General features: G+C 74.5%; 105 protein-coding genes, 2 tRNA genes and 1 riboswitch (2 of these 108 only partly in view). Of the genes, 39 read left to right on the forward strand and 68 right to left on the reverse strand.

Annotation, left to right across the window (positions count from 1 at the left end):
- On the forward strand, positions 1 to 438 hold the 3' portion of the coding sequence (locus AAEM63_RS17080) for a DUF4032 domain-containing protein (RefSeq protein ID WP_341359418.1). 804 nt of this gene lie to the left of the window's left edge; the window shows 438 of its 1,242 coding nt (coding positions 805-1,242); the start codon falls outside the window, past its left edge; the stop codon is at positions 436 to 438.
- A gap of 145 nt (positions 439 to 583) precedes the next feature.
- Here AAEM63_RS17080 and AAEM63_RS17085 read toward each other — a convergent pair whose 3' ends face one another.
- Genes AAEM63_RS17085 through cysS form a run of 3 tightly spaced genes read right to left on the reverse strand, consistent with a single transcriptional unit; the run spans position 584 to position 4,477 of the window.
- Positions 584 to 1,969: a hypothetical protein gene (locus tag AAEM63_RS17085; protein WP_341359419.1), complete on the reverse strand. Its 1,386-nt coding sequence runs from the start codon at positions 1,967 to 1,969 to the stop codon at positions 584 to 586.
- 37 nt (positions 1,970 to 2,006) lie between these two features.
- On the reverse strand, positions 2,007 to 3,038 hold the full coding sequence (gene rlmB, locus AAEM63_RS17090; protein ID WP_123915137.1) for a 23S rRNA (guanosine(2251)-2'-O)-methyltransferase RlmB: 1,032 nt from the start codon (positions 3,036 to 3,038) through the stop codon (positions 2,007 to 2,009).
- Entirely contained in the window at positions 3,038 to 4,477 is a 1,440-nt protein-coding gene (gene cysS, locus AAEM63_RS17095) for a cysteine--tRNA ligase (protein WP_341359420.1), read from the reverse strand. The genes rlmB and cysS overlap by 1 nt, the downstream gene beginning before the upstream one ends.
- A gap of 84 nt (positions 4,478 to 4,561) precedes the next feature.
- Between cysS and AAEM63_RS17100 the strand changes: the two genes are divergently transcribed.
- A complete protein-coding gene (locus tag AAEM63_RS17100; protein ID WP_341359421.1) occupies positions 4,562 to 5,914 on the forward strand; it encodes an MFS transporter in 1,353 nt (450 codons plus the stop codon).
- An 11-nt stretch (positions 5,915 to 5,925) separates the two neighbouring features.
- On the opposite strand, the gene ispF is transcribed toward AAEM63_RS17100, so the two are convergent.
- The 3 genes from ispF to AAEM63_RS17115 form a co-directional block, all read right to left on the reverse strand.
- On the reverse strand, positions 5,926 to 6,420 hold the full coding sequence (gene ispF, locus AAEM63_RS17105; protein ID WP_341359422.1) for a 2-C-methyl-D-erythritol 2,4-cyclodiphosphate synthase: 495 nt from the start codon (positions 6,418 to 6,420) through the stop codon (positions 5,926 to 5,928).
- A 260-nt stretch (positions 6,421 to 6,680) separates the two neighbouring features.
- A complete protein-coding gene (gene ispD, locus AAEM63_RS17110) occupies positions 6,681 to 7,415 on the reverse strand; it encodes a 2-C-methyl-D-erythritol 4-phosphate cytidylyltransferase (protein WP_123915146.1) in 735 nt (244 codons plus the stop codon).
- A 66-nt stretch (positions 7,416 to 7,481) separates the two neighbouring features.
- The gene (locus tag AAEM63_RS17115; RefSeq protein WP_123915148.1) at positions 7,482 to 7,964 is read right to left on the reverse strand and encodes a CarD family transcriptional regulator; all 483 of its coding nucleotides are present in this window, start codon (positions 7,962 to 7,964) and stop codon (positions 7,482 to 7,484) included.
- Positions 7,965 to 8,174: 210 nt separating this feature from the next.
- Here AAEM63_RS17115 and AAEM63_RS17120 point away from each other — a divergent pair, with 210 nt between their 5' ends.
- Positions 8,175 to 8,648, forward strand: a complete 474-nt coding sequence (locus AAEM63_RS17120; protein WP_123915151.1) for a hypothetical protein — start codon at positions 8,175 to 8,177, stop codon at positions 8,646 to 8,648.
- A gap of 30 nt (positions 8,649 to 8,678) precedes the next feature.
- On the opposite strand, the gene AAEM63_RS17125 is transcribed toward AAEM63_RS17120, so the two are convergent.
- Both AAEM63_RS17125 and AAEM63_RS17130 read right to left on the reverse strand, forming a co-directional pair.
- Positions 8,679 to 9,371: a response regulator transcription factor gene (locus tag AAEM63_RS17125; RefSeq protein WP_341359423.1), complete on the reverse strand. Its 693-nt coding sequence runs from the start codon at positions 9,369 to 9,371 to the stop codon at positions 8,679 to 8,681.
- Positions 9,368 to 10,675 carry an ATP-binding protein gene (locus AAEM63_RS17130; protein ID WP_341359424.1) on the reverse strand — a complete coding sequence of 436 codons (1,308 nt, stop codon included), beginning with the start codon at positions 10,673 to 10,675 and terminating at the stop codon, positions 9,368 to 9,370. The genes AAEM63_RS17125 and AAEM63_RS17130 overlap by 4 nt, the downstream gene beginning before the upstream one ends.
- 175 nt (positions 10,676 to 10,850) lie before the next feature.
- On the opposite strand from AAEM63_RS17130, the gene phoU reads away from it, so the two are divergent.
- On the forward strand, positions 10,851 to 11,537 hold the full coding sequence (gene phoU / locus AAEM63_RS17135) for a phosphate signaling complex protein PhoU (protein ID WP_123915160.1): 687 nt from the start codon (positions 10,851 to 10,853) through the stop codon (positions 11,535 to 11,537).
- A 131-nt stretch (positions 11,538 to 11,668) separates the two neighbouring features.
- Here phoU and AAEM63_RS17140 read toward each other — a convergent pair whose 3' ends face one another.
- The 16 genes from AAEM63_RS17140 to AAEM63_RS17215 all read right to left on the reverse strand — a co-directional run bounded on the left by AAEM63_RS17140 (position 11,669) and on the right by AAEM63_RS17215 (position 29,920).
- Entirely contained in the window at positions 11,669 to 12,406 is a 738-nt protein-coding gene (locus AAEM63_RS17140) for a phosphoglyceromutase (protein ID WP_341359425.1), read from the reverse strand.
- Between the two features lie 156 nt (positions 12,407 to 12,562).
- Positions 12,563 to 12,907: an Lsr2 family protein gene (locus tag AAEM63_RS17145; RefSeq protein WP_123915166.1), complete on the reverse strand. Its 345-nt coding sequence runs from the start codon at positions 12,905 to 12,907 to the stop codon at positions 12,563 to 12,565.
- A 142-nt stretch (positions 12,908 to 13,049) separates the two neighbouring features.
- On the reverse strand, positions 13,050 to 13,205 hold the full coding sequence (locus AAEM63_RS17150; protein WP_341359426.1) for a hypothetical protein: 156 nt from the start codon (positions 13,203 to 13,205) through the stop codon (positions 13,050 to 13,052).
- Positions 13,206 to 13,713: 508 nt separating this feature from the next.
- A tRNA-Thr gene (locus AAEM63_RS17155) sits at positions 13,714 to 13,786 on the reverse strand.
- 96 nt (positions 13,787 to 13,882) lie between these two features.
- Positions 13,883 to 15,457: an alpha/beta hydrolase gene (locus tag AAEM63_RS17160; protein ID WP_341359427.1), complete on the reverse strand. Its 1,575-nt coding sequence runs from the start codon at positions 15,455 to 15,457 to the stop codon at positions 13,883 to 13,885.
- A gap of 80 nt (positions 15,458 to 15,537) precedes the next feature.
- Positions 15,538 to 16,695 carry a DNA polymerase III subunit delta' gene (locus tag AAEM63_RS17165; protein WP_341359428.1) on the reverse strand — a complete coding sequence of 386 codons (1,158 nt, stop codon included), beginning with the start codon at positions 16,693 to 16,695 and terminating at the stop codon, positions 15,538 to 15,540.
- Positions 16,692 to 17,420, reverse strand: a complete 729-nt coding sequence (tmk, locus tag AAEM63_RS17170) for a dTMP kinase (RefSeq protein WP_341359429.1) — start codon at positions 17,418 to 17,420, stop codon at positions 16,692 to 16,694. The genes AAEM63_RS17165 and tmk overlap by 4 nt, the downstream gene beginning before the upstream one ends.
- A 73-nt stretch (positions 17,421 to 17,493) precedes the next feature.
- Positions 17,494 to 18,543, reverse strand: a complete 1,050-nt coding sequence (locus AAEM63_RS17175; protein WP_341359430.1) for a Gfo/Idh/MocA family oxidoreductase — start codon at positions 18,541 to 18,543, stop codon at positions 17,494 to 17,496.
- 10 nt (positions 18,544 to 18,553) lie between these two features.
- Positions 18,554 to 18,850, reverse strand: coding sequence for a hypothetical protein (locus AAEM63_RS17180; RefSeq protein WP_341359431.1), 297 nt, complete (start codon positions 18,848 to 18,850; stop codon positions 18,554 to 18,556).
- 64 nt (positions 18,851 to 18,914) lie between these two features.
- Positions 18,915 to 21,641, reverse strand: a complete 2,727-nt coding sequence (topA, locus tag AAEM63_RS17185; protein WP_341359432.1) for a type I DNA topoisomerase — start codon at positions 21,639 to 21,641, stop codon at positions 18,915 to 18,917.
- A gap of 130 nt (positions 21,642 to 21,771) precedes the next feature.
- Entirely contained in the window at positions 21,772 to 24,306 is a 2,535-nt protein-coding gene (locus tag AAEM63_RS17190) for a glycosyl hydrolase family 65 protein (RefSeq protein ID WP_341359433.1), read from the reverse strand.
- Positions 24,303 to 25,034, reverse strand: coding sequence for a beta-phosphoglucomutase family hydrolase (locus tag AAEM63_RS17195; protein WP_341359434.1), 732 nt, complete (start codon positions 25,032 to 25,034; stop codon positions 24,303 to 24,305). The genes AAEM63_RS17190 and AAEM63_RS17195 overlap by 4 nt, the downstream gene beginning before the upstream one ends.
- 60 nt (positions 25,035 to 25,094) lie before the next feature.
- The gene (locus tag AAEM63_RS17200; protein ID WP_341359435.1) at positions 25,095 to 26,060 is read right to left on the reverse strand and encodes a phosphatase PAP2 family protein; all 966 of its coding nucleotides are present in this window, start codon (positions 26,058 to 26,060) and stop codon (positions 25,095 to 25,097) included.
- A gap of 28 nt (positions 26,061 to 26,088) precedes the next feature.
- A complete protein-coding gene (locus tag AAEM63_RS17205) occupies positions 26,089 to 27,165 on the reverse strand; it encodes an FUSC family protein (RefSeq protein ID WP_341359436.1) in 1,077 nt (358 codons plus the stop codon).
- A 233-nt stretch (positions 27,166 to 27,398) separates the two neighbouring features.
- Positions 27,399 to 28,256 carry an SDR family oxidoreductase gene (locus AAEM63_RS17210; RefSeq protein ID WP_341359437.1) on the reverse strand — a complete coding sequence of 286 codons (858 nt, stop codon included), beginning with the start codon at positions 28,254 to 28,256 and terminating at the stop codon, positions 27,399 to 27,401.
- Between the two features lie 47 nt (positions 28,257 to 28,303).
- Complete coding sequence (locus AAEM63_RS17215) at positions 28,304 to 29,920, reverse strand: methyltransferase (RefSeq protein ID WP_341359438.1); 1,617 nt, start codon at positions 29,918 to 29,920, stop codon at positions 28,304 to 28,306.
- A 103-nt stretch (positions 29,921 to 30,023) separates the two neighbouring features.
- Here AAEM63_RS17215 and AAEM63_RS17220 point away from each other — a divergent pair, with 103 nt between their 5' ends.
- Positions 30,024 to 31,799: a BCCT family transporter gene (locus AAEM63_RS17220; RefSeq protein ID WP_341359439.1), complete on the forward strand. Its 1,776-nt coding sequence runs from the start codon at positions 30,024 to 30,026 to the stop codon at positions 31,797 to 31,799.
- Here AAEM63_RS17220 and AAEM63_RS17225 read toward each other — a convergent pair.
- Together AAEM63_RS17225 and AAEM63_RS17230 are read right to left on the reverse strand one after the other, a co-directional pair.
- Positions 31,780 to 32,688 (reverse strand): NAD(P)H-hydrate dehydratase, encoded by a 909-nt coding sequence (locus AAEM63_RS17225; protein ID WP_341359440.1) that lies wholly within the window; start codon positions 32,686 to 32,688, stop codon positions 31,780 to 31,782. The genes AAEM63_RS17220 and AAEM63_RS17225 overlap by 20 nt on opposite strands.
- Positions 32,685 to 33,434 carry a histidine phosphatase family protein gene (locus tag AAEM63_RS17230; protein WP_341359441.1) on the reverse strand — a complete coding sequence of 250 codons (750 nt, stop codon included), beginning with the start codon at positions 33,432 to 33,434 and terminating at the stop codon, positions 32,685 to 32,687. The genes AAEM63_RS17225 and AAEM63_RS17230 overlap by 4 nt, the downstream gene beginning before the upstream one ends.
- A gap of 506 nt (positions 33,435 to 33,940) precedes the next feature.
- Between AAEM63_RS17230 and AAEM63_RS17235 the strand changes: the two genes are divergently transcribed.
- The 3 genes from AAEM63_RS17235 (at position 33,941) to AAEM63_RS17245 (ending at position 36,637) form a co-directional block, all read left to right on the forward strand.
- Positions 33,941 to 34,618, forward strand: a complete 678-nt coding sequence (locus tag AAEM63_RS17235; RefSeq protein WP_341359442.1) for a DUF222 domain-containing protein — start codon at positions 33,941 to 33,943, stop codon at positions 34,616 to 34,618.
- A gap of 61 nt (positions 34,619 to 34,679) precedes the next feature.
- Positions 34,680 to 35,845 (forward strand): IS3 family transposase gene (locus AAEM63_RS17240; protein ID WP_341358930.1). Its coding sequence is split into 2 segments (ribosomal slippage): positions 34,680 to 34,926 and positions 34,926 to 35,845, totalling 1,167 coding nucleotides; the frame shifts between segments, so codons are not numbered across the junction.
- A 30-nt stretch (positions 35,846 to 35,875) separates the two neighbouring features.
- Positions 35,876 to 36,637, forward strand: a complete 762-nt coding sequence (locus tag AAEM63_RS17245; protein ID WP_341361403.1) for a DUF222 domain-containing protein — start codon at positions 35,876 to 35,878, stop codon at positions 36,635 to 36,637.
- A 245-nt stretch (positions 36,638 to 36,882) separates the two neighbouring features.
- On the opposite strand, the gene AAEM63_RS17250 is transcribed toward AAEM63_RS17245, so the two are convergent.
- From AAEM63_RS17250 to dnaK, 4 genes are all read right to left on the reverse strand, one after another.
- A complete protein-coding gene (locus tag AAEM63_RS17250) occupies positions 36,883 to 37,305 on the reverse strand; it encodes a MerR family transcriptional regulator (RefSeq protein WP_341359443.1) in 423 nt (140 codons plus the stop codon).
- Between the two features lie 62 nt (positions 37,306 to 37,367).
- Complete coding sequence (locus AAEM63_RS17255; protein WP_341359444.1) at positions 37,368 to 38,378, reverse strand: DnaJ C-terminal domain-containing protein; 1,011 nt, start codon at positions 38,376 to 38,378, stop codon at positions 37,368 to 37,370.
- A gap of 67 nt (positions 38,379 to 38,445) precedes the next feature.
- On the reverse strand, positions 38,446 to 39,108 hold the full coding sequence (gene grpE / locus AAEM63_RS17260; RefSeq protein WP_341359445.1) for a nucleotide exchange factor GrpE: 663 nt from the start codon (positions 39,106 to 39,108) through the stop codon (positions 38,446 to 38,448).
- Positions 39,105 to 40,976, reverse strand: a complete 1,872-nt coding sequence (dnaK, locus tag AAEM63_RS17265; protein ID WP_341359446.1) for a molecular chaperone DnaK — start codon at positions 40,974 to 40,976, stop codon at positions 39,105 to 39,107. The genes grpE and dnaK overlap by 4 nt, the downstream gene beginning before the upstream one ends.
- 234 nt (positions 40,977 to 41,210) lie before the next feature.
- Between dnaK and AAEM63_RS17270 the strand changes: the two genes are divergently transcribed.
- Complete coding sequence (locus AAEM63_RS17270) at positions 41,211 to 41,813, forward strand: AAA family ATPase (protein ID WP_341359447.1); 603 nt, start codon at positions 41,211 to 41,213, stop codon at positions 41,811 to 41,813.
- Between the two features lie 224 nt (positions 41,814 to 42,037).
- Positions 42,038 to 42,760 carry a hypothetical protein gene (locus AAEM63_RS17275; RefSeq protein WP_341359448.1) on the forward strand — a complete coding sequence of 241 codons (723 nt, stop codon included), beginning with the start codon at positions 42,038 to 42,040 and terminating at the stop codon, positions 42,758 to 42,760.
- On the opposite strand, the gene AAEM63_RS17280 is transcribed toward AAEM63_RS17275, so the two are convergent.
- Positions 42,735 to 43,748 carry a crosslink repair DNA glycosylase YcaQ family protein gene (locus AAEM63_RS17280; protein WP_341359449.1) on the reverse strand — a complete coding sequence of 338 codons (1,014 nt, stop codon included), beginning with the start codon at positions 43,746 to 43,748 and terminating at the stop codon, positions 42,735 to 42,737. The two genes, AAEM63_RS17275 and AAEM63_RS17280, sit on opposite strands and share 26 nt — an antisense overlap.
- Before the next feature lie 125 nt (positions 43,749 to 43,873).
- Between AAEM63_RS17280 and AAEM63_RS17285 the strand changes: the two genes are divergently transcribed.
- From AAEM63_RS17285 to AAEM63_RS17295, 3 genes are all read left to right on the forward strand, one after another.
- On the forward strand, positions 43,874 to 44,560 hold the full coding sequence (locus AAEM63_RS17285; protein ID WP_341359450.1) for a response regulator transcription factor: 687 nt from the start codon (positions 43,874 to 43,876) through the stop codon (positions 44,558 to 44,560).
- Positions 44,557 to 47,136: a DUF4153 domain-containing protein gene (locus AAEM63_RS17290; RefSeq protein WP_341359451.1), complete on the forward strand. Its 2,580-nt coding sequence runs from the start codon at positions 44,557 to 44,559 to the stop codon at positions 47,134 to 47,136. The genes AAEM63_RS17285 and AAEM63_RS17290 overlap by 4 nt, the downstream gene beginning before the upstream one ends.
- Before the next feature lie 143 nt (positions 47,137 to 47,279).
- Positions 47,280 to 47,840, forward strand: coding sequence for a dihydrofolate reductase family protein (locus AAEM63_RS17295; RefSeq protein ID WP_341359452.1), 561 nt, complete (start codon positions 47,280 to 47,282; stop codon positions 47,838 to 47,840).
- 78 nt (positions 47,841 to 47,918) lie between these two features.
- Here AAEM63_RS17295 and AAEM63_RS17300 read toward each other — a convergent pair whose 3' ends face one another.
- The 4 genes from AAEM63_RS17300 to AAEM63_RS17315 all read right to left on the reverse strand — a co-directional run bounded on the left by AAEM63_RS17300 (position 47,919) and on the right by AAEM63_RS17315 (position 52,295).
- A complete protein-coding gene (locus AAEM63_RS17300; RefSeq protein ID WP_341359453.1) occupies positions 47,919 to 48,275 on the reverse strand; it encodes a GntR family transcriptional regulator in 357 nt (118 codons plus the stop codon).
- 8 nt (positions 48,276 to 48,283) lie between these two features.
- On the reverse strand, positions 48,284 to 49,588 hold the full coding sequence (locus tag AAEM63_RS17305; protein ID WP_341359454.1) for an APC family permease: 1,305 nt from the start codon (positions 49,586 to 49,588) through the stop codon (positions 48,284 to 48,286).
- A 96-nt stretch (positions 49,589 to 49,684) separates the two neighbouring features.
- On the reverse strand, positions 49,685 to 51,400 hold the full coding sequence (locus AAEM63_RS17310) for a bifunctional metallophosphatase/5'-nucleotidase (RefSeq protein WP_341359455.1): 1,716 nt from the start codon (positions 51,398 to 51,400) through the stop codon (positions 49,685 to 49,687).
- An 88-nt stretch (positions 51,401 to 51,488) separates the two neighbouring features.
- Entirely contained in the window at positions 51,489 to 52,295 is an 807-nt protein-coding gene (locus AAEM63_RS17315) for a LysR substrate-binding domain-containing protein (protein ID WP_341359456.1), read from the reverse strand.
- A 92-nt stretch (positions 52,296 to 52,387) separates the two neighbouring features.
- On the opposite strand from AAEM63_RS17315, the gene AAEM63_RS17320 reads away from it, so the two are divergent.
- Positions 52,388 to 52,789, forward strand: coding sequence for a DUF5997 family protein (locus tag AAEM63_RS17320; RefSeq protein ID WP_341359457.1), 402 nt, complete (start codon positions 52,388 to 52,390; stop codon positions 52,787 to 52,789).
- Between the two features lie 69 nt (positions 52,790 to 52,858).
- On the opposite strand, the gene AAEM63_RS17325 is transcribed toward AAEM63_RS17320, so the two are convergent.
- The 4 genes from AAEM63_RS17325 to AAEM63_RS17340 all read right to left on the reverse strand — a co-directional run bounded on the left by AAEM63_RS17325 (position 52,859) and on the right by AAEM63_RS17340 (position 54,529).
- Positions 52,859 to 53,194 carry a hypothetical protein gene (locus AAEM63_RS17325; RefSeq protein WP_341359458.1) on the reverse strand — a complete coding sequence of 112 codons (336 nt, stop codon included), beginning with the start codon at positions 53,192 to 53,194 and terminating at the stop codon, positions 52,859 to 52,861.
- The gene (locus AAEM63_RS17330; RefSeq protein WP_341359459.1) at positions 53,194 to 53,700 is read right to left on the reverse strand and encodes a hypothetical protein; all 507 of its coding nucleotides are present in this window, start codon (positions 53,698 to 53,700) and stop codon (positions 53,194 to 53,196) included. Before AAEM63_RS17330 ends, AAEM63_RS17325 begins: the two co-directional genes overlap by 1 nt.
- A 65-nt stretch (positions 53,701 to 53,765) precedes the next feature.
- Positions 53,766 to 54,215 (reverse strand): carboxymuconolactone decarboxylase family protein, encoded by a 450-nt coding sequence (locus AAEM63_RS17335; RefSeq protein ID WP_341359460.1) that lies wholly within the window; start codon positions 54,213 to 54,215, stop codon positions 53,766 to 53,768.
- Positions 54,212 to 54,529: a GNAT family N-acetyltransferase gene (locus AAEM63_RS17340; protein WP_341359461.1), complete on the reverse strand. Its 318-nt coding sequence runs from the start codon at positions 54,527 to 54,529 to the stop codon at positions 54,212 to 54,214. Before AAEM63_RS17340 ends, AAEM63_RS17335 begins: the two co-directional genes overlap by 4 nt.
- Before the next feature lie 78 nt (positions 54,530 to 54,607).
- Between AAEM63_RS17340 and AAEM63_RS17345 the strand changes: the two genes are divergently transcribed.
- Both AAEM63_RS17345 and AAEM63_RS17350 read left to right on the forward strand, forming a co-directional pair.
- Positions 54,608 to 56,053 (forward strand): lipase maturation factor family protein, encoded by a 1,446-nt coding sequence (locus tag AAEM63_RS17345; protein ID WP_341359462.1) that lies wholly within the window; start codon positions 54,608 to 54,610, stop codon positions 56,051 to 56,053.
- An 83-nt stretch (positions 56,054 to 56,136) separates the two neighbouring features.
- The gene (locus AAEM63_RS17350) at positions 56,137 to 57,471 is read left to right on the forward strand and encodes a DUF4921 family protein (protein WP_341359463.1); all 1,335 of its coding nucleotides are present in this window, start codon (positions 56,137 to 56,139) and stop codon (positions 57,469 to 57,471) included.
- A 12-nt stretch (positions 57,472 to 57,483) separates the two neighbouring features.
- On the opposite strand, the gene AAEM63_RS17355 is transcribed toward AAEM63_RS17350, so the two are convergent.
- Positions 57,484 to 57,801 (reverse strand): cupin, encoded by a 318-nt coding sequence (locus AAEM63_RS17355; protein WP_341359464.1) that lies wholly within the window; start codon positions 57,799 to 57,801, stop codon positions 57,484 to 57,486.
- 31 nt (positions 57,802 to 57,832) lie between these two features.
- Positions 57,833 to 59,194 carry an MFS transporter gene (locus AAEM63_RS17360; protein ID WP_341359465.1) on the reverse strand — a complete coding sequence of 454 codons (1,362 nt, stop codon included), beginning with the start codon at positions 59,192 to 59,194 and terminating at the stop codon, positions 57,833 to 57,835.
- A 120-nt stretch (positions 59,195 to 59,314) separates the two neighbouring features.
- On the opposite strand from AAEM63_RS17360, the gene AAEM63_RS17365 reads away from it, so the two are divergent.
- Both AAEM63_RS17365 and AAEM63_RS17370 read left to right on the forward strand, forming a co-directional pair.
- Positions 59,315 to 59,704, forward strand: coding sequence for a VOC family protein (locus tag AAEM63_RS17365; protein ID WP_341359466.1), 390 nt, complete (start codon positions 59,315 to 59,317; stop codon positions 59,702 to 59,704).
- Between the two features lie 71 nt (positions 59,705 to 59,775).
- Entirely contained in the window at positions 59,776 to 61,437 is a 1,662-nt protein-coding gene (locus AAEM63_RS17370) for a bifunctional 3'-5' exonuclease/DNA polymerase (RefSeq protein WP_341359467.1), read from the forward strand.
- Here AAEM63_RS17370 and AAEM63_RS17375 read toward each other — a convergent pair.
- From AAEM63_RS17375 to AAEM63_RS17420, 10 genes are all read right to left on the reverse strand, one after another.
- On the reverse strand, positions 61,419 to 62,468 hold the full coding sequence (locus AAEM63_RS17375) for an ABC transporter ATP-binding protein (protein ID WP_341361404.1): 1,050 nt from the start codon (positions 62,466 to 62,468) through the stop codon (positions 61,419 to 61,421). The two genes, AAEM63_RS17370 and AAEM63_RS17375, sit on opposite strands and share 19 nt — an antisense overlap.
- Before the next feature lie 107 nt (positions 62,469 to 62,575).
- On the reverse strand, positions 62,576 to 64,276 hold the full coding sequence (locus AAEM63_RS17380; protein WP_341359468.1) for an iron ABC transporter permease: 1,701 nt from the start codon (positions 64,274 to 64,276) through the stop codon (positions 62,576 to 62,578).
- Between the two features lies 1 nt (position 64,277).
- Positions 64,278 to 65,363: a thiamine ABC transporter substrate-binding protein gene (locus tag AAEM63_RS17385; protein ID WP_341359469.1), complete on the reverse strand. Its 1,086-nt coding sequence runs from the start codon at positions 65,361 to 65,363 to the stop codon at positions 64,278 to 64,280.
- A gap of 50 nt (positions 65,364 to 65,413) precedes the next feature.
- Positions 65,414 to 65,519: riboswitch (TPP riboswitch) on the reverse strand.
- 24 nt (positions 65,520 to 65,543) lie between these two features.
- A complete protein-coding gene (locus tag AAEM63_RS17390) occupies positions 65,544 to 65,807 on the reverse strand; it encodes a DUF4235 domain-containing protein (protein WP_341359470.1) in 264 nt (87 codons plus the stop codon).
- 75 nt (positions 65,808 to 65,882) lie between these two features.
- A complete protein-coding gene (mnhG, locus tag AAEM63_RS17395) occupies positions 65,883 to 66,329 on the reverse strand; it encodes a monovalent cation/H(+) antiporter subunit G (protein WP_341359471.1) in 447 nt (148 codons plus the stop codon).
- Entirely contained in the window at positions 66,326 to 66,832 is a 507-nt protein-coding gene (locus tag AAEM63_RS17400; protein ID WP_341359472.1) for a monovalent cation/H+ antiporter complex subunit F, read from the reverse strand. Before AAEM63_RS17400 ends, mnhG begins: the two co-directional genes overlap by 4 nt.
- Positions 66,829 to 67,497 carry a Na+/H+ antiporter subunit E gene (locus tag AAEM63_RS17405; protein ID WP_341359473.1) on the reverse strand — a complete coding sequence of 223 codons (669 nt, stop codon included), beginning with the start codon at positions 67,495 to 67,497 and terminating at the stop codon, positions 66,829 to 66,831. Before AAEM63_RS17405 ends, AAEM63_RS17400 begins: the two co-directional genes overlap by 4 nt.
- Positions 67,494 to 69,110 carry a Na+/H+ antiporter subunit D gene (locus tag AAEM63_RS17410; RefSeq protein ID WP_341359474.1) on the reverse strand — a complete coding sequence of 539 codons (1,617 nt, stop codon included), beginning with the start codon at positions 69,108 to 69,110 and terminating at the stop codon, positions 67,494 to 67,496. The genes AAEM63_RS17405 and AAEM63_RS17410 overlap by 4 nt, the downstream gene beginning before the upstream one ends.
- A complete protein-coding gene (locus tag AAEM63_RS17415) occupies positions 69,107 to 69,631 on the reverse strand; it encodes a Na(+)/H(+) antiporter subunit C (RefSeq protein WP_341359475.1) in 525 nt (174 codons plus the stop codon). Before AAEM63_RS17415 ends, AAEM63_RS17410 begins: the two co-directional genes overlap by 4 nt.
- Positions 69,628 to 72,660 carry a Na+/H+ antiporter subunit A gene (locus AAEM63_RS17420; RefSeq protein WP_341359476.1) on the reverse strand — a complete coding sequence of 1,011 codons (3,033 nt, stop codon included), beginning with the start codon at positions 72,658 to 72,660 and terminating at the stop codon, positions 69,628 to 69,630. Before AAEM63_RS17420 ends, AAEM63_RS17415 begins: the two co-directional genes overlap by 4 nt.
- Positions 72,661 to 72,907: 247 nt before the next feature.
- On the opposite strand from AAEM63_RS17420, the gene AAEM63_RS17425 reads away from it, so the two are divergent.
- From AAEM63_RS17425 to AAEM63_RS17440, 4 genes are all read left to right on the forward strand, one after another.
- Complete coding sequence (locus tag AAEM63_RS17425; RefSeq protein WP_341359477.1) at positions 72,908 to 75,199, forward strand: (Fe-S)-binding protein; 2,292 nt, start codon at positions 72,908 to 72,910, stop codon at positions 75,197 to 75,199.
- Positions 75,200 to 75,612: 413 nt separating this feature from the next.
- On the forward strand, positions 75,613 to 76,518 hold the full coding sequence (locus tag AAEM63_RS17430) for a hypothetical protein (RefSeq protein WP_341359478.1): 906 nt from the start codon (positions 75,613 to 75,615) through the stop codon (positions 76,516 to 76,518).
- Positions 76,515 to 76,958 (forward strand): phage holin family protein, encoded by a 444-nt coding sequence (locus AAEM63_RS17435; protein WP_341359479.1) that lies wholly within the window; start codon positions 76,515 to 76,517, stop codon positions 76,956 to 76,958. The genes AAEM63_RS17430 and AAEM63_RS17435 overlap by 4 nt, the downstream gene beginning before the upstream one ends.
- On the forward strand, positions 76,958 to 77,629 hold the full coding sequence (locus AAEM63_RS17440; protein WP_341359480.1) for a DUF3618 domain-containing protein: 672 nt from the start codon (positions 76,958 to 76,960) through the stop codon (positions 77,627 to 77,629). The genes AAEM63_RS17435 and AAEM63_RS17440 overlap by 1 nt, the downstream gene beginning before the upstream one ends.
- Positions 77,630 to 77,802: 173 nt before the next feature.
- On the opposite strand, the gene AAEM63_RS17445 is transcribed toward AAEM63_RS17440, so the two are convergent.
- The gene (locus tag AAEM63_RS17445; protein WP_341359481.1) at positions 77,803 to 78,708 is read right to left on the reverse strand and encodes a hypothetical protein; all 906 of its coding nucleotides are present in this window, start codon (positions 78,706 to 78,708) and stop codon (positions 77,803 to 77,805) included.
- A 4-nt stretch (positions 78,709 to 78,712) separates the two neighbouring features.
- The gene (gene dcd / locus AAEM63_RS17450) at positions 78,713 to 79,291 is read right to left on the reverse strand and encodes a dCTP deaminase (RefSeq protein WP_123915310.1); all 579 of its coding nucleotides are present in this window, start codon (positions 79,289 to 79,291) and stop codon (positions 78,713 to 78,715) included.
- A gap of 124 nt (positions 79,292 to 79,415) precedes the next feature.
- Here dcd and AAEM63_RS17455 point away from each other — a divergent pair.
- From AAEM63_RS17455 to AAEM63_RS17470, 4 genes are all read left to right on the forward strand, one after another.
- Positions 79,416 to 79,486 (forward strand) — tRNA-Gly (locus AAEM63_RS17455).
- Between the two features lie 80 nt (positions 79,487 to 79,566).
- On the forward strand, positions 79,567 to 80,052 hold the full coding sequence (locus AAEM63_RS17460) for a DUF664 domain-containing protein (RefSeq protein WP_341359482.1): 486 nt from the start codon (positions 79,567 to 79,569) through the stop codon (positions 80,050 to 80,052).
- A 150-nt stretch (positions 80,053 to 80,202) separates the two neighbouring features.
- Positions 80,203 to 82,638: a glycoside hydrolase N-terminal domain-containing protein gene (locus AAEM63_RS17465; RefSeq protein WP_341359483.1), complete on the forward strand. Its 2,436-nt coding sequence runs from the start codon at positions 80,203 to 80,205 to the stop codon at positions 82,636 to 82,638.
- A 126-nt stretch (positions 82,639 to 82,764) separates the two neighbouring features.
- Positions 82,765 to 84,726 carry a polysaccharide deacetylase family protein gene (locus AAEM63_RS17470; protein WP_341359484.1) on the forward strand — a complete coding sequence of 654 codons (1,962 nt, stop codon included), beginning with the start codon at positions 82,765 to 82,767 and terminating at the stop codon, positions 84,724 to 84,726.
- A gap of 3 nt (positions 84,727 to 84,729) precedes the next feature.
- On the opposite strand, the gene AAEM63_RS17475 is transcribed toward AAEM63_RS17470, so the two are convergent.
- Positions 84,730 to 84,951 (reverse strand): hypothetical protein, encoded by a 222-nt coding sequence (locus tag AAEM63_RS17475; RefSeq protein ID WP_341359485.1) that lies wholly within the window; start codon positions 84,949 to 84,951, stop codon positions 84,730 to 84,732.
- Positions 84,951 to 85,766 (reverse strand): arsenite methyltransferase, encoded by an 816-nt coding sequence (gene arsM / locus AAEM63_RS17480; RefSeq protein WP_341359486.1) that lies wholly within the window; start codon positions 85,764 to 85,766, stop codon positions 84,951 to 84,953. Before arsM ends, AAEM63_RS17475 begins: the two co-directional genes overlap by 1 nt.
- Before the next feature lie 102 nt (positions 85,767 to 85,868).
- On the opposite strand from arsM, the gene AAEM63_RS17485 reads away from it, so the two are divergent.
- Entirely contained in the window at positions 85,869 to 86,219 is a 351-nt protein-coding gene (locus AAEM63_RS17485) for a metalloregulator ArsR/SmtB family transcription factor (RefSeq protein WP_341359487.1), read from the forward strand.
- 15 nt (positions 86,220 to 86,234) lie between these two features.
- On the opposite strand, the gene AAEM63_RS17490 is transcribed toward AAEM63_RS17485, so the two are convergent.
- The 4 genes from AAEM63_RS17490 to AAEM63_RS17505 form a co-directional block, all read right to left on the reverse strand.
- The gene (locus AAEM63_RS17490) at positions 86,235 to 88,061 is read right to left on the reverse strand and encodes an NAD-binding protein (RefSeq protein WP_341359488.1); all 1,827 of its coding nucleotides are present in this window, start codon (positions 88,059 to 88,061) and stop codon (positions 86,235 to 86,237) included.
- An 8-nt stretch (positions 88,062 to 88,069) separates the two neighbouring features.
- Positions 88,070 to 88,456 (reverse strand): DUF6394 family protein, encoded by a 387-nt coding sequence (locus AAEM63_RS17495; RefSeq protein ID WP_123915328.1) that lies wholly within the window; start codon positions 88,454 to 88,456, stop codon positions 88,070 to 88,072.
- Positions 88,457 to 88,542: 86 nt separating this feature from the next.
- Positions 88,543 to 89,010 (reverse strand): STAS domain-containing protein, encoded by a 468-nt coding sequence (locus AAEM63_RS17500; protein WP_341359489.1) that lies wholly within the window; start codon positions 89,008 to 89,010, stop codon positions 88,543 to 88,545.
- Positions 89,011 to 89,103: 93 nt separating this feature from the next.
- Positions 89,104 to 89,814, reverse strand: a complete 711-nt coding sequence (locus AAEM63_RS17505; protein ID WP_341359490.1) for a M50 family metallopeptidase — start codon at positions 89,812 to 89,814, stop codon at positions 89,104 to 89,106.
- 110 nt (positions 89,815 to 89,924) lie between these two features.
- Here AAEM63_RS17505 and AAEM63_RS17510 point away from each other — a divergent pair, with 110 nt between their 5' ends.
- The 6 genes from AAEM63_RS17510 to AAEM63_RS17535 all read left to right on the forward strand — a co-directional run bounded on the left by AAEM63_RS17510 (position 89,925) and on the right by AAEM63_RS17535 (position 97,612).
- On the forward strand, positions 89,925 to 90,887 hold the full coding sequence (locus AAEM63_RS17510) for a TIGR03885 family FMN-dependent LLM class oxidoreductase (protein WP_341359491.1): 963 nt from the start codon (positions 89,925 to 89,927) through the stop codon (positions 90,885 to 90,887).
- Between the two features lie 3 nt (positions 90,888 to 90,890).
- Positions 90,891 to 92,573, forward strand: a complete 1,683-nt coding sequence (locus AAEM63_RS17515; RefSeq protein WP_341359492.1) for an alpha-amylase family protein — start codon at positions 90,891 to 90,893, stop codon at positions 92,571 to 92,573.
- Positions 92,574 to 92,781: 208 nt separating this feature from the next.
- Positions 92,782 to 93,501, forward strand: coding sequence for a hypothetical protein (locus AAEM63_RS17520; protein ID WP_341359493.1), 720 nt, complete (start codon positions 92,782 to 92,784; stop codon positions 93,499 to 93,501).
- A 190-nt stretch (positions 93,502 to 93,691) separates the two neighbouring features.
- Positions 93,692 to 96,142 (forward strand): circularly permuted type 2 ATP-grasp protein, encoded by a 2,451-nt coding sequence (locus tag AAEM63_RS17525; protein WP_341359494.1) that lies wholly within the window; start codon positions 93,692 to 93,694, stop codon positions 96,140 to 96,142.
- Entirely contained in the window at positions 96,139 to 97,131 is a 993-nt protein-coding gene (locus AAEM63_RS17530) for a transglutaminase family protein (RefSeq protein WP_341359495.1), read from the forward strand. Before AAEM63_RS17525 ends, AAEM63_RS17530 begins: the two co-directional genes overlap by 4 nt.
- Positions 97,132 to 97,177: 46 nt before the next feature.
- Positions 97,178 to 97,612 carry an NUDIX domain-containing protein gene (locus tag AAEM63_RS17535; RefSeq protein ID WP_341359496.1) on the forward strand — a complete coding sequence of 145 codons (435 nt, stop codon included), beginning with the start codon at positions 97,178 to 97,180 and terminating at the stop codon, positions 97,610 to 97,612.
- Here the strand turns inward: AAEM63_RS17535 and AAEM63_RS17540 are convergent.
- A complete protein-coding gene (locus tag AAEM63_RS17540; protein WP_341359497.1) occupies positions 97,602 to 98,552 on the reverse strand; it encodes a hypothetical protein in 951 nt (316 codons plus the stop codon). The two genes, AAEM63_RS17535 and AAEM63_RS17540, sit on opposite strands and share 11 nt — an antisense overlap.
- A 165-nt stretch (positions 98,553 to 98,717) precedes the next feature.
- On the opposite strand from AAEM63_RS17540, the gene AAEM63_RS17545 reads away from it, so the two are divergent.
- Positions 98,718 to 99,332, forward strand: a complete 615-nt coding sequence (locus AAEM63_RS17545) for a TetR/AcrR family transcriptional regulator (protein WP_341359498.1) — start codon at positions 98,718 to 98,720, stop codon at positions 99,330 to 99,332.
- 1 nt (position 99,333) lies between these two features.
- Here AAEM63_RS17545 and AAEM63_RS17550 read toward each other — a convergent pair whose 3' ends face one another.
- From AAEM63_RS17550 to AAEM63_RS17575, 6 genes are all read right to left on the reverse strand, one after another.
- Positions 99,334 to 100,254: a PT domain-containing protein gene (locus AAEM63_RS17550; protein ID WP_341359499.1), complete on the reverse strand. Its 921-nt coding sequence runs from the start codon at positions 100,252 to 100,254 to the stop codon at positions 99,334 to 99,336.
- An 86-nt stretch (positions 100,255 to 100,340) separates the two neighbouring features.
- Positions 100,341 to 101,357 carry a vWA domain-containing protein gene (locus AAEM63_RS17555; RefSeq protein ID WP_341359500.1) on the reverse strand — a complete coding sequence of 339 codons (1,017 nt, stop codon included), beginning with the start codon at positions 101,355 to 101,357 and terminating at the stop codon, positions 100,341 to 100,343.
- Positions 101,354 to 102,370, reverse strand: a complete 1,017-nt coding sequence (locus AAEM63_RS17560; RefSeq protein ID WP_341359501.1) for a hypothetical protein — start codon at positions 102,368 to 102,370, stop codon at positions 101,354 to 101,356. Before AAEM63_RS17560 ends, AAEM63_RS17555 begins: the two co-directional genes overlap by 4 nt.
- Positions 102,367 to 102,813: a hypothetical protein gene (locus AAEM63_RS17565; RefSeq protein ID WP_341359502.1), complete on the reverse strand. Its 447-nt coding sequence runs from the start codon at positions 102,811 to 102,813 to the stop codon at positions 102,367 to 102,369. Before AAEM63_RS17565 ends, AAEM63_RS17560 begins: the two co-directional genes overlap by 4 nt.
- Positions 102,800 to 103,687 (reverse strand): DUF58 domain-containing protein, encoded by an 888-nt coding sequence (locus AAEM63_RS17570; protein ID WP_341359503.1) that lies wholly within the window; start codon positions 103,685 to 103,687, stop codon positions 102,800 to 102,802. Before AAEM63_RS17570 ends, AAEM63_RS17565 begins: the two co-directional genes overlap by 14 nt.
- 5 nt (positions 103,688 to 103,692) lie before the next feature.
- Positions 103,693 to 104,748, reverse strand: coding sequence for a MoxR family ATPase (locus tag AAEM63_RS17575; RefSeq protein ID WP_341359504.1), 1,056 nt, complete (start codon positions 104,746 to 104,748; stop codon positions 103,693 to 103,695).
- Between the two features lie 84 nt (positions 104,749 to 104,832).
- Here AAEM63_RS17575 and AAEM63_RS17580 point away from each other — a divergent pair, with 84 nt between their 5' ends.
- Positions 104,833 to 106,830 carry a cytochrome c oxidase assembly protein gene (locus AAEM63_RS17580; RefSeq protein ID WP_341359505.1) on the forward strand — a complete coding sequence of 666 codons (1,998 nt, stop codon included), beginning with the start codon at positions 104,833 to 104,835 and terminating at the stop codon, positions 106,828 to 106,830.
- 22 nt (positions 106,831 to 106,852) lie between these two features.
- On the opposite strand, the gene AAEM63_RS17585 is transcribed toward AAEM63_RS17580, so the two are convergent.
- Positions 106,853 to 107,791 (reverse strand): hypothetical protein, encoded by a 939-nt coding sequence (locus AAEM63_RS17585; RefSeq protein ID WP_341359506.1) that lies wholly within the window; start codon positions 107,789 to 107,791, stop codon positions 106,853 to 106,855.
- Positions 107,792 to 107,915: 124 nt separating this feature from the next.
- Between AAEM63_RS17585 and AAEM63_RS17590 the strand changes: the two genes are divergently transcribed.
- The 3 genes from AAEM63_RS17590 to AAEM63_RS17600 are packed head-to-tail and all read left to right on the forward strand — an operon-like array spanning position 107,916 to position 110,883.
- Entirely contained in the window at positions 107,916 to 108,611 is a 696-nt protein-coding gene (locus AAEM63_RS17590; RefSeq protein ID WP_341359507.1) for a LuxR C-terminal-related transcriptional regulator, read from the forward strand.
- A complete protein-coding gene (locus tag AAEM63_RS17595) occupies positions 108,608 to 109,780 on the forward strand; it encodes an ATP-binding protein (RefSeq protein WP_341359508.1) in 1,173 nt (390 codons plus the stop codon). The genes AAEM63_RS17590 and AAEM63_RS17595 overlap by 4 nt, the downstream gene beginning before the upstream one ends.
- On the forward strand, positions 109,777 to 110,883 hold the full coding sequence (locus AAEM63_RS17600; RefSeq protein WP_341359509.1) for a hypothetical protein: 1,107 nt from the start codon (positions 109,777 to 109,779) through the stop codon (positions 110,881 to 110,883). Before AAEM63_RS17595 ends, AAEM63_RS17600 begins: the two co-directional genes overlap by 4 nt.
- On the opposite strand, the gene AAEM63_RS17605 is transcribed toward AAEM63_RS17600, so the two are convergent.
- Entirely contained in the window at positions 110,849 to 111,532 is a 684-nt protein-coding gene (locus tag AAEM63_RS17605) for a DUF2993 domain-containing protein (RefSeq protein WP_341359510.1), read from the reverse strand. The two genes, AAEM63_RS17600 and AAEM63_RS17605, sit on opposite strands and share 35 nt — an antisense overlap.
- A 176-nt stretch (positions 111,533 to 111,708) precedes the next feature.
- Between AAEM63_RS17605 and AAEM63_RS17610 the strand changes: the two genes are divergently transcribed.
- Positions 111,709 to 111,741, forward strand: the start of a protein-coding gene (locus AAEM63_RS17610) for a response regulator transcription factor (RefSeq protein ID WP_341359511.1). 606 nt of this gene lie beyond the right edge of the window; the window shows 33 of its 639 coding nt (coding positions 1-33); its start codon is at positions 111,709 to 111,711; its stop codon lies off the right edge, out of view.

The following is a 111,741-nucleotide window of genomic DNA, read 5'->3' on the forward strand; positions in this document are numbered from 1 at the left end:
ACCACCGACATCGACGGCACCACGGTCTCGATCCAGCCCAAGGTCGTCGACGCCGGTCACTACCACCGTCAGATCATGCGGCTCACGGGCCTGGACGTTCAGGAGAACCAGGCCCGGCGCATGCTCAACGACCTCGAGTCCTACCGGGCGCTGACCGACCGGCAGAACGACGACGCCGTCGTCGTCGCCCACGACTGGCTCGCCGAGGTGTTCGAGCCCACCGTGCGCGCCGTGCCCCGCGAGCTGCGACGCAAGCTCGAGCCCGCCGAGATCTTCCACGAGCTGCTCGAGCACCGCTGGTTCATGTCCCAGCGCGAGCGGCGTGACGTGCCGACCGCCGAGGCCGTGCAGGACTACGTCGAGACGGTGCTGCGCCACCGCCCCGACGAGCGCTCGTTCCTCCACCACGGCGGCATCGCCGACGAGGCCACGGAGTAGGACGGTGCGGCGGGCGGGGCCCGGCCGTCCCGGCGAGCACCGTCGCACCCGGGGGCCAGGTCCGGCCGGGGGCCCGCGTGCTCGACGGTCCGGCACCAGCCGGCGCGGGCGTCGGGGCCGGCACCAGCCGGCGCAGGCGTCGGGCTCAGCCGTCCTGACGGCCGGGACCGCCGGGCGGCAGGAACCGGCCCTCGGGCGTGGTGTGGCGCGAGACCCAGCGGGCGGCGGCGAGCTCGGCCGCGGCGTCGACGAGCATCCACGCACCGACGGCCGCACCGACACGGCGGGTCCGCCCGGCGCTGCGCAGCGCCGTCGTCAGCGCCGCCGCCCCGATGAGCGCCTCGGTGGCCGTGGCACCCCGCATCACCCACGGCCGGTCCACGGCGATGCCGCGGTAGGTGCGCCAGAACGCCGGGACGGCGCCGTAGCCACGGGTCTCCAGGGCGACGGTCTCGCCGATGGCGTGCGCGATGCCGCGGGGCTCGTAGACCCGCGCGCCCGGCACCGCGAGCGGCGTGAGCCGGCCGTGGAGCACGTCGTCGGCCTCCTGCGGGAGGCCCAGCGCCCGCGCCAGCCGGCTGAGGCCGTCGGTGCGGTCCAGGAGTGCGTCGCGCACCGCGGTGCGGTCGAGGTCGGGCAGCGCGTCGGCGAGCGCGGTCGCCATGCCGCCGGCACCGAGGACGTCCTCGGCGAAGGTCGCGGCGGCCTTGCCGTCGGCGTCCCCGACGAGCCCGAGCGGGCGCCAGCCGGGCACCCACCGCCACGTCCGTGGCTGGGCCGGGGCGGGGCGGGTGACAACGACGGAGGGCTCGCCGTCCTGCACGTCGAGCTCGACCACCGGCAGCGCGTGGCGCCCCCAGCCGCCCACGCCGAGCGGCCGCTCGGCGAGCACCAGGCGGCGGTCGCCGCGGTCGAGCACGGCCACGGGGACGCCGAGGTCCTCGGTCCAGAACGGCACCTCACGAAGGGGCATCGCAGTGACGGCGGCGACGCGCACGTGCTCGGCGTCGTCGTCGGCCGCGCGCCGCCGGCCCCGGCGGCCGCGCCGGGTCACGGGCTCGGCGCCCGGCTGCGCCTCGTCCGGGCCGGCGTCAGGCGTCTCGTCGGTGTCCGTCCTATCGGTGTCCGTCTCGTCGGCGAGGTCGGTCCCCGCGACGTCCCCGGCGGGGCCGATGCCGGTCCCTTCCGCACCGAGGTCCTCGCCGTCGGCCTCGAGCTCGTCCAGGTCGTCGACGTAGACCTCGCCGCCCGCCCACACGTCGCCGACGGCGACCTCGGTACCGCTCGCGGCGGCCAGGTCGTCGACGAACCGGAACAGCGGTGGGCCGGGGACGACCTCGCCGCCCTCGACCACGGCCACGCGGCGGGTGCGGCCGGTGACGGCCAGGACCACCCCGAGCGCGTCCGGGGACTCCTCCCGGACCAGCGCGACGGCCTTCGTCTCGCGCAGCGCCTCCTCGAGGGCGGCATGGTCGACGGCGTCGCCGTAGAGCCCGCCGCTGTGGACGGTCCAGGTGACGGTCTCGCTCACGTGCTCACTCCTTCTCGGCCGTGGGGTGCGCCGGTGGTCAGGCCACCGGCGGGGTCGCGGCACGGCGCCGCGACACCTCGTACAGGGCGATCCCGGTGGCCACGGCGGCGTTGAGGGACTCCACCTGCGCGGCGATCGGGATCGAGGCGACGACGTCGCAGGTCTGGCGCACGAGGCGGGACAGGCCCTTGCCCTCCGAACCCGTGACGAGCACGAGCGGGCCGTCGGCCAGCTCGAGGTCACCCACGGCGGTGGGCCCGTCGCCGTCGAGCCCGACGACGAAGCACCCGGCGTCCTTGAGGTCGGTCAGGGCCCGGACGAGGTTCGTCGCCCGGGCGACCGGCACCCGGGCGGCCGCGCCCGCCGAGACCTTCCACGCCGTGGCGTTGACCCCGGCGGAGCGCCGCTCGGGCAGCAGGACGCCGTCGGCGCCGAAGGCACCGGCGCTGCGCAGGACGGCACCGAGGTTGTGCGGGTCGGTGACCGAGTCCAGGGCGACGATGAGCGGCGGGTGGCCGGCGCGCTCGGCCCGCGCGAGCAGGTCCTCCACGTCCCGGTAGGCGTAGGCGGGCACCTCGATGACGACGCCCTGGTGCACGGCGCCCTCGGTGAGGTTGTCCAGGTCGGAGCGCGAGACCTCGACGAGCGGGGCGCCGAGGGCCGTGGCCGTGCGGACCACCTCCGCCACACGCTCGTCGCTGGCCATGTTGCCCGCGAGGAAGACCTTCGCCAGGGGGATGCCCGACCGCACGGCCTCGGTGACGGGGTTGCGCCCGGCGATGAGCTCGTGGTCCGAGCCCACCCGCAGCGCCTCGCGGACCTTCGCGGCGACCGTCGCGCTGCGTGCGGCGTCGCGCCCGGCCTGGCCCGCCCGCGCGGGTGCCTTGGCCTCCGCACGCTCGACGGCCGCCTTGCGCTTGGCGGCGGGGTGGTGCGGGCGCTCGGTGGCCTTGGGCGTGGGGCCCTTGCCCTCCAGGGCCCGGCGGCGCTGGCCGCCGGAGCCGACGACCTGCCCCTTCTTCGAGCCCGGCTTGCGGACGGCGCCGCGGCGCTGGGAGTTCCCGGCCATCAGTTCTTTCCCTTCAGCTGCCAGCGTGCGCCGGCGTTGGAGTCCTCGACGACGATGCCCGCGGCGGCCAGCTGGTCGCGCAGGGCGTCCGCCCGGGCCCAGTCCTTCGCCTGGCGGGCCTCGACCCGCTCGGCCAGGACGGTGGAGACGAGGGCGTCGAGGGCCTCGTGCTCGGCGGAGCCGGCGGCCCCGGCGCCGGTGCGCCACGGCTCGGCCAGCGGGTCCAGGCCGAGGACGTCGAGCATCCCCCGGACGCTGAGCTGGGCACCGCGCGCGGCGGCGTGGTCGTCCTCGGCGAGGGCGGTGTTGCCGGCCCGCAGGTGCTCGTGCACCACCGCCATGGCGGCGGCGAGGTTGAGGTCGTCGTCCATCGCCTCGACGAACGATGCGGGGAGCTCGGCGCGGCCCAGGGCCGCGACCTCCTCGGCGGGGACCTCCCCCACGGTCTCCACGGACCGGGTGACGAACCCGGAGAACCGCTCCCACGCCGTCGCCGCCTCGGCGAGGGTGACCTCGGAGAACTCGACCGTGGAGCGGTGGTGGACCGTCCCGATGGCGTAGCGCAGGACGACGGCGGGGGTGTGCTCGAGGAGGGCGGACACGACGAGGGAGTTGCCGAGCGACTTGCTCATCTTCTCCCCGCCGATGGTCACCCAGGCGTGGTGGACCCAGTACCGGGCGAAGCCGTACCCCGCGCCGTGGGACTGGGCCTGCTCGTTCTCGTGGTGGGGGAAGCGCAGGTCGATCCCGCCGCCGTGGATGTCGAAGGTCTGCCCGAGGTAGCGCTGGGACATGGCCGAGCACTCCAGGTGCCAGCCCGGCCGGCCGCGGCCGTAGGGCGTGGGCCAGGCCGCGGTGGCCGGCTCGCCGGGGCGGGGTGCCTTCCACAGGGCGAAGTCGCGCGGGTCACGCTTGTCGGGCTCGGCGTCGCCGTCCTCGGTGGGCGTGAGGTTCTCCAGCGTCTGCCGGGTGAGCGAGCCGTACTCCGGCAGGGAGCGCACGTCGAAGTACACGTTCCCCGTCTCACCGGTGTACGCGTGACCGCGCTCGACGAGCCGGTCGATGAGCTCGACCATCTCGGTGACGTGGCCCGTGGCCCGGGGCTCGTAGGTGGGCCGGGCGACGCCGAGGGCGTCGTAGGCAGCGGTGAACTCCTGCTCGAACCGGTACGCCCAGGCCCACCAGGGCACGCCGGCCTCGGCGGACTTCGCGAGGATCTTGTCGTCGATGTCGGTGACGTTGCGGACCAGGGTCACGTCGAGCCCGCCGCGGCGCAGCCAGCGGGCGAGGACGTCGAACGCGATCGAGGAGCGCATGTGGCCGATGTGGGGCGAGCCCTGGACCGTCGCGCCGCACAGGTAGATGCCCACCGACCCCGGCTCGACGGGTTCGAAGGGGCGCACCGACCGGGTGGCGGAGTCGTACAGGCGCAGGCTCACCCGCCCAGGCTACCGGCGCGCCCTGCCACGTGCCGTTTCCCCGGTCGGCGCCCGGGAGCGCGGCCGGGCCGCTACGGTGCGCTCGTGACGAACGCATCCGAACCCCCGCCCGAGGCCGCGGCGGCGGCGGTCTCCCCCGGTCTCGTGGTTCCCGAGCTCGCGAGCGAGCCCGCACCACGGCGCACGATCGCCGCGTGGAGCCTGTGGGACCTCGGCTCAAACGCCTTCAACACCGTCATCCTGTCGTTCGTCTTCTCGGTCTACGTCACCCAGGCGGTCGCCGCGGACCCCGAGAACGGCCAGCAGGTCTACTCCAACGCCCAGACGGTGGCGGGTCTGGGGGTGGCGCTGCTCGCTCCGCTCATGGGTGCCTGGGCGGACCGGGTGCGCAACCGCCGGCTCATGCTCACCGTGGCGACCCTCGCCGTCGTCACGACCATGGCGCTGATGTGGTTCGTCCGGCCGGAGAACTCCTACCTCCTGCTCGGGGTGAGTCTCATCGCGCTGGCCTCGGTCATCGCGGAGATCGCCGGGGTGTTCTACAACGGCATGCTCCTGCAGATCTCGACGGCCGGGACGATCGGTCGCATCTCGGGAACCGCGTGGGCGCTGGGCTACGTGGGCGGCGTCATCGCGCTGGTCGTCGCGCTGTTCGGGTTCATCCTCGACGGCGGGATGCTCGGCATCCCCACCGAGGACGCCGCCAACGCCCGCGCCGTCGCCCTGCTGTGCGCGGCCTGGTTCCTGGTCTTCTCGATCCCCGTGATGATCTGGGGCCCGAAGGAGGTCCCGGACGCCGCGCGGGTGCGTGAGCCGTTCCGTCCCGCGCAGGCCTACCGCGACATCGCGACCAGGGTGGTGCGGATGTGGCGGCAGGAGCGCCCGCTCCTGCACTTCCTCGTGGCCTCCGCGGTCTACCGCGACGGGCTCTCCGCCGTGTTCTCCTTCGCCGGCGTCATCGCCGCCACCTCCTACGGGATGGACACCGTGCAGGTGGCGATCTTCGGCATCGCGGCCAACGTCGTCGCCGCGGCCGGGACGTGGGTCTTCGGCAAGGTGGACGACCGGGTCGGGCCGCGCCCGGTGATCGTGTGGTCGCTCGCGGCGATGATCGGCTTCGGCCTCGTGATCGTGGCGGTCGACTCGACCGCGGTGTTCTGGGTGTTCGGGATGGCCATCGCCGCGCTGGTCGGGCCGGTGCAGTCGGCCTCGCGCACCCTCCTCGCCCGCGTCGTGCCCCCGCACGAGGCGAACGAGACCTTCGGTCTCTACGCCACCGCCGGCCGGGCCGTCAGCTTCATCTCCCCCGCGCTCATCGCCATCTTCACCGCCGTGGCGGGAGCGCGGATGGGCCTGCTCGGCATCATCCTCACCCTCGCCATCGGGCTGGCCGCGATCTGGCCGCTGCGCATCCCGGGCGTCACCTCGAAGAGCTGACGAGCCTCGACTCAGGCGCCTGGCTCCCGCGCGGAGAGCACGAGCGCCGTGGCGACGGCGGCGACGCCCTCGCCCCGGCCGGTGAACCCGAGGCCGTCGGTGGTGGTGGCACTCAGGCTCACCGGGGCGCCGACCGCGCGAGCCATGGCCGCCTCGGCCTCGGCGCGGCGCGGGCCCACCTTGGGGCGCAGCCCGACCACCTGGACCGCCACGTTGCCGATGTCGAAGCCGGCCTCCCGGACCCGGCGGGCGGCCTCGGCGAGGAGGCGCTCGCCCGCGGCGCCGGCCCACTCGGGGTCCGCGGTGCCGAACTGGCTGCCGAGGTCACCCAGGCCGGCTGCGGAGAACAGGGCGTCGCACGCGGCGTGGGCGGCGACGTCGGCGTCCGAGTGCCCCTCGAGACCCACCTCGTCGGGCCACCGCAGGCAGGCCAGGTGCATCTCCCGCCCCGAGCCGGGCTCGGCGAAGGCGTGGACGTCGGTCCCGATCCCGGTGCGCGGCAGCATGGTCGAAACCGTAGCGCCAGCCGCCGGCTCCCTCACCGCGCGGACCGCAGCGGCGCCACCGCGGGCTCGGCGCGACGTCATGCTGGTGCCGGCTCGATGTCACGCTGTTGCTGCTCTGCGCCGAGGAATTTCCGCCACACCGTCACATCGCTGCCGCAACAACGTCACATCGCCCTGGGCACCACACTCCAGCGCTGCCGACACGACACCGCTCCCGGCCCAACGCGTGACGTCGACCCGTCCGCGCCAGGCCCGAGCGCTCAGCCGCGGTCGGACAGCAGCAGCTCCGCGATGGCCAGGTCGTGCGGTGTCGTGATCTTGAGGGCTCGCTCGTCGCCAGGGACCACCCACACCTGTTCGCCGAGCGCCTCGACGAGGCCGGCGTCGTCCGAGGCAGCCGCGGCCTCGTCGCCGGCCCTCGACGCCCCCGCGACGTGCGCGGCCTCGAGCAGCGAGCGGTCGAACCCCTGCGGGGTCTGGACGGCCCGCAGGCTCGCACGGTCCACCGTGGCGGTGACCGGCTCGGCGCCCGTGGCGTCGGCCGGCCCCACCCGCTTGACCGTGTCCGTGACGGGCAGCGCCGGCACGACCGCGCGGTGGCCGCCGCGGACCGCGGCCTCGACCGCCCGGACCGTCCCCGGCGGGGTGAGGCACCGCGCGGCGTCGTGGACCAGGACGACGTCGACCTCGGCGGGCAGCGCCGCCAGTCCGGCGGCGACCGAGGCCTGGCGGGTGGCGCCCCCGGGGACGACCGCGACCGCCAGGGTGGTGCCCGGGACGTGACCACCGGGGAAGAGCGCAGCGAAGGCACCGAGCTCGGCCGCGGGGACGGTCACGACGAGCGCGTCGAGGCAGCCCGCCTCGGCGAGGCCCCGTGCTGCCCGCAGGACGAGCGGGACGCCCCCGAGCTCGACCAGCGCCTTCGGCACACGCGCGCCGAGCCGGGTCCCGGAGCCGGCGGCCGTGAGGACGGCGGCGCTGCCCCGCCGGCTCACGGCGACATCACCCTGCACGGGAGGCACCGACGGGTCAGCGACGACGACCGGCGCGGGCGGAGCGGCTCAGGACGCGAGGACGTCGTCGAGGATGGCCTCGGCCTTGTCCTCGCCGGTCTTCTCGGCGAGCGCGAGCTCGGAGACGAGGATCTGGCGGGCCTTGGCCAGCATGCGCTTCTCGCCGGCGGAGAGGCCACGGTCGGTGTCGCGGCGGGACAGGTCGCGCACGACCTCGGCGACCTTGATGACGTCGCCGGAGGCGATCTTCTCCACGTTCGCCTTGTACCGGCGCGACCAGTTGGTGGGCTCCTCGGTGTACGGCGCGCGCAGCACGTCGAAGACCTTCTCGAGCCCCTCCTTGCCGACGACGTCCCGCACACCGACGAGGTCGACGTTCTCCGCCGGCACCTGGATCGTCAGGTCGCCCTGGGCGACCCGGAGGTGGAGGTAGAGCTTCTCCTCCCCGCGGATGATGCGGGTCGAGATCTCCTCGATGAGAGCGGCGCCATGGTGCGGGTAGACAACGGTCTCGCCGACAGCGAAGGTCATTTCGTGGTGCTCCCTAAGTCGTGAGTAAGGCTATTCTAACACGCCGAAATGGCGAGATTCCGCGGCTCTCGAGGGGACCTGACGGGCGGCTCCCGGCCCGGGCCGCCCCCGGAGGTGACGGATCGTCACGAAGGACTGGCGCTCTCCGGTAATCTCGCGGTGGGCGAGCGCCGCGCTCCACCTCGCCCCGCACCCGAAGAAGGAGATCTCGTGGCCCGCACCGCCCCTCGCGCCCGCACGGTCGCCGTCGCCTCCGCCGCCGCGACGCTCACGCTCGCGGGGTGCTCGGTCGCCAACCCCATCACCACCGCCGTCCCCTACGCCCCCAGCGACGGGGTGCGGGTGGAGGTCACCGACGGCGTCGTGGTGGAGAACCTCATGATCCTCGCCGAGGGCGAGGGCGAGGAGGGCCTCGTCATCGGCTCGGTGGTCAACCGCTCCCGCGAGGACGTCGAGGTCACCCTCAGCCTGGGCGAGGGCGGCGGCGAGGTGCCGGTCGAGGTCGCCGCCGGCGAGAGCGTGAGCCTGGGTGAGGCCGGGCTGTCCGTCGCCTCCCTCGAGGTGCCGCCGGGTGCGGTGCTCCCGTCCTCGGTCTCCACCGACGTCGGCGGCGCGGTCGAGGTTCCGGTGCCGGTCCTGGACGGCACGGTCCCGCCCTACGACGACGTCCTCGACCAGGGCTGACCTGGCCGCCGCCCGCTGTCGCGGGTGCCGCTAGGCCGGGGCGCTGACGAGCTTGTACCCGAGCCCGCGGACGGTCTGCAGCATGGCCGGGCGGGAGGGGTCCTCCTCGATCTTGGCCCGTACCCGCTTGACGTGGACGTCGAGCGTCTTGGTGTCGCCGACGTAGTCCGCGCCCCAGATCCGGTCGATGAGCTGACCGCGGGTGAGGACCCGGTCGGGGTTGCGCAGGAACAGCTCGAGCAGCTCGAACTCCCGCAGCGGCATGGCGACCGGGTCGCCGTCGACCTGGAGCTCGTGGCGGTCCACGTCCATCCGCACACGGCCGACGGTGAGGACCGGGGGCTCGCCGAGGTCGTCGTCCCCGGCGGTGCGGCGCAGCACCGCGTGGACCCGCGCGAGGAGCTCGCGGTAGGAGTAGGGCTTCGTCACGTAGTCGTCGGCGCCGAGCTCGAGCCCGACCACCTTGTCGATCTCGCTGTCCTTGGCCGTGAGCATGATGACCGGGACCTTGCCGTGCTGGCGCAGCTGCCGGCACACCTCCGTCCCCGACATCCCGGGGAGCATGAGGTCGAGCAGCACGAGGTCGATCCCGCCGCGCTCGTAGGCCGCCACCGCCTCGAGCCCGTCGGCCACCGGGACGACCTCGAACCCGTCCCGCTCCAGCTTGTAGGTCAGCGGCTCGCGGTAGGACTGCTCGTCCTCCACCAGCAGGATCGTCGTCATCGGCGTGCTTCCTTCCTGCCGCGCCGGCGCGCGGCGCGTGTCTCGTCGTCGCCGCCGTCGACCTCGTCGCGCGGGGTGGTGCCCTGCCCGGCCGGGCCGGTGCCGCGGGCCGGGACGGCGGCATCGTCACGGTCGTCGGCGTCCTCGGTCCCGCCGGCCTCATCCGGGCTCTCGCCGGGCTCGATCGCCTCGGGCAGGACGAGGGTGAAGGTCGAGCCGCGGCCCTCGGCGGACCACAGCTCGACCCGGCCGCCGTGGTCGCTGGCGATGTGCTTGACGATGCTCAGTCCCAGCCCGGAGCCGCCCGTCTCGCGCGAGCGCGCCTCGTCGAGGCGGTAGAACCGCTCGAACACCCGCTCGCGCTGGTCCACGGGAATGCCCGTGCCCTGGTCGACGACGGCGATGCGCACCAGGGCGTCGTGCCGGGACACCCCCACCGACACCCGGGACTGCGCCGGGGAGTACCGGATGGCGTTGTCGAGGAGGTTGCGCACCGCGGTGGTGAGCAGGGACGCGTCGCCGTAGACCTTCAGCCCGGTTGTCCCGCCGACGACGACGGACACGCGGCGGTCCCGTGCGGCGACGCGGACCCGGTCCACCGCCTCCGTGACGACGTCGTCGACGTGGACGAGCTCCGGCTCGACGAGCGCGTCCGGCTCCTGGAGCCGGGAGAGCTCGATGATCTCCTGGACGAGGGCCGCCAGACGACGGGACTCCTTGCCCATCTGGCCGGCGAAGTGGCGTACGGTGCCGGGGTCGTCCGCGCTGTCCGCGACGGTCTCGGCGAGCAGCGAGATGGCACCGACGGGGGTCTTGAGCTCGTGGGAGACGTTGGCGACGAAGTCACGACGCATCTCCTCGACGCGGCGGGCGGCGGTGCGGTCCTCGACCAGCACGAGCACCCGGCCGGCCTTGAGGGGGGCGACGCGCACCTGCATCCGCAACGTGCCGGCACCCTCGACGGTGCTGCGCGGCAGGGTCAGCTCGGTGTCGCGGATCTGCCCGTCCCGGCGCAGGCCCTCGACGAGCGCCCTCAGCTCGGCGGGGACGAGGGCGTCGTTGCGCACGAGGCCGAAGCTGTAGGCGGCCGGCGAGGCCCGCAGCACCTCGTCGTCGGGCTCGAGGACGATGACGCTCTGGGGCAGCACGCTCAGCACCGAGACGACGTCGTCGTCGACGGTCCCGTCGTCGGAACGCCCGGGACCGCGCTGCTCGCGCTCGCTCAGGCGGAACGCGAGAACCCCGACGGCGCCGACGAGCACCCCCAGGAGGGCCACCCCCACGAGCTGCCAGATCTGGTCCACGCCGTGAGCGTACGGCCCGCCGGACGTCTTCACCGAGACCGCCCCGGCAGGCCGCCGGCCGTTCACCCGCGCGCCACCGGGTGTACACCCAGGATGGCTTGACTACGGTAGGAAGCAGAGCAACGGCACGAACCGGTCACGAGCCGACGGCTGGACCGCACACCTGGAGGAAGCCATGCGCGAGATGTTCACCCACGAGCTGGAGGCCTTGCGCGACGACCTGGTCAAGATGGCGAACCACGTCGCCGTCGCGATCGAGAAGGCGACGTCCGCCCTCGACAACGCCGACCTCCTCGTCGCCGAGGAGGTCATCGACGCCGACCGCCGGATCGACGGCATGGAGCGCGCCCTGGACGACCAGGGCATCTCGGTCCTCGCCCGCCAGCAGCCGGTCGCCACCGACCTGCGCGTGGTCGTCTCGGGGCTGCGCCTGTCCGCCACGATCGAGCGGATGGGCGACCTCGCCCGCCACGTCGCCTACGTCGCCCGGGGCCGCTACCCGCAGACGGCGCTCGACGGCCCCATGCGCGACCTGGTCTCGGAGATGGGCTCCCAGGCGGTCAAGGTGGCCCAGCGGGTGACCCAGCTGCTGGAGAACCGGGACCTCGACCTCGCCGCCGAGATCGAGCGGGAGGACGACGTCCTCGACGAGCTGCACCGCCGCTCGTTCGAGATCGTCCTGGACGAGTCGGTGCCCATGACCCGCCAGCAGGTGGTCGACGCCGTCCTGCTCGGTCGTTACCTCGAGCGGTTCGGCGACCACGCCGTCTCGGTCGCGCGGCGCGTGTCCTATCTCGTCACCGGTGACACCGTGTTCGAGACCGACCACAAGGACGGCGAGACGGACGCCCACCGCGACTGACCGGAGCCGGCACCGTCAGGAAGGCGCCCTGGCACGCCGGTCAGGATCGCCGCCCACCAGGTCGGAGCACGCGAGAGCCCCCGCACCACCAGGTGCGGGGGCTCTGCCGTGTCAGGGGCGCGCCGGTCGGCTCACTTGCCCTGGTTGGCGACGGCCTTGATGGCCTCGGCGGCGGCGTCGGGGTCCAGGTAGGTCCCGCCCTTGGTGACGGGGGTGAGGTGCTCGTCCAGCTCGTAGACCAGCGGGATGCCGGTCGGGACGTTGAGCCCGGCGATCGTCTCGTCGTCGATGCCGTCGAGGTGCTTGATGATCGCGCGCAGCGAGTTGCCGTGCGCCGCGACGAGAACGGTCTTCCCGGCCTTGAGGTCGGGCACGATCTCGGCGTCCCAGTACGGCAGCGCCCGCTCGAGGACGTCCTTGAGGCACTCGCTGCGCGGGATGGGCTCGCCGGCGTAGCGGGGCTCGGCGTCCTGGGAGTACTGCGACCCGAGCTCGATCTCCGGCGGCGGGACGTCGTAGGAGCGGCGCCAGAGCATGAACTGCTCCTCGCCGTACTCCTCGCGGATCTCCTTCTTGTTCTTGCCCTGCAGGGCGCCGTAGTGACGCTCGTTGAGGCGCCAGTCGCGCTTGACGGGGATCCAGTGCAGGTCGGCGACGTCGAGGGCGTAGTAGGCCGTCGAGATCGCGCGGCGCAGCAGCGACGTGTGGAGGATGTCCGGGGACACCCCCGCCTCCTTGAGCAGCTCGCCGCCACGCTTGGCCTCGGCGACGCCCTTCTCGGACAGCGGCACGTCCACCCAGCCGGTGAACAGGTTCTTGGCGTTCCACTCGCTCTCGCCGTGGCGGAGCAGTACCAGGGTGTAGGTCATGGCGGCCATTCTTCCATCCCCGACCACGGGCGGCCCGGGGACCCAGGTCACGAGGTGAGGGACCTCACTCACCGGCCTCTCACGCAGACCGGCCGGCCCCCGTGAGGGAGCCGGCCGGGTACAGGCGTCCGGAGGACGTCCTGCGTCGGGGAGACCTCAGTTGGTCGCCTTCTCGTAGGCCTCGCGGATCTCGGCCGAGATCCGGCCACGCTCGGAGACCTCGTACCCGTTGTCACGGGCCCAGTCGCGGATCTTCCCCGCGTCGGAGCCGGACGAGGCGCGGCCCGCGCCGGCCTGTGCCCCGCGCTTGGCGGGCGCCTTGCGGCCGCCGGCGCGGCGGGCGTGCCCGATCCACTCGGCGAAGGACTCACGAAGCGCGTTCGCGTGCTCGTCGGTGAGGTCGATCTCGTACGAGACGCCGTCGAGCGCGAACGTCACCGTCTCGCTCGCCGACGAACCGTCGATGTCGTCGACCAGAGTCACCTGAACCTTTTGCGCCATGTTTCTCGATTCTTTCTCTCGTCATTCCGGTGCGAGCCGGAGTGAGTACCCCCTGCGGTGGAACGGGACCGGTCCACCCACCGAGAACACTAATTGGCGGCAACGTCATTGTCACGCCAACCACGGAGAAGTTGTGGAGAAGCTATCCGTCCCTTCCGTCGGGACGCTTCGCCGCCTCGCGGTCCATCCGTTCCAGCGCCGCGCGCTCATTCCGGTCGGCGTTGACCATGGCGCGAATGACGACGAAGAAGAGAATTCCGGTGCCCACGGACGGGATGAGCGCGAGGAGGTGGTCCACACCTGGAGTCTACGTGCCGGGGCCGGGCCACGCCGCGGGGGTGCGGAGGGGGCGGCCCACGGAGGGGGCGTGGCGGTGAGGGGCCCCGGCCAGGCACGACGTGCGCACGTCTGGTCCGCGGCGGTCGCAGCGGCGCACGCAGCGTGCGATCGGTAGGCGGCCGCCTCGGCGCGAGAGGCATCGACGGTGGGTCATCCGGTTGTGCGCTCGTCGATTTCCACGCATGGTCAGATCTCGTGGGTCGTTCGTCCGGTCGGATATCAGAACTGCTCCGTCCACAAAACGATGTGATGCAGTCCTCAGAAATGGGGTCGGGAACTGCCCCGACCCGAGGGGGCGACACCCCGTGGGCGTCGCGGCGAAATTTCCGAAACCGCCAGCGGGAAATACCTGGGGTGGCATTGGGCTGCACCGGCCGGCCCCGCCCGTCGTGCGGCGACGAACCGCCCGGGCCGGACCAGGAAAACGTTCAGGCCCACCCCGCGCCGGGGTGGGCCTGAACAACCGGAGCCGCCTGTGGGAATCGAACCCACGACCTATTCATTACGAGTGAATCGCTCTGCCGACTGAGCTAAGGCGGCGCGCCCGCCCGGGAGCTGCCGGGCGCGGCCCGACCACTCTACCGGCAGGTCCGGGGCGGCGACAAAACGGCCCCCGGTCCACCGCCGCGGCCGTCCTCAGCAGGTCGCGCCCTCCTCGGGCACCACGCCGTCGAGGAGGAACCTGTCGACCGCGGCGTTGACGCAGTCGTTGGAGCGGCCGTACGCGGTGTGCCCGCCGCCGTCGTAGGTGAGGAGGAAGCCGCTCTCGAGCTGGTCGGCCAGCGCGACGCTCCACTCGTAGGGCGTGGCCGGGTCGCCGGTGGTGCCGACCACCATGATCGGCGGCGCACCCGCCGCGGTGACCGGCTCACGCTCCGCCTCGCCCTGCGCGGGCCAGGCGTCGCACAGCACGGCGCCGTAGCCCATGATCGGCCCGAACGTCGGGGCCGCCGCCTCGAGCTCGTCCGCCTCGGCCTTCCACCGGGCAAGGTCGCCCTCGACCGGGTAGTCGAGGCAGTTGACCGCCCAGTTCGCCTCGGTGGTGTTCACCGGGTAGGAGCCGTCGGCCTCGCGGCCGGCCAGGAGGTCGGCGAGGAAGAGCAGCTGGGAGCCGTCCCCCTCGTTGATGGCCTGGTCGAGGGCGGCGGTGAGGGCGAACCACGTGGAGTCGTCGTACAGCGGGGTGATGATGCCGGAGAAGGCGAGGGAGGCGGTGAGCTCGCGCCCGTCCGCCGTCGGCAGGGGCGTGTCGCCCGTCAGCTCGAGGAGCGTGCGGACCTGGCCGACGGCGTCGTCGACGCTGCCGGTAAGGGGGCAGTCCGGCCCCGCCAGGCAGTCCTCGGCGTAGGCGCGCAGGGAGCTCTCGAAGCCGACCGCCTGCGCGAGGGTGGTCTCGTGCGCGGAGAGGCTGGGATCCATGGCCCCGTCGAGCACGAGCCGGCCGACCCGCTCGGGGAACAGCTCGGCGTAGGTCGCCCCGAGGTAGGTCCCGTAGGAGAAGCCGAGGTAGTCCAGCTCCTCCTCGCCGAGCAGGTGGCGCAGGACGTCGAGGTCCCGGGCCGCCGAGACGGTGTCGACGTTGGCCACGAGGTCGCCGGACGTCGAGGCGCACCCGTCGGCGATGAGCTGCGCGTCGGCCTGGTAGGCCCGCAGGCCCTCGTCCGTCTCGAGGTCGTACTCCGCCGCCCGGAGGCGGTCGAGCTCGGCGTCAGATACGCAGTCCACCGGGGTCGAGTCGCCCACGCCGCGCGGGTCGAGGCCGACGACGTCGTAGGCCTCGCGCAGCTCGGCGGTGAAGTAGCTCGGGGCGGCCTCCGCGAGCTCGATCCCGGAAGAGCCCGGACCGCCGGGGTTGATGACGAGCGACCCCTGCTTCTCCCCCGCCGCGAGCAGCCGCTTGGCGGCGAGGGTGATGCTCTCCGCGCCGGGGTCGTCGTAGCTCAGCGGCACCGTGATCTCGGCGCACTCGAAGGTCTCCCCGCACGCGGTCCACGCGACCTCCTGGCCGTAGTACTCCGCCAGCCCCTCGGGGACGTCGTCCGTCGCCTCGCCGGCGGTCGGCGACGCCGACGGCGACGCCGAGGACGTGGCCGAGGACGGCGCGGGGGACGTCGACGGGGCGGCCGTCGGCTCGTCGCCGGAGACCGAGGTGCACGAGGTCAGGACGAGGGCGGCGGCCACGAGAGCCAGGGCGGGGCGGGGGCGGCGCACCCCGTCACGCTACCTTCCCGCCGGTGCCGCCCGCACCCGGCCGCCGGGGTCTGTGGGCGAGACCACCGCTGGTCGCGACGTCATCCCTGGGGGCGCAGCGCCACCATCATGGCCTCCACCGCGAGCAGCGGGGCGACGTTGGCGGCGAGCCGCTCGCGCGCGACCCCCACGGCGTCCATCCGCCGCACGCTCTGCTCCGGCGTCGAGCCGGCGGCGAGGCGCCGGACCTCCTCGGCGGCGTCGGTGTTGACGAGGTCGACGTCGGCGCCGAGCTGGACCACCAGGACGTCGCGGTACAGGGAGAGCAGGTCCACCATCGCCCGGTCGAGCACGTCGCGCTGGGCGCGGGTGGCCCGGCGCTTCTGGTCGTCCTCGAGGGTCTTGACCTGGCCGCGCAGGGCGGGCGGGAGCCGCGAGCCGGCGTCGGCGCCCAGGGTGCGCAGGAGCTCCGCGCGCTCGGCCGCGTCGCGCTCCTCCGTGGCCCTGCGGGCGTCGACCGTGGAGATCTCGATGAGATCGGCCGCGGCGAGCACGGCGTCCCCGACGCCGCGGATCGACGTCGGCACGGCCAGGAGACGACGGCGCCGCTCCCGGGCCTCGGGGTCTCGCGCGAGGCGGCGCGCCAGACCGATGTGGGACTGCGCGGCGCGGGCCGCCGCGAGGGCGACGTCGGCCGGCAGGCCGTCGCGGCGCACGAGGAGATCGGCCACCGCCCGCGGGTCGGGCACCCGCAGGTGCACCGCCCGGCACCTCGACCGGATGGTGGTGAGCACGTCCTCCGGGCTCGGCGCGCACAGGAGCCACACCGTGCGCGGCGGGGGCTCCTCGATGGCCTTGAGCAGGACGTTGGAGGTGCGCTCGACCATGCGGTCGGCGTCCTCCATGAGCATCACGCGCCAGCGGCCCTGCGACGGCGCACGCTGCGCCTGCGAGACGAGGGGGCGGATCTCGTCGATGCTGAAGATGACCTTCTCGGTGCCCACGAGGGTGACGTCGCCGTGGGTGCCCGCCAGCGCCGTCGTGCAGCCCTGGCAGTGGCCGCAGCCGGGCTCGTCCGGGTCGGTGCACTGCAGGGCGGCGGCGAAGGCGCGGGCCGCGACCGAGCGGCCCGAGCCGGGCGGCCCCGTGACGAGCCACGCGTGGGACATCCCCGGCCCACCGCTGCGCGCGGCGGCCACGGCGTCGCGCAGGGTGGCCACGACCTGCTCCTGGCCGACCACCTCGTCCCAGACGCTCACGGCCGCGCAGCCGGGGCCGGGGCCGGGAGGAGGCGGGCCAGCCTGCCGCGCACCCGCTCCTGGATCTCCTCGGGCGCCAGCGTGGCGTCGACGACGAGGTAGCGGCCTGGCTCCGCCGCGGCGAGCTCGAGGAAGTGCTCGCGCACCCGTGCGTGGAACGCGGCGGGCTCGCGCTCGATCCGGTCCGGCTCGCCCGTGCGCCGGCCGGCCGCGACGGCGGGCTCGAGGTCGAGCAGGACGGTCAGGTCCGGCAGGAGACCGTCGGTCGCCCACAGCGACAGGGCGCGGACCTCGTCGGCGCCGAGGGCGCGGGCGGCGCCCTGGTAGGCGACCGAGGAGTCGAGGTACCGGTCGGTCACCACGACGGCGCCGCGGTCCAGGGCCGGTCGCACGAGGTGGTGGACGTGGTGGGCCCGGTCGGTGGCGTAGAGCAGCGCCTCGGTGCGCGGGTCGACGTCGTCGCCGTGCAGCAGCGCGTCGCGCAGCACCTGTCCCAGCTCGGTCCCGCCGGGCTCACGGGTGAGGACGACCTCGTGGCCGAGCCCGCGCAGCCACTGCCCGAGCAGGTCCCGCTGGGTGGTCTTGCCGGCGCCGTCACCGCCCTCGAAGGAGACGAAGCACCCGCGGGACCCGGCCGGCGAGCCCTCGAGGCCGGGGGCTGCGGGGTGGGGGCCTGAGGGGTCGGCGGCGGCCGGGTCGGGGGCGGGGGGCGGGCCGTCGGTCACCGGGTCAGCGTAACCACCGGCGGGCCCGACCCGGCGCCGGCGGTGTGGACGCCGGCCGCTCGCGCCCCGCCTCTCACTCGCCCGGGTAGACCACGCCGAGCTGGCGTCGGACCTCGTCCATGGTCCCCATGACCTCGAGCGTCGCGCTCCAGGGCATGACGTCGGACTGCTGCCGGCCCGCGCTCACGCACCGGGCCACCTCGGCGGCCTCGTACTCGAAGCCGTACCGGTGGCCCGCGAGCTCGGCCGGAGGCCACTGCCAGGCCTCCCCGCCCCGCGGCGTGACGACGAACGAGGTCGAGCCGTAGAAGGGCCCGGCGACGTCGATGCGGCCCTCCGTGCCCACCACGGACGCGCCCGTGGCGCTGGCCGTCCACATCGAGGCGGTGCAGACGGCGAGCGCGCGCTCGTGCTCGCCGTCGTAGGTGAGCACGACCGCCTCCTGCAGGTCGACCCCACGGTCGGTGAGCACCCCGGTGGCGCGCACGCCGGCCGGTGCGCCGAGGAGCAGGTGGGCGAACGAGACGTCGTAGACGCCCAGGTCGAGCAGGGCCCCGCCGGCCAGCTCCGGCGCGAAGAGGCGCTCGACGTGGTCCAGCCGCTGCCCGTGGTCGGCGGTGACGGTGCAGATCTCACCGAGGGCGCCCGAGTCGACGACGGCGCGCAGCGCGACCGTGTGGGGCAGGAAGCGGGTCCACATCGCCTCCATGGCGAACAGGCCCTGCCGCTCGGCGACGGCCAGGACCTCACGGGCCTCGGCGGCGCTGCGCGTGAAGGCCTTCTCCACGAGCACGTGCTTGCCCGCCTCGAGCGCGAGGACGGCGTGGTCGCGGTGGTGGCTGTGCGGCGTGGCGACGTAGACGGCGTCGACGTCGGGGTCCGCGACGAGCTCCTCGTAGCTGCCGTGGACGCGCTCGATGCCGTGGCTCGCGGCGAACGCGGCGCCCTTGTCCGCGCTGCGGGAGCCGACGGCGACGACGCGCTGGGCGGAGCGGGCGGGGACGTCCCGGGCGAACGTTCCGGCGATGCCGCCCGCACCGAGGATGCCCCAGCGCAGCGCGGGGGCCTCGCGGGGGTCGGGCGGCAGCGGGAGGGAAGGCGGCGTCGTCGCCAGGAGGCTCATGGGGGCCAGGCTAGGGCCTGACGGCGAGCTGGAAGGTCCCGTCCACGAGCACGGCGTCCAGCGCCGCCTCCCCGCCGGGAGCGACGGTCAGGCTGGTGGTGGCCCGGCCGTGCGTGGAGCGGCGGTTGCGGTAGTGCACCCCGACCTCGTGCACGCCGGGGGTCAGGACGAGGCGCCGCTCACCCAGCCAGGACAGGTCCGTCTCGACCCCGTCGACGCTGAGCACCGGGGTGGCGAACGCGCGGCGGAGCCGGGCGAGGAACCCCTCGATCCGGGCCCGCACGGTGAGGGTGGCTGCGACGGTCACGGGGCCGATCCTGCCAGCGCCTCGCGGCTCCGGCACGCCGAGCGCCCGCGGGACTCCGGCGCGCTCAGCCCTTCTTCGCCGGGGCCTTGCGGGCCGTGGTCCTCTTCGCCGGGGCCTTGCGCGTCGTGGTCTTCTTGACCGGCCCCTTGGCGCGCTTCTCGGCGAGGAGCTCGAAGCCGCGCTCGGGGGTGATGGTCTCGACGTCGTCGTCCTTGCGCAGGGTCGCGTTGGTCTCGCCGTCGGTGACGTAGGGGCCGAACCGGCCGTCCTTGACGACGACGGGCCGGCTGCTGACCGGGTCCTCGCCGAGCTCACGCAGCGGCGGCTTGGCCGTGGCGCCCCGGCGGGTCTTGGGCTGGGCGTAGATGGCCAGGGCCTCGTCGAGGGTGATGTCGAAGATCTGCTCCTCCGACTCCAGGGTCCGCGAGTCGGTGCCGCGCTTGAGGTAGGGCCCGTACCGGCCGTTCTGGGCGGTGATCTCCTGGCCCTCGGGGTCGGTGCCGACCACGCGCGGCAGGGACATCAGCCGCAGCGCGTCATCGAGGGAGACGGTCTCGAGCTGCATCGACTTCAGCAGCGAGGCGGTGCGCGGCTTGGCCGCGGCCTTCTTCCGGGCCGGCTTCTTGGCGCCGCCGCCGGGGGCCGGCTCGTCCGCCTCGGGGAGGACCTCGGTGACGTAGGGGCCGAAGCGGCCGTTCCTCGCGATGATCGTGTGGCCGGTGGCCGGGTCGGTGCCCAGCTCACGGCCGTCGTCGGCCTGGCGCTCGAGGAGCTCACGGGCCTTGGCCACGGTGAGCTCGTCCGGGGCGACGTCGTCGGGGACGGACGCACGGCGGCCCTCCTCGCCCTCGGCGCCGGCGACCTCGAGGTAGGGGCCGTAGCGCCCGACCCGCACCGTGATGCCCTCGCCGATGTCGATGCTGTTGACGGCGCGGGCGTCGATGTCGCCCAGGCCCTCGACGAGGTTCTTCAGGCCGGGCCGCTCGGTGGCGGTGTCGCCGCGGTAGAACCGCGCCAGCCAGTCCACCCGCTCCTCCGAGCCGGTGGCGATGCGGTCGAGGTCGGACTCCATCTCGGCGGTGAAGTCGTAGTCCACCAGGCGCGGCAGGTTCTCCTCGAGGAGGCGCACCACGGAGAACGCCAGCCAGGTGGGCACGAGCGCCTGCCCGCGCCGGTCGACGTACCCGCGGTCGGTGATGACCGAGATCGTCGCGGCGTAGGTCGACGGCCGGCCGATGCCCCGCTCCTCCAGCGCCTTGACGAGCGAGGCCTCGGTGTAGCGCGGCGGCGGTGTGGTCTCGTGGCCCTCGGCGGTGACCCGGTCGGTCCCGACGAGGTCGCCCTCGGCCAGGACGGGCAGCCGGGTCTCCTTCTCGTCGCGGCCCTCGCCGGCCTCGTACCGCTCGGCGTCGCGGCCCTCCTCGTACGCGGCCATGAAGCCGCGGAACGTGATGACCGTGCCCGACGCCGTCAGCTCGGCGCGTCGGTCGCCCTCGGCCGTCGCGGCGGTCGCGGCGAGCCGGACGGTCGCGGTCGAGCCACGGGCGTCGGCCATCTGCGAGGCGACGGTGCGCTTCCAGATGAGCTCGTAGAGCCTGAACTGCGACCCGGTGAGCTGGTTCGCCACCTGGGCGGGGGTGCGGAAGGAGTCACCCGCCGGCCGGATCGCCTCGTGGGCCTCCTGGGCGCCCTTGGCCGCCTTGCCGTAGGTGCGGGGCTTGTCCGGGACGTACTCGGCGCCGTAGAGCTCCCCCGCCTGACGCCGGGCGGCGGCGATCGCCTGCCCCGACAGCGCCGAGGAGTCGGTACGCATGTAGGTGATGTAGCCGTTCTCGTACAGCCCCTGCGCGGTGCGCATGGTCTCCCGGGCGCTCATCCGCAGCTTGCGGGAGGCCTCCTGCTGCAGCGTGGAGGTGGTGAACGGGGCCGCCGGGCGGCGCGTGTAGGGCTTGGTCTCCATCGAGACCACCCGCGCCTGCGCCTCCTCCAGCGCGGCGGCGACGGCGGTCGCGGTGGCCTGCTCCAGGTGCAGGACCCCGGCCCGGACCGCGGAGGCGGTCAGCGCGCCGTCGTCGCCGAAGTCCCGGCCGGTGGCGACCTTCTTCCCGTCCAGGGTGACCAGGCGGGCCTCGAACGGCCGCGGCTCCGCGCCGCCGGTGAACACCCCCCGCACGTCCCAGTACGACGCCGCCCGGAACGCCATCCGCTCGCGCTCGCGCTCGACGACCATGCGGGTGGCGACCGACTGCACCCGGCCGGCGGAGATGCCCGGCTTGATCTTGCGCCACAGCAGCGGGGAGACCTCGTAGCCCACGAGCCGGTCGAGGATGCGGCGGGTCTCCTGGGCGTCGACCAGGCGGGTGTCCAGCTCGCGGGTGTGCTCCAGCGCCCGGGTGATCGCCTCCTTGGTGATCTCGTGGAAGACCATCCGCTTGACCGGCACCTTGGGCTTGAGGACGTCCAGGAGGTGCCAGGCGATGGCCTCGCCCTCACGGTCCTCGTCCGTGGCCAGGTACAGCTCGTCGGAGTCCTTGAGGAGGCGCTTGAGCTCGGCCACCTTCTTCTTCTTGTCCGGGTCGACGACGTAGTAGGGGTCGAAGTCGCCCTCGACGTCGACGGCGAACTTGCCGTACGGGCCCTTCTTCATGTCCGCCGGCAGCTCCGAGGGCTGGGGCAGGTCGCGGATGTGGCCCACCGACGCCTCGACGTCGAAGTCCGGGCCGAGGTAGCCGCCGATGGTGCGGGCCTTGGCGGGGGACTCGACGATCACGAGCTTGCGGGAGGTGGGCATGACGTCCTTCGAGGCGTGGGCGGCCGGCCGGGGGCCGGATCTCTCGCGGCTGACGGTACATCGTGGATCCGGTGGCGTCGCCACCGCCGTCCACCGGGCGGCGGTGGCGGCCCGCGGACCGCGGGCGGTCTCAGGCGGGGTGGTCGATGGCGATCGCGGCCGGCCGCGGCGCGCGTCCCAGCGGCTGCGGGGGGCGCGGGAGGAGAGGCTCGGGCACCCGGACGGGGTGCTCGACCGGCTCGTCGGTGACCTTCACCTCCTCGCCGTACAGCAGCACCGGGACGCTCGCCCCGGGCTGGTCGGGCAGCCACAGGCGCACCTGCTCGTGGGTGACCTCGACGCGCAGGAGCGCGCCGCGCCAGCGCAGCCCGAACGCCATGCGGCGCACCGGGGCGGGCAGGGCGGGGGCCAGCCGAACGGCCTCGCCGTCCTCGCGGAGCCCGCCGAGCCCGCTGACGGCGGCGGTCCAGGCCCCGGCGAGGGAGGCGATGTGCAGCCCGTGCGCGGTGTTCTGCTGGAGGTCGTGAAGGTCGACCAGGGCGGCCTCGTGGAGGTAGTCGTGGGCGAGGTCGAGGTGCCCGACCTCCGCGGCCACGATCGCCTGGGGCGAGGCGGAGAGGGAGGAGTCGCGCACGGTGCGCCGCTCGTAGTAGTCGAGGTTGCGGGCCTTCTGCTCGGCCGTGAAGGCGTCGGTGCGCCACACCATCGCCAGGACGAGGTCGGCCTGCTTGACCACCTGCTTGCGGTAGAGCTGGACGTAGGGCGCGTGGAGCATGAGCGGGTACCGGCCCACGGTCGCCTCGAAGTCCCACTCGGCGTACCGGGTGAAGTTCGCGCATGCCGGGTGGACCTGCAGCTTGGCGTCGAAGGGCACGTGGACCGACCGCGCGGCCCGGCGCCACCGCGCGATCTCGGCCTCACCCACGCCGAGCAGCCGGGCGGCCCGGCGCTGGCGGGTGCAGGCGCCGACGGCGGCGTTGAGGTTGGCGGCGGCCATGAGGTTGGTGAAGACGTTGTCGTCGACGACGGCGGTGTACTCGTCCGGCCCGGTGACGCCGTCGACGTGCCAGCGCCCGGCGGCGTCGTGGTGGCCGAGCGAGATCCACAGCCGCGCCGTCTCGACGAGGACGTCCAGCCCCACCGACCGCTCGAGGCCGTCGTCGCCGGTGGCCCACCGGTAGAGCTCGAACGCGCGGGTGATGTCGGCGTTGATGTGGAAGGCGGCGGTGCCGGCGGGCCAGTACGCGGAGGTCTCGTCGCCGTCGATGGTCCGCCAGGGGAAGGTGGCGCCGGCCAGGCCGAGCGTCCGGGCGCGCTCCCGCGCCCGGTCCAGGGTCGAGGCCCGCCACCGCAGCGCGTGCGCGGCGGCGTCGGGCGCCGTGAGGGTGAGGACGGGCACGACGAAGCCCTCCACGTCCCAGAACGTGTGCCCGTTGTACCCGGTGCCCGTCAGCCCCTTGGCGCCGATGGCCCGGCCCTCGGTCCGGGCGCCCGCCTGGAGGACCTGGAAGGCGGAGAACCGCAGCGCCTGCTGGAGGACGGGGTCGCCGTCGATCTCGATGTCGGCGGCGCGCCAGAACTCGTCGAGGTAGTCGCGCTGGGCGCGGCGGAGCATGTCCCAGCCGGAGTACTTGGCCCCGGTCAGGGCCGCGGCGACCTGGTCCCGCAGCGCAGGGTCCGAGCGGGTCCGGGACCACCCGTAGCCGAGGTACTTCACCACGCGGAGCTTGTCCCCGGGCCGCAGGATCGTCACCACCGTCGTGCGGGCCCAGTCCTCACGCACCTCGTTCTCGACGTCGTACTGCCGGGAGCACTCGATGTCGTGGTCCATCCCGGCCGCCAGGTGCAGACCGCTGTGCGCGGTGCGGTGGAGCAGGACCGACCCGTGCTGCTCGAGGTCCTGGCCGACCGCGACGAGGGGGTTGTCCAGCGCCTCGGCCACGCGCGGGTCGTCGCTGTCGACCTCGGGCGGCGCCTCGTTCGCGACGAGCTCGGACTGCAGGATGATCCGCACCTCCTGCTCCGCCTCGACCGTGTAGGCGATCGCGGCGACGGCGCGGTGCGCGAAGGAGACCAGCCGCGTGGACTTCACCCGCACGGCCCGGCCGGCCGGGGAGACCCAGTCGACCCAGCGCTGCAGGGTGCCCGCGCGCATGTCGAGGACCCGCTCGTGGCGCAGGACGGTGCCGTACCGCACGTCGAACGGCTCGTCGTCCACGAGCAGCCGGATGAGCTTGCCGTTGGTGACGTTGACCATCGTCTGGCCGGACTCGGGGTAGCCGTAGCCGCCCTCGGGGTAGGGCAGGGGGTGGTGCTCGAAGAACCCGCTGAGGTAGGTGCCCTGGGTGTGGTGCGGCTCGCCCTCGTCGAGGTTCCCGCGCAGGCCGATGTGGCCGTTGGACAGGGCGAAGAGCGACTCGGTGCGGCCCAGCCCGGCGAGGTCGAGGGTGGGCTCGCGCACCGTCCACGGGTCCACCGGCAGGGAGCCCCGGCCGTGCGCGACGTGCAGCGGCCGTTCGGACGGCGCGGCCTGCGACGCGGCCGCCCTCTCGGCCGCGCCGACCTCCGCCGGACCGACCGCGGCCGCCCCGGCCCGGGGACCGTCGCCCGCGACCGCGGCCACCTCCGCCGGGACCGGCTCCGCCGGCGCGTCCTGCGCGTTCACAGCAGCTCCTCGAGGTCGGCGACGACGACGTCCGCCCCGTGCCGGCGCAGCGCGTCGGCCTGGCCGAGCCGGTCCACGCCGACGACGTGGCCGAACCCCCCGGCCCGGCCCGCCTCGACCCCGGCGAGGGCGTCCTCGAAGACCGCGGCCGCGGCGGGGGCCACCCCCAGGCGGCGGGCCGCCTCGAGGAAGGTGTCGGGAGCGGGCTTGCCGGGCAGGTCCAGACGCCGGGCCTCGACGCCGTCGACGACGACGTCGAAGAGGGGGGCCAGGCCGGTGACGTCGAGCACGAGCCGGGTGTTCGCGCTGGAGGAGACGACGGCCCGGGCCAGGCCCGCGGCGGCAGCGGCCTCGACGTAGCGGCGGCTGCCCTCGAAGACCTCCACGCCCTCGTCGTGGAGGAGGCTCAGCAGGAGGCGGTTCTTTCGGTTGCCCAGGCCGGCCACGCTCCCCGTGCCCTCGTCCTCGGCCGCGCCCTCAGGCAGGACGACGCCCCGGCTGGCGAGGAAGTCGCGCACGCCGTCGGCGCGCTTCTTGCCGTCGACGTGGGCGGCGTAGTCCGCCGCGGGGTCGAAGGGCACGAACGGCTCGCCGGTGCGGTCCGAGCGTGCGCGCAGGTACTCGTCGAACGTCGCGGTCCACGCGGCACGGTGGACCTGCGCCGTCTGCGTGAGCACCCCGTCGAGGTCGAAGAGGCAGGCCCGGACACCTGCCGGCAGTCCCAGCACGTCAGCCCCCGTCCCGCGCCGCGTCGCGCCTGCCCAGTCTGGCACCGGCACCGGCCCGTCTCAGTGCCACACGCGCGGCGTGGACAGGCGCAGCACGGCCAGGAAGGTCAGCGCGGTCACCGCGCCGACCCCGACGGCCGCACCTGCGTAGGCCACGACGAGCTCGGTGCGCGAGTCCCCACCGAGCCAGTTGGTGACGAGCACCGAGAGCAGGGCGAGCATGAGGGCGAAGAGCGCGACCCCGCCGAAGAGGTGCTCGGTGGTCCGGGTCGCGCGCAGCGCCGCCGGCGCGCTCTCCTCGTCCGCCTCGACGAAGCCGTCGCGCGAGAGGTGCGGCTCTGCGGCGCCGTCGGCCGTCCGGGTGGTGTCGCTCGCGGGTCCGGCGGACCGGACGGCCGCGAGGCGCACCCGGCGGGCCGGACCGAGCTCCAGCGGTGTCGCGGCGGGGCCGAGGACCGCCAGCGTGAGGAACGTCCACGCCCCGACGACGAGGATGGCGGCCACCACGTCGGAGGCGCGGTGCCAGCCACCGACCATCGTCGAGACGCCGGTCGCGCCGGCGTAGGTGGCACCCAGGAGCGCCGTCACCCACCGCCAGCGCGGCGCCGTGACGAGGATCGCGGCAGCCGCCACCGAGCCGGCCACCGTCGCGTGCCCGCTGGGAAAGGAGTTCACGGTCGCCTCGGAGATGTCCATGTCCGGGCGGACGAGGACGTTCTTGAGCACCTGGGTGGTGACGTTCGAGGCCGCGACGACCACGACGACGGCGACCGCGAGCCACCACTGGCGCCGCAGACCCGCGACGACCATCCCGACGAGGACCACGACCATGAGGAACGGGACGGACACGACGTCGAGGAGGTCGCGGGCGCTGTCCATGAGACGCCAGCGCCCGATGCGCGATCCCTCGAACGCGATCTCGTCGACCTCCTGGCCCGCCGCCGTGGTGACGAAGAACCACCACACCAGCCACACCCCGGCGCCGGAGATCACGGCTGCGGCGAGGGCGGTGGCGCGCCGGCTCATCGAAGCACCTCGCGCGGTCGCTGGCGTCTCATCGCAGTCTCCTCGGTGGGTCGGTGACGGCCTGGAGGCATCGTCGCAGGGTGACGACCAGGGTGGCGGCCGTATCGGTGTTCTCGCCGCGGGCCTGCGCCTCGTGGACGGCGTGGGCGAGGTCCGCGATCGCCTCGGTGGCGAGCGGGACCTCCGCGGTGTGCTCGCTCGAGCCCCGGACGCCTTCGTAGACGGCGGCCAGGCGGCGCAGCGCCTCGGCGGCGCGCGGACGGAGTCCCGGACCGAGGGCCACCCGCTCCAGGCCGGCGTGCTCCTCCTCGCTCACCAGGATCGTCAGGTCCTCCACCAGCAGGGCGGCCCGCTCGAGGGCGCGGGACTGCCGGTCCTGGCGCTCGATGCTCTCCCGGTAGCGCGCGGTCCGCCGGTTCCAGAGCTGGGCGTCGGTGGCATCCTGGACGCTGTCGCGCATGCGCCGCAGCAGCGGGTCGAGGTTGCGGCGGCGCGCCGCCCACTCGTCCGGGTCGGGCGGCTGGTCCTGCTCCAGGCCCTCGGCGAGGTCCTCGAGCTGCCGGGTGAGGGTGCGCCGGGTCGCGTCGAGGGCCATCTGGGCGGGCGTGAGCGGGAGCGGGGGCCATGCCCAGTTCACCGCGACGCCGATGGCGGCCCCGACCAGCGTGAGGCCGGTGTACGCGCCGATGAACCCGACCGGGTCGCCCCGGCCGAGGATGAGGACGAACAGCGAGGCCGTCGCCACCCAGCTGCCCATCGAGCCCAGGCGCGGCCAGCCCGCCAGGAACACGCCGACGAGCACGACGACGGCCACCGTGAGCGGGGCGAAGTCGGACGGGCTGACGGCGGCCACGCCCAGCGCGACGGCGGCGCCGAGGGTGATCGCGGCCACCGCCTGGAGCGACTCGCGGACCGACCCGGCCAGGCTGGACGTCGTCGCGATGACGGCGCCGAGCGGGGCGTAGTACGGGTAGTCCGCGACCGGCCCGGGCACCAGGTGGGCGACGAACCACGCCAGGGCCGCGGCGATCGCCGCCCGCAGGGCGAGGGAGAGCCGCGGGTGGCTCGACCAGGTCCTGCGCACGGCGGCGGGGTCGGGAGTCATCGCGCCCATCTTGCGCGAGGAGGAGCGGGGCCGCGATCGGGACGGGGTGCGACACCGTTCACACCCCGATGACCCGTCGAGTGCGGATCCGGCTGACCCGGGACCCGCCGTGCGGATCCGGCCGGCCCTGGCGCCGCCCCACGGGCCCGGCGGCTCGTCCAGGCCGGCCGGACCGGCGCGGGCCGGCCGGGCCGGCCGGGTCGGCGCGGGCCGGCGCGGGCCGAACCCTGCCGTCAGAAGACCGCTCGACCGCCGGTGACCCCGAGGACCGTCCCGGAGACGTAGCTCGCCTCGTCGCTCGCGAGGTAGACGAAGGCCGACGCCACCTCGACCGGGTGCCCGGCGCGACCGAGCGGGGTGTCGGCGCCGAAGCCCTCGACCTTCGACTCGGGCATCGTGGACGGGATGAGCGGCGTCCAGATCGGTCCGGGGGCGACCGCGTTGACGCGGATGCCCTTCTCGCCGAGCTCGGCCGCGAGGTTCACGGTGAGGTTGTTCAGGGCCGCCTTGGTCGCCGCGTAGTCGAGGAGCGGCTCGGAGGGCTCGAACGCCTGGATCGACGTCGTCACGAGGATGCTGCTGCCCGGGCGCAGGTGCGGCGCCGCGGCCTTGGCCAGCCAGAAGGTGGCGAAGACGTTCGTCTCGAAGGTCCGCACGATCTGCTCGCCGGGAAACTCCGCGAGGCCCTGGTGGCTCATCTGGTAGGCGGCGTTGGAGACGAGGACGTCCAGCCCGCCGAGCCCGTCGACGGCGCCGGTGACGACCTCGACCGCGGCCGCCTCGGTGCGCAGGTCGGCGGGCAGGAGCACGCAGGTGCGCCCCGTCGCCTCGACCTGCTTGCGGGTCTCCTCGGCGTCGGCCTGCTCCTCCGGGAGGTAGCTGATGGCGACGTCGGCGCCCTCCTTGGCGAAGGTGATGGCCACGGCGCGGCCGATGCCGGAGTCGCCGCCGGTGATGAGCGCCCTCTTCCCGGTGAGCCGGTCGCGACCGGTCCAGCTGGCCTCGCCGTGGTCGGGCGTGGGGTCGAGGGAGGACGTCGTCCCGGGCCACTGCTGCTGCTGGGCGGGGATCTTCGAGGTGTCGGAAGCCATGAGCCCATGGTGGGACGGCGCGGCGGTGCCCGCACGCGGGACGTCCGTCATACGCGGCGGAGGAACCCGTCGAGGAGGAGGTCGCGGGCCGCGGGCAGGACCTCGGCGGCGACGTCGTCGGCGGGGACGTCCAGGAGCGCGGCGAGACCGGCGACGATCTGACCGAGCGTGAGCTCGCCGTCGCACGCCCCGACCGCGCCGGCGACGAGGGTGCCGGGCCGGACCACGCGCCCCAGCCCGCCGCCCTGCCGGAGCTGGAGGACCCGGGGGTCCTCGGCGCCGGGCTCGAGGTACCGCTCCTCGGTGACGTCGGCGGCCACCACCAGCCGTTCGCCGGCGAGACCGGGCGTCGTCGTGGTGCCGGACGCGGCCACCGCCGGTCCCGTGGCCACCGCCGGTCCCGTGGCCACCTCGACGCCGGCGAGCCACTCGCGGGTCGCGAGGACCTCGGCGACGTGCGCGCCGAGCGGCTGGCGCACCGGGCCGGTGACCGCCTCCACCCGCCGCCACGGTGTCCGCGTGCCGGCGGGCCGGTGGAGGAGGACGTACCCGAAGCCGACGCCCTCGACGCCGCGGGCCGCGAAGTCCGCGAGCCAGGCCTCGTAGGCGGCCTCGTAGCGCGGCCGGTCCACCTCGGGCCGCAGGCCTCCGTCGCGCAGCCACAGCTCGGCGTACTCAGCCGGGTCCTGCACCTCCCGTTCCACCACCCAGGCGTCCAGGCCGGCGACGTCGAGCCACCGGCCCACGCGCTCGCGCCAGTCCTCGCCCGCGTGGTGCTCCCAGTTCCCCAGGAGCTGGGCGACGCCGTCCGGGGCCAGGTGATCCCCCACCCCCGCGACGAGGTCGGCGACGAGGTCGTCGCCGGCGCGCACGCCGTCGCGGTACTCCATGACCGGCAGGCCCGCGGCGTGCACCGATGCCGGTGTGATGACGAAGGGCGGGTTGGACACGACGAGGTCGAACCGCTCGCGTGCGACCGGCTCGAGCATGGAGCCGGCGCGCAGGTCGAGCCGGACCCCGGCGAGGTCGGCGTTGAACCGGGCGAAGCCCAGCGCCCGCCGGGAGATGTCGGTCGCGACGACGGAGCCGCTGTGGCGGGCCGCGTGCAGGGCCTGGACGCCGCACCCCGTGCCGAGGTCGAGGGTGCGCTCGCGCCGGTCGCGCACCGTGATCTGCGCCAGGGTGGTCGATGCGCCGCCGATGCCCAGGACGTGGTCGCGCCCGAGCGGCCGCCCGGTGGCGGCCTCACCGAGGTCCGAGGCGATCCACCAGTGCGCCGGCCCCGCCGCGTCGTGGGCGGCGTAGGGACGCAGGTCGACGGCGCCCCGGACGTCGTCGCCCGCGCCGTCGCCCGCGGCCAGCACCAGACCGAGCCGCTGCGCGCCGGCGGTGCCGGTGCGCGGCAGGGCCCGGTCGAGCAGGGCGCGCGGGACGTCGTCGCCGAGCATGAACACCCGCAGGAGGGCGGCGGCCGGCTCCTCGGCGGACCGGGCGGCGACGAGGGCGGGCAGCCGCTGCTCCCGGTGGAGCGCGGCGGCGGCGACGTCGTCGAGGAGTGCGCCCACGCCGTCGACGGTGAAGGCCGCGCCGGCGAGGTCCGCGCGCAGCGCGTCGACGTCCGCCGGCGAGGCGGCACGGGGGGTTTTCTGCGCCGGCTCGGTCATGCGCGTGAGCGTATGCGCCGCACCGGCCGCTCTGCCCGATGGTGCCCGGCGGCGGGCGGGGTTAGGTTCTTAGCGACCCTCTCCCCGGCCCCTGGAGGACGTCATGTCGCAAGCCACGCGCGCCCGGGTCCGGGCCCCCCACGACCGGCGGGTCCAGGCCCCGGCGGTCTTCTTCCCGGCCCTGGCCATCATCGTCGTCGCCGTCGCCCTCGCCATCGCCCTGCCGGAGCGGACCGCGGCGGTCCTCGGCACCCTGCAGGGCTCGGTGGTGGCCGGGTTCGGTCCGTACTTCGTCGTCGTCGTCGCCGGCTTCGTCGTGTTCTCCCTGTGGATGGGCATGAGCCGGTTCGGTGACATCAAGCTGGGGAAGGACGAGGACGAGCCGGAGTTCGGCCTCATGTCCTGGTTCGCGATGCTGTTCGCCGCCGGCATGGGGATCGGCCTGGTGTTCTGGGGCGCGGCGGAGCCGTTGACGTTCTTCGTCAACCCCAAGCCGGGAGCCGGCGCCGAGACGCGCGTCGAGCGGGCCGAGGCGGCGATGACCCAGACCTTCCTCCACTGGGGCTTCCACGCCTGGGCGGTGTACGCCGTCGTCGGCCTCTCGCTGGCCTACGCCATCCACCGGCGCGGGCGTCCGGTCTCGATCCGGTGGGCCCTCGAGCCGCTCCTCGGTGACCGGCTCCGCGGACGGACCGGCGACGCCATCGACGTCATCGCCATCGTGGGCACGCTCTTCGGGGTGGCGACGTCGCTGGGGCTGGGCGTGCAGCAGATCTCCGCCGGGCTGGTGCGGCTCGGCGCCGTCGGGCAGCCGTCGGACGGCCTGCTCATCGTGCTCATCACCGTCATCACGCTCATCGCGTTGACGTCGGTGCTCAGCGGGGTCGGGCGCGGCATCAAGTGGCTCTCGAACATCAACCTCGGCCTCGCCGGGGTGTTCCTCGTCGCCGTCCTCCTGCTCGGGCCGACGCTGTTCCTCCTGCGCGACCTCGTGCAGTCCTTCGGCAGCTACCTGCAGAACATCGTCCAGCTCACCTTCAACGCCTCCGCGTACACCGGCGCCGACGGGCTCGCCTGGCAGGGCTCGTGGACGATCTTCTACTGGGGCTGGTGGATCTCCTGGGCGCCGTTCGTGGGCGTGTTCATCGCCCGGATCTCGCGCGGGCGCACCGTCCGGGAGTTCATCCTCGGCGTCATGCTCGTCCCCACGGCGGTGACGTTCGTGTGGTTCACCGTCATGGGTGGGGGCGCCATCCGCCAGGCGTGGGACGACTTCAACGGCGGGCTGTTCGACCCGGAGGAGGGCATCGTCTCCGAGGCCGTGCTCTTCAACTTCCTCGGCACCCTGCCCGCGTCTGGCGTGCTGTCGGTCATCGCGATCATCCTCGTTGCGGTCTTCTTCGTCACCTCCTCCGACTCCGGCTCGCTCGTCGTGGACATGCTCGCCTCCGGCGGGGACATCGACCCGCCGAGGTGGAGCCGGGTCGTGTGGGTGACCCTCGAAGGTCTCGTGGCCATCGCCCTGCTGCTGGCCGGCGGCCTCGCGGCCCTCCAGACGGCGGCGATCCTCACGGCGCTGCCGGTGAGCCTGGTGATGATCGGCATGTGCGTGGCCACCTACCGCGCGCTGCGGGACGAGCACGCGGTGCTCGTACGCGCCGAGCGGCGTCAGCGCCGCGAGGAGCTCGCCCACCACGTGGGCACCCGGGTGCGCACCGAGCTCACCGAGGGGTTCGGCGACCACTTCGGCGTGCACGTGGACGACCGGGTGGCCGTCGCCCTGTCCGAGCACATGGACGACCGGGCCGGCGCCGTCCCCGAGCACCTCGACGACGTGCCGCGCCCGTGGTGGCAGCGGTTCAGACCGTCAGCTCGTTGAGGATGCGGGGGAGCTCGTCGAGCACCTCCCGCGCGAGGAAGCCGACCTTGCCGACGCGTGCGGTGAGCGAGTCCCCGGCGCTGGTGTGCAGGTGGGTCGACCAGACCGCGGCCTGGGCCGGCTCGGCGCCGCGAGCCAGCAGGCCCGCCAGCGCGCCCGCCTGCACGTCACCGCTGCCCGAGGTGCCGAGCCCGGTGTGACCTGTGGTGGCCCGCCAGAGTCGCTCGCCCTCGGAGATGCTGCCCCGGCAGGAGACGACGGCCCGGTACTCCCGCGCGACGGCCACCGCGGCGTCGTCGGGATCCTCGATCTCCTCGCGCCCGAGCAGACGTGCGGCCTCCTCGAGGTTGGGGGTGAGGATGAGCCGACCCGCCAGGGACCGTGCGACGTCGGGGAGGTCGGGCAGGACCCCGAGCGCGAAGGCGTCGAGCACCACGGGGGTGTCCTCCGGCAGCGCGGCGACGACGGCGGTGAGCAACCGCGCGGTCCCCTCCGGCCGGCCGAGACCGGGACCGAGCAGGACGACGTCGCTGCGCTCGAGGTCCTTGCCGAGATCCTCGACGCCCGTGCCGCTGACCTCGCCGTCGTCGTCCTCCGCCAGGCCGCGGACCCCCGCCTCGGGGACGGCGACCGCGAGAGCGGGCGCGACCGACTCCGCCACGGCCAGGGTGAGGCGGCCGGCGCCCACCCGCAGCGCTGCCAGGCCGGCGAGCAGCACGGCTCCGGGGGTGGCGCGCGAGCCGCCGATGACGAGCACCTGGCCGCGTCCGTACTTCGTCCCGGACGGCTCCGGCAGGCGCCACTCGCGGAGCATCGTCGGCATGATCGGCAGGGCGTCGGGGGCGGCCGGCCCGGCCCCGCCGGCGTCACGCGGCCTCTGGCGCGTCATGGTGCGGCGTCCTCGTCCGCCGACTCCTGCTCCCCCACCGCCGGCTCGTCGGTGGGCGACACGCCACGGTCCGTGAGGTGGGTGTCGATGTTGTAGTCCACGAGCCGCCAGCTCGCCGGGCCGTTCTGCGCGATCCGGGTCACCGACGCGTTGCGCACGCCGTCCGTCCGCGCGACGTCCAGCACGGTCTCCTCGTCCAGCCCCTCGCACACGTACCGGAAGATCATGATGACGACGTCGTGGGCGCTGACGAGCACCCGCCCCTCCCCGAGCCGCTCGAGGTCCGCGAGGACGGACCGGACCCGGAGGGCGACGTCGGCCCAGGACTCCCCGCCCGGGGGACGGTGGTAGAACTTGCCGAGCCACTCGCGCCGTTCGGCCTCCTCGGGGTACCGCGCGCGGATCCCGGCCTGGGTGTGCATGTCCGTGATGCCGAGGTCGCGGTCTCGCAGGCGTTCGTCCGTGCGGACCGGGACGTCGATGCCGGCCTCGGCCAGCGCGGTGCGTGCCGTGTCGAGCGCGCGGCGGTACGGCGAGGACCAGACCAGGTCCGGGCGAGCGTCGTCCGGGAGCGAGCGCAGCCAGCTGCCGAGGGCCCTGGCCTGATCGAGCCCGGTCTCGGAGAGGGTGATGTCGGCGTCGCGCGCGTCGACCTCGATCAGCTCGGCGCCGGACGACTCGGCCCTGGCGGCGGCGACGTTGGCGGTGCTCTGACCGTGGCGGACGAGGAGGATCTCCAGAGACATGGGGTGAACGTAGGACGGTCACGGCCGGTGCGCACGGCGGGGCGGGCCGGCAACGACCATCGGGCACTCCGTACGAGGTGACCATCCACTCATCGAGCTTCTCCGCGGCCCGAACGGCGGATCTGCGCCGGTCGGGGGTCGATGTCGGTGGTCGAATGTAGGTTCGATGCATGGTTCAGGACGGTGGTTCGCAGGCTCTTCCGGGTGGTCCCGGGAAGACCGGTCGCGTGCCCGTGTCTGGCGAGCGCGACGCGGGCCGCGTCGACGAAACCGCTCCCGTTCCTGCGCCTGCGCCTGCGCCCGCTCCTGCTCCTGTTCCGGCTCCTGCGCCCGCTCCTGCTGCTGGCGGGGAGGCTTCGTGGTTCGAGGCCGAGGTCGAGGGGTACCTGGCGGGGGCGTGCGCGCGGGCGCGGCGCGCCGGTCGCTCGCGCCATGGTCGGGGGGCCAAGGCGGTGCGGCGGGCGGGTGCCCGGACCGCGGCGACGGCCCGGGCGCGGGGCCGGGTCATGGCCGACCACGCCCCCTCCGCGGTCCCGTCCCGGGCCGGGACCGGCCCGATCGAGGTCGCCGCGGCCGATCTGGTCGAGCTTGTCGGGGAGCGGCTGCCGGGCCGGTTCGTCCTGGTCGACCCGGTCGCGGCCCGGCTCGAGCGGATGCTCCCGGGCCCGGCCCTGACCGCGGCCCTGGCCGGCCTGGCCGTCGCCGATGCCACGGACGCTGCCCTGGTCGAGGCCGTCGCCGCGCACGAACGGCTCATCTCGGCCGCGACCGCCGCCCAGGCCCGGGCCATCGAAGAGCTCCTCGCCCGGCGCGGGTCCGGGACCTCGGCCCTGGCCCGGGTCGCCGACGAGGTCGCCGCCCGCCTGGGCATCACCCACCACGCCGCCGAGCGGCGCACCCACACCGCGGGCATCCTGGCCCAGTTCCCCGAGGTCGCCGACGCCCTGACCACCGGGCGGATCGACCCCCGCAAGGCCCAGATCCTCACCCAGGACGAGACCGGCCTGACCCTGGAGGACCAGCGCGCCCTGGCCACCACCCTCCTCGACCAGGCCCCCGAGCTCACCCCACCCCAGCTGCGCCAGGCCCTGCGCACCGCCGCGACGGCCGCCGACCCCGCCGCCGCGGCCCGCCGCCACGACCGCGCCCACACCCACCGGGCCGTGACCATCACCGTGAGGTGAGGGATTGAATCTGGACCAGGACCCCCAAGGTAGAATCCTTGGGAGAATTGGAAGGGATTCGATGGCTCCACGAAAGTTCACTCCGGAGTTCAAGACCGAGGCGGTGCGCGCGGTCATTAGTTCCTCGCGGACGGTCGCCGACGTGGCGCGCGAGTTCGGCGTTGGCGCGGAGACGTTACGGAACTGGGTCAATGCGTATCGGCGCGAGCACGCCGGGGAGGAGCCGGAGGTGACCGAGTCGGAACGGAATGAACTGGCTCGGTTGCGTAAAGAGGTCCGTGACCTGAAAGCCGAGCGTGAGTTCCTGGGAAAAGCGGCGGCCTTCTTCGCGAAGGAGTACCGGTGAGCGCGAAGTTCGCGTTCATCTCCAGCGAGGAAGGCAACTACTCCGTGCGGAACATGTGCTCCTGGGCGCAGGTGTCCCGGGCCGGCTACTACGAGTGGAGGGACCGGGCACCGTCGGCCACCGCGCGGTGGCGGGCCGAGCTCGGCGAGGTCATCGAGCACCTCTTCGCCGATTCCGACGGCACCTACGGCTACCGCCGCATCGCCGCCGCGCTGGCCCGCACGGGCCGGTACTGCGACGAGCAGACTGTCCGGGCGATCATGGCCGAACGCGGCCTGGTGGCTTGTCAGCCGCGCGCTAAGGGACCGGTGACCACGATCGCCTCGGACGCCGGTGACCTGCCCGACTTGCTCGAGCGGGACTTCACCGCCACCGAGCCCGGGGCAAAGCTCGTCGGCGATATCACGTACATCCCCTCCTGGCAGGGCTGGGTGTACCTGGCCACCGTGCTCGACTGCTTCTCCAAGAAGGTCGTCGGCTACGCGCTGGCCGAGCACATGCGCACCGAGCTCGTCACCGACGCCTTGGGTATGGCGAACAGGAATGGTCATATCCGCCCCGGCGTGACCATCTTTCATTCCGACCGGGGCACGCAATACACGTCGGCGGCGTTCGCTGAGTTCACCGCCGCGGTCGGCGTGACCCGTTCGGTCGGGCGCACCGGCATTTGCTACGATAACGCCTGGGCCGAATCTTTCAACGCGACCCTGAAGGTCGAGCGAGTTCACCGTACCGCCTATCCCACCCGGGGTCACGCCGTCCGAGATATCACCCGGTACATTGAGCTGCGGTACAATCAAAAGCGGCTCCACTCGACCCTCGGGTATCGCACACCGAACGAGGTCGAGCACGCCTGGTACGAAACGCACAGAGCCGCCTGAAAAGAAGCAGCAATCAGCGGTCCGGATTCAATCCCTCAGTCCACCGACGCCCCCGACGCCATGGCCTACCTGGTCGCCTACATCCGCGCCGACCACGCCCACACCATCCGCACCTACCTCGACGCCCTCGCCGACTCCGCGACCGCACCCGGGGAGACCCGTACCCGCGACCAGCTCCGCGCCGACGTCCTGACCGACACCTTCACCCACCTGCTCACCCACGGCCTGGACCTGACCGGGAAGCCCCTGCCCCGCCGCCACGGCCAGCACCCCCACATCCAGGTCACCATCCCCGCCGGGACCCTCCTGGGCCTGGGCGAACACCCCGCCCACCTGGCCGGGTACGGGCCCATCCCCGCCGACCTCGCCCGCACCATCGCCGCCGACGGGACCTGGCGGGCCCTGTTCACCGACCCCGACACCGGCGAGTACCACCACCTGGCCACCCGCGCCTACCGCCCCGGCGCGGACCTGACCCGCCACATCATCGCCCGCGACACCACCTGCACCTTCCCCGGCTGCCGCCAACCCGCCACCCGCACCGACCTCGACCACATCGACCCCCACGACCCCACCACCGCGAACAACCCCGACACCGACCCCCAGACCTGCCAGGACAACCTCCACTCCCTGTGCCGACGCCACCACAACCTCAAGACCACCGGCACCTGGACCGTCACCCGCGACCCGGGCACCGGCACCATCACCTGGACCTCCCCCACCGGCCACACCTACACCCGCCACCCCACCCGACCACCCGGCCCCCCACCCACCGGCGACCCGCCCTACTAGCGCGTACTCAGAACGCACGCCACGACAGCACCCCACAGGCGCACGTTCCGGCAGACCGCGCGTCCTCGCGCACCACCCGGGCCGGACCAGGCGAGGCACGCCCGTCACGGCGAGGCACGCCCGTCACGCCGTCGAGCCCACCACGCACGAAGGCCCTCCGACGCTCGTGCGTCGGAGGGCCTTCGTGCGACCTGGTGCCTCTCAGCGGTTACTTCTCAACGAGGTACGTCTCGCCGCTCTACCTCTCAGCGCTGCGGCCGCCACAGGACGAGGGCGCCGCCGCTGGTGGTGCTCACGCGGCGCACACGGGTGCCCCGCGGGACCGCCACGACGTCCCCGGACGGCCCGGCCGCGAAGATGCGGTTGCCTGGCTCGGCGAACGCGCGCAGGTGCTCCACCTGGGCCCGGGTCCGCTCGAGCTCGCGCTCGAGGTCGAGGATCCGCTTGATGCCGGCGAGGTTGATCCCCTCCTCCTGGCTGAGCCGCTGGATCTCCCGGAGCACGGCGACGTCACGGAAGGTGTAGCGCCGGCCCCGCCCACGGGTCCGACGGGGCTCCACGAGCCCGAGCCGGTCGTACTGACGCAAGGTCTGCGGATGCATGCCGGCCAGGCCCGCGGCGACAGAGATGGTGAGCACCGGGGCGTCCTCACGGGCACCTTCGAACACCGAACCACCTCCTTCCATCCGCGAGTCCCGTCCGGCAACGCCGGACCGTCCCCGCGTAGTCGCTACTGCGCGGCCATCTCCGCGAGACCCACCCGCGGGTTGGCCCCGCCGTTCGCGTCGGCGAAGGCCTTGACGGCGTCCCGGGCAGCCGAGGACAGCTTGTTCGGGACGACGACGTTGACGGTGACGAGCAGGTCGCCGTCGAAGCCCTTGGGCACGTCGACACCCTTGCGCCGCACCCGCAGGGTGCGCCCGGACGGTGTGCCGGCCGGGATCTTCACCTTCACGGGGCTGCCGTCGAGGGTGGGCACCTCGATCGTCGCGCCGAGGGCGGCCTCGTCGAACGTGATCGGGACGTTCATGCGCACGTTCTTGCCGTCGATCGCGAAGACGGGGTGCGGCTCGACGTGCACGGTGACGATGAGGTCGCCGGCCTCCCCGCCGTTGGCGCCGGGGCGGCCCTTGCCGCGGATGCGGATCCGCTGCCCGTCGTGGACGCCGGGCGGGATCCGCGTGTTGACCTGCCGGCCGTCGACCGTCAGCTGGACGGTCGAGCCCGTGAGTGCCTGCCGGAACGGGAGCGTCGCGTTCGCGACGACGTCGGCCCCCCGCTGGGGGCGACGCCGGGACCCGAACCCGGAGGAGCCGGCCCCGAACATCCCCGAGAGGATGTCCTCGAAGCCCTGGGTGCCCTGAGCACCACCGGCAGGCCCCTGGGTGCTGTAGCGCACCCGGGCCCCGCCGGGCGCGCCCTGCCCGAACATCGAGCCGAAGAGGTCCTCGAACCCGGCGGTGCCGCCGCCACCGGCGGAGCCGGCCGAGAACCTCGCGCCGCCTCCCGCCATCGCGCGCAGCGCGTCGTACTGCTTGCGCTGCTCGGGATCGGACAGCACGGCGTAGGCCTCACCCACGGACTTGAACCGCTCCTCGGCCTGGGCGTTGTCGGGGTTGTGGTCCGGGTGGTGCTGGCGAGCCAGCTTGCGGTAGGCCTTCTTGATCGCGTCGGCGTCGGCGTCCTTCGCGACGCCGAGGATGGCGTAGAAGTCCTTCTCCAGCCAGTCCTGTCCGGTCATCCCGCCTCACCTCCTCGATCGTGCGGTGCCGCGGCGGTCGCCCGCCGCGGCACCTGGGCCGTCCTGCTCACGCGGGGCTGCTGACCGCCACGCGAGCGGCCCGCAGCACCCTGTCACCGGCACGGTAGCCCGGCTGGAGAACCTGCGTGACCGTGGTGGCGCTCGCCTCGGCGTCCGTGCTGTGCATGAGCGCCTCGTGGACCTCGGGGTCGAACTCCTCGCCCACCTGCCCGTAGCGCTCGACCGCGAAGCGCTGGGCGAGCGCGGTCTCGAGCTTCTCGGCGATGGCGGCGAACGGGCCCGTCAGGTCCCCGTGCTGACGGGCGAGCTCGATCTCGTCGAGCACCCCCAGCAACGACTCCACGACCTCGTTGACGCCGGCCTGCCGCTGCGCGGCCGCGTCGGCCTTGGACCGGCGGACGTAGCTGTTGTACTCCTGCTGGACGTTGTAGACCTCGGCGCTGCGCCGGGCGAGCTGGTCGGCCAGGTCGAGGGCCTCCGCCCTGGCCCTGCCCAGCTCGTCCTCGCCGGTCACCTCGTCACCCGGAGCCGCGGCGTCGGTCGCGGCGGCGTCGGCAGCGTCGGCTCCCGGCCCGGCAGGGGCGGCGGCGTCCGCCGCGTCCCGCCTCCTGCCGGTCTCCGGGTCGATCCGCCGCTTGTCGGTGACGTGCGGCTTGTCGGCCGCCTCGTCCGGCGTGGCGTCGTGAGGGGTGGCGTCGTGGGGCGTCACTTGGTCTCCTCGTCGTCGACGATCTCGGCGTCGACGACGTCCTCGTCGGCCGCCTTGGCGGTGTCGTCGAAGCCGGGCGCACCCTGCGGGCCACCGGCGGGCGCACCCTCGGAGGCCTGCTGGGCGTAGAGCGCCTCACCGATCTTCTGGCTCTTGGTCGTCAGGTCCGCCTGCGCGGTCTTGACGGCCTCGACGTCGTCGCCCTCGAGCGCCTTCTTCAGGGCGTCGACGGCGCCGCGCACCTCGGTGGAGACCTCCTCGGGGAGCTTGTCGGCGTTGTCCGTCAGGAGCTTCTCCGTGGAGTAGACCTGCTGCTCGGCGGTGTTGCGCAGCTCGGCCTCCTCGCGGCGCTTGTGGTCCTCGGCGGCGTGCGCCTCGGCCTCCTTGACCATGCGGTCGATCTCGTCCTTGGGCAGCGCCGAGCCGCCGGTGATGGTCATCGACTGCTCCTTGCCCGTGCCACGGTCCTTGGCGGAGACGTGGACGATGCCGTTGGCGTCGATGTCGAAGGTGACCTCGATCTGGGGCATGCCGCGCGGGGCCGGGGCGATCCCGGTCAGCTCGAACGTCCCCAGCGGCTTGTTGTCCCGCGCGAAGTCGCGCTCGCCCTGGAAGACCTGGATGAGCACGCTCGGCTGGTTGTCCTCAGCGGTGGAGAAGACCTCCGAGCGCTTGGTCGGGATGGCCGTGTTGCGCTCGATGAGCTTGGTCATCACCCCGCCCTTGGTCTCGATGCCCAGGGACAGCGGCGTGACGTCGATGAGGAGGACGTCCTTGCGGTCACCCTTGATGACACCGGCCTGCAGGGCGGCACCGACGGCCACGACCTCGTCCGGGTTCACACCCTTGTTGGGCTCCTTGCCGCCGGTCAGCTCCTTCACGACCTCCGTCACGGCCGGCATGCGGGTCGAGCCACCCACGAGGACGACGTGGTCGATGTCGGACAGCGAGATCCCGGCGTCCTTGATGACGTTGTGGAACGGCTGCTTGGTGCGCTCGAGCAGGTCCTTGGTCATCTCCTCGAACGCGGCCCGCGTGAGCTTCTCGTCGAGGTGGATGGGCCCGGCCTCGCTCATGGAGAGGTACTGCAGGGAGATGTTGGTGCTCGTCGCCGAGGAGAGCTCCTTCTTCGCCTGCTCGGCGGCCTCACGCAGTCGCTGCAGGGCGATCTTGTCCTTGGACAGGTCGACGCCGTCCTTGTTCTTGACCTGCTTGACCAGCCAGTCGACGATCCGCTGGTCCCAGTCGTCGCCACCGAGACGGTTGTCGCCGTTGGTCGCGCGGACCTGGATCGTGGAGAAGTCGTCCTCGTCCTTGCCGACCTCCAGGAGGGAGACGTCGAACGTCCCGCCACCGAGGTCGAAGACGAGGATGAGCTCGTCCTCCTTGCCCTTCTCCAAGCCGTAGGCCAGCGCGGCAGCAGTGGGCTCGTTGACGATGCGCAGCACGTTGAGGCCGGCGATCTGACCGGCGTCCTTCGTGGCCTGACGCTCGGCGTCGTTGAAGTAGGCCGGGACGGTGATGACGGCGTCGGTCACCGGCTCACCCAGGTAGGACTCGGCGTCCTTCTTGAGCTTGCCGAGGATCCGCGCGGAGATCTCCTGCGGCGTGTACTTCTTGTCGTCGATCTCCTTGGACCAGTCGGTGCCCATGTGACGCTTCACCGAGGCGGTGGTCCGGTCGACGTTGGTCACGGCCTGGCGCTTGGCGACCTCACCGACCAGCACCTCGCCGGACTTGCTGAAGGCGACCACCGACGGGGTGGTGCGGGCACCCTCGGCGTTCGCGATGACGGTGGGCTCGCCACCCTCGAGGACGGCGACCACCGAGTTGGTGGTGCCCAGGTCGATTCCGACCGCTCGTGCCATGTGCGTTCGCTCCTTCGTCGCGGGCCGGCACGGGTCGCCGGCTCCATGTTGAGTCGTATGCACTCAAGTTTCCCCCGCCATCCGGTCATGTCAACTCGGCGGTGCCGAACTTGAGTCTGCCAGGCTCAACTATCGACGGGGCGTCGTTGTTCCCCGTCCCGGGAACCGGTCTCGGCACAGCGCATCGGGGGCGGGCGGCCGGCCCACCTCGAACGGCTCGCTAGCGTGGGAAGCATGCCGCTGCTGGGACCTGCCGACCCGCTCCTCGACCGACCGGCTCGCATCCTCGTCGCCGGCACCTCGGGGGCGGGCAAGACCAGCACCGCCCGTCGCATCGCTGAGCGGCTGGGAGTCCAGCACGTGGAGATCGACGCGCTGTACCACGGACCCGGTTGGACGCCGCGGCCGACCTTCGAGGCCGACGTGCAGCGCTTCGTGGCGGAGCCGTCCTGGGTGACGGAGTGGCAGTACGGCTCCGTCCGTGCGGTCCTGGCGCAGCGAGCGGACCTCCTCGTCTGGCTCGATCTGCCGCGCGCACGGGTCATGCGTCAGGTGGTCGTGCGCACCGTCGTCCGGAGGCGACGTCGGCAGGAGCTGTGGAACGGCAACGTCGAGCCACCGCTCTGGACGATCCTCACCGACCGCGAACACATCGTGCGGTGGGCCTGGACGACCCACCGCAAGACCGCCGCGCGCGTCGCCGACCTCCGGCGGCGGCGGCCGGACCTCACGGTCGTGCGCCTTCGCAGCTGGCCGGAGATCGAGCACTGGATTGCCGGGCCGGTCACCACGCTGGCCGCCGGAGACCCGAGCGGGCGAGGGACGACCGATCCCTGAGCCCGACCCGCAACCTCCGCCCGACCCCCAACCCGAACCCGACCTGGCACCGCGATCCTGACCCGCCGCCGGCGAGCGCGCCTGACCCACGCCGGGACCTCCGTACCTGCCGGCCGGCGCACGAGAGCGGGACGCTGACCGGAGGCGCGCAGGGCGGACGGTCGCAGGATGGACTGACGCCGACAGTCGGGATCGTGACGTCGGCCGCCGGGATCGGAGGACCGATGGTTGCCGTGGACGAACGACGGGTGCGGGACGACCTCTCGCCGTGGTCGGGACTTCTCGTCACCGGCGCCTGGGTGGCGCTGGCGAGCGTCGCGCTCATCATCGTGCAGGTCGGCATCTACCTGGTCTGGCCACCACCGGAGACCACCGTGGAGCTGTTCGAGGTGCTCCTCGACAACCCGGTCCGTGGTGTCCTCGCACTCGACGCGCTCTACGTCGTGAGCAACCTCCTCGCGTTCCTGCTCTACCTCGCCCTCGCCGTCGTGCTGTGGCGCGTCAGCCGGTCCGCCGTCGTGGTGGCACTGGCCTTCGGCGTGCTCGGGATGGCCGCCTACATGGCCTCGCCGCGGCCCGTCGAGATGCTCACCCTCGCCCGCGCGTACGGTGAGGCCGGCCCGGCGGAGCAGGTCGCGCTGGTCGCCACGGGTGACGGGATGCTGGCCACCTGGATGGGCACCGCGTTCGACGTCTACTACTTCTTCAACCTTGTGACGCTGCTCGTCCTGGCGGTCCTGATGTACCGGAGCAGCGCCTTCAGCCGGGCGACGGCGATGTGGGGGCTCGTGGCCGCGGCGCTGATGGCCGTGCCGTCGAACTTCGGCACGGTCGGCCTGGTGCTCGCCATGGCGTCGCTCGCGCCCTGGGCGGTGTTCGCGGTGCTCGTGGCACGTCGTCTGCTCGAGCTCGCTCGACCGCTCAGCTCTCGGCCCAGCGAACGGTGACCGTCAGGGCGTCGGGGAGCGGCAACGACGTCGCCTCCGCCTCGACCGCGTCGCGGTCCTCCCGGGACAGGGTCGTCCACGCGGCGATCGTGACGACGCCCCCGGCACGTCGCCACGTGCCGACCACCTCACCCCCGACGAGCACCGCCCCCGGCCACACGCGTGGGGTCCAGAGCTGCGCCCGCCGGCCGGCGTCGGGCACGAGGAGCTCCCGGTCCACTCCCTGGAGGAGCGTGAAGGCGTCCCCGCTGGGGAGCAGCCGGACGTGCGCGGGAGATCCGTCCGGGGCACGCAACGCCGGCTCGTCCGCCGCGAGGATCCACCCATCGCCCACGGCGGTCCTCACCGGCGTCAGCTCGTCGCGCAGGGCCTCGACGGTCGCGACGGCGGCGCGCGGCCTCACCCCGGCCCAGCTCGCGAAGCCCTCGGGCGTCCCCGGCGCGAACACGTGCAGGTAGCGCCGGGCGAGCTCCAGCCGGGCCTCCGCCGGGTCGACGTCGGGCGGCGGAACCATCCGCACCACCGGCTGCCGGGCACCGTCCCAGCGGATGAGCACCCGGCCGGTGGGGGCGGCGTAACGCAGGCTGTTGGGGGCGACGCCCAGTCCTCGTCCGGCGGCCCCGTAGGTCGCCGCCTCGCCACCGAGCCAGTCCTCGAGGCGGTCGGCGAGCGCCTGCGTCTCGGCCCGACGGCGAGCGTCGACCGGGAGCCGGCCGACGGTGAAGACCGCCCGGTCCGCCGCGTGCACCACGTAGGCGCTGAACCGCGGGCCCCACACCTGCACGAGCGCGGGGTCCTCCCACGCGTCGGACGTCACGCCGGTCAGGCGTGCGTGGAGCGAGAGGAGAGCCGAACGGGGCGTGCTGTCCTGGAGTCCCGCCCAGGCGGCCCGGCGGAGCGCATCGCTCCCGGGTGCGCGCCGCTCGTCGAGCGCACCGACGGAGCGGCGGAAGGCCAGGACGTCGGACCGCGTCAGCTGGAGCGGCATGGGGCCAGGCTAGCGAGGGCGCGCCCGGTGGCGGCGAGGAACACCTGCGACGGTCCCGCATTCCTTGCAGGACCCTCACATGTGCCCCACCGACTCAGCACGCCGCCGCTCCTAGGCTCAGGACCATGGAGCACGCCGCACGACTTCTCGTCGTCGAGGACGACCCCACGATCAACCAGGCCCTCACCGACCGCCTGGTGGCCGAGGGCTTCGACGTCGTCCAGGCCCACGACGGCCCGGGCGCGGTGGCGGCCTTCGAGCGGGAGGCCCCGGACCTCGTCGTCCTCGACGTCATGCTGCCGGGCTTCGACGGCATCGAGGTCTGCCGCCGCATCCAGGCCGTCCGCCCCGTCCCGGTGCTCATGCTCACGGCCCGCGTGGAGGAGACCGACGTCCTCGTCGGCCTCGCGGTCGGCGCCGACGACTACGTGACGAAGCCCTTCCGGCAGCGGGAGGTCGTTGCACGCATCCGCGCCCTGCTCCGGCGCGTCGAGCGGGCGCGGGAGCTCGCCGCCGCCGGCGCACCGCGCGTGGAGCTCGGCGAGGTCACGCTCGACCGGGCCGCCCGCCGCGTGTGGGTGCGCGGCACGGAGGTGCACCTCGCCCCCCTCGAGTTCGACCTGCTCGCCACCCTCGCCGCCGAGCCCGGCGTCGTCCGCACCCGGGAGGACCTCATGCGCGAGGTCTGGGGCTGGGCCGACGCGCGCGGCACGCGGACCCTCGACACCCACGTCCGGGCCCTGCGCACGAAGATCGGCCCGGAACGTGTGCGCACGGTCCACGGCGTCGGCTACGCGGTGGAGCTGCGATGACGCCCGACCCGGCCGGGCGCCCCCTGGACGCCGTCGGCTCCATCAAGCTCAAGATCGGCCTGCTGGTCGGCCTCAGCGTGGTCGCCGCCGCTCTCGTCGCCGAGATCGGCAGCCGCGCCGGCGCCCCGCTGTGGATGACCCTGCCGGTGACCGTCGCCGCCGCCCTCGCCGTCACCCAGGCCCTCGCCCGCGGCATGACCGCGCCCCTGCGCGAGATGACCGCGGCGGCGGCCCGCATGGCCACCGGCGACTACTCGCTGCGGGTCACGGACACCTCGGCCGACGAGGTCGGCCGGCTGGCACGCGCCTTCAACACCATGGCGGTCGACCTGGCGACGGCGGACCAGCAGCGCCGCCGCCTCGTCGCCACGGTCTCGCACGAGCTGCGCACCCCCCTGACGGCTCAGCGCGCCCTCCTGGAGAACCTCGTCGACGGCGTCGTCCGCCCCGACGACGTCGCCCTGGCCAGCGCCCTCGCGCAGGCCGAGCGCCTCAGCGACCTCGTGGGCGACCTCCTCGACATCACCCGCGTCGACGGCACGGCCGACCTCGACCTCGCCCCGGTGCGCGTGGCGGACCTGGTCGCGGACGCCGTCGCCGAGGCACGGCTCGCCCGCGACGTCCGCTACGTCACGCAGGTCCGGCCGGAGGACCTCACGGTCACCGGCGACGCCGGCCGCCTCGCCCAGGTCGTCGCGAACCTCCTCGACAACGCCGCACGCCACTCCCCCGCCGGCGCCACCGTCACCGTCCTCGCGTCCGCCGACGACCCGGAGCGGTGGTCCCTCGAGGTGCGCGACGAGGGCCCCGGCATCGCCGACGGCGACGAGGAGCGGATCTTCCGCTTCGGCGCCGCGGCCGGCGACGGCGGGGGCGGCACCGGCCTGGGTCTGGCGATCGCCAGCTGGGTGTGCGAGCTGCACGGCGGGTCCATCGCCGTGGTGCCGTCCGGGTCGACCGGCGCCCGCGTCCGGGCGGTCCTGCCCCGCCGGCCGGGCCCGGTCGCCGGCCCCACGTCCCCGCCCGTCACCCACGCACCTGGTGCCACGCACCGCCCCACCGCCGAGGAGAGACCCATGAGCACCGAGCACGCCGTGCCCGCCCTGCCCCCACCCGCCGCCACGGCGACGAGCCGGCCGCCGTCCGCGGTCGACGGTGCCCTGCGCGAGATCTGGCCCGAGTCCGGCCTCGCGACGGCGACGACCCCGTTCCTGGCCTCGCTCGCCGTCGGAGCGCTCGGGGCGGTCGTGCTCCCGGAGCGCAACCTCGGCCTCGGCGCCCTCGTGGTGCTCCTCCTCGGCGGGGCCGTCATCCTCCTCGTCTCCCCACGGCGCACCCGCCCCTGGACGGTGCTCTCCGCCGCGCTGGCCGTCGGGCTCGGGTCGTTCGTCGTCCTCCGGGCCGCCGAGTGGCTGGCCGTGCTCGCCCTGCTCGTCGTCGCCCTGCTGGTCACGACCGCCCTGACGGACGCGCGCCGCCTCACCGCGGTCCTCGCCGGGGCGCTCGCGTGGCCCCTGTCCGGTCTGCGGGGCCTGCCCCTGCTCAGCCGGACGGCGTCCGCCCTCTCGCGGCACCGCATGCTCTGGCCGGTGCTGCGCACCGCCGCGGTCTCCCTCGTCGCGCTCGTCGTCTTCGGCGGCCTGTTCGCCTCTGGCGACGCGATCTTCGGCTCGTGGGTCTCGCCGCTGGTCCCGGACCTCGCGTGGGACTCGATCATCCTGCGCGTGTTCGTCCTCGTCCTCGTCGGCGGCGTCGTGCTCGCCGGGGCGTACCTCTCGCTCAACCCGCCGCGCGTGGAGACCCTCACGCCGCCCGCGCCGCGGCCCGTGCGTGCCTGGGAGTGGCTGGTCCCGGTCGGCCTCGTCGTCGCGGTGTTCGCCGTCTTCGTGGTGGCGCAGGCCTCGGCGATGTGGGGCGGGCACGACTACGTGCGCCGCGTGACGGGGATGAGCTACGCCGACTACGTCCACCAGGGCTTCGGCCAGCTGACGGTCGCCACGACCCTCACCCTCCTCACCGTCGCGCTCACGGTGCGCCGCGCACCCCGGACGACACCGCGGGACCGGCTCCTGCTCCGCGTGGCGCTGGGGCTCCTGCTGACCCTCACCCTCGTCGTCGTCGCCTCCGCGCTCTTCCGCATGTCCGTCTACCAGGACGCCTTCGGCTTCACGGTGCTCCGCGTCCTCGTCGACGCCTTCGAGCTCTGGCTGGGGTTGGTCGTCGTCCTCGTCATGGTCGCCGGGATCCGGTGGTCCGGGTGGTGGCTCCCCCGAGCCGCGCTGGTCTCCGCCGCCGTCTTCCTGCTGGTCCTGGGGGCGGTCAACCCCGAGGCGTGGGTGGCGCGCCAGAACATCGAGCGGTTCGAGGCGACCGGCAAGGTCGACGTCGACTACCTCGCCTCGCTCGGCCCGGACGCGACGCCCGTCGTCCTCGAGGGGCTGCCGGCGGGTCTGGCGGCCTGCGTGGTGGAGCGGCAGTCGCCACCCGACGCGGACGACCCCCTGTCGTGGAACCTCGGCCGGACCCGCGCCGCCGAGGCCCTGGAGGCCGCGCCGGCGGACGCCCGCTGCCCCTGACCGGGCGGACGGGGGGCCCGCGGCCGGCGCGACGGCGAGGGGTACCGCACCGGCCCCCGTCGGGCTACGGTGCGGGAACGGCCGGACCCGCGCAGCGCGACGGCGTCGCGGCCACCCCGTGACCCCCAGCGAGGAGCAGCCCCATGGGACGCATCGCCGTCAACCTGTTCACCACCCTCGACGGCTCGGCCGAGCACCCGGACCGGTGGCACGGCCCGTACTTCGACGAGGCCATGGGCCAGGCGGTCGACCGTCACACGAGCCGGTGCGAGGCCTACCTCATGGGCCGTGTCCTGTACGACCAGTGGTCCCGCTACTGGCCGGACAACGACAGCGACGACTTCGCCGACTTCATCAACCCGGTGCCCAAGTACGTCCTCTCCACCACCCTCACCGACCCGGGGTGGGCGGGCACGACGGTCGTGCGCAACCTCGGCCAGCTGCGCGAGCTGCGTGAGCGGACCCCGGGCACCATCGGCATGTCGGGGAGCCTGACGACGGTGCGCTCGCTCCTCGGCGCGGGGCTCCTCGACGAGCTCGACCTCCTCGTCGACCCGGTCGTCGTCCCGGGCGAGCGCCGCTGGACCGACGGCGTCGAGCACACCCCGCTCGAGCTCGTCTCCTCCGAGACCCTCCCGACAGGGGTGCTCCACCTCGTCTACCGGCCCACCCCACGCCAGGCACCGGCCACCGTCGCGGAGTAGACGGCCACCGTCGCGGAGCAGACTGCCGTCGTCGCGGAGCAGACGGCCGTCGTCGTGCGGTAGGCCGCCGCCCGTCCGCTACAGGCCCAGGGCCCGCTCGACGTACCGCAGCGCGACGGCGGGGTCGACGCCGAGGTGGCGCACCCGCTCGGCGTAGGCCGACGCGGCCTCCTGCGCCTGGCGACCGGCCGCGTCGCCCTGGGCGCTGACGAAGGAGCCGTGACGGCCCCGGGTCTCGATGAACCCGTCCGACTCGAGCTCGCGGTAGGCCCGGGCGACGGTGTTCGTGGCGAGGGCCAGCTCCGCCGCGAGGGTGCGCACGGTCGGCAGGCGCGTACCCGCGGCGAGGGCGCCGGAGGTGATGTCCGCGGCGAGGCGCGTGCGCAGCTGCTCGAACGGCGGCACGTCGGAGGCGGGGTCGATGACGACGTCCATGGGGCGAGTCAAGCACGCACGCGATGGCGCACCACCACGTGCGTGACCACGCCGACGGCGAGCAGGACCCCGCCGAACGCCCACACCCGGGCCGACTGCTGGGTGAGCAGGACGGCGCAGGAGACCAGCGCCAGCACCGGCAGCACGACCGGGGTGCGGAAGTGCTCGTGCTCCACCCGGTCGCGGCGCAGCACGAGCACGGCCAGGTTGGTGCTGATGAAGACCAGGAGCAGCAGCATCACCACCGTCTCGGCGAGCACCGCGAGGTCGCCCACGAGGGTCAGCGCGACGGCGATCGCCGTGGTCACCACGATCGCCACCCACGGCGTCCGGCGGTGGGGCAGGACCCGGGTGAGCGGGGCGGGGAGGAGCCCCTCGTCGGCCATCCCGTAGGCCAGGCGGCTGGCCATGATCATCGTCAGCAGGGCGCCGTTCGCGACGGCGACCAGCGCGATCGCGCTGAAGGCCCACGCGGGCACGCCGACGCCGGTCGCCTCGACGACGTCGAGCAGCGGGCTGGAGGAGCCGGCGAGCTCGCCCGGCTCCATGATGACGGCCGAGCCGATCCCGACGAGGGCGTAGACGACCCCCGCGACGAGCAGCGCACCGAAGAGGGCGCGGGGGTAGACCCGGCTGACGTCCTGGACCTCCTCGGCGACGTTGGCCGAGACCTCGAACCCGACGAAGGAGTAGAAGGCGATGAGCGCCCCGCCGAGCACGGCCGCCCCTGCGGAGACCCCTGGTGGGGTCTGGAGGATGCGGCCCGCGTCGCCCTGGCCCCCGCCGACGGCCACGGCGACGGCGACGATCACCAGGACCAGGCCCGAGACCTCGACGACCGTCATCACCACGTTGGAGCGGACGGACTCCTTGATACCGCGCGCGTTGAGCAGCGCGAGGAGCACGAGGAACACCGGGGCCGCGACGACCGCCGGGACGTCGACGAAGGTGGCGAGGTAGTCGCCCGCGAAGGCGATCGAGAGGCCCGCGGCGCTCGTCACACCGGCGGCCAGCATCGAGAAGCCGACGAGGTAGGAGACGAGGGGTCGCCGGAAGGCCCGCTGGGCGAAGACCGCCGCTCCCCCGGCCCGCGGGTACTTCGTCACGAGCTCGGCGTAGCTGGCGGCGGTGAGCATCGCCATCGCCAGCGCAAGGAGCAGCGGCGCCCACATGGTGCCGCCCGACTCCTCCGCCAGGACCCCCACCAGGGCGTAGATGCCGGCGCCGAGGACGTCCCCGAGGATGAACAGGAACAGCAGGGGCGGGGTGATGCCCCGCCGGAGGCGTGAGGGCGCCGCGGTGTCGGTGGCCATCGGGCAAGCGTGGGGCCGCCGTCCGGGCCGGGCAACCGGGGCGACGCGGTGCGGCCGGAGGTCCACCCCGCACAGCGTGGCTCAGCGCGGCGTGGCTCAGCGCGGCGTGGCTCGGCGCGGCGACGAGCCCACCTGCCGCGCCCCGCGCAGCGGCTGGATCTCCGGGAACGACCAGAGCCGGTCGGGCAGCGGCCGGACGAGGCGGACCCGCGGCTCCTCGGCCCGCACGACGTGCCGGGCCAGGTGGTCCACGACGTGCTCGGTGACGTCGACGACGTCGGCCGTACCTGGCCCGTCGGCCGCACCACCCGAACCGCGGGCCCGGGCGCCCGCCCGGCCCAGCACCGTCACGTCACCGCCGTCGATGCCCCCCACCTTGTCCGGCACCTTGGGGTACCAGTACCCGGCAAGGGTGTAGCGGGCGCCGGGCTCGAGGTCCGCCCAGTCGCCGTCGCCGCGGCGGACCTGCACCGCCGAGATGCGCGAGCCCTTGTCGGCGTAGACGTCCAGGGCGTAGCGCACGCCGGCGTACGCGTGGACCCAGCCACCGGTCCAGCGGAAGGGGTCGGGGTTGAAGGTTCCGTCGGCCGAGCCCTCCAGGGACTGCCGGAGCTGCTCGCCGGTGACGGTCGTCCGGGCGAGCTGCGCCCCCACCGGGAGGTAGTGGTAGAGGTCCTCGAGCCGGATCGGCCCGGGCGCGACGTGGGTGCCGTACCGGAAGCCGCGCAGGTGGCCCACGTCGGTCCCGGCCACCTCGCGGATGGCGGCCGAGAGGAAGTCGTGCGAGGTGCCCTCGACCGCGGCCGGGTACCCGTCCCCGCAGAAGCCCGACCGGTGCAGACCCACCTCGGTCCGGCCGATGACGTCGTCGATCGGCCGGTCGAGCACCGCGCCGTTGAGGGGGTTGACGTGGGTGCGGAACGCCGCCCCGGCGAGGAAGGGCGCACGCACCTCCTCCACCAGCCGCGCCACGTCGGGGTCCGGCTCCGTCCCGGCGTCGACGGTGTGGAGGCGGTAGCGGTGGCCCGTGACCCGCCCGCCCTCGACCGTGAGGTCCAGCCGGGCCAGGCGGGTCCCGTCCTGACCGACCTCGGAGACCAGCGCTCCGGTGGACGTCACGACGCACTCGCGGGTCTCCTCGTGCATGTCGGAGGAGAGGACGACGTCGATGCCGGGGTTCGTCTCGGCGATGAGGACGTTCTTGGCCAGGCCGAACTCCGAGACGAGGACGACGAGGTCGGCACCCTCGTCCTCCCGCAGCGTGCGCACGTGCGCCGGGACCTCGTGGGCGTCGTCGGTGAACTCGATGCCCTCGGTCACCCACGGACCGAGGGCGTTGATGGCCCGCTCGCTCGACAGCCCCACCACACCCACCCGCAGGCCGGCCACCTCGGTCACGAGGTACGGCGGCAGGAGGAGGTCGCGGGTGCCGGCGTGGTAGGCGTTGGCGGCGACGGCGCCCCACCGGGTCCCTGACGGACCGGAGCCGGTGCCGGGCCCGAACAGCTCGAGGAAGCGCTCCTTGCCGTAGAGGTAGTCCCAGTTGCCCGGGGCGAAGAGGTCCACGCCCAGGCGGTCGACGACGTCGACGAGCGCCTGCCCCCGGGTGAAGAGGGCCTCCGCGCTGCCCTGGATGGTGTCGCCGGTGTTGGCGAGCAGGGTGGCGGGTCGCTCGGCACGGATCCGCGCGAGAAGCGCGGCGAGGTGGGCGAGGCCACCCTCGGCCCGGCCGGTGCCGTCGCCGCGGAGGTTCGGGCGCGGCACGAGGTGTCCGTGGAGGTCGCCGACGTGGACGATGGTCAGCTCGGCCATGAGAGGTCCTCTCCTCGCGTACCCCGCCGGGTATCGGCGGCGCGTCGAGCGTAGGCAGAGGAGCGGGCCGGTGCACCGCGAACGCCCGTCAGCGGTGGCCGGGCCGCCGTGGACCTCGGCGGGCGGAGCCGCCCCGGCGGGGCCCGCCACCGGTCGGCCCGCCGCCCGACTGCCGGCCACCACCCGACTGCCGGCCCCCGCCCGTCTGCCGGCCCGACTGCCGGCCACTGCCCGACTGCCGGCCACCGGCCGGCGTGGCGCTGCTCTCCCCCGCCTCCGGTGCGCCCGCACCCCGCGAGCTGCGCTCGGTGCGGCCGCGGACGACGCCGACGAACTCCTCGATGCGCGGGTCGTCGTCACCCTCGCGCCAGGCAAGCCCGATCCGGGAGCCGGCCACGCCGGTCACCGGCCGGTGGACGACGTCCTTGCGGTGGTGGAGCCGGGCGAGCGACATCGGGACCACCACGACGCCCGCGCCCGAGGCGACCACCTCGACGGCATCCCTCAGGCTCATCGCGGGGACGGGCACCCGGGTGCCGTCGCGGACCTCGTCGGCCACCGCCCGCCACTCCGGGACCTCGTCGGCGTCCTGGAGCAGGTGCTCACCGGCGAGGTCGGCGACGTCGACCTCGTCGAAGGCCACGACCGGGTGGTCCCTGGCGACGACGACGACCGGCACCTCCTCGTAGAGCGGGATGACGTGCAGCCCGGCGCGGTCCACCGGCAGTCGCACGAAGCACATGTCCGCGGTGCCCTCACGCAGGCACCTGGTCTGGTCGGCCACGTCCACGGGGCCGGCGTCCAGGTCGGCGCCGGGCCGCCGCCGGGCCCACGTGCGCAGCCACCTGTCCGGGCTCACACCCGGGACGAACCGGATGCGGAAGGCCTGCGTCATCCCCGGTCCCCCGATCGCCTGGCCGCCGGAGCGGCGACGTCGCCAGGCTAGCGGCACCGCGGTCCGGCCCCCACCGCCTACGCTTGCCAGCCATGAGCACCCCGAAGCCGCAGACCATGAAGCCCCAGACGGCCGCCCGCAAGCTCGGCGTCCTGCTCTCGGCGACGCCGGAGGAGTTCCGGGCCGGGGTGGTCAGCCGCGACGAGCTCAACGCGCTACAGGCCGACCCGCCGGCGTGGCTCGCCGACCTGCGGCGCAACGGCCCGCACCCGCGTCAGGAGGTCGCCCGGCGCCTGGGGGTCTCGACGTCGGGGCTCTCGCGCGGCGGCGTCGAGGAGCCGCTGACCACCGAGGAGATCAAGTCCCTGCTCGACGAGATGCCGGTCTGGCTCCAGCGCGAGCGCGCCACCCAGGCGGACGTCCGGGCCGAGGAGGCCCGGCTCCGCTCCCGCGACCGCGCCCGGCGCTCCGACGACGACGACGCGCCCCGCTAGCCCGACGACGCGCCCGTCACCGGACCACGCGCCGGTAGCCGCACGACGGGCCCGGCATCTGCACCTGGCTCACCCGAGCTCCTGCCAGGCGAAGACCCCGAGAGCCACGTCGATGGCCACCCCGGCGAGGAACCACGGGCTGAACGTCAGGGCGATGAGCACGAGCGACGTCACGCTCCCCGCCACGGTGACGCCGGGCCACCAGGGGGCGCCGACGATCCCGCCGACGCCGGCGGCCACGAACAGCGTCGCCGCCAGCGCGGCGAGCCCCACGGCGAGCGCCCGGACGTTCCCGAGCGCCACCGAGCGACCGGGGTCGTAGGGCAGCTCCTCGCCGTTCGGGACCCACACCGCGAGGTGGAGCAGTCCGTGGGCGACGAGGAACGCCCCGAGCAGCCAGCCCATCAGTGGCCCTCGCCCGCCCGGTCGCGCTCACGCACGGTCGCGGCCGCCGCCCAGGCCACGACCGCCAGCCACGGCAGCGCCCAGCTCCACAGCCCCATCGCCAGCAGCCCCGCCTTGAAGGCCGCGATGCCGCCGAGCCCCACCACGCGACGGCGCGGGTCCGCCGAGAGCGCCAGGGCACCCACGGCGGCCTCGTACCCCACCCCGACCGCCGTCGCCCACACCCGCGGGTGTGCGCCCATCGTCCGGCCCCACAGGTCCTGGAGGGCGTCGACCTGCCAGGGGCTCAGGTCGGCGAACCAGGTGCCGAGCTCGGCGTAGACCCCGGGCCGGGCCACGAGGAGCACGGTGTTGAGGCCGGCACCCGTGAGCATCATCCCCCCCGCGACCCGCGCCACCCGCCGAGCCGCGAGGCTCCCCGTGCCGCTGCGGGCTGGTGGGCCCCCGCGGTGCATCATCGCTGCCTCCCCCGCGCCGTCGCGGGCCCGTCCCGCGGGCGTGGTCACCCACCGTCCTACCGCCGCCGCCCCGGCCGTCGCGAGAGACCAAGGTCCGGCGGCTACTCCGGCGGCTACTCCCGGGCGCCCCGCGGCCGGTGCCCGCTGACGATGGAGACCCGGTTGTAGGCGTTGATGGTGATGGCGATCCAGACGACGAGGGACAGCCGCTGCTCCCCCAGGACCGTCCGGACCCGGTCGTAGGTCTCGTCGTCGAGGTGCCCGCCCGCCGTCACCGCCTCGGCCACCTCGAGGGCGGCCTGCTCCACGTCGTCGAACAGCCCGCTCTCGCGCCAGGCCGGGAGGACCCCGAGGCGCTGGACGTCCTCCCCGGCCTCGAGCGCCTGACGGACGTGCAGGTCCAGGCACTGGGCGCAGCCGTTGATCTGGGACGAGCGCACGTTGACCAGCTCCATGAGCCGGCGGCCGACCCCCTGCCGCTCGGCGGCCATCCGCACCTGGACGACCGTGCCCGCGAGCGCCTTGGCGATGTTGGGGTGCTCCTTGTCGACCTGGACCCTCACGACGTCGCCAGGCCCTTGACGGCGGCCCGCTCGTCCTCGCTCGGCTCGTCGACGACGTCGGCCCAGCTGCCCGAGCGGCGGGCGAGGCGCTCGACGTACGGGCACACGGGCACGGCCCGCAGCCCCTCCTCACGGGTGGCGTCCAGGGCGTGACCGACGAGGCGCCCCGCCAGTCCCTGCCCGCCGTACTCCTCCCCCACCTCGGTGTGGAAGAAGATCCGACGGCCGTCCCGGTCGACGAAGAGGGCGCGGCCGGCGGCGTCGCCGTCGACGGCGATCTCGAAGCGGTCGTGGCTCCTGGTGATGGTCTCCATGGCCCCATGGAACACGACGACGGCGCGAGACGCTGCGCCGGGCGCACGCCGGGTGTGCAATGGGGGCGGGAGGACAGCGTGGACTGGCTGGCGGCACCGGACTACGACGTGGCGCGGACCGTGCTGCAGCGCGGGATCGCCGGCGTCTACCTCGTCGCCTTCGTCGCCGTCTGGCACCAGTTCCCGGCTCTCCTTGGCGAGCGCGGGCTGCTGCCGGTGCCCGAGCACCTGCGACGCAGCGCCGGGCGGGCGGGCCCTTCCCTGTTCCGGTGGCGCTACTCCGACCGGCTGCTGCGCGCCGTCGCGGTCGCCGGGATCGTCCTGGCCGCGAGCGTGGTCGTCGGGCTGCCGCAGAGCGGACCGCCGTGGGTGCCGATGGTGGTGTTCCTGGCCCTCTTCGGCCTCTACCTCTCCGTCGTCAACGTCGGTCAGGTGTTCTACGGGTTCGGCTGGGAGTCGCTGCTCCTCGAGGCCGGGTTCCTCGCCGCGTTCCTCGGCTCGGACGAGGTGGCCGCGCCGGTCACGGTGATCTGGCTGTTCCGGTGGCTGGTGCTCCGCGTCGAGCTCGGCGCGGGCCTGATCAAGATGCGGGGCGACCCGTGCTGGCGGGACCTCACGTGCCTGTACCACCACCACGAGACCCAGCCGATGCCGGGCCCGCTCAGCTGGTTCTTCCACCACCTGCCCAGGCCGCTGCACAAGGTGGAGGTCGCCGCCAACCACGTCACCCAGCTCCTCGTGCCGTTCCTGCTCCTCGCGCCCCAGCCGGTCGCCACCGTGGCGGCGGGCGTCGTCGTGGTGACCCAGGGCTGGCTGGTGCTGTCGGGCAACTTCGCGTGGCTCAACTGGCTCACGATGATCCTGGCGTTCTCGGCCGTCGGCGACGGCGCCCTGTCCACCGCCGTGCCGGCGACCGCGGCCCCCGACGCGCACGGCCCGGTGCCGGTGTGGTTCGGCGTCGTCGTCCTGGCGGTGACGGCCCTGCTCGTCGTCCTGAGCTGGTGGCCGGCGCGCAACCTGCTCTCGCCGCGGCAGGCCATGAACGCCTCCTTCAACCGCTGGCACCTCGTGGGCGCATACGGCGCGTTCGGCTCGATCACCCGCCGCCGCGACGAGGTGGTCGTGGAGGGGACCGACGCCGCCGACCCGTTCGAGGAGACGGGGTGGCGCGAGTACGTCTTCCCCGGGAAACCGGGGCCGACGGGCCGTCTGCCCCGCCAGTGGGCGCCGTACCACCTGCGCCTCGACTGGGGGATGTGGTTCCTGGCGCTGGGCTCGCCCTCGCAGCACGTGTGGTTCACCCGCTTCCTCCAGCGCCTGCTCGAGGCAGACCCGGCGACGCTGCGGCTCCTCGCCGTCGACCCGTTCGCCGGCGCGCGGCCGACGTGGGTGCGGGCGCGGGTGTTCCGCTACCGCTACTCCACGTGGGAGGAGCTGCGCCGCACCCGCCAGTGGTGGGTGCGGCGCGAGGTGGGGGTCCTCGTCGCCCCGGCGACCCTGGCGGACCTGCGCCGGCTGCGCTGACGGCGAGACCCGCGGGCACGCCGGTGCCGGTGCCCGGGGGCGGCTGCGCTCGTTAGGGTGGTGACAACGACGTGGAGGCGACGATGCTCCTTCCCCACCCGGCGGGGTCCGGACCCATCACGCGCATGGCGGACGGCACCATCAAGCAGGTCAGCCCGCTCACCGGCACCGAGGTCTGGACCGTCCCGGGCCGGGCCCACCGGCCCCTCGGCGTGGCGGCGGCCGACCCCGCCCCGCTGGACCCCGCCGCGCACGGGCGGCACTGCGCCTTCTGCCACCTGCGCTACCTCGACACCCCGCCGGAGAAGTCCCGCCTCGTCCGGTCGGGCACCACGTGGGAGACGCTGCGCGAGCTGCCCGCCGACCAGCTCGGCCGCACCGTCGCCGAGTTCCGCCGGATCCCCAACCTCTTCGAGATCCTCTCCCTCGACTACTGGCACGTGAACTACGGCTACGAGGTCCCCGAGGCGGTCACCGCCCGCACGCGGGCGTACCTCGCCGACGAGACCGGCCGCGAGCACGTCCTGGCGGTCCTGCGCGCCCGCCTGCTCGCCGGCGGGCTGACGCCCGCGCAGTGGGACGCCATGGGCACGGACGAGCGCCTGGCGCACGCCGGCGGTCTGTTCGGCGGCGGGCACGACGTCGTCGTCGCTCGTCGGCACTTCGTCGACGGCGCCACCCACGACGACCAGCTCGCCGCCTCCGGCACGCTCACCCCCGAGGAGCACCACCGGTACACCGCGTTCACCGTCGAGGCGATGCGCTCGCTGTACGCGGCGAACCGGTACGTCCGCTACGTCGCGGTGTTCCAGAACTGGCTCCGCCCGGCCGGCGCCTCGTTCGACCACCTGCACAAGCAGCTCGTGGCCATCGACGAGCGCGGACGCCAGACCGAGATGGAGCTCGAACGGCTGCGCACCAACCCCAACCTCTACAACGAGGTGGCGGTGAACTACGCCGGCTACGCGAACCTCGTCGTCGCGGAGAACGACCACGCCGTGGCGTTCGCGGGCTTCGGGCACCGCTACCCCACGCTCGAGGTCTACTCCAAGAGCCCGCGCAGCGAGCCCTGGGAGCAGACCGAGGAGGAGGTGCGCGGGATGTCGGACCTCCTGCACGCCTGCCACGCCGCCACGGGCACGCCCGTGCCGACCAACGAGGAGTGGCACCACCGGCCGGCCGACGTGGACATGGCCATGCCGTGGCGGGTCATGCTCAAGTGGCGGGTCTCGACCCTGGCCGGCTTCGAGGGCGGGACGAAGATCAACCTCAACACGATCGACCCGTACTCGCTGCGCGACATGGTCGTCCCGCGCCTCTACGCGCTGCGCGACGCCGGGGTCGTCGCGCCGGTGCGGATCGCCACCGAGTGCCCCTGCCGGCCGAACTCGCTGCACTACGGCCGCGGCGGGTTCTGAGCCCGGCGGGCCTCAGCCGCTGACGGTCGTCAGGAGCACCACCGCGTCGGTGACGGCGTCGACACCGTGCCGGGCGTGGGGCACCGGGGCGAGCGAGCCGGCCGTCAGCTCCACGTCCTGCGGCCCGCCGGTGAGCCGCACCGTGCCGAGCAGGACCTGCAGGGTGGCCGCGGCCGGGGCGTTGTGCTCGGCGATCTGCTCGCCGCCGCGCAGGGCGATGACGCTCTGGCGCAACGGCCCGTCGTTGGTCACGAGCTGGGCGCTTCGCCCGCGCGGGGAGGCGGTGGCGGCGGCGAGGTGCTCGGCGGCGAGTGCGGACAGGTCGGTCATGGTGCTCCTCGGTCTCGGGTGACGCCCATCGTCACACCCGCCGGCGCGCCGGCACCAGGGTGGCGAGCGCCGCACCGGCGAGGAGCAGCCCCACGCACCACCACAGGGCGGCGGTGTACCCCGCCGCGAGGGCCGCGGGTCGCTCGTTGTCGTCGCCGCTGAGCCCGACCAGCGCCGGCAGGGCGGCGACGGCGAGGAGGCTCGCCGCCCGCGCGACGGCGTTGTTCACCCCGCTGGCGATGCCCGCACGGTCGTCGGGCACCGCGGCCAGGACGGTCACGGTCAGCGGCGCCACCAGCAGCGTGATGCCGGCCCCGAAGACGGTCACACCCGGCAGGACGTCCCGCAGGTAGGACGGGTCGGCGGGGATGCCGGCGAGCAGGGCGACCCCGGCCGCGGCGACCGCGGGTCCGGCGACCATGAGCGGGCGGGGCCCGGTGCGCGTCGACAGCGCACCCACCCGGGCGGAGAGGCCGAGCATGAGCAGGGTCAGCGGGAGCGTGGCCAGCCCGGCGGCCAGCGGCGTGTACCCGCCGACGACCTGGAGGAAGAGCACGAGGAAGAGCGACACCGCACCCAGCGCCCCGTACACGACGAACGTCACGAGGTTCGAGGCGGTGAACGCGCGGCTGCGGAACAGGTCGGGCGGCAGCATGGCCACCCGCGACCACCGTTCGACGCCGACGAACGCCCCCAGGGCGAGGACCCCGACGACCGCCGCCGGCAGGCTGCGCTCGACGAGGGCGTAGGTGATCCCGGCCAGCCCGAGGACGCACAGCGCGGCGCCGGCGACGTCGAACCCCCGGCGCGCGCCGCGCACGGACTCCGGGGCGGCGCGCACGGCGAGCAGGGTCAGGACGGCCAGGGGGAGGTTGACGAGGAAGACCCACCGCCACGACAGCGCCTGGACCAGCCACCCGCCCACCAGCGGGCCGAGCACGGTGGAGACCCCCGCCCAGGCGGACCAGATGCCGATCGCCCGGGCACGGTCGTCGCGGACGATCGTGCCCTGGACCAGCGCGAGGCTGCCCGGGGTGAGCAGCGCACCGCCGACCCCCTGCAGGGCCCGGGCGGCCACGAGCTGGCCGGTGCTCTGCGCGAGCGCGCAGGCGAGGGAGGCGACGGCGAACCAGACGACGCCGACGACGAAGACGCGCCGGCGGCCCAGGCGGTCGCCCAGCGCGCCGCCGACGAGGATGAGGGAGGCCAGGGTGAGCATGTACGCGTTGACGACCCACTGCAGGCCCTCGACGCCGGCACCGAGGTCGAGACCGATCCGGCGCAGCGCCACGTTGACCACCGTGCCGTCGAGGAAGGCCATCCCGGAGCCCAGCACGGCGGCGACGACGGTCCGGCGCCCCGGGGCCGAGCGCAGCGCGACGGTCTCGCCCACGTCCGCCATGGTCCCAGGTCGCCAGGCCGGGCGGAAGCGGGTCCCGGTCCGGTGCGACCGGGGGACCGTGTCGGGGTCCGGCCCGGCGCGGGGCTCGGGGTCCGGTGGTACGAATGGCTCATGACCAGCGCCATCGGAGCCATCGCCATCGACGCCCACGACCCCTCGCTCGTGGCCCGGTTCTGGGCCGCCGCCCTCGGGTGGGAGGTGGTGGAGTCCTCGCCGGAGCTGGTGGGCATCGCCCCGCCGGGCGGCGGCGCGGGGATCGACGTGATCGCCGTGCCCGAGCCCAAGACGGTGAAGAACCGCCTCCACCTCGACCTGCGCGCCGACGGCTCCACGCAGGCGGCGGAGGTCGAGCGGCTCCTGGCCCTCGGCGCCCGGCGGGCCGACGTCGGCCAGGGCCCGGACGTCTCCTGGGTCGTCCTCGCGGACCCGGAGGGCAACGAGTTCTGCGTCCTGTCCCGCTCGGTCCAGGACGTCGCCGCCGAGGAGGGCGGCACAGCGTAGGAGGGCGGCACAGCCCAGGAGGCCGTCACCGGGGCGCCGGCGGTGTCTGCGCGCAGGGCTAGCCTGCCCGGGTGGAGGTCCTGCTCGCCGCCGGCCAGGGCGGCACCCGCCTCGTGGTCCGTCCCGACGGGCACGGGCCGGCGCCGGCCGGCGGACCGGCGGTCCTCGACGCCGAGGGGCTCCCGGACGCGGTCCGCGCCCTGGAGCGCGAGCGGCCCCGGTGGGTCTGGGCGGACACGGCCACGACCTACCCGGCGCTGCTGCACGCCGGGGTTCGGGTCGAGCGCTGCCACGACCTGCGGCTGTGCCACGCGATCCTGCGTGGCGCCGGCGCCCTGCCGCCCGAGGAGTCGGCGTGGGACGCCGTCGCCGCGCCCGGGCCGGACCCCGACGCCGCCACCCTCTTCGACGACGCCGCCGCCGCCACGGTGGGGGTCGAGGAGGTCCTCGCCGAGCACCACCGCCAGCAGGTCGCCCTCGCCGGGAGCGACGGCGGCCGCCTCCGGCTGCTCCTCGCCGCGGAGTCCGCCGGGGCGCTCGTCGCTGCCGAGATGACCCACGACGGCCTCCCGTTCGACCCCGCGCGCCACGACGAGATGCTCACCGCCGTCCTGGGCCCGCGCCCCGGGCCGGGCGCCCGACCCGGGGCCCTCGAGGCGCTCGCCGGGCAGGTGCGGGACCTCCTCGGCGCCCCGAGCCTCAACCCCGACTCCCCCACCGACCTGCGGCACGCCCTGCGCGGGGCCGGCCTGGAGGTCCGTACCACCCGCAAGCACGAGCTCGCGGCCCTCGACCACCCCGTCGTCGCGCCGCTGCTGGAGTACAAGCGGCTCGCCCGCCTGCTCGCCGCGAACGGCTGGACGTGGATGGAGGCGTGGGTGGCTCCGGCCGACGCCCCCGGGCGCCGCGCGCGGTTCCGGCCAGCGTACGTGCCCGGCGGTGTCGTCACGGGCCGGTGGGCGGCCCGCGGCGGCGGGGCGCTGCAGCTCCCGCACCAGGTGCGGGGCTCGGTGGTGGCCGACCCGGGCTGGCGCCTCGTCGTCGCCGACGCCGCCCAGCTCGAGCCGCGGGTGCTCGCCGCGATGTCGCGCGACGAGGCCATGGCCCGCGCCAGCCGTGCCGGCGACCTCTACCAGGCGCTCGTCGACGAGGGGGTGGCCGAGACGCGCGCCGGTGCCAAGGTGGCGATGCTCGGTGCGCTGTACGGGGCCACGACCGGCGAGGCCGGCCTGCTCATGCCCCGGCTCCAGCGCACCTACCCCCGCGCGACCCGGGTGGTGGAGGAGGCGGCGCGCTCGGGCGAGCGCGGCGAGGTCGTGCGCACCTGGCTCGGGCGCACCTCCCCGGTCCCGCCCCCGCAGTGGCACCGCGTGCAGCGCCGGGCGAGCGAGGGCGACGCCGACGACGTGGACCGGCGCCGTGCCGGCGCCGTCGCCCGCGACTGGGGTCGCTTCACCCGCAACTTCGTCGTCCAGGGCACGGCCGCCGAGTGGGCGCTGGCCTGGCTGGCGGACCTGCGGCTGCGGCTGCGGCGCATCGACGGCGGGGCCCCGCACCTGGTCTTCTTCCTCCACGACGAGGTGGTGGTGCACAGCCCCGAGGCAGCCGCGGCCGAGGTCGCCACGGCGGTCCGCGCCGCCGCGACCGCGGCCGGCCGGCTGCTGTTCGGGGACTTCCCGGTCGACTTCGCCCTGGACGTCACCGTCGTGGGCTCCTACGACGAGGCGGTCTGAGGGACGACGGCGACGCCGTCCGGGTCCATCCGCACCTGCACCTGGGCGCCGACCTCCGTGGCGGTGGTGAGGGCGGTCGCCCGCTCGCCCCCGGGCAGGGCGACGTCGACCTCGGTGCGGCCGCGGACGAACCGGGTCGCGAGAACGGGGACCACGACGTCGTCGCCCCCGGCCCACCCCTCACCGGTGACGACGTGGAGGGCGGCGGGGCCCAGGCCGACCAGCACGTTAGCGGCCGCGGGGCGTGGGGCCTCACCGGGCGCGGCAGCGGGGAGCGGCACCTCGCCCATAGACGTCCGGACGACCGCGCCGCGGACCTGCCCGGGCAGGAACGGCCCGTAGCCGAGGAACGCCGCCACCTCCTGGTTCACCGGTCGGCGCCACAGCCGGGCCGGGCGGTCCACCTGCACGAGGCGCCCGTCCACCATGACGGCCACCCGGTCGGCGACGGTGAATGCCTCGTCGTGGTCGTGCGTGACGTACAGGGCGGTGGTGCCGGTGGCACGGAGGATCTCGTGGAGCTCACCGGTGAGCCGTTCGCGCAGGCCCCGGTCGAGGGCCGACAGCGGCTCGTCGAGCAGGAGCAGCGCGGGCGCGGGCGCCAGGGCGCGGGCCAGGGCGACGCGCTGGGCCTGCCCGCCGGACAGGGTCGCCACCGACCGGTCGCCGTACCCGGCCAGGCCGACCAGCTCGAGGAGCTCGGCGACCCGCTCGGCGCGGCGGGCCCGCGGCAGGCCGTCGAGACCGTAGCCGACGTTGCCGGCCACCGTGCGGTGCGGGAAGAGCTGGCCCTCCTGGAACATCAGACCGAAGCCGCGCCGGTGGACCGGCACGCCGGTGACCTCCCGGCCGGCCCAGGTGATGCCGCCCGCCGCCACCGGCTCGAGACCGGCCACGGCCCGGAGCAGGGACGACTTGCCCGACCCGGAGGGACCGAGCAGGGCCACAACCTCTCGGGCGGCGACGTCGAGGTCCACCGCGTCGACCGCCGTCGTGGCGCCGTAGCGCACCACCACCCCGCGCAGCCGCAGGCCGGTCGCACCGGACTCGCCGGTCGCACCCGCCTCGCCGGGTGCGACCGGCGACGCGGTGTCCGTGGCCGTCGCGGCGGTGTCCGTCACGCCCGCCCGGTCCGCCCTCACCACGGGGTCGCCTCCGCCGTCCGGAGCCGTTCGGCGAGCGCCATGACCGAGGCGGTGAGCACCGCCAGGACCACCGCGGCCGCCATGGCCATCCCGTAGCTCTCCGCGCCGGGCCGGCCGATGAGCCGGAAGATCACCACCGGGAGGGTGGGCCGGTCGGGCCGTGAAAGGAACGAGGTCGCCCCGAACTCCCCGAGCGAGATGGCGAAGGCGAACCCGACCGCCAGGCCGAGGGAGCGCACGAGGAAGGGCCCGTCGACGGTGGCCAGCACGCGGGCCGGGCCGGCGCCGAGCGTGGCCGCGGCCTCGCGCAGGCGCGGGTCGATCGCCCGCAGCACCGGCAGGACCGTGCGCACGACCATCGGTACGGCGACGACCGCCTGCGCGACGGGCACGAGGACCAGGGAGGAGCGCAGGTCCAGCGGGGGCCGGTCCAGGGTGATGAGGAAGCCGAACCCCACCGTGACCGCCGAGACCCCGAGCGGCAGCATGAACAGGGCGTCGAGGACACCGACGGCGCGGCGCCCCGACCGCGACCGCGGGCGGCGGGAGACGACGAGGGCCACCAGGGTGCCGACGACGACGGCGAGGACGGTGGCGTCGACCGCCACGCGCAGGGAGTTCGCCGTCGCCTCCCACACCGTGACGCTCAGCGTGCCGGGCCCGCCCGTGGTCCCGAGGTTGACGTAGTTCTCCAGGCCCCACCCTCCGCCCGGGTTGCGGAAGGAGCGCACGAGGAGGCCGACGAGCGGCAGCGCCAGCAGTCCGGCGACGACGACCGCGGTGACCCCGGCGGGCACGAGGTCCGGCCCCGGCCGCCACCGCCCGCGCGGGCCCCGCTCGAGGACCCGGAGGGGGTGGGCCGCCGCCGCGGCGGCGCCCAGCCGCAGCGCCCGCTCCTGGCCGGCGCGGGTGCGGGCGGCCACCCCCAGGGCGAGCGCGACGACGACGAGCTGGACGACCGAGAGGACCGCCGCGGCCCGCAGGTCGAGGAACTGGGTGGTCTGGACCCAGATCTCGGTCTCGATCGTGCCGAACCGCAGGCCGCCCAGGACGAGCACCACCCCGAACGCGGTCGCGCAGAACAGGAACACCACCGACGCCGCGGACGCGATCGCCGGGGCCAGGGCGGGCAGGGTGACCGTGCGCAGCGCCCGGGCCGGCGAGGCGCCCAGCGCCCGGGCGGCCTGCTCGGCGCGCGGGTCCAGCCGCTCCCACATCCCCCCGACCGTGCGCACGACGACGGCGTAGTTGAAGAACACCAGGGCCAGGACGATCGCGGTGAAGGTGCCGTCGAGGCCGAGGAACCCCAGCGGGCCCCCCTCGGCGAGCAGCGACCGGAAGGCCACGCCGACGACGACGGTGGGCAGCACGAACGGGACGGTGACGAACGCCCGCAGCGCGGCGCGGCCGGGGAAGCGGGTGCGGTAGAGCAGGTACGCGCCCGGGATGCCCAGGAGCAGGGAGCCGGCCGTGCCGAGCACCGCCTGGGCGAGGGTGAGGCCGAGGATCCGCCACGTGCGGGGCCGGGAGAAGACCTCCGCGAACCCGCCGAGGTCGACCCCGCCGTCGGCGACGAACCCCCGGCCCACGAGGGCCAGGACGGGCCAGGCGAAGAACACCGCGAGGAACGCCAGCGGCACGGCGGCCGCGAGCGCCCAGAGGGGTCCCGCCCAGGACGGGCGCGTCGTCGTCACCTCAGCCGATCACGATCTCGGTCCAGGCGGCGATCCAGTCCTCGCGCTCGGCGGCGATCTGCTCGGCGGGCACGTCGTGCGGGTCCTCCGCCAGCGGCGCGTGCGCCGCCCACGCCTCGGGGAGGGGGGCCGTGGTGTCGACCGGGTACATGAACATCTGGCCGGGGATGTCGGCCTGGACGTCGGCCGAGACGAGGAGGTCGACGAAGGCGCGGGCACCCTCGGGGTTCTCGGCACCGGCGATGACGCCGGCGTGCTCGACCTGGCGGAAGCAGGTCTCGAGCAGGGCACCGGTGCGCGGGTCGCCGCCGCCCTCGGGCACCTCCGCCGCCGGGGAGGACGCGTAGGACAGCACGAGCGGGCGCGGGCCCGCGCCCTCGGAGCCGGAGAAGTCGACGTAGTACGCGTCGGACCAGCCCTCGACGACCTTGACGCCGTTGTCGGCCAGGTCTGCCCAGTAGTCCTGCCAGCCGTCCCCGAAGGCCCCGACGGTGGCGGCGAGGAAGGCCAGGCCCGGCGAGGACGTGGCGGGGTTGGTCACGACGAGGAGGTCGCGGTAGGCGGGGTCGGCGAGGTCCTCCAGCGTGACCGGCTCGGGCAGCCCGGCGTCGGCGAACCACTGGTGGTCGACGTTGACGCACACGTCGCCGACGTCGACCGGGGTGAGCGCCTCGTCGAGGACGTACTCGCCCGCCGAGTCCGGCAGGTCCGGCGACGTGTAGGGCTCGAGGACCCCGGCGTCGACCGCGCGGGCCGCGAAGGTGTTGTCGATGCCGTAGACGACGTCACCCAGCGGGGAGTCCTTCGTGAGGACGAGCTGGTTGACCAGCGCGCCGCCGTCGCCCGGGGCGACGAAGGTGAGCGAGTACCCCGTCTCGGCCTCGAAGTCCGCCAGGAGCTCCTCGCTGAGGGCGAAGGAGTCGTGCGTGACGACGGTGAGCTCCCCGCCGCCGGTGCTCCCGCCCGCGGGCTCGTCGCGCTCCCCCGCGGTGAGGCTGCAGCCGGCGAGGGCGAGGCCGACGGCCCCGATCGTCGCGGCGGTGCGGAGGGTCACGGTGGTGCGGGTCGTGCCGGCCGTGCTGGTCATGCGTCCTCCTCGGTCAAGGAGGGCCTGCACCACCGGCGCACGCCGGTGATGCAGGGAGAAACCCGACTTCCTTCGCCGGTGCTAACCGGTGCAGGTTCGAGGGTCTGCGGCTGCCCGCACTCTCAGCGCCGCCCGGGCGCTCCCCTGTCGTTCGCGAAGGAGCCTAGCACCCGGGACACCTCAGACCTTGTCCACCCGCTTCTCGACGGGACCACCGTAGAACTTGCTCGCCCCGCGCATGGCGTAGTGGCGCATGAGGCCGAGGATGGCGCCTGAGACGACCGTGAACGCGAAGACCTCCCAGGCGCGCACGCCGGGGTCGTCCTCGTCCGTGGGCGGCTCGTGCCCGGTGACGAGCTTCCAGCCGACGTCGACGAGCTTGTTGGTCGCCACGCCCGCCGCGAGCACCGCCCCGGTGCTGACGATCTTCCAGCCGATGTCCATGCGTCTCTCCCGTTCGTCGACGATGCCCCCGATCATGCCCGACGCCGGCCCTCGCCGCCGACCGAAGCGGGCCGGCTACCCGTCGGTCCCGGGGGCGTCCTGGCCGGCACCGTCGCCGGCGGCGCCGCGGGCCCGCTCGTCCGCCTCGGCCTCGCGCGCACCCTCGGTCCGGCGGCGGGAGGCACGCAGGTCCTCGGTGAGCTCGTCGACCACGAGCCCGGCCCCGTCGACCTTGCCGGTGCGGTACCCGGCCCGGCCGACCATGTGGGCCGAGATGGGGGCGGTGATGAGCTGGAAGGCGACGACGAGCACGAGCGTCCACACCAGGACCGGCTCCCGCACGGACAGGGCGACCCCGCCGAGCATGAGCACCAGCCCGAGCACCTGCGGCTTCGTGGCGGCGTGCATGCGGGAGAGCAGGTCCTGGAGGAAGAACACGGCGTAGGCCGCCACGAGGGTGAGGGTGCTGCCCAGGACGAGCAGCACCGCCCCCGCGACGTCGGCGACACCCTCCCAGGTCATCGGTCCCTCCCCACGTCGCCGACGGGCGTCTCCTCGGCCGGCAGCGGCTCGGTGCCCTCACCGGCCCCGGTCGCCGTGACGGTGCCGTCGTCGGTCATGTCGTCCCGGTCGGGCGTGGTCGGCGCGGAGGCGGAGGACGCGGGGGCGTCGGGGTCGTGCACGGGCGGCGCCTCGTCGTCGTCGGAGGCCTGCTGCTGGGCGAGGACCGCCCGCAGCTCCTCGCGGGTGAGGATGCGGGCCTCCTCGGCGCGGTCGACGGCGACGAAGCGGGCCAGCGTCACCGCGCCGACGAAGCCGACCACCGCCAGGACGAGCAGCACGGGGACGAGGTCGGTGCGGTCGGTCACGGCCGTGACCAGGGCGACGGAGCCGAGCGTGGCGGCCGTGACGACGTCGAGGCCGACCGCGCGGTCGAGCATGCTCGGTCCCCGCTCGATCCGCAGCAGGGCGAGGAGCCCGGCGAGGCCGAGCGCCACCGAGCAGAAGAGGTAGACGGCGATCATCGCGGCGCCCCCAGTCGTCCGGCGCGCGCGGACGGCCCGGGCGCGTACCCGGCGTCGGCGAGCTGGTCACGCGAGGCGAAGGCGCGCAGCAGCCGCTCCTCCTGCTCGAGCACGGAGCGGTGGGCGCTCTCGAGGCCGCCGGCGAGGTCGACGTCGAAGACGTGGATGTACAGCGTCCCGGTGAGCCGGTGGGCCTCGACGACGATCGAGCCGGGCACGAGGGAGACCATGCCGGCCGTGGCCGCGAGGTAGGTGTCGGAGTGCGAGCGCAGCTGCACCCGGATGACCGCACCCGTGGGGTGGTGGCGGCGCAGCACCATCCACGCGATCTGCACCGACGCCACGACGACGTCGGCCGCGAACCGGACGACGAGCCGCAGCACCCCGCCGGGGCGGAACCGCCCGTCGAACGGTGCCCGCGGCAGCGGGGCCAGCCACGTGACCACCAGCGCGACGATGAGACCTGCGACGGCGTTGGCGACCGTGAGGTCGCCCCACAGGAGCACCCACACGCCCGTCAGCCACGCCAGCGCACCCCACGACGTCCGCGGGCGCAGGCGCGGCCGGCGCGGGAGGGTTCGCCGGGCCGGCCCGACGGGGGCAGGCGCGTCAGGGGCCGGGGCGTCGGCGTTCGGGGCGCCGGGGGCAGGCGCGTCGGAGCTCACGAGCCGTCACCCCCGTCCGTCGCGGTCGGCAGCGGCGCGGGGTCGGTGTCCTCGGTCTCCTCCTCGGCGTCCTCGCGCCGCTCACCCTCCTGGGCCACGTCCGAGGACTCGCCCGTGCCGCGCTCGAAGTCCGGGAGGACGGCGGTGATGTACGGGGTGCGCGCCCGCAGGTCGGCCGCGGCGCGGTCGGTGTAGCCGTACAACGGGCCGGCCATGACGGCCAGGACGAGGGAGAAGACGACCATGCCGGCCGCCGGGAGGACCATCCCGCGCGGCGTGGTGGTCTCGGGCAGCGGCTCGGGGGCCTCCTGCCAGAACGCCATGTTCCACGCCTTGGTGATCGCGTAGAGGGTGAGGAGCGAGGTGACCAGACCGCCGGCGATGAGCGCGTAGGACATGCTGCCGCCCTCGGCCGCGGCGGCCTGGACGAGGCCGGCCTTGCCGAGGAACCCCGTCATCGGGGGGATCCCGGCGAGGTTCATCGCGGGGACGAAGTACAGCACCGCCAGGAGCGGGGCGACCTTCGCCAGGGAGCCCAGGCGCACCAGGGATGTGGTGCCGCCGCGACGCTCGATGAGCCCGGCGATGAGAAAGAGCGAGGTCTGGACGGTGATGTGGTGGGTGACGTAGAAGATCGCCGCCGACAGGCCCGCCTCGCTGCTGGTCGCGATCCCCCAGATCATGAACCCGATGTGGGAGACGAGGGTGAAGGAGAGCAGACGCTTGATGTCCTCCTGCGCCACGGCGCCGAGGATGCCCACGATCATCGTGGCCAGCGCCGCCCACTTGAGCAGGTCGTCCACGTGGCCGCCGGGGAAGAGGAGCACCTGGGTGCGGATGACCGCGTAGACGCCGACCTTGGTGAGCAGGCCGGCGAACACCGCGGTGACCGGCGCCGGGGCCGTGGGGTAGGAGTCCGGCAACCAGGCGGAGAGCGGGAAGATCGCGGCCTTGATCCCGAACGCGACGAGGAGCATGAGCTGCAGGACCGTCTGGGTCCCGGGCTCGATCTCGGGCAGACGGATGGCCAGCTGGGCGAGGTTGACGGTGCCCACCGCGGCGTAGACGAGCGCGATCGCGGTGAGGAAGACCATCGAGCTCACCAGCGAGACGACGACGTAGATCGTCCCGGCGCGGATCCGCTCACGCGTGCCCGAGAGGGTGATGAGCACGAAGCTCGACGCGAGGAGGATCTCGAAGCCGACGTAGAGGTTGAACAGGTCGCCGGCAAGGAAGGCGTTGGAGACCCCGGCCGACAGGACCAGGAAGGTCGGGTGGTAGATCGCCACCGGGGCGCCCTCGTCACCGTCGGCGATGCCCTGCGCGAGGGAGTACAGGAGCACCCCGAGGGTGACCGCGACCGAGACCACCAGGAGCAGGGCGGCCAGCCGGTCGCCCACCAGCGCGATGCCCACCGGGGCCGCCCAGCTCCCGACGTCGAGCACCACGGGACCGTCGTTGACCTCCACGAGCAGCGCGACGGCGACGCCCAGGACGACGGTGAGGGTGGAGACGGAGACGACGACCTGGACCTTGGGGTGACGGGCCAGGGCCAGCGCGAAGCCGGCCCCGATGAGGGGCAGGACCACCGGCAGGGCGACGAGCCAGCTCATCGCGCCTCCTCGTCGTCCGCGGCGAGGGCCGGGGCGTGGTGCCCGCTCGGGGCGTGCTCGCCGCCGAGGACGGCGGTCTCGTCGCGCGTGACCGCGGCGTCCTCGGCGAGGGTGGAGCCGGCGTCGTCGGTCGCGCGGGCGGAGACCTCGTCGCGGGCGGCGCGACGCGCGATGCGGCGGTCCTCGAGGTCGTCCTGGACCTCGTCGTGGCCGTTGAGCTGCCAGGAGCGGTAGGCCATGGCGAGGAGGAAGGCCGTCATCCCCAGGGTGATGACGATCGCCGTGAGGACCATCGCCTGGGGCAGCGGGTCGGACATGTCCTCCGGGGCGGTCTCCCCGATGAGCGGCGGGCCGCCCGCGCGGCCGCCGGCGATGAGCATGAGGACGTTGATCCCGTTGGAGATCAGGGCCACGCCGATGATGACCCGGGAGAGCGAGCGCTCGAGGATGAGGTAGACGCCGGTCCCGACGAGGACGGCGACGAGCAGCACGAGGGCGGCGGAGGGGGTCAGGTCGATCATCGCCGTCCTCCCGGCAGCGCCTCGGGCACCTCGGCGCGGTCGTCGCGGGCGGGCAGCGCGTCGTCGGCGAGCTGGGCGGGGTCGTCGAAGGCGACGTCGGGCGCCTGGTTGCCCTCGATCTCCCCCTGCCGGTCGACCTCGGCGCCGAGCGAGCGCAGGACGTCCAGGACGAGCCCGACGACCACGAGGTAGACGCCGGTGTCGAAGAAGAGGGCGGTGGCCAGGTGCACGGGGCCGAAGACCGGCAGGACGACGTCGACGATCGTCGTCTCCAGGACGGTGCCGCCGAAGAGCAGGGGCACGGCGCCGGCGCCGGCGGAGAGGAACAGCCCCCCGCCGAGGAGGAGACCGGGATGGACCGGGGCGGCCTCGCCGAGCTCGTACCGCCCGCCGGCGAGGTAGCGCACGATGAGCGCGACGCCCGCGACCAGGCCGCCGGCGAACCCGCCGCCGGGGGCGTTGTGACCGGAGAAGAGCAGGAAGAGGGAGAACACCAGGAGGGTGTGGAAGACCAGCCGGGTCCCGATCTCGAAGATGACGGACCGGCGCTGGGGGGCGAGGGTGGCGTCCCCCGCGAGCCACGTCCGACCGCGTCCCGGCGCACGGACCTCCGCGCCGCCGGGGCGCGGGCGGCGCAGCTCGGCGGCCTGGTCGGGCCGCCCGCCGCCCCACACCGCCGGGCCGTCGGGGCGCCGCCCCCCGGCGTTCCGGGCGCGGTCGATCCGGCCGCTGCGGGCGCGGAGGAAGATCAGGGACGCGACGCCGGTCGCGGCCACGACCACCACGGAGATCTCACCCATGGTGTCCCAGGCGCGGATGTCGACGAGGGTGACGTTGACGATGTTCTTGCCGTAGCCGAACTCGAACGCCTCCGCCGGGAAGTCCACCGAGACGGGCTCGTGGACGCGGGCGCCGGCGGCCAGGACGCCCAGGCCCGCCACGGTGACGCCGGCGAGCGCGCCGATCCCGGCACGCCACCACCGCGACGCCGCGAGGGGCCGGTTGGAGAAGTAGGCCGGCAGGCGCCGCAGCACCAGGACGAAGACGACGAGGGTGACCGTCTCGACGAGCACCTGGGTCAGCGCGAGGTCAGGGGCGCCGTGGAGCTCGTAGAGCAGGGCGATGCCGTACCCGGCCACGCCGAGCAGGACGACGGCCTTGAGACGGCGGCGGGCGCGGGCGGCCAGGACCGACGCGACGGCGACGACGACCGCGACCACGGCCTGCAACGGGTTGTCCCACGCCCGGAACGCCGCCGGCCAGGTGTCACCACCGAGGGTCGCGGCACCGCCCGCGAGCACGACCGTGGTGAGGAGGATGATCGAGAGGTACGCCGGCAGGGAGCCGCGCTGGGTCCAGGCGGTGACGTCGGCCGCGAGGTTGTCCAGGGTGCGCAGGATCCGGCGGTAGGCGCCCTCGGCGCCCTCGAGGTCGCGGAAGGAGCGCTGGAACCGCTCGACGGGCTCGCGCGCGAGGAACAGCGCCGCGCCGGTGGCGAGGATCGCCACGGTGGTGGCCAGCGGTACGCCCAGGCCGCCCCACAGCGTGAGGTGGCCCTCCTCGCCGGGGTAGGTGCCGGCGTGCGGGGCGAGGTGGCGCTCGACGAGCCCGGGCACCAGGCCCACGACGACGCCGGCGGCCGCGAGCAGCACCGGCGCCGCCATGATGAGCCGAGAGGTCTTCTGCGGCTCCGCCGCCTCGACACCGGGCTTGTCGGCGAAGGCGCCCCACCACAGGCGCAGCGAGTACGCCACGGTCAGGGCCGACCCGGCGGCGACGCCGACGAGCACGACCCAGTCGACCGGTGCGCCGCGGTGGACCAGCCCCTCGAGCGCGGCCTCCTTGGCCACGTAGCCGGCCGTCGGGGGCAGGCCCGCCATGGAGGCGGCGGCGAGCGCACCGGCGGCCGCCAGGACGGGCGTGCGGCGCCACAGGCCCGAGATCTTGCGCAGGTCGCGGGTCCCCAGCGCCCAGTCGACCACGCCGACGACGAGGAACAGGGCGGACTTGAACAGGGCGTGCGCGAGCAGCATCGCGAGCCCCGCCAGGGCGACGGCGGCGTCGCCGTGGCCCACGAGGACGACGACGAGGCCGAGCTGGGAGACGGTACCGAAGGCGAGGACCAGCTTGAGGTCGTACTGGCGCAGCGCCCGGTACCCGCCGACGACCAGGGTCGCGAGCCCCACCACCACGATCGTCCAGCGCCAGATGGCCAGGTCTGCCACCCCCGGGGCGAACCGGGCGACGAGGTAGATGCCGGCCTTGACCATGGCGGCGGCGTGGAGGTACGCGCTGACCGGCGTCGGGGCGGCCATCGCCGCCGGTAGCCAGAAGTGGAAGGGCACCAGCGCCGACTTCGTCGCCGCGCCGAGCAGGAGGAGCCCGACGGCGGTCGGCACCAGCGCCGGGTGCGCGCCGACCCCCAGCTCGCCCGCGGCGGCCGTCGCGACGAGGTCGCCGAGCCGGTAGGAGCCGCCGCGGCTCTCGCCGAGGATGATGAGGCCGGCGAGCATGGCCAGGCCGCCGAAGGTGGTGACCATGATCGCCTGCAGCGCCGCCCGCCGGGAGGACTGCCGGTCGTGGTAGTGCCCGATGAGGAGGAAGGAGGTGACCGTGGTCAGCTCCCAGAACACGTACAGCATGAGGGTGTCGTCGGTGGTGACCAGGCCGAGCATCGACCCGGCGAACGCGACGAACACGGCGGCGAAGCGGCCCAGCGCGTGCGCGGACCGGGAGAAGTAGGCGGCCGAGTAGACCAGGACGAGCGCCCCGACGCCCCCGACGACGAGCGTCATCAGCCACGACAGGGTGTCCAGCCGGAACGCCAGCTCGAGCTGCAGGCTCGGCACCCACGCGACCACCTGCTCGGGGTGGTCGCCCGCCAGCACCCGCCCGGACACGGCCGCCGCCCACACGGCCGCCGACGCGGGCGCCGCGGCGAGGACGAGGAACGCCCGCCGGCCCAGCCAGGCCACGAGCGGGGGCGCGAGCAGCGCGGCGACCAGGTGGATCGCCAGCAGCTGCAGCATGGCCACTCCCCGGAGTCGTGTGCGGTCAAGGGCGAACCCGTGTCGGCCGTCGCACCGTTCGGGGCAGAGGGGAGGGTTCGGGGCGAGTTTATCAATCCTTGAACAACCCCGGAGCCGAGCGGAGCGCCCCCGTCACGGTCCGCGCGGACCCGTCACGGTCCGTCCGGGCGGCCGCGCCGCGGGCGGTCGCGCGGACGCGGCTGCACCCGGCGGTACCGTGGCCCCAGCCCACCGGAAGGACCCCTCGTTGCTGCAGACGATCTCCCTCGTGGTCGTGGTGCTCGCCACGGTGGCCGGTGTGGCGGTCTTCGCCCGCGGCGCCGCGGTGATCGTGCGTCAGGTCCGGGTCGGACGGCCCGCTCCCGGGCGGCTGTCCCCCGCCGGGCGGCGGGCGCGGACCCTCGTGCGCGAGGTGCTCGGGCACGGCCACTTCCGCCAGCGCCCCGCCGTCCGGGCGGCGCACTGGCTGGTGATGGTGTCCTTCCCGCTGCTGTTCCTCACCCTCGTCACCGGCTACGGCCAGGTGGTGGACCCCGCGTTCGCCCTGCCGCTGCTGGGCCACCTCCCGCCGTGGGAGTGGCTGGTCGAGGCCTTCGCGTGGCTCGGTCTGGCCGGGATCCTGCTGCTGGTGGGCGTACGCCTGCGCCGCCGCCCGCGCGCGGGAGAGCCCCTGCCCGAGCGCCGGCGCTCGAGGTTCTTCGGCTCGACGCGGTGGCAGGCCTACTTCGTCGAGGCGGTCATCGCCGTCGTCATCGTGTGCGTCCTGGCCCTGCGGGTGCTCGAGTACGCCTACTACGCCGGCGAGCCGGGACTTGCCCACCTCGCGACCCCCCTGCACTTCCCCCTCACCGCGTGGCTGGGGGAGCCGCTGGTCGGGGCGGGCCAGGCGGCTCTGGCCGACGCCATCACCGTCGTCTCGGCGGTGAAGATCGTCGTCTCCATGAGCTGGATGGTGGTCATCGGGCTGCAACCGTCCATGGGGGTGGCGTGGCACCGGTTCCTCGCCGTCGTCAACGTCTACGCCCGGCGCGAGCCCGACGGCGGTCCCGCCCTGGGACCGGCGCAGCCCCTGCTCGTGGGCGGCGCGCCGCTCGACGTCACCGCCCTGGACGACCTGCCGGAGGACGTCACGCTCGGTGTGGGGCACGTCGAGGAGTTCACCTGGAAGGGCCTGCTCGACTTCTCCACCTGCACCGAGTGCGGCCGCTGCCAGGACCAGTGCCCGGCCTGGAACACCGGCAAGCCGCTGTCCCCGAAGCTGTTCACCCTCGCCCTGCGCGACCACGCGACCGCCGCCGCCCCGTTCCTCCGCGCCGCGGCCACGGCACGTCCTGCCACGCCGGACGCCGCACCGACCGCGGCCTCCCCCGAGGAGATCGGTGCGGCGGCGCTCGCCGGCCGCGACGGCTTCCGGCCGCACTCCGGTGACGTCCTCGGCGCCCTCACCGAGGCGGGCGCGACCGGTCCGGGTGGCGTCTCCCCCGTCCCGTCCGACCTCGTCCCGGACGTCATCGACCCGGACGTGCTGTGGGCGTGCACCACCTGCGGGGCCTGCGTGCACCAGTGCCCCGTGGACATCGAGCACGTCGACCACATCCTCGACCTGCGGCGTCACGAGGTCCTCATGGCATCCGCCTTCCCGGCCGAGCTCGGCGGCATGTTCCGCAAGCTCGAGTCGAAGGGCAACCCGTGGGGGCTCGCGCCGCGCAAGCGTCTCGAGTGGGCCAAGGGCCTACCGTTCGACGTCCCGGTCGTCGGCGCCGACGTCGAGAGCGCCGCCGAGGTGGACTACCTCTTCTGGGTCGGGTGCGCGGGCGCCTTCGAGGACCGGGCTCGCCGCACCACCCGGGCGGTCGCCGAGCTCCTGCACACGGCGGGGGTCAGCTTCGCCGTGCTGGGCGACGGCGAGACCTGCACCGGCGACCCCGCCCGGCGCTCGGGCAACGAGCTGCTGTTCCAGATGCTCGCCGCGCAGAACGTCGAGACCCTGGAGGAGGCCGGCGCCAGGCGCATCGTGGTGACCTGCGCGCACTGCTTCAACACCCTGGCCCGGGAGTACCCGCAGCTCGGCGGCCGCTACGAGGTGGTCCACCACACCCAGCTCCTCGACCGGCTCGTGCGCGAGGGCCGGCTGACCCCGGTCCCACCGGCCGCGGGTGAGGCGAGCCGGACGGTGACCTACCACGACCCCTGCTACCTCGGCCGGCACAACCAGGTCTACGCGCCGCCACGCGAGCTCCTCGGCGCGGTCCCCGGCCTGTCGCTGACCGAGATGCCGCGCTCGGGCGAGACGGCCATGTGCTGCGGTGGCGGCGGCGGACGGGTGTGGATGGAGGAGACGGTCGGCACGCGCATCTCCTCCGCGCGCGCGGGTGAGGCGGCGGCGACCGGCGCCACGGCGGTGGCGACCGCCTGCCCCTTCTGCACGACGATGCTCTCCGACGGTGCCGCCGCCAACGGCGACGACGTCGAGGTCCTCGACGTCGCCCAGCTGCTGCTCGCGGCGGTCCGCAGGGGCGACCCCGCCCCCGCCGACTGACGGGCCGCACCGAGCCGAGCTCCGGCCGAGCCACGGGGACAGCCGGCCTACGGGCACAGCCGAGCCCACGGGCACAGCCGAGCCACCCACAGCCCAACCACCCGCGCAGCCGCATCGCGAGCGCGACCTCGCTGACACATCACATATCGCGCCACAACCGTTTCACCCTTGTTCACTTGGTCTTCTCTTTACTCACCTCCGCTAGACGTCCACGGAGTTCAACCCCGTTCCACCACGCATCCAGGCGCGGGATTTCGTTGCAATGCTGCCGTTCCTGGCTTCACACGCGACGATCTACGTCCTTGCGCGCTGTCGCTTCACAGACGTTTCAGCGTGCGCGATCGGAGGAACCGTCCAAGCATGGGAAGCAACGTCGCTGAAACCGAAGACGACGACCGTTGAAGGGACTGACCATGACGGACCAGTACGGCCGCCCCACGGAACCGCGCGACCCCCTCGGCAGCACCGGGATGCCCCCGGCGTACCCGCCGGCGCCGGCGGTCCCCGCGGCCACGACCACCTACGGCGAGACCACCTACGACGCTGACGAGCCGGGCCGGAAGGACGCCGCCAAGCAGGAGGCGGCCGACGTCGCGCACCACGCCGGTCAGAGCGCCGGCCAGGTGAAGGACGTCGCCGCCGAGAAGACCCGCGAGACCGCGGACCAGGCCAGGGCCACAGCCCAGGAGACGGCCGGCCAGGCCAAGGAGACCGCGCAGCAGACGGTCGCCGTCGCCAAGGACCAGGCCCGCCAGCTCTGGGACCAGAGCCGCGGAGAGCTCAGCCAGCAGGCTTCCGGGCAGCAGACGCGGCTGGCGAGCGGGCTGCGCTCCTTCTCCGGTGAGCTCACCGCCCTCGCCGACGGCAACGCCCAGAGCGGGCTCGCCGCCGACCTCGCCCGCCAGGCCGGGGACTACCTCGAGAAGGCGGGACGCTGGTTCGAGGACCGCGAGCCCGAGGAGGTCCTCGCGGACGTCCAGTCGTACGCCCGTCGCCACCCGGGGACCTTCGTCGCGATCGCGGCGGGCCTCGGCCTGGTCGCCGGCCGCTTCGCACGCGGCCTCAAGGACGCCGGGAACGAGCCCGACACCGGCGCCCGTCACGTCGTGACCCCGCGCACCACGGAGATCGACCCGCTCACCGGGGCCCGGGTCACCACCGACCCGTACACCTCCGAGACCACGACCGTCCCGGCCACCACCGCGGGGACGACCACGGAGTTCCCCGCGCACGGCACCCCGACGTCGGGGTCCACCACCTCCACCTACGGGACGCCGAGCTACGGCTCGGGCGACCCGCTGGGGAGTGACGTCCGATGAGCACCGTCCCCGGACCCACGTCCGCCGTCCCCGCGAGCGACCCGGCGAACGCCTCCGTGGGCGAGATCATCGGCCGGGTGAGCGAGGACCTGTCCACGCTCATCCGCCAGGAGATGGCGCTCGCCAAGGCAGAGGCCGCGGAGTCGGCCAAGAAGGCCGGGAAGGGCGCCGGCCTGTTCGGCGGCGCCGGAGTCGCCGGGCACTTCGTCCTGCTGTTCCTCTCCCTGGCCCTCTGGTGGGGCCTGGGGGCACTGATCGGTGACGGCGGCGCCGAGCCCGCCCTGGGCTGGTCCGGCCTGATCGTCGCCGTCCTCTGGGGGATCGTCGCCGCGGTCCTCGCCCTCCAGGGCAAGAAGAACGTCAAGCAGGTCGAGGGACTCCCCCAGACGACCGACACGGTGAAGAAGATCCCGACCGCCCTCAAGGGACAGGAGCGATGATGACCAGCAACGACCCCGACCAGATCCGCGCCGATATCGAGCGGACCCGCGCCGACCTCTCGCAGAACGTCGACGCGCTCGGCGACAAGATGAGCCCCGGCCAGATCGCGCACCGCCAGGGCGAGAAGGTCAAGGACGCCGTGACCGGCGTCAAGGAGAAGGTCTTCGGCGCCGCCGACGACGCCTCCACCTCCGTCGGCGACCGGGCGAGCGGCCTGTCCGACAGCGCCCACCACGTCGCCGGCTCCGCCAAGGCTGCCCCCGGGCAGGTCAAGGCGAAGGCGGAGGGCAACCCCCTCGCCGCCGGTGTCATCGCCTTCGGCGTGGGGCTGCTGGCCTCCTCGCTCATCCCCTCGACCCGCAAGGAGCGCGAGCTCGCCACGCAGGCCAAGGAGAGCGACGCGGTCCAGGGCGTCACCGAGGGGGCGAAGGGCCTGGCCAAGGAGATGGGCGAGAACCTCCGTGAGCCCGCCAAGGAGGCGGCCGAGCAGGTCAAGGGCACGGCCACCGAGGGCGCCCAGCAGGTGAAGGCGACCGCGACCGAGGGGGCCCAGGACGTCAAGGCCACCGCGACCGAGGGCGCACAGGAGGTCAAGGGTGAGGCAGCCCACCAGAAGGATGCCGTCACCGGTCACGCGCAGGACTCCGCGGGCACCGTCCGCGGGTACTGACCCGCACGATCTGACCACGAAGGGGTCCCGGCCGTCGGCCGGGGCCCCTTCGGCGTGCCGGGGGTCATCACCCGTCCGGCGCTCGCCCAGTCAGCAGGTCCCGGGTCGAGCCCGTGGCGACGAGCGCACTGACTCGACCCGCGAGGTCCTCGCTGAGCGCTGCAGCCGCCAGGTCAGTCCCGGCCGAGGTCCCCTGGTTCGACGAGGAAGCCGTCGTCGTCGCTGATCTCGCCGCCGGTGAGGGCGTGCAACGCCAGGACGGTGCGCTCGATGAGGGCCCCGGCCCGGGCCCTCGCTCGCCGCTGGGCCAGCGATGGCCGGGCCGCGAACGCCTGCTCGGGGTGGTGCGGACGCCACCGGACCTCGTAGGCGACGACGCCGTCGTGCGCCCAGGGCGTCCCGCGCAGGACCACCGGCGCCTGCTGGAGGCCGCCCACCGCCACCTCGACGAGGTCCCCCTCGCCGAGGTGCGCGACGATCGCGTACCCCTCGAGCACCTGCAGACGTGCGAGCTCGTCGGGGATGTCGTCGAGGAGGGAGTGGACCTCCGGCAAGGTCTGCGTGAGGACCTGCAGGCACACGTCGTGATCGAGCCAGACCGGTGCCAGCACGGTGAGGTCGACCGCGGCGTCGGCGTCGGGCACGACCACCGCGCCCGAGCCCGCCAGCCGCACCGCCCCTCCGAGACGCCGGGCGAAGGCGCGCAGGTGACCCAGCGCCTCGGACTCGACCCCGTGCGGGACACCCTCCGGGAACGCGTCGAGCACCGGGTCGATCCCCCGCAGCTCGGGCGGCAGCGGTCCGCCGCGCTGGACCGGGCAGAGCAGGAGGTAGGCCTGCTCGGCCCAGGCGGGCAGGTCGAAGCCGCCGCGGAGGGCGCGGTCCAGGCCCCAGGGACCGGTGAGCTGGACGCCGGCCTGGACGCGCAGCTGCGACGGCCCCGCCCAGCCGGCGTCCTCGTCGCGGGAGACGGCGAGCGCCTCGAGGTCGTCGGCGGTCACCTCCGCGGGCAGCACGAGGAGGTGGTGGGGGTCGGCGAGGCCGCGGTCGAGGACGGGACGGGCCGCTTCGTCGGCCATCGGCTCAGCGCACCGGTGTGCGGTGGAAGTTCACGTGCGAGCGTGAGGCCGTCGGACCCCGCTGGCCCTGGTACCGCGACCCGGTGGCGCCGGAGCCGTACGGGCGCTCTGCGGCCGAGGAGAGCTGGAAGAAGCAGAGCTGGCCGATCTTCATCCCCGGCCAGAGCATGATCGGCATGGTCGCCGTGTTCGACAGCTCCAGCGTCACGTGCCCGGTGAAGCCGGGGTCGATGAACCCGGCCGTGGAGTGGGTGAGCAGGCCCAGGCGTCCGAGGGAGGACTTGCCCTCGAGGCGGGCCGCGATGTCGTCCGGCAGGGTCACCCGCTCGTAGGTGGCGCCGAGGACGAACTCGCCGGGGTGGAGCACGAGCGGGTCGTCCGGGCCGACGTCGACGAGGCGGGTGAGGTCCGGCTGGTCCTGCGCCGGGTCGATGACCGGGTACCGGTGGTTGTCGAAGAGGCGGAAGTACTTGTCCAGACGCACGTCGATGCTGGCCGGCTGGATCATCTCGACGTCGTAGGGCTCGAGCGTCACCCGTCCGGCGTCGAGCTGGGTCCGGATGTCACGGTCGGAGAGCAGCACGCGTGCGATTGTGCCACCCGGCAGCGCCCGGCCGGCCGGCCGGGCGCGGGACACACCGCGGCCCGGGAGCCGGTTCGTCCCGGACGCCCGAGGTTGGGTATAGTGGCGGCGCGCTCAGGCGCACGCGGGTGTAGTTCAGTGGCAGAACTTCAGCTTCCCAAGCTGATAGCGCGGGTTCGATTCCCGTCACCCGCTCCGAACGCCGGCCAGGTCGTCTCTGTCCAGGGGCCACCGCACAGCTCCCCGGCGCGCCGCACGGGGGCTACGGTGCCGTGATGAGTAGCGAACGTACCGGCCTGCTCGCCCACCTCGACGCTGAACGTGGTCATGTGCTGGCTGCCGTCGAAGGGCTCGGCGAGCACGACCTGACGCGGCCGGTCGCGCCGTCCGGGTGGTCGATCGCTCAGCTGCTCAACCACCTCACGTACGACGTCGAGATCTTCTGGGCCGGCGCGATCGTCGGCGGTGACCCGGAGTGCATCGGCCTGGTCCAGGACGGCTGGAAGGCTCGGGTCACCACCGGCGCGGCAGCGGCGGAGCAGTACCGGCGCTGGCGGCGCCGCAGCGACGGCGTGCTCGGCGCGGTGGACCTCGACGCCTCCCCGCTCTGGTGGCCTCCGGAGGACGTCTTCCCGTTCCCGCCCCTCGCCGACGCACGCGGCTGCGTGCTCAGGCTCCTGCTGGAGACGGCTACCCACGCAGGCCACCTCGACATCGTCCGGGAGCAGATCGACGGTCGCCAGCACCTCGTGGTCGGGTAGGCGGGAGTCTTCACCGTCCCGGTGGCTCCAGACCGGGGTCTCGTGGCCGGCAAGGCCCGCGGAGCCAGGGCTGTGGGAGGGTTTCTCCCGGCGTGCCCGACCTCGCTCGACGGCCGCCCACCCACCGCCCTCGGCCGACGGAGCCCGCCCATGACCCGACACGTCATCCGCCTGGACACCCCCGCACCCTCCTTCATCGACAGCTTCCTGCTCGGCGACGGACGCCTGGGTGCCGCCCTGCGGGGCCTGCCGGGCACCGAGGAGATGAACCTCAACCTCGACACCCTCTGGTCCGGGGGGCCGGGCGAGCACGGGGTCGGACCGGAGGACGCCGGCGCCCGGACGCGCGACGGCGACGGCGACGGGCCACCGGCGGACGTCGAGGCGCCGGGCGCCGCCCTGCTCACCGAGATCCGGGCCGCTGTCGCGGGCGGCGACCTGGCCCGCGCGGAAGAGCTCGCCCGCCGGAACCAGTCGGGCCGGTGGACGCAGGCGTACCAGCCGGTCGGCCGCCTCCGGTGGACCTACGCCACCGGCGCAGACGGGTCGGCCTACGCCCGCGAGCTCGACCTGCGCGACGGCGTCGCCCGCACCATGCACGACGGCGTCACGGTCGAGACGTTCGTCTCCGCGCCGGCGGGGGTGCTCGTCTCGCGGGCGACCGGTCCGGTCACCGGGGCCGGGGCCGTCGCGGGCACCGCGGGGTCCGAGGCAGCCGTCGCGGTCGTCCTGGACACGCCGCACCCCGTGCGGACGACCACCACGACGGACGAGGCCGGCCGGGCCTGGACGGTGGTCACCGGGCGTGCGCCCGTCACGTGCCTGCCCGACTACGTCGATCACGACGAGCCCGTCACCTACGCCGACGACCAGCCCGACGCCGACGGGTCGGTCGCCGCCGGGATGGGCTTCGCGGTCGTCGCGGTCACCGAGACCGTGCCGGGCGGTCTGCGCCTCGTGGTCGCCGGAGCCACCGGCTTCCGCGGGTGGGACCGCAGGCCCGGAGCAGACGTGGAGAGCCTCGCCCAGGCCGCCCGGGACCGTGTCGGGGGAGCCCTCGCGCGGCGCACCGAGGACCTCCTCGCCGAGCACGTCGCGGACCGCCGTCGTCTCGTCGACCGCGTCGACCTCGACCTCTCCGCGTCGGGCGACGACGCAGCCGCGCACGAGCGCGCCTTCGACCTCGGGCGCCATCTCCTCGTGTCCAGCTCCCGGCCGGGCACCCAGGCCGCGAACCTCCAGGGCATCTGGAACGCCGACGCCCGGCCCGCGTGGAGCGGGAACTACACGACCAACATCAACCTCGAGATGGCCTACTGGCCCGCGGAGCTGCTCGACCTCGCGGAGCTGCACACGCCGTTGCTCGACCTCGTCCGGGACCTCGCCGTCGCCGGGACGGGCACGGCCCGCCGCTACTACGGCGCCCGCGGCGCCGCGGTCCACCACAACACCGACCTCTGGCGGTTCACCGAGCCCGTCGACGGCGAACCCCAGTGGGCGGCGTGGCCGTCCGCGCTGTGGTGGCTCGCCCGCCACCTCGTCGAGCACGTGGACTTCGCCGGCTCGGGCGCCGAGCGCACCGCGAGGACCGTCGGTGCCGTGGCCGTGCTGCGAGCCGGTGCCGCGTTCGCGCTCGACATGCTCGTCGACGACGGGAGGGGCGCCCTGGTGGTCAGCCCCTCCACCTCACCAGAGCACCGGTTCGTCCTCGACGGTGGCGCCCAGGTGGCCGTGGGTGCCGGCGCGGCGATGGACCAGGAGCTCGTCCGCGAGGTGCTCACGTCCTACCTCGCCCTGGCCGAGGACGACCCCGGCGAGGCCGCGCTCGCCGCCGAGGCGCGGTCGGCCCTCCCGCGACTGCGCGAGGTCCAGGTAGGGCGCGCCGGGGACCTGCTCGAGTGGGCCGACGAACGGCGCCCGGCCGAGCCCGGCCACCGGCACGTCTCGCAGCTGTACGGGGCGTTCCCGGGCAGCCGGATCACCGCCACCCGGGAGCCGGCCCTGCTCGAGGCCGTCCGGAGGGCCCTGGCGCTCCGCCTGGCGAACGGCAGCGGGTACACAGGATGGAGCCAGGCGTGGATCCTCTGCCTGGCCGCGCGCCTGCGCGACACCGCGCTCGCGGAGCACTCGATCGACGTCCTCCTCCGGACGCTCACCTCGGCCTCCGGCCTCGACCTCCACCCGCACGAGGACTGGCCCGATGGGCAGGTCTTCCAGATCGACGGCAACCTCGGCGTCGTCGCCGGGATGGTCGAGCTCCTCGTGCAGAGCCACGACGGCGCCGTCAGCCTGCTCCCGGCCCTGCCCGACCGCTGGCCCACCGGCCGGCTCACCGGCGTGCGGGCCCGGGGCGGGCACCAGGTCGACGTGCGGTGGAGCGGCGGCCGGCTCGACGCGGCGACCGTTACCGCGGGCGACGGGCCCCTGGTCCTGGAGGTGCCCGAGCGCCGTGGGCCGGCGGTGGTCGTCTCCGAGGGCGCCGTCGTGCCGACCACCGCCGTGGTCCCGGCGGCCCCCGGATGCTCCCGGCTGACCTTCCCCGCGCAGCCGGGCGCCGTCTACTCACTCACGTTCGCGTCCCGGTAGTCCCCCGATGTGGGGATCGAACGTCTCTTCCACCCCGACCACCGACGCCCTACCGTGGAGGTGAGAGATCGGGTGCGCGGTACGGCCACCTGAGGGCGTGCCGGCCACCCCCTTCAGAGGTGTGTCATGGGCCGCTCCCCCGCAGGCCTACGCAGGGCCCTGGCGACGGCGACGCTCGCGCTGGCCCTCGGCCCGGCGCTGGCCCTGCCGGGCGGCCCGGCTGAGCTGACGGCACCCGCCGTCGGCGTGGTGGAGGAGGTCGAGGACCCGACCACTCCCACCGAAGACCCCAGCACCGCACCGCCCACGGAGGACCCGACTACGGCGCCACCGCCGGCCGAGCCGACCACCCCGGCCGAGAACCCGACCACGGCACCGCCGCCCGCGGACCCCACCGCTCCGCCCGTGGACCCGGCCGCACCCGTCGAGCCCACCCCTTCGCCAGAGCCCGCGCCGGAGCCCGAGCCGGAGCCCGAGCCCACCGTCACGGCCACCCCGGAGGAGCCGGTCGCGGCACTGGCCGACCTTCCCGACTCGCCGGACCCGTTCGGGCAGATCGACTCCGTCACCGTCGGCGCCGAGCGGGTCAGCGCCACCGGCTGGGCGATCGACGCCGACACCACCGGCCCGATCATCGTCCAGATGTACGTCGACTACGCCGCGAACACCGCGACCTGGGCCGACGACCCCCGCCCCGACGTCGCCGTCGTCTATCCCACCGCGGGCCCGAACCACGGCTACACGCTCACCATGGCGACGCCTGCCGGCAGCCACACCATCTGCGTCTACGCGGTCAACACCGGCCCCGGCACGAGCACCTCCCTGGGGTGCCGGCAGGTGAGCGTCCCCGGCCACGACCCCTTCGGCACGATCGACGCGGTCCGCGTCGGCCCCGAGCAGGTCAGCGCCACCGGGTGGGCCATCGACGCCGACACCACCGGCCCGATCATCGTCCAGATGTACGTCGACTACGCCGCTAACACCGCGACCTGGGCCGACGACCCCCGCCCCGACGTCGCCCGCGTCTACCCCTGGGCCGGGCCGAACCACGGCTGGACCATGACGATGGCCGTGGCGCCGGGCACCCACACGGTGTGCGTGTTCGCCGTCGACACCGGCCCCGGCGAGAGCCGGTCCCTGGGCTGCCGGAAGGTCACGGTCCCCGGTCATGACCCCTTCGGCCAGATCGACTCCGTCGTCGTCGGCGCCGACCGGGTCACGCTCTCGGGCTGGGCGATCGACGCCGACACGACCGGCCCGATCATCGTCCAGATGTACGTCGACTACGCCGCGAACACCGCGACCTGGGCCGACGACCCCCGCCCGGACGTCGCCCGGGTCTACCCGTGGGCCGGGCCGAACCACGGCTGGACGCTGTCCATGCCGGTCGCGACGGGCACCCACACCGTGTGCGTCTACGCGGTCGACACCGGCCCCGGCGAGAGCCGGTCGCTGGGCTGCCGGGTGGTCCGCCTCGCGCCCGACTGCGACGTGCTGCGGTGCATCGCACTGACCTTCGACGACGGCCCGGGCGCCTCCACCAACCGGCTCCTCGACATCCTCACCGGCGCCGGCGTCCGGGCCACCTTCTTCCTGGTCGGCAGCCGGATCGACAGCTACGCCACCGTGGTGCGCCGGATGGCCTCGACCGGGATGGAGGTCGCGAACCACTCGTGGAGCCACCCGGACCTCACCACGCTCACGGCCTCGGCGATCAGCTCCCAGCTGTCGACGACGTCGACGAAGATCACGTCCGTCACGGGCCGGCGCCCGACCCTGATGCGACCGCCCTACGGAGCGCGCAACGCCACGACCGACTCGATCTCCGGCCAGCTCGGCATGGCGGTCATCCTCTGGAGCATCGACACCCTCGACTGGCGGTACCTCGACTCGGCGCGGCTGCGCTCGGTCGTCGCGGCGAACGCCACGCCGGGGGCCATCGTGCTCATGCACGACATCCACGCGACCACCGTCGACGCCGTCCCCGGGATCATCTCCGACCTGCGCAGCCGCGGGTACACCCTCGTCACCGTCTCCGAACTCATCGGCAGCCCGGCCCCCGGGGTGGTGTACTCCCGGCAGCCGTGAGGCTCAGGCGCAGGTCGCGCAGGCCACCGGTGCGCCCCACGTCACCCGACGGCCGCGCACGGCCGCGACGCGGCCGAGGACGGCCGCCGCCCAGGGGGCCGGTCGCCGCCGAGGCGCACCGCGGCCCGGCCGGGCGCCGGCGACCCGGCCCGCGTCCACGTGCCGGCGCGAGCCCGCGGCGACCGCCTCGATCTCGTGCAGACGGTGCAGGGTGGTCCAGTCCATCAGTCCTCCTCGGTCCGGCGCGGCTTGCGGGCCCGCACCATCGCGGCGTGCATGCCCGGCGCCGCCTCGTGGGTGAAGGTGACCGCGACGTCGGTGAAGCCCGCCGCGGCCAGTCCCTCGGTGTACTCGGTCCGCGAGAGCGCACCGGCGATGCACCCGACGTGGCTGCCCCGCTCGGCCCGCTCGGCGGAGGTGAGGTGGTCCTCGGCGACGACGTCGCTGATCCCCACCCGCCCGCCGGGGGCGAGCACCCGGAACATCTCGGCGAGCACGGCCGGCTTGTCGGCGGAGAGGTTGACCACGCAGTTCGAGACGACGACGTCGACGGCGCCGTCGGGCAGCGGCACCTGCTCGATGGTCCCCTGGAGGAACTCCACGTTCGTGGCCCCCGCCCTGGCGGCGTTCGCCCGGGCGAGGCCCAGCATCTCCTCGGTCATGTCGACGCCGTAGGCGAAGCCCGTCGGCCCCACCCGGCGCGCCGAGAGGAGGACGTCGATCCCGCCGCCGGAGCCGAGGTCGAGCACCCGCTCCCCCGGGTGGAGGTCGGCGACAGCGACGGGGTTCCCGCAGCCGAGCGACGCGAGGGACGCCTCCACGGGGAGCAGCTCGAGCTCGGCCCGCGGGTAGAGCACCGCACCGAAGGCGGGGTCGTCCTCGACGGGCGCGCCGCACCCGCCGGAGCCGCAGCATCCGCCCGTGGCGCCGTCGTCCGGCCCGCAGCACCCGGCCCGGCCGACCGAGACGGCCGCCGCGGCGTAGTGCGCCCGGACCTGCTCGCGGAGCTCCTCCGCACCGGTGGACCCCTGCTGTCCCATGACGATCCTTCCATTGATAGATCTCGATGGGCTGACTCTGGCACTGCTATCGACTGTTGTCAATATCGACCCGCGTCGATGCTCGTTGTAGGCTGGGGTGTCATGAGCACCCCCGACGCCACGCCCTGCTGCGCGCCCCTGACCCGGGAGACGATCAGCGCCGACGACGCGGCCACGCTCGCCGTCCGGCTCAAGGCGATCGCCGAGCCCACGCGCCTGCGGCTGCTGTCCCTCATCGCCGCCGGCGACGGCGGGGAGATGTGCGTCTGCGACCTCACCGAGCCGGTGGGCCTGAGCCAGCCCACGGTGTCCCATCACCTCAAGGTCCTGGTGGACGCGGGGGTCCTCACCCGGGAGAAGCGGGGGGTCAACATGTTCTACACGGTCGTCCCCTCGGCGCTGGACTCCCTGGCGGTGGTCCTGAGCACGTCCGCCGCGCCCGTCAACGCCTGACCAGCTCCTCGCCCGTCAACGCCTGACCAGCTCCTCGCCCTCGGCGCCCGGGGCGGCGGCGCGCCGCCGACGGGCGAGCCGGCGCCAGAACCAGCCCGAGGGCACCTCGCGGCCGTGGACGACGTACTCGCGGGTGGCCTCGTCGACGGCGATGTTCTCCAGGTCCTGACGCGCCCCCGCCCGTCCGGCCATCAGCAGCGAGTCGCCCGGAGCGAGGACGAAGTCGTCGTCCGGCGTGCAGACGTCCTGCGCCCCGCGCACCACCATCAGCGCCACCGCGCCGAGCGGGTGGTCGCGGTCGCGGGGGTCCCGCAGGAGGTCGCCCAGGTGCGCCTCACCGCTGCTCAGCCAGGACAGCAGCGACGGCGCGGCGGCGAGGTCGTGCTGCCAGATCGTCAGGTCCCGGCGCCCGCCGCGCGCGGCCAGCCGGGCGAGGAGCCGTTCCGCCCAGGCGTCGCCGCGCGCGGGGATCTGCTGGAGGAACCGCAGCAGCACGTCGCTGCCGAGGTGGGCGAGCACCTCGTGCGCGGTGACCTCGGGCGGGACGAGCACGAGGTCGATCGCGGCGGCGTCGAACAGCGCCTCGTCGGGCCGGCGGTTCTGCCGCGCGACGACGAAGACCCCCGGGTGGGCGCGACGCGCGGCCGCGACCAGGGCGAGGTTGGCGACGTCGTCGTCGTTCGCGGCGATGACGCCGGCGGCCGTCGCGACGTCGGCCGCCGCCATCATCTCGGCCTCCGTGCCGTCGACGACCACGACGTCCGGGTCCGGGCTCGTCGTCGTCCCGGCGTCGACGACCGTGACCTCGACCCCGCTCGCGCGCAGGTCCGCGGTCACCTCCTGCCCGAACCGCCCGTACCCGCAGACCACCCACCGTCCCGGCCGCAGCGGCGCCCGGCGCGGCGGCATGGGCTCGCCCGGCAGGGACGTCAGCCACTGGCGCAGCTGGTAGGACGCCGGGGCCTGGACCGCGAGACGGAGGTGGTCCCCGAAGGCGTCGAACGGGTTGATGACCGTCGCACCGAAGGCGCGCATGCGCTCGGCGGAGCGGGCGGTGAAGGCCCGGGCCACCACCGGCACCCCCGGGCGCAGGATGCTCGCGGCCATCGTCACCGCCAGGTTCGCCTCGTCGTCGTCGGTGAGCGCGAGGACCCCGACGCAGCGGGTGTGACCGAGCCCGGCCGCGAGGAGGTTCCCGGGGTCGGCCGGGTCTGCCGCGAGGCCCGGGACGTCGGAGTGGTAGGCGTCCCGGTCGAGGTCGGCGATGCGTTCGCTCGAGGTGTCCAGGACGACGAAACGCCTGCCCAGGACGTCGAGGGAGTCCCCGAGGAGCTGGCCGGTCTGGCCGTGCCCGGCGACGAGGAGGAACGGCTCGCCCATCCGCCGGACCTTGCGCACGAACCGCTGGGTGGTCAGCGCGTGGCGGAAGTCGCGGTCCTGGAGCAGGCCGAACAGGGTGCCGAGGGCGTACGCCCAGCCCACGACGGACAGGTAGATCACGACCGTCACCCAGGCCCGTTGCGCCTCGGTGAACGGGTGGGGGATCTCGCCGAAGCCGATCGTCGTGGCGGTGTAGCTCATGACGTAGAAGGCGTCGAGCAGACCCATCCGGTACGGCTCGCCGGCGTCGTCGAGGCCCGGGATGACCATGAGCCCGAGGACGCTCACCGCGAAGATCGTGATGAGCACGATGAGCGGGGCCCGCATGCGGCGCAGGACGAGGAAGACCGTCGCGCTGGCCTGCGCGGCGGTGGGCATCTGCTGCTCCTGCGGCGCCGGCCCGGCCGGGACGATCTCCCGGCCGAAGAGGCGGTACCAGAAGAGCAGGAGCGGGTTGCCCACGGCGTGCCTCAGCGGCGGTGGAACGAGACGGTCTCGACGAGGAGCAGCGTGATCGAGACGAGGTTCGCCAGGAGCGCACCCCCCGAGAGGGAGACGACCGAGGAGATGGCCTCGACGCTCAGCGGGCCGTCGGTCACCGAGGAGGCGTAGGCCCAGACGGCGGCCGCCGCGATGAGCTGGAGGTCGGCCACGAGGCTGGTGGCGAGGTGGACGGCCCCGATCTGCGTGCGGTCACCGAACTTCAGCACCGTGGCGACGAGGTTGACCACCACCGCCGCGAAGAGCTCGTACACGTTGTGGAGCGCGGGGTCGTCGATGGGGCCGATGAAGAACCCGAAGTTCAGCGTGGCCGCGAGGACGACGAAGAACCCGAAGATGACCTTCTCGAGGTTCATCGGCCGCTCCGTCCGTCAGCGACGCCGTCGTGGGACAGCGTAGCGACGCCGGTGGTGGCGGCACCGGGGAACGGGGGCCCGGCGGGTCAGACGGCGTCGGTGGCGACGCCGTCCTCGGGGACGCCGTCGGCGGCGGCGGCGTCGGCGACGCCGTCGGCAGCGGCGGGGGCCCCCTCCGCGGTGCCGTCGCCGGTCTCCGGCCCGCCGGTGGCGCCGGGGAAGCCCGGGTCGTGGTCGAGGACCTCGACGACGTCGCCCATGGCGGTGACCTCGAGCAGGAACACGACGACGTCGGGCGGCTGGATGAGCCGGGGCCGTGCGGACGAGCGGTAGGCGAGCCGGCTGAACGCGGCGAGCGCCGAGGAGTCCATGAAGGTGAGGTTCCGCATGTCGACGTCGACCGGCAGGTCCAGCGCCAGCACCGACCGCACCGCCTCGCGCAGCTCGCGGTTGTGACTGATGTCGAGCTCGCCGGCCAGCACCAGCCTCGTCCGGGTGGGGGACGTGAGCACCGCTACGGAACCTCGGTCACCGACCGGCAGGGTTTCGGGCATGGTCACCTCTCGCGGGGTCCCGGCCCGTCCGGACCGGAGGTCATCAGTCATACACCGTAAACCCGGACCTGACCAGCGTCGAACCGGACAGGCTCACCAGCCCGAGAGCAGCCGCACCGGCGCCAGCGCCCACCAGCTCGCGCCGGCGAGGACGACGACGAAGCCCAGCACCCACAGCGCGGCGGGCACGCGGGTGAGCCGGGCGAGGACGGCGGGGTCGGAGCCGCGCCCGGGCCGGCGGAGGAGCGCACCGACGTGCCGCCATGCCCCGAGCAGCAGGAACAGGCCCAGGCCCGCGAGCGCCTGCGCCCGCAGCAGCGGCTCGCCCCACCACCACAGCGCCGCGGTCGCGAGCACCAGCGCGACCACGACGGCGGAGGTGTAGAGCGACCTCACCCGTACGAGTGCGGCGAGGAGCACCGCCGTCGTCGCCCCGAGGACGGGTCCGGCCCAGCCGGCCGTGGCGAGGTGGAGGGCGACCGCGCCCACGACGGCGGGCGCCGGGTACCCGGCCCACGTCGACATGACGAGACCGGCGCCGCGGGCCGGCCCGACCGTCACCGCGTGCCCGGACATGTCCGCGCGCAGCACGAGGCCGGTGAACCGCCGGCCGACGGCGACGCCGACCAGGCCGTGCCCGAGCTCGTGGACGACCGTGACGAGCACCCGGGTGGCTCGCCACAGCGGGGGCACGACGAGGGCAGCGACGACGACCGCGAGGACGACGAGCCCGGTCGTCGCCCCGTCCGGGGCGGGTGCGACCGGCTGGAGCCGTGCCCACGCCTGCTCCCACCACGACTCCACCGGCCCATCCTCCCCCGAGGGGCACCGGCCCGGGCGCCACCGCCCCGCACGGCAGGGGCGCCGGCGGCTCCCGGGAGGCGAAGCCGCCGCCGCCGCGATACACACAGGGGGTGACCACCTACGGATTCCACGCCTCGCACGAGCAGATCTCCCCCAGCCGGCTCCTCGCGGACGTCCGCACCGCCGAGCAGGCCGGGTTCGACATGGCGATGTCCTCGGACCACTTCTCCCCGTGGAGCGAGCGCCAGGGCCACTCGGGCTTCACGCTGTCGTGGCTGGGCGCGGCCCTGGCGACCACGTCGCTGCGGATCGGCTCGGTCAACGCCCCCGGGCAGCGCTACCACCCGGCGATCGTCGCGCAGGCCACGGCGACCCTGGGCGAGATGTTCCCCGGGCGGTACTGGGTGGCGCTCGGCTCCGGGCAGGCGATGAACGAGCACGTCACCGGTGACCCCTGGCCCACGAAGGACGTGCGTCAGCGCCGCCTCGAGGAGTGCGTCGACGTCATCAGGCGCCTGCACGCCGGCCACGAGGTCACCCACGACGGGCTCGTCACGGTCGACCGGGCCCGGCTCTACGACCTCCCCTCGACCCCCGTGCCCCTGCTCGCGACCGCGATCACGCCGCCGACGGCCGCCCGGGCGGCGACGTGGGCGGACGGGATGATCACCATCAACCAGCCCCACGACAAGCTCCGCGCCGTCGTCGGCGCCTACCGCGACGGCGGCGGCAAGGGCCCCCTCGCGCTGCAGGTCCACCTCTCCTGGGCCCCGGACAAGGCGGAGGCGGAGGCCATCGCCCACGACCAGTGGCGCTCGAACGTCTTCGACGCACCGCTGAGCCTGGACCTGCCCACCGCGGAGCACTTCGACGTCGCCAGCCGCGACGTCACCGTGGACACCGTTCGCGGGGCGGTACGGATCTCCGCGGACCCCGCCCAGCACGTGGGGTGGATCCACGAGTACACCGAGCTCGGCTTCGACGAGATCTACCTGCACTTCGTGGGCCAGGACCAGGCGCGCTGGCTCGACGTCGCCGGGTCCACGGTCCTGCCGGCCCTCAAGGAGGCCTGAGACATGCGCATCACCGACACCTCCGACCTCTGGTACAAGAACGCGGTCATCTACTGCCTCGACGTGGAGACGTTCTTCGACTCCGACGGCGACGGCGTGGGCGACCTCGAGGGGCTCGCGCAGCGGGTGGACTACCTCGCCGAGATCGGCGTGACCTGCCTGTGGCTCATGCCCTTCTACCCCTCCCCCAACCTCGACGACGGCTACGACGTCGCCGACTTCTTCGGCGTGGAGACCCGCTTCGGCGACCACGGCGACCTCGTCGAGCTCATCCGCACCGCGAAGGACCGCGGGATGCGGGTGATCGCCGACCTGCTCGTCAACCACACCTCCGACCAGCACCCGTGGTTCGTCGAGTCCCGCAAGAGCAAGGACAACCCCTACCGGGACTTCTACGTCTGGCGCTCGGACCCGCCGCCGGACACCAGCGCCGAGGTCGTCTTCCCCGACCAGGAGGACTCGATCTGGGAGAAGGACAAGGCGACGGGCGAGTGGTACCTCCACCACTTCTACAAGCACCAGCCCGACCTCAACATCGCCAACCCGATCGTCCAGGACGCCATCGCCAAGGTCATGGGCTTCTGGCTCGAGCTCGGCCTGGACGGCTTCCGCGTGGACGCGGTGCCCTTCTTCCTCAACGACCTGGGCATGTCCGACCGGGACAAGAAGGACTTCTCCGAGCCCCACGAGTACCTCCGGTCGCTGCGCCAGTTCCTCCAGCGCCGCAGCGGCGACGGCATCCTCCTGGGCGAGGTCAACGTGCCGTTCAAGGACCAGGTGGAGTTCTTCGGCGGCACGGACGGCGACGAGCTGACGATGATGTTCGACTTCGTCGGCATGCAGGCGATCTACCTCTCCCTCGCCCGCCACGACGCCAGGCCGCTGGCCAAGGCGCTGACGGACCGGCCGGTGGACAAGATCTCCCCGGACTCGCAGTACGCCAACTTCCTGCGCAACCACGACGAGCTCACCCTGGACAAGCTCAGCGAGACCGAGCGCCAGGAGGTCTTCGCGGCCTTCGGGCCCGAGCCCGAGATGCAGCTCTACGGCCGGGGCCTCAAGCGACGGGTGCCACCGATGCTGGGCGGGGACCCGCGCCGGATCAAGATGGCCTACTCCCTGCTCTTCGCCCTGCCCGGCACCCCGGTGCTCTTCTACGGTGAGGAGATCGGGATGGGCGAGAACCTCGACCGGCCCGGCCGCCTCGCGGTGCGCACGCCGATGCAGTGGGCCAACGACCCCACCGGCGGGTTCTCGACCGCGGACCCGGAGGACCTCATCGCCCCGGTGGTGAGCGGTTCGTACGGACCCGAGCACGTCAACGTCGCCGACGCCCGGCGCGACCCGGAGTCGCTCCTCACCCACGTCAGCGCCATGGCACGGCGCTACCGCGAGTGCCCCGAGCTCGGCTGGGGGACCTACGAGGTCCTCGACCAGCCCCACACGTCGGTGCTCGCGCACCGCACGTCGTGGGACACCGCGTCCATGGTCCTGCTGCACAACTTCGGCCCTGACGCCCTCACCGTGCCGCTCACCCTCGACGAGGAGCCCGGCACCGAGCTCGTCGACCTGCTGCAGGAGGGCGTGTGCACCGCCGGCGAGGACGGCCGTCTCGAGCTGGCGCTGGACGGGTACGGCTACCGGTGGCTGCGCGTGCAGCACCCCGGCGAGCGGCGCCTGGTCTAGGTCGGCCCCGCCCGACCGCAGCCCGTGCCCACCTGGGGGAGACCCACCTAGGGGTGATCCCCCACCACGGGTGGAGGGATCTCATCCTCGCGGGCGATGCGGGTTCCGCTCGTGCCCCACCATGCTGGTGCCGAGCCGCTGCAAGAGACGGGCGGCACGGCACACATGGGGGGTACGCGCGGTCGCCGCGCGGGAAGGGGACGGGCAGATGCACACCGTCGTCGCACAGAGCCTCCCGGTCCGTCTGCGGATGCGGCTCGGACTGCCGGTGCTCGGCGCCCTCGTCGGCACCGCGCTCGCCCTTACGACCGAGTGGTTCGCCCAGGTCACGCCCCTCTACGACGGGGTCCTCGGCCGCGGCGGCTACGCCGGCGAGCCCACCGGCCTCCTCGTGGGCGCCGGGCTGGGCCTCCTCCTCGGCCTCGTCGCCGCGATCACCCTGCTCGGTGAGTGCCTGCGCGCCACCGTGGGGCCCCGGGCCATCACGCTCACGTGGGCCGACGCGCGGGTGAGCGTGCCCAGACGGCTCATCACCGGCATCGTGGCCGACGGCGACCTCGTGCTCCTCGGGCCCGGCGGGGTCGAGCTGGCCCGGGTCCGGTGCCGCCTCGACCGGGACCGCCTCCGGGCGGCTCTCGCCCAGCACGGGTACCCGGCGCCGCTGGCGGCCGACCCCCACGCCACCTCGTTCTCCGCATGGGTGAGCACCGACCCGGTCCTGGACTCCCCGGTGCACCGGCTGCTGTGGGCGCGCTCGCGGGCGCTCGGCGCGGGCTCCCTCGGCGACGCCGAGCTGCTCCGCCGCCAGCTCGCCGCCCGCGGGGTGATGGTCCGTGACGTCCGGCGCCCCCACCGGCGCGGCCTGCACCAGCAGTGGCGGCCCGTCACCGCGCTGCTCCCGGCGACCGCGACCGCCCGGGCCGCCTGACCGCACCGGCCCGCCGCCTCACCGAGCACCGCCCTCACGACCGGGCCCGCTTCCCACGACACGAAGCTCCCAGGAGGGTGCACCCCGGGCAAATCATCAGTAAAGTCTGCGCCGAACGGCCGGCGCACCGCTTTACCTCGCCTTGCAGAGCGCGCGCCGGGCCCGCGGCCACGGACCTGGAGGAACCTTGGTGGACCTGCTGGAGTCCTACCGCGCCAACGGTCCGGGCCACGACGAGATGCTCCAGGCCACCGGCAGCGCCCGCGCCGCCTGGACCGAGCTGGCGGTCCACGCCCACCTGGGCCAGGCGGAGGAGCTGCTCGCCCGGCAGGCCGACGTCGTCGCCCTGCTCCAGGACCAGGGCGTGCCGTACGGCGAGTCCGGCGACGGGTGGCAGCTCGACCCCCTGCCGGTCCTCGTCGAGGAGGCGGAGTGGCATCGCCTCGAGGGGGCGCTGCGCCAGCGCAGCGAGCTCCTCGACCAGGTGCTCGCCGACCTCTACGGCGATCGCCGCCTCCTCACCTCGGGCCTGCTGCCGCCCGAGATCGTCCTCGGGCACCCCGGGTTCCTGCGCGGCGCGGACCACGTGGGCAACCCGGGGCGTCGGCAGCTGCTCCACGCCTCGGCGGACCTCGTGCGCAACGCCGACGGCGCCTGGACCGTCCTCGCGGACACCACCGACGTGCCGGCGGGGCTGGGGTACGCGATGGCCGACCGGCGCGTCGTCTCCGAGATCCTCGCCGGCCTCTACCGCCAGTCACGCACCCGCCGTGTGGGGCCCTTCTTCCAGGCCCTGGCCCTGGCGCTCCGCGAGGCCGCACCGAGCGCCGCCGGCGACGCCCCGCACGCCGCCGTCCTGGCCCCTGGTCCGAGCGACCCGTCGGCGTTCGACCACGCCTACCTCTCGGCGATGCTGGGGCTGCCGCTCGTGCAGGGCAGCGACCTCGTCGTCGCCGACGGCCACGTGTGGAGCCGCTCCCTGGGCGGGCGGGAGCGGGTCGACGTCCTCCTGCGCGGGGTGCCGGCCGCGAGCACCGACCCCCTCGAGCTCGACCGCACCTCGCGCGTGGGAACCCCGGGCCTGCTGCACGCCGCCCGGACCGGGGCGGTGACGATCGTCAACACCCTCGGCGCGGGAGTGCTGGAGAACCCGGCCCTGCTCACCTACCTCCCGCGGCTGTCCCGGGCCCTGCGCGACGAGGAGCTCGCGCTGCCCTCGGCCCTGACGTACTGGTGCGGGGACCGGGCGATGTGCTCGCACGTCATCGCCAACCTCGGCCGGCTCGTCGTGCGGTCGACGTCCGGCCACGAGCCTCCCGTGCTCGGCTGGCTCCTCTCACTCGGCGAGCGGGCCGACCTCGCCGCGCGCATCTCGGCCCACCCCTCGGCGTGGGTGGGCCAGGAGCCGGTGGAGGCCTCGACCACGCCCACGGTCTCCGAGGGCTCCCTCGTACCCCGGCGCACCTCCCTGCGCACCTTCGCCGTCGCCGCGGGCGAGGGCTACGCGGTCATGAGCGGCGGCGTGGGCCGGGTGGGCCCGGACCCGCAGGCCGCCGCGGGCATCCCGGGCCTGAGCGGGACCGCCAAGGACGTGTGGGTCCTCGCCTCGGAGCCCGAGACCGCGCCGGTGCTGCTGCAGCCGTTGCGCCCGGGGGTGGCGACCATCTCGCCGCGCGCCGCGGCGGACCTGTTCCGGCTCGGTCGCCTCACCGAGCGTGCCGAGTCCACCGTGCGCCTGCTCCTCGCCGTCGCCGACCGCTGGGACGACTACCACGCCCGGCCGGGCGCCCCGGCCGGCTCACCCGGCGAGGCGGCCCTCACGGTGCTCCTGGGCGCCCTGCACGAGACGACGGCGGACGCCCCGCTGCCGATGCTCGTCTCCGACGCGGCGCTGGACGGGTCGGTGGCCTGGTGCGTGGCGCGCATGGGGCGCAGCGCCGCGGCCGTGCGTGACAACCTCACCCCCGACGTGTGGCTGGCGCTGTCCTCCCTCGAGCGCACGCTGCGCCGTGAGCGCACCCGCCGGCGCGACGACGAGTCCGGCCTCGGCACGGTCCTCGGCCGCCTGCTCGAGGGGCTCCTCGCCCTCCACGGCATCTACGCCGAGTCGCTCGTCCGCGACGCCGGCTGGCACCTGCTGGAGGTGGGCCGCCGGCTCGAGCGGGCCCAGCGCCTCGTCGCCACGCTCGAGGCGACCGTCACCGAGCGCCGCGAGACCGCCGTCGCCGAGCTCGTGTCGGAGTCCGTCCTCATCGCGAACGAGTCGATCATCACCTTCCGCCGACGCCACCCCGGCGGCGGCGTCGGCGAGCTGGTCCAGCTCCTCCTCCTGGACCGGTCCAACCCGCGTGCGCTGGCCTACCAGCTCGACTCCCTCGCCGGCCACCTCGCCGCGCTGCCCGCCCTGGTCACCGGCGCCGCCGGGCGCGACCAGCTCCTCCAGGAGGTCCTCGACCTCCTCGACGAGCTCGACCCCGCCCGGGTCGACGGTCACCAGGACGCCGTGGCCCGCCGCGTCCAGCTCGCGCAGACGCTGGAGTCGATGCGCTGGCGCCTCGGCGAGCTCACCACGGAGATCACCCGGGTCCACCTCGCCCAGCCCGTGCCCGTCCGGTGGAGCGAGGAGGGGTGGGAGCGATGAGCGGCGAGCGCGGCCGGTCCGAGCAGGAGCGGCACTACCGGCTGGTGCACCGCACCCTCTACCGCTACCCCGAGACGGTCACGAGCTCGTACGGGCTCGCGACGCTGCTGCCCCGCGACGGGCACGGCCAACGGGTGCACGCGGCCGGCCTCACGGTCACCCCGACGCCGGCCGAGACCGCGGGGCACGTCGACATCCACGGCAACCGCTCCACGTGGTTCCACGTCACGCAGGAGCACACCGTGCTCGAGGTGGAGGCCGTCTCGCTCCTGACGGTCACCCGCCGCCGCCTCGACCCCACCAGCGTCCCGCAGGTGCCCTGGGAGCAGGCGGTCGCCGCGGTGAGCAGCATGCGCTCGACCGGTCACGGCGGTCAGGGCGAGGGACCGTCGTCGGTCCTCACGGTGGTCGAGTCGGCCCTGCCCTCCGAGCTCGTCGAGCCCGGCGAGGAGGCGCTGGAGTACGCCCTGCCCTCCTTCGGCCGCGGCACACCTCTCGTGCGCGCAGTCGCCGACCTCTCCCACCGCATCCGCACGGAGTTCACCTACAGGCCCGGCGCGACCACGGTGCACACCCGGCTGCCGGAGCTGCTCGAGCGCCGCACCGGGGTCTGCCAGGACTTCGCGCACGTCATGATCGCCGGTCTGCGCTCGCTCGGCCTCGCCGCGCGGTACGTCTCGGGCTACATCGAGACGATCCCGGCGCCCGGAAAGGAGAAGCTCCGCGGCGTCGACGCCTCTCACGCCTGGGTCGCCGCCTGGATCCCGGGCGGCGGGTGGGTCCACATCGACCCCACCAACGACCAGTTCATCGACAACCGGTACGTCCTCCTCGGCTGGGGCCGGGACTTCCGCGACGTCTCGCCCCTGCGGGGCATCGTCTACTCCTCCGGCGGGGGCGCCCGCCCGGAGGTCGGGGTGGACCTGTGGCCGCTGACCGCCGGCGAGCTGGCCGAGGAGCGGTCCGCCGGGCTCGCCGTCCCGCGCTGAGCGCCCGTGACCGCACCGCGCTGAGCGGCTGGCTACCCTCGACGTCATGGACCGTCCCCGCAAGCTCGTCGTCGCCGCGGCGATCGTGGACTCCCTCGACCGGCCCACCCGGACGCTGTGCGCGCGGCGCTCCGCCCCGGCCGACCTCGCCGGCCGGTGGGAGCTCCCCGGCGGGAAGGTCGAGCCGGACGAGACGCCGGCCGACGCCCTGCACCGCGAGCTCGCGGAGGAGCTCGGCGTGCGGGTCCGGCTCGGGGACGTCCTCCCGGGCCCCGACGACGGCGACTGGCCGATCCTGCACCACCTCACCATGCGGGTGTGGCTGGCCGAGCTGGTGGCCGGGACCCCCGAGCCGCTCCAGGACCACGCCGAGGTCCGCTGGGTGGGTCACGCGGCGCTCGACGACCTCGACTGGCTGGACCCCGACCGGCCCATCGTCGCCGCCCTGCGTGCGACCACCGCCGCGCACGTCACCCCATGACGTCGACGCACCACTCCTCGGTGCCGGGGAAGCGGCCGCCGCACGAGGCGCCGAACTCCTCGTACTCGGAGTCGATCGGGGACTCCTGGAACAGGTCGTCGCACGCCTGGGCGTCACCGTTCTCGCACGAGTCCCACAGCGCGTCGAAGTAGGGGTCGTCGCCGTAGGCGAACGCGTCGGGCGAGCCGCTCGCCGGTGCGTCGGTGGCAACCGGTCCGGTGGGGCCGGGCGCCGGGTCCGCCGCACGGCCGAGCATGACCGCCACGAGGACCACGACCGCGATCACGGCCACCGCGCCGACGACGATCCACCGCACGACGCCGCGGCCGGCGCGCTCCGGGGTCGCCGTCTCCCACGGCGCCTGGGAGCCGCCGTAGCCCGCACCGTCGTAGCCGGGGCTGCCGGGGTAGGGGCCGCCGGGGTAAGGACCGCCGGGGTAGCTGGCCTCTCCGGCGGCATACGCCCCTCCCGTGTGGGTCCCGGTTGGGTGCCCGTCCCCCGGGTAGGTACCCGGGCCGCGCGGGTAGGTACCTTCCCCGCCCAGGTAGGTCCCGGCGCCGCCCGGGGCACCGGGCGGCGCCCCGTACGGGTCCCGCACGTCGGGAGCGGCGGGGTCACGGTCCCCCGGGTAGGAGCTCCCGGGGGCATAGGGGTTCCGGGGCCCCGCGGGATACCCGCCGGGCGGGGGTGGCGCGACGGGCAGGCGGGTGGTGGGCGAGACCGCGAACGTCTCGGTGAGCCCGGCCCGCCGGCGCAGCGCCGCGTCCACGGCGACGTCGCCGAGCGCCCCCAGGCTCGCCAGCACCTCCGGCGGCGTCGCGGGGTTCGCAGCCACGAGGACGCGCAGGTCGGGGCGCAGCTCGGCCATCCGGGCCAGCTCGGCCGGCTGGGTGCCGGGGTCCGCCGCGTCGTAGGCGGAGAAGTCCTCGGGCCTGGTCATCGTGTCCCCTCACCGTGGTGCTCAGGCTGAGCGTAGGCCAGCGCCGCGCCCCCCCGCGGGGCCTCCCGCCCCCTCGCTCCCCGCCCACGGCCGGGCCGGCCGACACCCGTCGGGCACTTTCACGACGATTCACCGCCGGGCGTCAGCAAGTGGCATCATGGTGCGGTGCCCAAGATCATCGGAAGCTCCCTCGCGGAGCACCGCGAGCGGACCCGCAGCGCCCTGTTCGCCTCCCTCTCGCGGCTCATGCGCGAGCGGGGCTTCGACGCGATCTCCCTCGCGGACATCGCGGGCGACGCCGGGATCGGACGCACCGCGGTGTACAACCACTTCCCCGACAAGGAGTCGATGCTGCTGGCGTTCATCGAGCACGAGACCTCGGTGTACGTCGACGCGCTGACCCAGGCGCTCGCCGAGGTCGACGAACCCGTCGAGCAGCTGCGGGTGTACGTGCGCGAGCAGCTGCGCCTCGAGCGCTCCTACCACCTGGCGCCCGGTCCGGACCTGCGTGAGGTCGTCTCCCACGACGCCGCCCACCGGCTGCGCTCGCACGTCGGTCAGGTCGAGACCGTGCTCCGCGACATCCTGGCGCGGGCGATCGCCGCCGGTGACGTCCCGCGCCAGCACCTCGACGCCGTCGTCCAGCTCGTCCACGCCTGCCTCAGCGGCCGTCGGGTCCCCCGCGAGGAGCCCGCCCGGTCGGACTTCATCGACGCCACCGAGCTCTTCGTCCTGCGTGCCGTCGGCGCGGCGGCTCCGCTGCGGGCCGGGGCCGCCTGAGTCACCAGCTCTGGCCCCCGCCGGACCCGCCGCCCTGCCGCTGCTGCTGCTCCTGCCGGTCCCGCTCGGCGTCCTGGTTGCGCTGCTCGAGCTCGCGCTGCTGCGGGTCCGGCGGTGGCGCCGGGGCCTCCTGGCCGCCGCTCCCGTCGTCGGAGGGGGGCGGTGGTGGTGAGCGCCGTTCCTCCTCGGCCCGGGCGGCCTTGTCCTTGAGCCGCTCCTCGGCGGTGTCGGCCGGGCCCGTGGGCTGCTCGCCGGGCTCCGTCGGCTCCTCGGCCGGGTCGGTGGGTTGCTCGCTCGATCGCGGGTCCGACGGCTCGGTGCCTGGTTCCGTCGGCTCGTCGCTCGGGTCACCCGAGGGCTCGTCGCTCGGGTCACCCGAGGGCTCGTCGCTCGGCGGTCCGGTGGGCTCCTCCGTGGGCTCCTCGGTCGGCTCCTCGGTCGGCTCCTCCGGGGGCTCGGCCGCTGACTCGCCGTCCGAGGTGCAGGGGCCGATGACGTCCATCGCCTCGGTGTAGCGCAGTACCGCCATCGCCGGATCCCCCTGGGCGATCGCCTCGTCGCCCATGGTCTCGAGGGCGAGCGCGAGGTTGGTCCGGACCCGGCACTCCGGTGTCGCGGGGTCCGGGGCACCGTCGTCACCGGTCGTCCCGGCCGGGACCCGGACCAGCGCGCCGCGCAGCTCCTCGGTGGCCGCGAACGCCTCCCCGGCGCGCAGGGTCGCGGTGCCCGTGTTGAACCATGCCTTCCACGGCTCGACCACCACGGCGGTGAGGGGCTTGAGCCGGTCGTACCTCGCCGCGGCGACGGTGTGGTCTCCCGCGTCGTAGGCGGTGCGCGCCAGGGCGCTCGCGAGGCTGACCCCCACCAGCAGGCTGCCGGCGAGCAGGAGCAGGAGGACCAGCGGGGCCGACCAGGCCAGCATCCGCCGTCGCCGCCGGGCGAGGTGTGCCGCCGTGCCACCGCCTCGTGCGGCCGGGGGCACCGGTGCGCCGCCGGGCACGGACGGCCTCACGGGGCCACCGCCGGTCGCAGCCGCCGCCAGCGCGCAGCCAGGGCGTACGCCTCCCACGCGAGGAGCCCGGCCAGGACGAGCGCGACCGGCCACGTGACGTCGCGGTAGGTGCTGATGTCGCGGCGACCGTCGGCGGCGAGCTCCTCGACGTCGACGCCGGCCACCAGGTCGGCGAGGCCGCCCGGGCCCACGCGGTGGGTGTACGGGACGCCGAGGGCCGCGGCGAGGCGGCGCAGGTTGTCCTCGTCGATCCGGGAGACGGCGGGCGGGGAGCCGGGCCGGGTCTGGTCGAGGATGAACGGCGCGTCGGTGCCGGCGCCCGTTGTCGCGGTGCCGTCGTAGGAGCGCATCCGCCCGCCCTGCGCGGTGCCGTACCCCAGCACGGCCCCGGCGTCGACCAGCGGCGCCAGCGCCTCGTAGCCGGCCGCGGCGGTGGGTGGCGCGCCGTCGGTGTTCTCGCCGTCGGTGAGGAGGAAGACGAGCCGGACGTTGGCCGGGTTGCGCTCGGCGGCCCCCTCCAGCGCCTCGGTGAGCGCGGGCAGGGGGCGGTCGAGCGAGGAGCCCGCGGAGTAGGCGGTGATCTCCTGGCGGAGGGTCTGGGTCCACGTCCGCACCGCCCGCGCGTCGGTGGTCAGCGGGAGCTGGCGGGCGGCCTGGGAGTCGAACCCGATGATCGAGTAGCGCGCCGCGGGGAGCGCCTCGACCAGCGCGGCGACGTCCTCCCGCACGCCGTCCAGCCGCGGCCGGGCGCCGTCGTGGTCCTCCGCGGCCATCGAGCCGGTCCGGTCGACGACGAAGAAGACCTCCGCGTTGGTCTCGACGGTGCGGGTCTCGGCCGGCACCGCCGGGGCGAGGCCGATGACGACGGTCGCGAGCACGATGGCGCCGCGGCGCGGCCACGCACCGGGGTCGCCACCGCGGCGCGCCCCGAGCCAGCCGGCCAGGACGACGCCGACGAGCGGGGTGAGGACGAGGACGAGGGCCCACACCGGCCACACCAGACGCAGGATCATGCGCGCACCCGCCACAGCACGCCGAGGAGGACGAGCAGACCGGCCACGAGCCAGCCGTACCACCGGTCGGGCCGGTCGGTGACGACCACCTCGGGGTCGGCGTCGAGGTCGACCGCCTGCTGGGCGGTGATGTCGGCGATGATGCCGTCCACCGCGGAGGGGTCGTCCGCCTCGAAGAACAGCCCGCCGCCCCCGGTCGTGACCGCATCGAGCTCGTCCCGGGCCACGTCCGAGCCGGCGTCGTCGAGCGAGGCGTAGAGGGCGTGGACGGTGACGTCGCGCTCGGACGCGAGGTCGTGGGCCTCGAGGAGGGAGTAGATCGGTGTGCCCAGGACAAGGTTGTCGGTGGCCAGGATGATCGAGCGGGAGCGGTCGGTCTCGGCCTCGTCGAAGGCCAGCGCGCAGGAGGCCAGCCCGTCGCCGACGAGCGAGGACGACTCGTTGTCCAGCGACACCGTCCCGGTGAGGAAGCCCTCGAGCCGCGCGAGGGCCTCCGGGTCGTACACCCACGAGTCGAGGTCGAAGTCCAGGGCGGTCGCTGCCGCGTCGAGCTCCTCCTCGACCAGGGCGTAGTCGTCGGTGAGGGGGAAGACCGTGCGGGAGGTGTTGTTCCAGACGCTCAGCGCGATCCGCTCCCCCTCGAAGGAGTCGACCAGCCGGCCGAAGGTCCGCACGATCTCGCTGTCGAGCTCGATCATCGAGCCCGAGACGTCCAGGCAGAGCACGATGTCGCGGGTGGCGAGGATCTCCGACCGCACGTCCCGGTCCACGGGCCGGGCGCTGAGGGCCGCCGTGGCGACGGCGGCCAGGACCAGCCCGGCGGCCGCGACGGCGAGGCCGCCGCGCAGCACGCGCAGCCGCCGGGCGTAGCCGGGCAGGGCGCGCAGGTAGGCCGAGTTCGCCACCCAGGTCACGGCCCGGCCCGCCCCGCGCGCGGGGCGGCGGCCGAGCCACCCGGCGACGGCCGCGGCCGCGACGGCGGCGAGGACGAGCGGGACCAGCCACGGGCTCACCACCGGCGGATCACCTCCCGGGCGCGGGCGGCGGAGGTGGCGGCCTCGGCGTCCGAGCGGCGGGCGAAGCTGGGCTCCTCCCAGGTGGCCAGGAGGGAGCCGACCCGGCGGGTGGGGTCGTACCCGGAGACCTCCCGGCGGGTCCAGGCCCGCACGTCGGTGCCGATACGCTCGGACGCGAACGCCCGCATGGTGCGGGCGAGCTCGAGGTGGAGCACCCGCAGGTCGTGCTCACCGGCGCGGTAGCGGGCGTACTCGGCCTCGACGGCCTCCTCGTACCGGCGCCGCAGCCCGGCCGGCATCTCGGGCGCCGGCGCGGGCCGCGGCCGGGTCAGCCGGTGGACGAGCCAGTACCAGAGCGCGACGGCGAGGAGGAGGACCACCCCGACCACCGGCACCCACCAGTGGTAGGCCTCGGGCGGGAGGACGTCACCGGCGGGCACGGCGCTGCCTCCCGAGGAGCTCGACGAGCCGGTCCACGACCTCGCCGGTGCCGTTGACGCTCACGTGCTCGATGCCCCGGCGGCGCAGCACCGCGGCGACGGCGGCCCGGCGCCGGGCGGCGGTCGCCACCGCCTCCTCGTGCAGACGCGGGTCCACGCGCAGGAACGCCGGCAGGGGCTCCCCGCCGTCGACGTCGAGCACGGCGCCCGCGCCCGGGGCCGTGGCGGGCAGGTCGGCCACGGCGACGACGATGACCTCGTGCCGGGTGCGCAGCCGGCGCAGCGCCTCCTCGTGGGCGGGCTCCGGGCGCGCCTCGTCGGTGATGACGACGACGAGCGAGCGGCGGGTGAACCACGTCAGCACCCGGTCGAGCACCCGGCCGAGGTCCGACGCGGGGGCCGCCAGGGTGAGGTCGCGCTCGAGCAGGCGCAGGAGCATCTCCAGGTGGGCGGTGCCGTGCCGGCCGGGGACCTGGGTGAGCCGCCCGGCGTCGCCGGCGACGAGGGCGACGGAGTCCCCGCGGGTGCGCGCGAGGTAGGCCACGACGTCGGCGACGAGGAGGGCCACGGCGGCCTTGGGCTCGCCCGAGGGGGCGGCGGCCGCCATGTTCCGGCCGGTGTCGACCGCGAGGACCATCGCGAGGTTGGACTCGCGGACGAACCGCCGGATGATCGGGATCCCCGCCCGGGCGGAGGACTTCCAGTCGATGTCGGTGACGTCGTCCCCGGGGCGGTACTCGACCTGGTCGTCGAAGTCCTGGCCGTGGCCGGAGAAGACCGAGCGGTGACGGCCGTCGAGGAGCCCGGTCGCCCGGCGCACCGTCGGCAGGTCGATGCGGGCCCGGACCATCGCCAGACGCGAGGCGGTCGACACGGCCGTCAGGGGGTGGGCACCGTGGCGAAGACGGCGTCGACGAGGGACTCGGGGGCGACGTCGTCGGCGAGGGCGTCGTAGGTGCGCACGAGGCGGTGGCGCAGGACGGCGTGCCGCAGCCGCTTGACGTCGTCCGGGACGACGTAGGTGCGTCCCTCCTGGACCGCCACGGCCTGGGCGACCCGCATGAGCGCGATGGCCCCGCGCGGGGAGGCACCGACCCGGACGTGGTCGCTCCAGCCCGGCAGGGGCCGCGGCCCGCCGCCGCGGGTGGTGTTGACGAGGGCGACGACGTACTGCTTGATCGAGGTGTCCACGTACACCCGGTCGGTGAGGTCCTGGAGGAAGGCGACGTCCTCCAGAGCGATCGGCTCCCGGGCGGCGGCCGGGCTGCGGCCGCCGACGACCATGTCGAGGATCTCCACCTCCTCGCCCGGCTCGGGGTAGGTGAGCACCTCCTTCATGAGGAAGCGGTCCATCTGCGCCTCGGGCAGGACGTACGTGCCCTCCTCCTCGATGGGGTTCTGGGTGGCGAGGACCATGAAGGGGCGCGGGACGGGGTAGATCTCCCCGCCGATCGACGTCTGGCGCTCCTGCATCGCCTCGAGCATCGCCGACTGGGTCTTGGCCGAGGAGCGGTTGATCTCGTCCAGGAGGACGAAGTTGGCGTGGACGGGGCCCAGCTGGGTGGTGAACTCCCCGGTGGCGTAGTTGTAGATCTGGGTGCCCACGATGTCGTTGGGCATGAGGTCCGGGGTGCACTGGATCCGGTGGAAGCGGGCCGAGACGGCACCGGCGAGGGTCTGCGCCGCGGTGGTCTTGGCCAGGCCCGGCACCGACTCCAGGAGGACGTGCCCCCCGGCGAGGAGGGTCGAGACGAGCGCGGTGCGCAGCCCCTCCTGCCCCACCACGTGCCGGCGGAAGATCGCCGTCACCCGGTCGAGGAGCTCGGCCGCCCGCTCGGTCTCGACCCCGGTGATCGTCCCGCCCTGGAGCTGGGTGCGGTGCTGCTGCGCGGGCTGGGCGCGCCAGGAGGGCGGGCCGGGCGCGGGATCGGTCATGGCACTCCCCTTCTCGCTGTGTGGCGAGACTACGTCAGGACGCCCCCACCACGCCGGGCCGCCGGGACGACCTACCCTGGAGCCGTGGTCCCTGCCGTCCCCGTCCCGCGCACCTGGTGGTACGTCGCGGGCGCCCTCCCGGCCGCCCTGCTCGCCCTGGTCGCCGGTCTCGCGACCACCGGGGCGGCGGCCCCGCAGGCCCTCTTCGACCCCGGCGCCCTGGTGCGGTGGGGTCTGCCGGTCGTCACGGTCGTCAGCCACGCGGCGGCCGCCCTCACCGTGGGGGCCTTCGCCCTGGCCGCCGTCGTCCTGCCGGCCGGCCCCGCCCGGTCCCGCGCGGTGCGGACCGGGGCCGTGGCGGCCGTGGTGTGGGCGCCGGCGCAGCTCCTGCACCTGCTGCTCACGCACGCCTCGGTCATCGGCACCGGCCTGGGCGGCCCGGGCTACGGCGAGCAGCTCGTGCAGTTCGTCACCCAGATCGAGCTCGGCACGATCCTGGCGTGGTCGACGGCCCTCACCGCGCTCGTCGCGCTCGTGGCCGTGGCGGTCACCGGGCCCACCGGTGCGGCGTGGGCGGGCGTGCTGGCCCTCGTGGCCATGGTGCCCCTGGCCCTGACCGGGCACGCGGCCGGCGCCGCGAACCACAACCTGGCGGTCTCGTCGTGGTGGATGCACCTGGCCGGGGTGACCCTCTGGGCCGGCGGGCTGGCCGTGCTGTGCCTCGTGGCCCCCCGGGCCGGCCGGGACCTGCCGGCCTCGGTCGAGCGCTACTCGGCCCTGGCCCTGTGGGCGTACGTCCTGGTCGCCGGCTCCGGCCTGGCGGGCTCCGTCCTGCGCCTGTCCACCCCGGCCGAGCTCGTCACCCACCCCTACGGCCGGCTGCTCCTGGCCAAGGTGGTGCTCACCGTGGCGCTCGGGCTGGCCGGCTGGGCGCACCGGCGCGCCACCATCCCGGCGCTGCGCGCGGCCGCGGCGGCGGGCAGCACCCGGCCCGGCGGCGCCTTCTGGCGCCTGGCCGGCGTCGAGGTGGTCGTCATGGCGGCGGTGGTGGGGGTCGCGGTCGCCCTGGGGTCCTCCGCCCCACCGGTCCCCCAGGACGCGCCGCCGGACGCGACCCCGGTCTACCTCCTCACCGGCTACCCCGAGCCGCCCTTCCCCACCGCCCTGACCTACCTCACCCAGTGGCGTCCCGAGCCGCTGACGGCGACCCTCGCCGTCGTCGCGGTCGGGGTCTACCTGGCGTGGGTCCGGCGGCTGCGCCGGCGGGGGGACGCCTGGTCGCTGTGGCGGGCCGCCTCCTGGGTGAGCGGGTTCGTGCTCTTCGCGTGGGTGACCAACGGCGGTCCCGCCGTCTACGGCTCGGTCCTGTTCAGCGCCCACATGGTCCAGCACATGCTCCTGGCGATGGTCGTGCCGATCTTCCTCGTCGTCGGCGCCCCGGTGACGCTGGCGGTCCGCGCCCTGCCGCACCGGCGCGACGGCTCGCGCGGGCCGCGGGAGTGGCTCCTCGCGGTGGTGCACTCGGGGTGGGCCCGCTTCTTCGCCCACCCGGTGGTCGCGGCCGTGAACTTCGCCGGGTCGCTCGTCGTCTTCTACTACACGGGTCTCTTCGAGCTGGCGCTGACCACCCACGTGGGCCACCTGGCGATGGTCGCCCACTTCACCCTCGCCGGGTACCTCTTCGCGAACGCCCTCATCGGCGTCGACCCGGGCCCGACCCGGCCCGGGTACCCCCTGCGCCTGCTGCTGCTGTTCGGCACCATGGCCTTCCACGCGTTCTTCGGGATCTCCCTCATCTCCCTCACCTCGCTGCTGGCAGCGGACCACTTCGGCCGCCTGGGGCTGTCCTGGTGGGTCGACGCCCTGGCCGACCAGGAGAAGGGCGGGGCCATCACCTGGGGCATCGGCGAGATCCCCACCCTCGCCCTCGCCGTCGCCGTGGCCCTGAGCTGGGCGCGCGACGACGAGCGGGTCGCGCGGCGCACGGACCGGCGCGCCGACCGCGACGACGACGCCGAGCTGCGCGCGTACAACGAGATGCTCGCGTCCCGCGCCGGCCGCCGGGACGAGACCGGGCGGTGACCCGGGCCCTCGCCGGGACCCGCTAGTCCCACTCCCACGTGAAGCCGACGACCGAGTGCTCCAGGAGCGGGACGTAGCGGTGCACGTCGTGGTCCGGGGTGAGGGTGACCTCCTCCAGGGTCGACGGCGCCTGCGCCTGGACGGACTCCCAGTGCCCCCACCAGACGCGCGCGGGCAGGGCGTCTGGGTGGAACTGGAGGTTCATCTCGAGGTTCCGCAGGCGGGTGAGCACCCCGCGACGGAACTCCGGCGGCGGGGCGGAGGTGTAGCTGAGGATGGTGCGGTACTCGATCGACGCCGTCTCCCCCGGTGCGAGGGGCCGGCTCAGGTGCACCTGGACGCCGTAGATCCCGGGGAACGGCGAGCGCCGCACCGGGCCCGCCGTGCCGCCGCGGACCACCTCGACGACCGCGGCGTTCGTGTCGAACTGGTAGAGGTAGCGGTCCATCGGCTCCAGCGCGCGGATGACCTGGAGGGTGCGGTGCTCGACCGGCATCCGGTCGCTCCCCATCCGGTGGAACTCGTGGACGGCGAGCGCCTCGTGCGCCGTCGGCGGCGGGAGCACCGGCTCACCGGTGTCGAGGGTGGCACGCAGCACCGCGAGGTCGTCGGAGCCGGCGTGCATGAACAGCGCCCAGAGCTGGTTCGCGTCCGCCCGGCTCATGTCGAACGCCTCGATGAACAGGCGCAGGGTCGCCGGCGCGATGAGGCTGCCGTTGAGCGCCCGGCCGACCCGGTCCTTGAGCCGGCGCGGGAGGTCGGTCTCGGTCTCCGGCGCCTCGCCGGTCTCCCAGAGGTACTGGGCGAGGACCTGGGCGACCGCCCCCTGGTGGATGTCCTGCCGGCTGTCCCGGCGCACGTACACCTGCCACTGGGCCCGGTAGGCGGGGCTGGTGGCCAGCAGGGAGCGCAGGTGCAGGCAGGCGAGGGCGGAGTGGTCGCTCTCCCGCTCCGCCTGCATGGAGCCATCCTGGCGCAGCCGACCCCGGTTCGTGGGACCTTCCACACACTCGTGCGACACATGCGCGACACAACGGCGGTGTGATGACCTCCAACCACCGCGCCGCTGCACCCGGGAGGCACCCATGAGCGTCACCACCCCGCCGCGCGCCCGCACGGTGGTCCCGCCCCCCACCACGACGACGGTGACCGTCGCCGCCGTCGAGGACCACCCCGTCGTGGTGCTCGGCCTGCAGCAGATGCTCGGCGACGCGCCCGGCCTGCGGATGCTCGGGGGCTTCCCGACCGTGGAGGCGCTGCTGGCCGCCCCGGAGCGGGCGGACGTGGTCCTGCTCGACCTCATGCTCGCCGACCGCAGCGCCCCGGCCGAGAACGTCTCCAGGCTGCGGGCCGCCGGCGCACGCGTGGTCGCCTACACCGCGGGTGAGAGCCGCTACCTCCTGCGCCTGGCGGCCGAGGCCGGCGTCCACGGCGTCGTCCTCAAGAGCGCCGGGCGCGACGTGCTCCTCGACGCCGTGGCGGCCGCCGCCCGCGGTGACGTGGTGGTCGCTCCGCCGCGGCGCCGGACCGGGCCCTCCGGCGAGTACGTCGCGATCCTCTCCCGCCGCGAGCGCGAGACCCTCGCGCTGTACGCCTCCGGGGAGAAGTCCGAGACGGTGGCCGAGCGCCTGGGCATCTCCCAGGAGACCGTGAACGACTACGTCGGCCGGATCCGTGCGAAGTACCGGCGGGCCGGCCGGGCCGCCGACACCAAGATCGACCTGTACAAGCGTGCCGTGGAGGACGGGATCCTGCCCGCCCCTGGCTTCGACGCGGGGTGACCGGGCCGGGGGACCGACGGGCCGTCCGCGAGACGGTCCGCCTGCTCGCCGTGCTGGTGGGCGCCGGCGGTCTGGCGTTCTCGCTCACCAGCGTGCCCCTGCTCCGCGGGCAGACGACCACCACCCCGTCGTGGTGGACCGTCTCGACCATCACGGCGCTGCTCGGCATGCTCGTCCTCCTCGTCCTCGCCGGGGCCTTGCCGCGGGTCAGCACCGCGACCCTGCGCCGCCTGGCCGGGACCTTCGCCGTCCTGTTCCTCCTCGTGCTCGCCTCCTACCCGCTCGTGCTCATCGAGCCGGTCCCGGACGGCCAGGCGCCCTGGATGCGCGGGTTCGTCGGAGCCGCCGCGGCGGCCGGCGCGACGGCGTGGCGAGCGTCGGCCGCGCTGGCGAACATCGTCGCCGGGACGCTCCTGTGGGGGCTGTCCCGGTGGTGGGCGCTCGGCGCCGAGCGTCCGCTGCTGGCCGTGCAGGACGCGGCGGTCTCGCTCGCCTTCGGCGTGACCCTGGCCGTGATCATCTGGGTGCTGCTGCGCAGCGCCCGCGCCGTCGACGACGTCGCCGCCGGCTCCGCGGCGAACGCGGTCCGTGAGGCGCAGGTGGCCTCGCGTGAGGCCGAGCGGGCGTGGGTGGCCGCGTTCGCGCACGACGGCGTCCTGGCCACGATCCGGTCGGCCTCCCAGGGCGGGCCCGAGGCGGCGCCGGCCGTCCGGCGCGAGGCCCGGCAGGCCCTGGACGACCTCGACGAGCTGCGCCAGCCGGCGGCGGACGACGGCGAGCTCCCCGCCGCCCTTCTCGTCGAACGGCTGCGGCTGCGCGCCGAGCTGGCCGGTGAGGGCACGAGCGTCGAGGCCACGGTCACGCGGGAGGGGGCGATCCCGGAACCGGTGGCCGTGAAGGTCGTCGCCGCCGCCGCCGAGGCGCTGCGCAACAGCGCGCGGCACGCGCCGGGCGCGACACGCCGCGTCGTCGTCCGGGCCGGCGCATCGGGGCTCGAGGTCCGGGTCGCCGACGACGGGCCGGGATTCGACCCCGCCGACGTGCCCGCCGACCGGCTGGGCCTGACCAGGAGCATCCTGGAGCGCATGAACACCCTTCCAGGCGGTCACGCCCGGGTCGAGTCCGCCCCCGGGCACGGCACCGTCGTCACCCTCGGGTGGCGGGGGTGAGCCGGGCCCGGCGCGGAGACGTCCGCGCGCTCGCCTCCGCGGCCTCGGCGGCACTCCTCGCCGAGATCCGCGGACCGCTCGGCTGGGCGGTGATCGCGACGTTCACCGCCGTCAACGTCTTCCTCGCGGTGAGCACCCGTCACGACGTGCGGGTCTTCTGGCCCACCGCACTGGCCCTCGTGCTCTTCGTCGCCGCCATGCCGCCCGCGGTGCGCAACCCCGGACCCCGGCAGAGGACGACGACCACGTGGCTCGTGGCGGCCACGCCCGCCCTGCTCGCGCTGCTCGTGTCCTGGCAGCTGCCGATCGACCGGTCGCCCGGGTACGCCTCGTGGCACATCGGCGCCGGCTCCTTCCTCCTGTTCTTCCTCGCCGTCGGGTACCGATGGGTGGCCGCATGGACCGGCTTCGCGGCCATGGTCACGGTCACGGCGGCCTGGGCCCTGTCCACCGGGCAGGGCTGGGGGACGGTCCTGTCCCTGTCCGGCACCCACGCGGTGCTCATCGCCCTCGGGACGACCGTGGGACTGGCGGTGCGACGCAACGACCGGACCATCCGGAGCCTCATCGCCCAGGACGAGGCCCGCGCCGTCGAGCAGGCAAAGCGGCTGGCCCGGGCCGCCGAGCGCGACCGGCACCAGGCCGAGCTCGACCACGCCACCCGCCCGGTGCTCGAGCGTCTCGCGGCCGGCGACCCCCTCTCCGCCGAGGAGCGGGCGCGGCTCGCGGTGCTCGAGGCCGACCTGCGCGACCGGCTGCGGTCGCCGGTCCTCGCCGCCCCGGTGCTGGCCCGGGCGGTCACGCAGGCCCGCCGGCGCGGGGTGCGCGTCCAGCTGCTCGACGACGGCGCCCTGTCGGGTGCCGGCGCCGACGAGCTCGACGCGGCGCTCGGCCCGGTGGCGCAGATCGTCGCCGGGATCGACGCCGGCGAGGTCGTGGTCCGCATCCTGCCGCGCGGCCGCCCGGACCTCGTCACCGTGGTCGTCGAGGGGCCTCAGGGCTGGCGCCGGACGACCTTCGCCGCCGACGGCTCGCGCCGGGAGACCGGCGAGGACGGCGACGGCCTGGTCACGGCTCGGACAGCACCACGTCGGAGCCGGTGAGGGTCAGCCGCACGCCGCCGTCCTGCGGGGCCACCGAGGCGAGCCGCAGGCCGAGAGGCAGGTCCGGGACCGCCAGGTCGACCGTGAGCTGGTCCTCGCCCAGCAGGGGCGCGAGCTCGGCGGCGCCGACCTCGACGCCGCCGAGCGTCACGGTGCGCACCTCCAGCCGGAGCGACTCACCGACCACGACCGGGTCGACGGTCAGGGCCACCTCGAGACCGAGGACCTCCGTGGCCGCCTCGAGGCCGTCGGCGCGGGCGACCAGCGTGAGGTCGAGCTCGCTCTGGTCGTCCACCAGCCGCTGGAGCGCAGCCTCGTCGAGGGTGCCCCGGACCTCGAGCTCACCCACCCGGGCCGGCTCCTCCAGCGTCACCCGGAGCGCCTGGGCCTCGACGTCGCGCAGCTCGACCCCCTCGCTCCCGGCGGCGGGCGCGGTGGCGTCCACCCGGCGGAGCTCCCCGGCGAGGAGCTGGGTGAGGAACGGGAACCCGGCGATGGTGACCTCGGGCCGGCCCGAGACGTCCAGGTAGGCGTCCAGCTGGTCGACGACCCGCGCCTCCGCGCGGGAGAGCATCACCCGGTCCGCGACGAGCGCTGCCGCGAGGACGACGAGGACCGTCAGGACGAGGGCGGTGAGGAGCCGGCGCACCTGCCCCACGGTACGGGTGCGGGCACCCGGCGGCCCGCGACGCCGTGTGGCCGGGGGACCTGGTGCCGCCCGCGTGGCCGGGGGCACCCGGTGCCGCCCGCGCGGCGCGTTCGAGGGGCAGGGACGGCCGACGGGGTGGACAATGCCCCCCGGGGGGAGAGGTGAGGAACTGACCGATGCGTGTCGGGATGATCGACGACCACGAGTCC

It is taken from the genome of Georgenia sp. M64, assembly GCF_038049925.1.
Lineage (GTDB): Bacteria > Actinomycetota > Actinomycetes > Actinomycetales > Actinomycetaceae > Georgenia.

Coding starts and splice junctions, on each gene's coding strand:
- AAEM63_RS17575 (WP_341359504.1), bottom strand. CDS start 104,748: ATGACCGATCCCGCGCCCGGCCCGCCCTCCTGGCGCGCCCAGCCCGCG.
- AAEM63_RS17440 (WP_341359480.1), top strand. CDS start 76,958: ATGACCAGCAACGACCCCGACCAGATCCGCGCCGATATCGAGCGGACC.
- AAEM63_RS17530 (WP_341359495.1), top strand. CDS start 96,139: ATGAGCGGCGAGCGCGGCCGGTCCGAGCAGGAGCGGCACTACCGGCTG.
- AAEM63_RS17270 (WP_341359447.1), top strand. CDS start 41,211: ATGCCGCTGCTGGGACCTGCCGACCCGCTCCTCGACCGACCGGCTCGC.
- AAEM63_RS17215 (WP_341359438.1), bottom strand. CDS start 29,920: ATGACCGAGCCGGCGCAGAAAACCCCCCGTGCCGCCTCGCCGGCGGAC.
- AAEM63_RS17140 (WP_341359425.1), bottom strand. CDS start 12,406: ATGACCTACACCCTGGTACTGCTCCGCCACGGCGAGAGCGAGTGGAAC.
- AAEM63_RS17355 (WP_341359464.1), bottom strand. CDS start 57,801: ATGACCGACCTGTCCGCACTCGCCGCCGAGCACCTCGCCGCCGCCACC.
- AAEM63_RS17175 (WP_341359430.1), bottom strand. CDS start 18,543: ATGAGCCTCCTGGCGACGACGCCGCCTTCCCTCCCGCTGCCGCCCGAC.
- AAEM63_RS17475 (WP_341359485.1), bottom strand. CDS start 84,951: ATGGACTGGACCACCCTGCACCGTCTGCACGAGATCGAGGCGGTCGCC.
- AAEM63_RS17495 (WP_123915328.1), bottom strand. CDS start 88,456: ATGAACCTCGAGAAGGTCATCTTCGGGTTCTTCGTCGTCCTCGCGGCC.
- rlmB (WP_123915137.1), bottom strand. CDS start 3,038: ATGGCCGGGAACTCCCAGCGCCGCGGCGCCGTCCGCAAGCCGGGCTCG.
- AAEM63_RS17365 (WP_341359466.1), top strand. CDS start 59,315: ATGACCAGCGCCATCGGAGCCATCGCCATCGACGCCCACGACCCCTCG.
- AAEM63_RS17320 (WP_341359457.1), top strand. CDS start 52,388: ATGAGCACCCCGAAGCCGCAGACCATGAAGCCCCAGACGGCCGCCCGC.
- AAEM63_RS17520 (WP_341359493.1), top strand. CDS start 92,782: ATGCACACCGTCGTCGCACAGAGCCTCCCGGTCCGTCTGCGGATGCGG.
- AAEM63_RS17300 (WP_341359453.1), bottom strand. CDS start 48,275: ATGGACGTCGTCATCGACCCCGCCTCCGACGTGCCGCCGTTCGAGCAG.
- AAEM63_RS17415 (WP_341359475.1), bottom strand. CDS start 69,631: ATGATCGACCTGACCCCCTCCGCCGCCCTCGTGCTGCTCGTCGCCGTC.
- AAEM63_RS17350 (WP_341359463.1), top strand. CDS start 56,137: ATGCTCCTTCCCCACCCGGCGGGGTCCGGACCCATCACGCGCATGGCG.
- ispF (WP_341359422.1), bottom strand. CDS start 6,420: ATGCTGCCGCGCACCGGGATCGGGACCGACGTCCACGCCTTCGCCGAG.
- AAEM63_RS17420 (WP_341359476.1), bottom strand. CDS start 72,660: ATGCTGCAGCTGCTGGCGATCCACCTGGTCGCCGCGCTGCTCGCGCCC.
- AAEM63_RS17310 (WP_341359455.1), bottom strand. CDS start 51,400: ATGGCCGAGCTGACCATCGTCCACGTCGGCGACCTCCACGGACACCTC.
- mnhG (WP_341359471.1), bottom strand. CDS start 66,329: ATGACCTGGGAGGGTGTCGCCGACGTCGCGGGGGCGGTGCTGCTCGTC.
- AAEM63_RS17550 (WP_341359499.1), bottom strand. CDS start 100,254: ATGCTGGCCTGGTCGGCCCCGCTGGTCCTCCTGCTCCTGCTCGCCGGC.
- AAEM63_RS17460 (WP_341359482.1), top strand. CDS start 79,567: ATGAGTAGCGAACGTACCGGCCTGCTCGCCCACCTCGACGCTGAACGT.
- AAEM63_RS17225 (WP_341359440.1), bottom strand. CDS start 32,688: ATGACGCGCCAGAGGCCGCGTGACGCCGGCGGGGCCGGGCCGGCCGCC.
- AAEM63_RS17515 (WP_341359492.1), top strand. CDS start 90,891: ATGCGCATCACCGACACCTCCGACCTCTGGTACAAGAACGCGGTCATC.
- AAEM63_RS17235 (WP_341359442.1), top strand. CDS start 33,941: ATGGCCGACCACGCCCCCTCCGCGGTCCCGTCCCGGGCCGGGACCGGC.
- AAEM63_RS17555 (WP_341359500.1), bottom strand. CDS start 101,357: ATGATCCTGCGTCTGGTGTGGCCGGTGTGGGCCCTCGTCCTCGTCCTC.
- AAEM63_RS17470 (WP_341359484.1), top strand. CDS start 82,765: ATGGGCCGCTCCCCCGCAGGCCTACGCAGGGCCCTGGCGACGGCGACG.
- AAEM63_RS17500 (WP_341359489.1), bottom strand. CDS start 89,010: ATGCCCGAAACCCTGCCGGTCGGTGACCGAGGTTCCGTAGCGGTGCTC.
- dnaK (WP_341359446.1), bottom strand. CDS start 40,976: ATGGCACGAGCGGTCGGAATCGACCTGGGCACCACCAACTCGGTGGTC.
- AAEM63_RS17295 (WP_341359452.1), top strand. CDS start 47,280: ATGGGACGCATCGCCGTCAACCTGTTCACCACCCTCGACGGCTCGGCC.
- AAEM63_RS17210 (WP_341359437.1), bottom strand. CDS start 28,256: ATGGCTTCCGACACCTCGAAGATCCCCGCCCAGCAGCAGCAGTGGCCC.
- arsM (WP_341359486.1), bottom strand. CDS start 85,766: ATGGGACAGCAGGGGTCCACCGGTGCGGAGGAGCTCCGCGAGCAGGTC.
- AAEM63_RS17445 (WP_341359481.1), bottom strand. CDS start 78,708: ATGGCCGACGAAGCGGCCCGTCCCGTCCTCGACCGCGGCCTCGCCGAC.
- AAEM63_RS17590 (WP_341359507.1), top strand. CDS start 107,916: ATGAGCGTCACCACCCCGCCGCGCGCCCGCACGGTGGTCCCGCCCCCC.
- AAEM63_RS17400 (WP_341359472.1), bottom strand. CDS start 66,832: ATGATCGCCGTCTACCTCTTCTGCTCGGTGGCGCTCGGCCTCGCCGGG.
- AAEM63_RS17305 (WP_341359454.1), bottom strand. CDS start 49,588: ATGGCCACCGACACCGCGGCGCCCTCACGCCTCCGGCGGGGCATCACC.
- AAEM63_RS17340 (WP_341359461.1), bottom strand. CDS start 54,529: ATGGAGACCATCACCAGGAGCCACGACCGCTTCGAGATCGCCGTCGAC.
- AAEM63_RS17220 (WP_341359439.1), top strand. CDS start 30,024: ATGTCGCAAGCCACGCGCGCCCGGGTCCGGGCCCCCCACGACCGGCGG.
- AAEM63_RS17255 (WP_341359444.1), bottom strand. CDS start 38,378: ATGACCGGACAGGACTGGCTGGAGAAGGACTTCTACGCCATCCTCGGC.
- AAEM63_RS17145 (WP_123915166.1), bottom strand. CDS start 12,907: ATGGCGCAAAAGGTTCAGGTGACTCTGGTCGACGACATCGACGGTTCG.
- AAEM63_RS17410 (WP_341359474.1), bottom strand. CDS start 69,110: ATGAGCTGGCTCGTCGCCCTGCCGGTGGTCCTGCCCCTCATCGGGGCC.
- AAEM63_RS17125 (WP_341359423.1), bottom strand. CDS start 9,371: ATGACGACGATCCTGCTGGTGGAGGACGAGCAGTCCTACCGCGAGCCG.
- AAEM63_RS17205 (WP_341359436.1), bottom strand. CDS start 27,165: ATGACTCCCGACCCCGCCGCCGTGCGCAGGACCTGGTCGAGCCACCCG.
- AAEM63_RS17115 (WP_123915148.1), bottom strand. CDS start 7,964: ATGACCTTCGCTGTCGGCGAGACCGTTGTCTACCCGCACCATGGCGCC.
- AAEM63_RS17435 (WP_341359479.1), top strand. CDS start 76,515: ATGAGCACCGTCCCCGGACCCACGTCCGCCGTCCCCGCGAGCGACCCG.
- AAEM63_RS17325 (WP_341359458.1), bottom strand. CDS start 53,194: ATGGGCTGGCTGCTCGGGGCGTTCCTCGTCGCCCACGGACTGCTCCAC.
- AAEM63_RS17535 (WP_341359496.1), top strand. CDS start 97,178: ATGGACCGTCCCCGCAAGCTCGTCGTCGCCGCGGCGATCGTGGACTCC.
- AAEM63_RS17585 (WP_341359506.1), bottom strand. CDS start 107,791: ATGCAGGCGGAGCGGGAGAGCGACCACTCCGCCCTCGCCTGCCTGCAC.
- AAEM63_RS17200 (WP_341359435.1), bottom strand. CDS start 26,060: ATGAGCCGGCGCGCCACCGCCCTCGCCGCAGCCGTGATCTCCGGCGCC.
- phoU (WP_123915160.1), top strand. CDS start 10,851: ATGCGCGAGATGTTCACCCACGAGCTGGAGGCCTTGCGCGACGACCTG.
- AAEM63_RS17385 (WP_341359469.1), bottom strand. CDS start 65,363: ATGACCAGCACGGCCGGCACGACCCGCACCACCGTGACCCTCCGCACC.
- AAEM63_RS17430 (WP_341359478.1), top strand. CDS start 75,613: ATGACGGACCAGTACGGCCGCCCCACGGAACCGCGCGACCCCCTCGGC.
- AAEM63_RS17280 (WP_341359449.1), bottom strand. CDS start 43,748: ATGCCGCTCCAGCTGACGCGGTCCGACGTCCTGGCCTTCCGCCGCTCC.
- topA (WP_341359432.1), bottom strand. CDS start 21,641: ATGCCCACCTCCCGCAAGCTCGTGATCGTCGAGTCCCCCGCCAAGGCC.
- AAEM63_RS17290 (WP_341359451.1), top strand. CDS start 44,557: ATGACGCCCGACCCGGCCGGGCGCCCCCTGGACGCCGTCGGCTCCATC.
- AAEM63_RS17275 (WP_341359448.1), top strand. CDS start 42,038: ATGGTTGCCGTGGACGAACGACGGGTGCGGGACGACCTCTCGCCGTGG.
- AAEM63_RS17315 (WP_341359456.1), bottom strand. CDS start 52,295: ATGACGCAGGCCTTCCGCATCCGGTTCGTCCCGGGTGTGAGCCCGGAC.
- AAEM63_RS17285 (WP_341359450.1), top strand. CDS start 43,874: ATGGAGCACGCCGCACGACTTCTCGTCGTCGAGGACGACCCCACGATC.
- AAEM63_RS17390 (WP_341359470.1), bottom strand. CDS start 65,807: ATGGACATCGGCTGGAAGATCGTCAGCACCGGGGCGGTGCTCGCGGCG.
- AAEM63_RS17540 (WP_341359497.1), bottom strand. CDS start 98,552: ATGACCAGGCCCGAGGACTTCTCCGCCTACGACGCGGCGGACCCCGGC.
- AAEM63_RS17465 (WP_341359483.1), top strand. CDS start 80,203: ATGACCCGACACGTCATCCGCCTGGACACCCCCGCACCCTCCTTCATC.
- AAEM63_RS17485 (WP_341359487.1), top strand. CDS start 85,869: ATGAGCACCCCCGACGCCACGCCCTGCTGCGCGCCCCTGACCCGGGAG.
- AAEM63_RS17230 (WP_341359441.1), bottom strand. CDS start 33,434: ATGTCTCTGGAGATCCTCCTCGTCCGCCACGGTCAGAGCACCGCCAAC.